101 protein-coding genes and 1 pseudogene (1 of these 102 cut by a window edge) are annotated in these 115,343 nt (G+C 70.8%); 70 read left to right on the forward strand and 32 right to left on the reverse strand.

From position 1 onward, the window contains the following. The 11 genes from ACQP2Y_RS46115 to ACQP2Y_RS46165 form a co-directional block, all read left to right on the forward strand. On the forward strand, positions 1 to 49 hold the 3' portion of the coding sequence (locus tag ACQP2Y_RS46115) for a sugar transferase (protein WP_433723204.1). It extends 1,448 nt beyond the left edge of the window; the window shows 49 of its 1,497 coding nt (coding positions 1,449–1,497); the start codon falls outside the window, past its left edge; its stop codon occupies positions 47 to 49. Between the two features lie 45 nt (positions 50 to 94). Continuing rightward, a complete protein-coding gene (locus ACQP2Y_RS46120) occupies positions 95 to 1,306 on the forward strand; it encodes a sensor histidine kinase (RefSeq protein WP_433723206.1) in 1,212 nt (403 codons plus the stop codon). Then, a complete protein-coding gene (locus ACQP2Y_RS46125; protein WP_360546481.1) occupies positions 1,303 to 2,046 on the forward strand; it encodes a LytR/AlgR family response regulator transcription factor in 744 nt (247 codons plus the stop codon). The genes ACQP2Y_RS46120 and ACQP2Y_RS46125 overlap by 4 nt, the downstream gene beginning before the upstream one ends. Positions 2,047 to 2,270: 224 nt before the next feature. Further along, complete coding sequence (locus tag ACQP2Y_RS46130) at positions 2,271 to 2,966, forward strand: response regulator transcription factor (RefSeq protein ID WP_433723208.1); 696 nt, start codon at positions 2,271 to 2,273, stop codon at positions 2,964 to 2,966. Next, complete coding sequence (locus ACQP2Y_RS46135) at positions 2,963 to 4,114, forward strand: sensor histidine kinase (RefSeq protein WP_433723210.1); 1,152 nt, start codon at positions 2,963 to 2,965, stop codon at positions 4,112 to 4,114. Before ACQP2Y_RS46130 ends, ACQP2Y_RS46135 begins: the two co-directional genes overlap by 4 nt. A gap of 843 nt (positions 4,115 to 4,957) precedes the next feature. Further along, positions 4,958 to 6,391, forward strand: coding sequence for a DUF4153 domain-containing protein (locus ACQP2Y_RS46140; protein WP_433723212.1), 1,434 nt, complete (start codon positions 4,958 to 4,960; stop codon positions 6,389 to 6,391). Positions 6,392 to 6,465: 74 nt separating this feature from the next. Further along, positions 6,466 to 6,861, forward strand: coding sequence for a hypothetical protein (locus ACQP2Y_RS46145; RefSeq protein WP_360546489.1), 396 nt, complete (start codon positions 6,466 to 6,468; stop codon positions 6,859 to 6,861). After that, the gene (locus ACQP2Y_RS46150; RefSeq protein ID WP_433723214.1) at positions 6,858 to 8,495 is read left to right on the forward strand and encodes a cation acetate symporter; all 1,638 of its coding nucleotides are present in this window, start codon (positions 6,858 to 6,860) and stop codon (positions 8,493 to 8,495) included. Before ACQP2Y_RS46145 ends, ACQP2Y_RS46150 begins: the two co-directional genes overlap by 4 nt. A 109-nt stretch (positions 8,496 to 8,604) precedes the next feature. Next, the gene (locus ACQP2Y_RS46155; protein ID WP_433723216.1) at positions 8,605 to 9,234 is read left to right on the forward strand and encodes a hypothetical protein; all 630 of its coding nucleotides are present in this window, start codon (positions 8,605 to 8,607) and stop codon (positions 9,232 to 9,234) included. A gap of 90 nt (positions 9,235 to 9,324) precedes the next feature. Next, positions 9,325 to 10,101: an ABC transporter ATP-binding protein gene (locus ACQP2Y_RS46160; protein WP_360546495.1), complete on the forward strand. Its 777-nt coding sequence runs from the start codon at positions 9,325 to 9,327 to the stop codon at positions 10,099 to 10,101. Further along, entirely contained in the window at positions 10,092 to 11,690 is a 1,599-nt protein-coding gene (locus tag ACQP2Y_RS46165; RefSeq protein ID WP_433723218.1) for an ABC transporter permease, read from the forward strand. The genes ACQP2Y_RS46160 and ACQP2Y_RS46165 overlap by 10 nt, the downstream gene beginning before the upstream one ends. Before the next feature lie 59 nt (positions 11,691 to 11,749). Here ACQP2Y_RS46165 and trpS read toward each other — a convergent pair. Continuing rightward, positions 11,750 to 12,709: pseudogene (trpS, locus tag ACQP2Y_RS46170) on the reverse strand (tryptophan--tRNA ligase); the annotation flags it as partial. Positions 12,710 to 12,870: 161 nt separating this feature from the next. Here trpS and ACQP2Y_RS46175 point away from each other — a divergent pair. From ACQP2Y_RS46175 to ACQP2Y_RS46230, 12 genes are all read left to right on the forward strand, one after another. Beyond that, complete coding sequence (locus ACQP2Y_RS46175) at positions 12,871 to 13,410, forward strand: flavin reductase family protein (RefSeq protein WP_433723220.1); 540 nt, start codon at positions 12,871 to 12,873, stop codon at positions 13,408 to 13,410. A gap of 109 nt (positions 13,411 to 13,519) precedes the next feature. Next, the gene (locus ACQP2Y_RS46180) at positions 13,520 to 13,918 is read left to right on the forward strand and encodes a DUF485 domain-containing protein (protein WP_433723222.1); all 399 of its coding nucleotides are present in this window, start codon (positions 13,520 to 13,522) and stop codon (positions 13,916 to 13,918) included. Then, a complete protein-coding gene (locus tag ACQP2Y_RS46185; RefSeq protein WP_433723224.1) occupies positions 13,918 to 15,597 on the forward strand; it encodes a solute symporter family protein in 1,680 nt (559 codons plus the stop codon). Before ACQP2Y_RS46180 ends, ACQP2Y_RS46185 begins: the two co-directional genes overlap by 1 nt. Positions 15,598 to 15,667: 70 nt before the next feature. Beyond that, positions 15,668 to 16,633 carry an NAD-dependent epimerase/dehydratase family protein gene (locus ACQP2Y_RS46190; protein ID WP_433723226.1) on the forward strand — a complete coding sequence of 322 codons (966 nt, stop codon included), beginning with the start codon at positions 15,668 to 15,670 and terminating at the stop codon, positions 16,631 to 16,633. Positions 16,634 to 16,743: 110 nt separating this feature from the next. After that, positions 16,744 to 18,003 carry an LCP family protein gene (locus ACQP2Y_RS46195; protein WP_433723228.1) on the forward strand — a complete coding sequence of 420 codons (1,260 nt, stop codon included), beginning with the start codon at positions 16,744 to 16,746 and terminating at the stop codon, positions 18,001 to 18,003. Positions 18,004 to 18,166: 163 nt separating this feature from the next. Continuing rightward, entirely contained in the window at positions 18,167 to 19,372 is a 1,206-nt protein-coding gene (locus ACQP2Y_RS46200) for an LCP family protein (protein ID WP_433723230.1), read from the forward strand. Positions 19,373 to 19,387: 15 nt separating this feature from the next. After that, entirely contained in the window at positions 19,388 to 19,723 is a 336-nt protein-coding gene (locus ACQP2Y_RS46205) for a rhodanese-like domain-containing protein (RefSeq protein ID WP_433723232.1), read from the forward strand. Beyond that, a complete protein-coding gene (locus tag ACQP2Y_RS46210; RefSeq protein WP_433723234.1) occupies positions 19,720 to 20,517 on the forward strand; it encodes a glycerophosphodiester phosphodiesterase in 798 nt (265 codons plus the stop codon). The genes ACQP2Y_RS46205 and ACQP2Y_RS46210 overlap by 4 nt, the downstream gene beginning before the upstream one ends. Before the next feature lie 85 nt (positions 20,518 to 20,602). After that, a complete protein-coding gene (locus tag ACQP2Y_RS46215; protein ID WP_433723236.1) occupies positions 20,603 to 22,045 on the forward strand; it encodes a sensor histidine kinase in 1,443 nt (480 codons plus the stop codon). Between the two features lie 72 nt (positions 22,046 to 22,117). Then, positions 22,118 to 23,002 carry a DUF5926 family protein gene (locus tag ACQP2Y_RS46220; protein WP_433723238.1) on the forward strand — a complete coding sequence of 295 codons (885 nt, stop codon included), beginning with the start codon at positions 22,118 to 22,120 and terminating at the stop codon, positions 23,000 to 23,002. An 82-nt stretch (positions 23,003 to 23,084) separates the two neighbouring features. Further along, positions 23,085 to 24,164 (forward strand): hypothetical protein, encoded by a 1,080-nt coding sequence (locus ACQP2Y_RS46225; RefSeq protein WP_433723240.1) that lies wholly within the window; start codon positions 23,085 to 23,087, stop codon positions 24,162 to 24,164. Positions 24,165 to 24,192: 28 nt separating this feature from the next. Continuing rightward, a complete protein-coding gene (locus ACQP2Y_RS46230; RefSeq protein ID WP_433723242.1) occupies positions 24,193 to 24,933 on the forward strand; it encodes a glycoside hydrolase family 16 protein in 741 nt (246 codons plus the stop codon). A gap of 6 nt (positions 24,934 to 24,939) precedes the next feature. Here the strand turns inward: ACQP2Y_RS46230 and ACQP2Y_RS46235 are convergent, their stop codons facing one another. Further along, a complete protein-coding gene (locus ACQP2Y_RS46235) occupies positions 24,940 to 26,142 on the reverse strand; it encodes an arginine deiminase (protein ID WP_433723244.1) in 1,203 nt (400 codons plus the stop codon). Positions 26,143 to 26,483: 341 nt separating this feature from the next. Here ACQP2Y_RS46235 and ACQP2Y_RS46240 point away from each other — a divergent pair, with 341 nt between their 5' ends. The 5 genes from ACQP2Y_RS46240 to pheA all read left to right on the forward strand — a co-directional run bounded on the left by ACQP2Y_RS46240 (position 26,484) and on the right by pheA (position 30,009). Beyond that, positions 26,484 to 27,218, forward strand: a complete 735-nt coding sequence (locus ACQP2Y_RS46240; RefSeq protein ID WP_433732389.1) for a hypothetical protein — start codon at positions 26,484 to 26,486, stop codon at positions 27,216 to 27,218. A 162-nt stretch (positions 27,219 to 27,380) separates the two neighbouring features. Beyond that, complete coding sequence (locus ACQP2Y_RS46245) at positions 27,381 to 27,869, forward strand: hypothetical protein (RefSeq protein WP_433723246.1); 489 nt, start codon at positions 27,381 to 27,383, stop codon at positions 27,867 to 27,869. Positions 27,870 to 27,944: 75 nt separating this feature from the next. After that, complete coding sequence (locus ACQP2Y_RS46250; protein ID WP_212992339.1) at positions 27,945 to 28,337, forward strand: ACT domain-containing protein; 393 nt, start codon at positions 27,945 to 27,947, stop codon at positions 28,335 to 28,337. Between the two features lie 59 nt (positions 28,338 to 28,396). Further along, on the forward strand, positions 28,397 to 29,008 hold the full coding sequence (locus tag ACQP2Y_RS46255) for a hypothetical protein (protein WP_433723248.1): 612 nt from the start codon (positions 28,397 to 28,399) through the stop codon (positions 29,006 to 29,008). Positions 29,009 to 29,052: 44 nt separating this feature from the next. Next, positions 29,053 to 30,009, forward strand: a complete 957-nt coding sequence (gene pheA, locus ACQP2Y_RS46260) for a prephenate dehydratase (protein WP_433723250.1) — start codon at positions 29,053 to 29,055, stop codon at positions 30,007 to 30,009. Positions 30,010 to 30,079: 70 nt separating this feature from the next. On the opposite strand, the gene ACQP2Y_RS46265 is transcribed toward pheA, so the two are convergent. From ACQP2Y_RS46265 to ACQP2Y_RS46275, 3 genes are all read right to left on the reverse strand, one after another. Further along, on the reverse strand, positions 30,080 to 30,814 hold the full coding sequence (locus ACQP2Y_RS46265; RefSeq protein WP_433723252.1) for an AIM24 family protein: 735 nt from the start codon (positions 30,812 to 30,814) through the stop codon (positions 30,080 to 30,082). Between the two features lie 63 nt (positions 30,815 to 30,877). Next, positions 30,878 to 31,240, reverse strand: coding sequence for a metallopeptidase family protein (locus ACQP2Y_RS46270; RefSeq protein WP_433723254.1), 363 nt, complete (start codon positions 31,238 to 31,240; stop codon positions 30,878 to 30,880). 45 nt (positions 31,241 to 31,285) lie between these two features. Next, entirely contained in the window at positions 31,286 to 31,714 is a 429-nt protein-coding gene (locus tag ACQP2Y_RS46275; RefSeq protein WP_360546536.1) for an OsmC family protein, read from the reverse strand. 67 nt (positions 31,715 to 31,781) lie between these two features. Between ACQP2Y_RS46275 and ACQP2Y_RS46280 the strand changes: the two genes are divergently transcribed. From ACQP2Y_RS46280 to ACQP2Y_RS46295, 4 genes are all read left to right on the forward strand, one after another. Further along, on the forward strand, positions 31,782 to 32,549 hold the full coding sequence (locus ACQP2Y_RS46280; protein WP_433723257.1) for a hypothetical protein: 768 nt from the start codon (positions 31,782 to 31,784) through the stop codon (positions 32,547 to 32,549). 48 nt (positions 32,550 to 32,597) lie between these two features. Further along, positions 32,598 to 33,860 (forward strand): serine--tRNA ligase, encoded by a 1,263-nt coding sequence (gene serS, locus ACQP2Y_RS46285; RefSeq protein ID WP_433723259.1) that lies wholly within the window; start codon positions 32,598 to 32,600, stop codon positions 33,858 to 33,860. A gap of 108 nt (positions 33,861 to 33,968) precedes the next feature. Then, complete coding sequence (locus tag ACQP2Y_RS46290; protein WP_433723261.1) at positions 33,969 to 34,781, forward strand: Cof-type HAD-IIB family hydrolase; 813 nt, start codon at positions 33,969 to 33,971, stop codon at positions 34,779 to 34,781. Next, positions 34,781 to 35,587, forward strand: coding sequence for an HAD family hydrolase (locus tag ACQP2Y_RS46295; protein WP_433723263.1), 807 nt, complete (start codon positions 34,781 to 34,783; stop codon positions 35,585 to 35,587). Before ACQP2Y_RS46290 ends, ACQP2Y_RS46295 begins: the two co-directional genes overlap by 1 nt. On the opposite strand, the gene ACQP2Y_RS46300 is transcribed toward ACQP2Y_RS46295, so the two are convergent. Continuing rightward, on the reverse strand, positions 35,584 to 36,159 hold the full coding sequence (locus ACQP2Y_RS46300; protein WP_360546546.1) for a bacterial proteasome activator family protein: 576 nt from the start codon (positions 36,157 to 36,159) through the stop codon (positions 35,584 to 35,586). The genes ACQP2Y_RS46295 and ACQP2Y_RS46300 overlap by 4 nt on opposite strands. A 35-nt stretch (positions 36,160 to 36,194) precedes the next feature. Then, positions 36,195 to 37,022 carry a dimethylargininase gene (gene ddaH / locus ACQP2Y_RS46305; protein ID WP_433723265.1) on the reverse strand — a complete coding sequence of 276 codons (828 nt, stop codon included), beginning with the start codon at positions 37,020 to 37,022 and terminating at the stop codon, positions 36,195 to 36,197. A 68-nt stretch (positions 37,023 to 37,090) separates the two neighbouring features. Here ddaH and ACQP2Y_RS46310 point away from each other — a divergent pair, with 68 nt between their 5' ends. Both ACQP2Y_RS46310 and ACQP2Y_RS46315 read left to right on the forward strand, forming a co-directional pair. Next, positions 37,091 to 37,549 carry an Lrp/AsnC family transcriptional regulator gene (locus ACQP2Y_RS46310; protein ID WP_212992351.1) on the forward strand — a complete coding sequence of 153 codons (459 nt, stop codon included), beginning with the start codon at positions 37,091 to 37,093 and terminating at the stop codon, positions 37,547 to 37,549. Positions 37,550 to 37,585: 36 nt separating this feature from the next. Beyond that, on the forward strand, positions 37,586 to 39,427 hold the full coding sequence (locus ACQP2Y_RS46315) for a beta-propeller domain-containing protein (protein WP_433723268.1): 1,842 nt from the start codon (positions 37,586 to 37,588) through the stop codon (positions 39,425 to 39,427). Here ACQP2Y_RS46315 and ACQP2Y_RS46320 read toward each other — a convergent pair. From ACQP2Y_RS46320 to mobA, 3 genes are all read right to left on the reverse strand, one after another. Next, positions 39,424 to 40,512: a T3SS (YopN, CesT) and YbjN peptide-binding chaperone 1 gene (locus ACQP2Y_RS46320; protein WP_360813902.1), complete on the reverse strand. Its 1,089-nt coding sequence runs from the start codon at positions 40,510 to 40,512 to the stop codon at positions 39,424 to 39,426. The genes ACQP2Y_RS46315 and ACQP2Y_RS46320 overlap by 4 nt on opposite strands. A gap of 57 nt (positions 40,513 to 40,569) precedes the next feature. Further along, complete coding sequence (locus tag ACQP2Y_RS46325; protein WP_360813900.1) at positions 40,570 to 40,812, reverse strand: DUF6457 domain-containing protein; 243 nt, start codon at positions 40,810 to 40,812, stop codon at positions 40,570 to 40,572. A 61-nt stretch (positions 40,813 to 40,873) separates the two neighbouring features. Next, a complete protein-coding gene (gene mobA / locus ACQP2Y_RS46330) occupies positions 40,874 to 41,425 on the reverse strand; it encodes a molybdenum cofactor guanylyltransferase (RefSeq protein ID WP_433732391.1) in 552 nt (183 codons plus the stop codon). 164 nt (positions 41,426 to 41,589) lie between these two features. Here mobA and fdhD point away from each other — a divergent pair, with 164 nt between their 5' ends. Beyond that, positions 41,590 to 42,417 carry a formate dehydrogenase accessory sulfurtransferase FdhD gene (fdhD, locus tag ACQP2Y_RS46335; protein ID WP_433723271.1) on the forward strand — a complete coding sequence of 276 codons (828 nt, stop codon included), beginning with the start codon at positions 41,590 to 41,592 and terminating at the stop codon, positions 42,415 to 42,417. 73 nt (positions 42,418 to 42,490) lie between these two features. After that, entirely contained in the window at positions 42,491 to 44,143 is a 1,653-nt protein-coding gene (locus ACQP2Y_RS46340) for an alkaline phosphatase D family protein (RefSeq protein WP_433723273.1), read from the forward strand. A 65-nt stretch (positions 44,144 to 44,208) separates the two neighbouring features. On the opposite strand, the gene ACQP2Y_RS46345 is transcribed toward ACQP2Y_RS46340, so the two are convergent. Beyond that, a complete protein-coding gene (locus ACQP2Y_RS46345; RefSeq protein ID WP_433723275.1) occupies positions 44,209 to 46,107 on the reverse strand; it encodes a DUF4192 family protein in 1,899 nt (632 codons plus the stop codon). A gap of 96 nt (positions 46,108 to 46,203) precedes the next feature. Beyond that, positions 46,204 to 46,707 carry a GNAT family N-acetyltransferase gene (locus ACQP2Y_RS46350; RefSeq protein ID WP_212992359.1) on the reverse strand — a complete coding sequence of 168 codons (504 nt, stop codon included), beginning with the start codon at positions 46,705 to 46,707 and terminating at the stop codon, positions 46,204 to 46,206. Positions 46,708 to 46,763: 56 nt separating this feature from the next. Between ACQP2Y_RS46350 and ACQP2Y_RS46355 the strand changes: the two genes are divergently transcribed. From ACQP2Y_RS46355 to ACQP2Y_RS46375, 5 genes are all read left to right on the forward strand, one after another. Continuing rightward, on the forward strand, positions 46,764 to 47,645 hold the full coding sequence (locus tag ACQP2Y_RS46355) for a fructosamine kinase family protein (RefSeq protein ID WP_433723277.1): 882 nt from the start codon (positions 46,764 to 46,766) through the stop codon (positions 47,643 to 47,645). Positions 47,646 to 47,791: 146 nt separating this feature from the next. Beyond that, on the forward strand, positions 47,792 to 48,799 hold the full coding sequence (gene moaA, locus ACQP2Y_RS46360; protein ID WP_433723279.1) for a GTP 3',8-cyclase MoaA: 1,008 nt from the start codon (positions 47,792 to 47,794) through the stop codon (positions 48,797 to 48,799). A 19-nt stretch (positions 48,800 to 48,818) separates the two neighbouring features. Beyond that, complete coding sequence (locus tag ACQP2Y_RS46365) at positions 48,819 to 49,058, forward strand: MoaD/ThiS family protein (protein ID WP_433723281.1); 240 nt, start codon at positions 48,819 to 48,821, stop codon at positions 49,056 to 49,058. A 221-nt stretch (positions 49,059 to 49,279) separates the two neighbouring features. Further along, positions 49,280 to 50,608 (forward strand): metallophosphoesterase, encoded by a 1,329-nt coding sequence (locus tag ACQP2Y_RS46370; RefSeq protein ID WP_433732393.1) that lies wholly within the window; start codon positions 49,280 to 49,282, stop codon positions 50,606 to 50,608. A 124-nt stretch (positions 50,609 to 50,732) separates the two neighbouring features. Continuing rightward, positions 50,733 to 53,894, forward strand: coding sequence for a UvrD-helicase domain-containing protein (locus tag ACQP2Y_RS46375; RefSeq protein ID WP_433723283.1), 3,162 nt, complete (start codon positions 50,733 to 50,735; stop codon positions 53,892 to 53,894). Here the strand turns inward: ACQP2Y_RS46375 and ACQP2Y_RS46380 are convergent. Next, a complete protein-coding gene (locus ACQP2Y_RS46380; protein WP_433723285.1) occupies positions 53,880 to 54,344 on the reverse strand; it encodes a GNAT family N-acetyltransferase in 465 nt (154 codons plus the stop codon). The two genes, ACQP2Y_RS46375 and ACQP2Y_RS46380, sit on opposite strands and share 15 nt — an antisense overlap. 76 nt (positions 54,345 to 54,420) lie before the next feature. Beyond that, positions 54,421 to 54,927 (reverse strand): prepilin peptidase, encoded by a 507-nt coding sequence (locus tag ACQP2Y_RS46385; protein WP_433723287.1) that lies wholly within the window; start codon positions 54,925 to 54,927, stop codon positions 54,421 to 54,423. Between the two features lie 368 nt (positions 54,928 to 55,295). On the opposite strand from ACQP2Y_RS46385, the gene ACQP2Y_RS46390 reads away from it, so the two are divergent. Together ACQP2Y_RS46390 and ACQP2Y_RS46395 are read left to right on the forward strand one after the other, a co-directional pair. Beyond that, positions 55,296 to 55,994 (forward strand): LppU/SCO3897 family protein, encoded by a 699-nt coding sequence (locus ACQP2Y_RS46390; RefSeq protein ID WP_433723289.1) that lies wholly within the window; start codon positions 55,296 to 55,298, stop codon positions 55,992 to 55,994. A gap of 90 nt (positions 55,995 to 56,084) precedes the next feature. Continuing rightward, a complete protein-coding gene (locus ACQP2Y_RS46395; protein ID WP_433723291.1) occupies positions 56,085 to 57,287 on the forward strand; it encodes an AAA family ATPase in 1,203 nt (400 codons plus the stop codon). Positions 57,288 to 57,300: 13 nt separating this feature from the next. Here ACQP2Y_RS46395 and ACQP2Y_RS46400 read toward each other — a convergent pair whose 3' ends face one another. Then, positions 57,301 to 57,783: a GNAT family N-acetyltransferase gene (locus ACQP2Y_RS46400; RefSeq protein WP_433723293.1), complete on the reverse strand. Its 483-nt coding sequence runs from the start codon at positions 57,781 to 57,783 to the stop codon at positions 57,301 to 57,303. A gap of 85 nt (positions 57,784 to 57,868) precedes the next feature. On the opposite strand from ACQP2Y_RS46400, the gene ACQP2Y_RS46405 reads away from it, so the two are divergent. Continuing rightward, the gene (locus tag ACQP2Y_RS46405) at positions 57,869 to 58,411 is read left to right on the forward strand and encodes a DoxX family protein (protein WP_360546586.1); all 543 of its coding nucleotides are present in this window, start codon (positions 57,869 to 57,871) and stop codon (positions 58,409 to 58,411) included. 105 nt (positions 58,412 to 58,516) lie between these two features. Continuing rightward, complete coding sequence (locus tag ACQP2Y_RS46410; RefSeq protein WP_433723296.1) at positions 58,517 to 59,998, forward strand: glycosyltransferase 87 family protein; 1,482 nt, start codon at positions 58,517 to 58,519, stop codon at positions 59,996 to 59,998. Positions 59,999 to 60,001: 3 nt separating this feature from the next. On the opposite strand, the gene ACQP2Y_RS46415 is transcribed toward ACQP2Y_RS46410, so the two are convergent. The 4 genes from ACQP2Y_RS46415 to moaC are packed head-to-tail and all read right to left on the reverse strand — an operon-like array spanning position 60,002 to position 62,575. Next, positions 60,002 to 60,433 carry a molybdenum cofactor biosynthesis protein MoaE gene (locus tag ACQP2Y_RS46415; RefSeq protein ID WP_360833781.1) on the reverse strand — a complete coding sequence of 144 codons (432 nt, stop codon included), beginning with the start codon at positions 60,431 to 60,433 and terminating at the stop codon, positions 60,002 to 60,004. Further along, a complete protein-coding gene (locus ACQP2Y_RS46420; protein ID WP_433723298.1) occupies positions 60,430 to 61,656 on the reverse strand; it encodes a molybdopterin molybdotransferase MoeA in 1,227 nt (408 codons plus the stop codon). The genes ACQP2Y_RS46415 and ACQP2Y_RS46420 overlap by 4 nt, the downstream gene beginning before the upstream one ends. Beyond that, positions 61,653 to 62,138, reverse strand: coding sequence for a MogA/MoaB family molybdenum cofactor biosynthesis protein (locus tag ACQP2Y_RS46425; RefSeq protein ID WP_433723300.1), 486 nt, complete (start codon positions 62,136 to 62,138; stop codon positions 61,653 to 61,655). The genes ACQP2Y_RS46420 and ACQP2Y_RS46425 overlap by 4 nt, the downstream gene beginning before the upstream one ends. Continuing rightward, positions 62,135 to 62,575 carry a cyclic pyranopterin monophosphate synthase MoaC gene (gene moaC / locus ACQP2Y_RS46430; protein WP_433732395.1) on the reverse strand — a complete coding sequence of 147 codons (441 nt, stop codon included), beginning with the start codon at positions 62,573 to 62,575 and terminating at the stop codon, positions 62,135 to 62,137. The genes ACQP2Y_RS46425 and moaC overlap by 4 nt, the downstream gene beginning before the upstream one ends. A gap of 629 nt (positions 62,576 to 63,204) precedes the next feature. Between moaC and ACQP2Y_RS46435 the strand changes: the two genes are divergently transcribed. The 4 genes from ACQP2Y_RS46435 to ACQP2Y_RS46450 all read left to right on the forward strand — a co-directional run bounded on the left by ACQP2Y_RS46435 (position 63,205) and on the right by ACQP2Y_RS46450 (position 68,151). Continuing rightward, complete coding sequence (locus ACQP2Y_RS46435) at positions 63,205 to 65,721, forward strand: putative bifunctional diguanylate cyclase/phosphodiesterase (RefSeq protein ID WP_433723302.1); 2,517 nt, start codon at positions 63,205 to 63,207, stop codon at positions 65,719 to 65,721. Further along, entirely contained in the window at positions 65,718 to 66,962 is a 1,245-nt protein-coding gene (locus ACQP2Y_RS46440) for a glycosyltransferase 87 family protein (RefSeq protein ID WP_433723304.1), read from the forward strand. The genes ACQP2Y_RS46435 and ACQP2Y_RS46440 overlap by 4 nt, the downstream gene beginning before the upstream one ends. A 1-nt stretch (position 66,963) precedes the next feature. Further along, positions 66,964 to 67,395: a zf-TFIIB domain-containing protein gene (locus tag ACQP2Y_RS46445; RefSeq protein ID WP_433723306.1), complete on the forward strand. Its 432-nt coding sequence runs from the start codon at positions 66,964 to 66,966 to the stop codon at positions 67,393 to 67,395. A gap of 69 nt (positions 67,396 to 67,464) precedes the next feature. Then, positions 67,465 to 68,151: a maleylpyruvate isomerase N-terminal domain-containing protein gene (locus ACQP2Y_RS46450; RefSeq protein ID WP_433723308.1), complete on the forward strand. Its 687-nt coding sequence runs from the start codon at positions 67,465 to 67,467 to the stop codon at positions 68,149 to 68,151. Positions 68,152 to 68,155: 4 nt separating this feature from the next. Here the strand turns inward: ACQP2Y_RS46450 and ACQP2Y_RS46455 are convergent, their stop codons facing one another. Further along, entirely contained in the window at positions 68,156 to 69,388 is a 1,233-nt protein-coding gene (locus tag ACQP2Y_RS46455; protein WP_433723310.1) for an SUKH-3 domain-containing protein, read from the reverse strand. Positions 69,389 to 69,512: 124 nt separating this feature from the next. Here ACQP2Y_RS46455 and ACQP2Y_RS46460 point away from each other — a divergent pair, with 124 nt between their 5' ends. The 5 genes from ACQP2Y_RS46460 (at position 69,513) to ACQP2Y_RS46480 (ending at position 78,863) form a co-directional block, all read left to right on the forward strand. After that, positions 69,513 to 69,926 carry a YbaB/EbfC family nucleoid-associated protein gene (locus ACQP2Y_RS46460; RefSeq protein WP_433723312.1) on the forward strand — a complete coding sequence of 138 codons (414 nt, stop codon included), beginning with the start codon at positions 69,513 to 69,515 and terminating at the stop codon, positions 69,924 to 69,926. After that, entirely contained in the window at positions 69,919 to 70,251 is a 333-nt protein-coding gene (locus ACQP2Y_RS46465) for a hypothetical protein (protein WP_433723314.1), read from the forward strand. The genes ACQP2Y_RS46460 and ACQP2Y_RS46465 overlap by 8 nt, the downstream gene beginning before the upstream one ends. After that, a complete protein-coding gene (locus tag ACQP2Y_RS46470) occupies positions 70,248 to 77,204 on the forward strand; it encodes a toxin glutamine deamidase domain-containing protein (protein ID WP_433723316.1) in 6,957 nt (2,318 codons plus the stop codon). The genes ACQP2Y_RS46465 and ACQP2Y_RS46470 overlap by 4 nt, the downstream gene beginning before the upstream one ends. Before the next feature lie 125 nt (positions 77,205 to 77,329). Continuing rightward, on the forward strand, positions 77,330 to 78,130 hold the full coding sequence (locus ACQP2Y_RS46475; RefSeq protein WP_433723318.1) for a hypothetical protein: 801 nt from the start codon (positions 77,330 to 77,332) through the stop codon (positions 78,128 to 78,130). Then, complete coding sequence (locus ACQP2Y_RS46480) at positions 78,123 to 78,863, forward strand: hypothetical protein (RefSeq protein WP_433723320.1); 741 nt, start codon at positions 78,123 to 78,125, stop codon at positions 78,861 to 78,863. Before ACQP2Y_RS46475 ends, ACQP2Y_RS46480 begins: the two co-directional genes overlap by 8 nt. Here ACQP2Y_RS46480 and dnaB read toward each other — a convergent pair. Next, positions 78,860 to 80,302 carry a replicative DNA helicase gene (dnaB, locus tag ACQP2Y_RS46485; RefSeq protein WP_433723322.1) on the reverse strand — a complete coding sequence of 481 codons (1,443 nt, stop codon included), beginning with the start codon at positions 80,300 to 80,302 and terminating at the stop codon, positions 78,860 to 78,862. The genes ACQP2Y_RS46480 and dnaB overlap by 4 nt on opposite strands. Before the next feature lie 574 nt (positions 80,303 to 80,876). On the opposite strand from dnaB, the gene ACQP2Y_RS46490 reads away from it, so the two are divergent. Then, positions 80,877 to 85,139, forward strand: coding sequence for a hypothetical protein (locus tag ACQP2Y_RS46490; protein ID WP_433723324.1), 4,263 nt, complete (start codon positions 80,877 to 80,879; stop codon positions 85,137 to 85,139). 140 nt (positions 85,140 to 85,279) lie between these two features. Here the strand turns inward: ACQP2Y_RS46490 and rplI are convergent, their stop codons facing one another. The 5 genes from rplI to ACQP2Y_RS46515 all read right to left on the reverse strand — a co-directional run bounded on the left by rplI (position 85,280) and on the right by ACQP2Y_RS46515 (position 88,241). Then, the gene (rplI, locus tag ACQP2Y_RS46495; RefSeq protein WP_360546620.1) at positions 85,280 to 85,729 is read right to left on the reverse strand and encodes a 50S ribosomal protein L9; all 450 of its coding nucleotides are present in this window, start codon (positions 85,727 to 85,729) and stop codon (positions 85,280 to 85,282) included. Positions 85,730 to 85,743: 14 nt separating this feature from the next. Further along, on the reverse strand, positions 85,744 to 85,983 hold the full coding sequence (gene rpsR, locus ACQP2Y_RS46500; protein ID WP_007073789.1) for a 30S ribosomal protein S18: 240 nt from the start codon (positions 85,981 to 85,983) through the stop codon (positions 85,744 to 85,746). A 35-nt stretch (positions 85,984 to 86,018) separates the two neighbouring features. Next, on the reverse strand, positions 86,019 to 86,585 hold the full coding sequence (locus ACQP2Y_RS46505) for a single-stranded DNA-binding protein (protein WP_433723327.1): 567 nt from the start codon (positions 86,583 to 86,585) through the stop codon (positions 86,019 to 86,021). 68 nt (positions 86,586 to 86,653) lie between these two features. After that, entirely contained in the window at positions 86,654 to 86,944 is a 291-nt protein-coding gene (gene rpsF / locus ACQP2Y_RS46510) for a 30S ribosomal protein S6 (protein WP_023563150.1), read from the reverse strand. Between the two features lie 289 nt (positions 86,945 to 87,233). Beyond that, on the reverse strand, positions 87,234 to 88,241 hold the full coding sequence (locus ACQP2Y_RS46515) for a hypothetical protein (RefSeq protein ID WP_433723329.1): 1,008 nt from the start codon (positions 88,239 to 88,241) through the stop codon (positions 87,234 to 87,236). A gap of 150 nt (positions 88,242 to 88,391) precedes the next feature. Here ACQP2Y_RS46515 and ACQP2Y_RS46520 point away from each other — a divergent pair, with 150 nt between their 5' ends. Both ACQP2Y_RS46520 and ACQP2Y_RS46525 read left to right on the forward strand, forming a co-directional pair. Continuing rightward, the gene (locus ACQP2Y_RS46520; protein WP_433723331.1) at positions 88,392 to 89,168 is read left to right on the forward strand and encodes a deoxyribonuclease IV; all 777 of its coding nucleotides are present in this window, start codon (positions 88,392 to 88,394) and stop codon (positions 89,166 to 89,168) included. Between the two features lie 730 nt (positions 89,169 to 89,898). Then, complete coding sequence (locus ACQP2Y_RS46525) at positions 89,899 to 92,313, forward strand: hypothetical protein (RefSeq protein WP_433723333.1); 2,415 nt, start codon at positions 89,899 to 89,901, stop codon at positions 92,311 to 92,313. Between the two features lie 2 nt (positions 92,314 to 92,315). Here the strand turns inward: ACQP2Y_RS46525 and ACQP2Y_RS46530 are convergent, their stop codons facing one another. The 3 genes from ACQP2Y_RS46530 to ACQP2Y_RS46540 all read right to left on the reverse strand — a co-directional run bounded on the left by ACQP2Y_RS46530 (position 92,316) and on the right by ACQP2Y_RS46540 (position 97,459). After that, entirely contained in the window at positions 92,316 to 93,833 is a 1,518-nt protein-coding gene (locus tag ACQP2Y_RS46530; protein ID WP_433723335.1) for a glycosyltransferase family 87 protein, read from the reverse strand. Between the two features lie 128 nt (positions 93,834 to 93,961). Continuing rightward, on the reverse strand, positions 93,962 to 96,436 hold the full coding sequence (locus ACQP2Y_RS46535) for a transglycosylase domain-containing protein (RefSeq protein ID WP_433723337.1): 2,475 nt from the start codon (positions 96,434 to 96,436) through the stop codon (positions 93,962 to 93,964). Between the two features lie 555 nt (positions 96,437 to 96,991). Next, positions 96,992 to 97,459: a DUF5318 domain-containing protein gene (locus ACQP2Y_RS46540; RefSeq protein WP_360546636.1), complete on the reverse strand. Its 468-nt coding sequence runs from the start codon at positions 97,457 to 97,459 to the stop codon at positions 96,992 to 96,994. Positions 97,460 to 97,623: 164 nt separating this feature from the next. Between ACQP2Y_RS46540 and ACQP2Y_RS46545 the strand changes: the two genes are divergently transcribed. From ACQP2Y_RS46545 to ACQP2Y_RS46555, 3 genes are all read left to right on the forward strand, one after another. After that, complete coding sequence (locus ACQP2Y_RS46545; protein ID WP_433732397.1) at positions 97,624 to 98,256, forward strand: PadR family transcriptional regulator; 633 nt, start codon at positions 97,624 to 97,626, stop codon at positions 98,254 to 98,256. Between the two features lie 20 nt (positions 98,257 to 98,276). Further along, complete coding sequence (locus tag ACQP2Y_RS46550; protein ID WP_360547126.1) at positions 98,277 to 99,356, forward strand: inositol-3-phosphate synthase; 1,080 nt, start codon at positions 98,277 to 98,279, stop codon at positions 99,354 to 99,356. Positions 99,357 to 99,441: 85 nt separating this feature from the next. Next, positions 99,442 to 100,041, forward strand: a complete 600-nt coding sequence (locus ACQP2Y_RS46555; protein ID WP_433723339.1) for a hypothetical protein — start codon at positions 99,442 to 99,444, stop codon at positions 100,039 to 100,041. 11 nt (positions 100,042 to 100,052) lie between these two features. On the opposite strand, the gene ACQP2Y_RS46560 is transcribed toward ACQP2Y_RS46555, so the two are convergent. Further along, complete coding sequence (locus tag ACQP2Y_RS46560) at positions 100,053 to 100,511, reverse strand: methylated-DNA--[protein]-cysteine S-methyltransferase (RefSeq protein ID WP_433723341.1); 459 nt, start codon at positions 100,509 to 100,511, stop codon at positions 100,053 to 100,055. Positions 100,512 to 100,540: 29 nt separating this feature from the next. Then, positions 100,541 to 101,971 carry a CCA tRNA nucleotidyltransferase gene (locus ACQP2Y_RS46565; protein ID WP_433723343.1) on the reverse strand — a complete coding sequence of 477 codons (1,431 nt, stop codon included), beginning with the start codon at positions 101,969 to 101,971 and terminating at the stop codon, positions 100,541 to 100,543. A gap of 82 nt (positions 101,972 to 102,053) precedes the next feature. Between ACQP2Y_RS46565 and ACQP2Y_RS46570 the strand changes: the two genes are divergently transcribed. The 8 genes from ACQP2Y_RS46570 to ACQP2Y_RS46605 all read left to right on the forward strand — a co-directional run bounded on the left by ACQP2Y_RS46570 (position 102,054) and on the right by ACQP2Y_RS46605 (position 111,045). Beyond that, on the forward strand, positions 102,054 to 102,953 hold the full coding sequence (locus ACQP2Y_RS46570) for a hypothetical protein (protein ID WP_433723345.1): 900 nt from the start codon (positions 102,054 to 102,056) through the stop codon (positions 102,951 to 102,953). A 51-nt stretch (positions 102,954 to 103,004) separates the two neighbouring features. Further along, positions 103,005 to 104,771: a murein biosynthesis integral membrane protein MurJ gene (murJ, locus tag ACQP2Y_RS46575; protein WP_433723347.1), complete on the forward strand. Its 1,767-nt coding sequence runs from the start codon at positions 103,005 to 103,007 to the stop codon at positions 104,769 to 104,771. A gap of 176 nt (positions 104,772 to 104,947) precedes the next feature. Further along, positions 104,948 to 106,489 carry a protein kinase family protein gene (locus tag ACQP2Y_RS46580; protein ID WP_433723349.1) on the forward strand — a complete coding sequence of 514 codons (1,542 nt, stop codon included), beginning with the start codon at positions 104,948 to 104,950 and terminating at the stop codon, positions 106,487 to 106,489. A 44-nt stretch (positions 106,490 to 106,533) separates the two neighbouring features. Continuing rightward, the gene (gene sigM, locus ACQP2Y_RS46585) at positions 106,534 to 107,340 is read left to right on the forward strand and encodes an RNA polymerase sigma factor SigM (protein ID WP_433723351.1); all 807 of its coding nucleotides are present in this window, start codon (positions 106,534 to 106,536) and stop codon (positions 107,338 to 107,340) included. Then, positions 107,337 to 108,314 (forward strand): hypothetical protein, encoded by a 978-nt coding sequence (locus ACQP2Y_RS46590; protein WP_433723353.1) that lies wholly within the window; start codon positions 107,337 to 107,339, stop codon positions 108,312 to 108,314. The genes sigM and ACQP2Y_RS46590 overlap by 4 nt, the downstream gene beginning before the upstream one ends. Before the next feature lie 145 nt (positions 108,315 to 108,459). After that, a complete protein-coding gene (gene trxB / locus ACQP2Y_RS46595; RefSeq protein WP_433723355.1) occupies positions 108,460 to 109,419 on the forward strand; it encodes a thioredoxin-disulfide reductase in 960 nt (319 codons plus the stop codon). Positions 109,420 to 109,435: 16 nt separating this feature from the next. Next, a complete protein-coding gene (gene trxA / locus ACQP2Y_RS46600) occupies positions 109,436 to 109,759 on the forward strand; it encodes a thioredoxin (RefSeq protein WP_212987036.1) in 324 nt (107 codons plus the stop codon). 134 nt (positions 109,760 to 109,893) lie between these two features. Continuing rightward, positions 109,894 to 111,045, forward strand: coding sequence for an N-acetylmuramoyl-L-alanine amidase (locus ACQP2Y_RS46605; RefSeq protein WP_433723358.1), 1,152 nt, complete (start codon positions 109,894 to 109,896; stop codon positions 111,043 to 111,045). A 4-nt stretch (positions 111,046 to 111,049) separates the two neighbouring features. Here the strand turns inward: ACQP2Y_RS46605 and ACQP2Y_RS46610 are convergent, their stop codons facing one another. Further along, positions 111,050 to 111,715 (reverse strand): GNAT family N-acetyltransferase, encoded by a 666-nt coding sequence (locus ACQP2Y_RS46610; protein WP_360546662.1) that lies wholly within the window; start codon positions 111,713 to 111,715, stop codon positions 111,050 to 111,052. A 197-nt stretch (positions 111,716 to 111,912) separates the two neighbouring features. On the opposite strand from ACQP2Y_RS46610, the gene ACQP2Y_RS46615 reads away from it, so the two are divergent. Further along, the gene (locus ACQP2Y_RS46615) at positions 111,913 to 113,214 is read left to right on the forward strand and encodes a PLP-dependent aminotransferase family protein (RefSeq protein ID WP_433723360.1); all 1,302 of its coding nucleotides are present in this window, start codon (positions 111,913 to 111,915) and stop codon (positions 113,212 to 113,214) included. Continuing rightward, a complete protein-coding gene (locus ACQP2Y_RS46620; RefSeq protein WP_433723362.1) occupies positions 113,211 to 114,185 on the forward strand; it encodes a D-alanine--D-alanine ligase family protein in 975 nt (324 codons plus the stop codon). Before ACQP2Y_RS46615 ends, ACQP2Y_RS46620 begins: the two co-directional genes overlap by 4 nt. The last annotated feature ends 1,158 nt before the right edge of the window (positions 114,186 to 115,343 follow it).

Genomic DNA, 115,343 nt, shown 5'->3' on the forward strand with positions numbered 1-115,343 from the left:
TCTCTGGCGGACCATCTGGGTAGTGCTGAAGCGCAAGGGCGCGTATTAAGTCCACGCGCTGGTTTTTCCGGAACTTTCCGGTCAGGATGCGTGCGTGGCTGGTCAGGTCGGCAGTGTGCTGGCGGTTCTTGCCGTGCTGGCCGCTCTGGTCGGTGCGGTCGTCGCCGTGCTGCGGCTCCGGGCCCGGCGAGGGATCGCCACGGCGGGACAGCGGGCCACGTACGACGTCCTGCACACCGCTTCGCTGGCCGCCGAGCCGCTGCGTACCGGGCTGACCCCGTCGTCGGCCGCCAAGGCCGCGCGGCATCTGCGGCGCCTGGTCGGCGCGCCCGGGCTCACCGTCGCCGACGGTGAGCGGTGCCTGGCCTTCGACGGGCGCGGCGGGCACCACAGCGCCCAGTTCACCGCCGCAGCCGACCGGGCTGTCCGGGCCAACCGGTCGATCGTGCTGGGCGGCGCCGACCTGCCCTGCGACCGGATGGATTGCGTGGTGCGCGGCGCGGTCGTCGCCCCGCTGACCGGGGCCGACGGGCAGGCCGTGGCCGCGCTGGTGGCAGTGGCCGACGATCAGCCCGCGCCCGGCCTGGTCCAGGCCACCATGGAAACCGCCCGCTGGGCCAGCTCCCAGCTCGCCCTGGCCGAGCTGGACTCCTCCCGCGAACGGCTGGCCCGCGCCGAGGTACGCGCCCTGCGCGCCCAGATCAGCCCGCACTTCATCTACAACGCGCTGACCGCCATCGCCTCCTTCGTGCGCACCGACCCGGAACGCGCCCGCGAGCTGATCCTGGAGTTCGCCGAGTTCACCCGCTACTCGTTCCGCGCGCACGGCGACTTCACCACCCTGGCCGAGGAACTGCGCTCGATCGACCGGTACCTGACCATCGAACGCGCCCGGTTCGGCGACCGGCTGCAGGTCCGCCTGCAGATCGCCCCCGAGGTGCTGCCGGTCGGCCTGCCGTTCCTGTGCCTGCAGCCGCTGGTGGAGAACGCGGTCCGGCACGGACTGTCGCGTAAGCCGGGCGTCGGTATGGTGAGCATCGAGGCCCGGGACGCGGGTGCCGAATGCCACATCACGGTCGAGGACGACGGGGTCGGCATGGACCCGGCGGTGCTCGCGGCGGGCATCGCCGAGGCGGTCAACGCCCGCGACGACGACGCCGGACAGCACGTCGGGCTCTCGAACGTGGACGAGCGGCTGCGCTCGGTGTTCGGAGACCACTTCGGGCTGGTGGTGGAGACCGCGCCGGGCGCGGGGACGAAAGTGAGCATGCGGGTGCCGAAATTCCATCCCGGGGTACGGGCATGAGCCTGGTCGTGCTGGCTGTGGATGACGAGCCGCCGGCCCTGGACGAGCTCGCGTACCTGCTCAACGCCGATGACCGGGTCGCCTTCGTGCACCGGGCCGGCGACGCCACCGAGGCGCTGCGGGTGCTGCGGGACACCGAGGTCGACGCGGTGTTCCTGGACATCCGGATGCCCGGGCTGGACGGGATGGAGCTGGCCCGGATCCTGCACCGGTTCGCCCGGCCGCCGGCGATCGTGTTCGTGACCGCGTACGACGACGGCGCGGTGGACGCGTTCGACCTGGGTGTGACCGACTACGTCCGCAAGCCGGTCCGCTCCGAGCGGCTGGGTGAGTCGCTGCGCCGCGTCGCCGGCCTGCGCGCCACCCCGCCCCCGGCACCGGCGAAGCCGCAGGACGAGCCGAGCATCCCGGTCGAGCTGGCCGGCACCACCCGGATGCTGCCCCGCTCGTCGGTGCGCTGGGTCGAGGCGCAGGGTGACTACGCCCGGCTGCACACGGTCGACGCGTCCCACCTGGTCCGGGTGTCGCTGGCGACGCTGGCCGAGCGCTGGGCGGACGCCGGTTTCGTCCGGATCCACCGCTCGTACCTGGTGCAGCTGCGCCTGGTCGCGGAGCTCCGGCTCACCCAATCGGGTTACGTCGTGGCGATCGACGGCGCCGAACTGCCGGTGAGCCGGCGCCACACCCGGGAGCTGAAGGACAAGCTCATCCGCGCCGCGAAACACGACTGGACCCGCTGAATCCCCCGTTACCCCCACCCGATCCACAGCGTTATCCACAAGCTCACAGCGTTATCCCCAGAGTTATCCACAGGCCGATCATCTTCACAGGTTGTCCACAAAGCCACCCCCGCCCCTGCACGACTGATCAATAGGCTGCTCGACGCGGGGCGGACCGGCGGTCACGGGGGCATGCCGGCCTTGCACCGGCCACGCACGATGCGGGGCGGAGCAGAGGGGGCGCTGTGACGGCAAAGAGGGTCCTCGTTGTCGAGGACGAACGCACCATCGCCGAGGCAGTGGCCGCCCGGCTGCGCGCGGAGGGCTTCGAGGTCGACATCGCCGGCGACGGCCCCAGCGCGGTCGACGCCGCCCGGCGCACCCGGCCGGACGCGATCGTCCTCGACGTCATGCTGCCCGGCTTCGACGGCCTCGAGGTCTGCCGGCGCATCCAGGCCGAACGCGGCGTGCCGGTCCTCATGCTCACGGCTCGCGACGACGAGACCGACCTGCTGGTCGGCCTGGCGGTCGGCGCGGACGACTACCTCACCAAGCCGTTCTCGATGCGCGAGCTGACCGCCCGGGTGCACGCCCTGCTCCGCCGGGCCGGCCGCAGCTCCACCCCGAGCGAGCCCACCCCGGGGGAGTCACAGCTGCTGCGCTTCGGCGACCTGGAGATCAACCTGGCCGAGCGCCGCGTCCAGCGGGCCGGCGTCGAGGCCAAGCTGACCCCCACGGAGTTCGACCTGCTCGTGCACCTGGCCGGCCGGCCCCGCACGGTGCTGCCCCGGGAACGGCTGCTCGCCGACGTGTGGGGCTGGGCCGACGCCTCGGGCACCCGGACCGTCGACAGCCACATCAAGGGCCTGCGCCGCAAGCTGGGCGCCGACCTGATCCGCACGGTCCACGGCGTCGGGTACGCCCTGGAAGTCGAACGATGAACTCCCCGCTGCTCAGCCGCCTGCTGCGCTGGGTGTCGCGGCCGCTGAGCCTGGCCCTCGGCTGGCTGGCGCCGGCGCTCGGCCTGCTGCCCCGCCCGCTCGACCCGGTCCGCTCGATCAAGGCGAAGCTGTCGGTGGCGCTCGGCCTGGCCGGCGGCGTCGGCCTGCTGATCTTCTGGTGGAGCCTCGACTTCATGCGCGTGGAGCTGTCCTGGTTCGCGATCGCGGTCGCCCTGGGGCTGGTCACCCTGCAGGTGGCGGCGCACGGCACCACGGTCCCGCTGCGGGAGATGACCGACGCGGCCCGGGCGATGGCCCGCGGCGACTACACCCGCCGGGTCCGGGCCACGTCGCGCGACGAGATCGGCGAGCTGGCCACGGCGTTCAACCAGATGGCCGCAGACCTGGCCGCAGCGGACAGGCAACGCCGCGAGCTGATCGCCAACGTCTCGCACGAACTCCGCACCCCCATCACCGCCCTCCGCGGCCTCCTGGAAAACATCGTCGACGGCGTCTCCGACGCGGAGCCGGACACAATGCGCACCGCCCTGACCCAGACCGAACGCCTCGGCCGCCTGGTCACGGAACTGCTCGACCTGTCCCGCCTCGACGCCGGCGTCGTCCCGATGGCCAGCGCACCGATCGACGTCCGAAGCTTCCTGAACGACGTGATCCGCGAAGCAACAGTGAACGCGGACGGGGCCGGCCAGGACGTCCACTTCGTGGTCGCGGCCCCGGCCCTGCGCATAGAAGGCGACTGCGAACGCCTGCACCAGGTCTTCGCCAACCTGCTCGACAACGCGGCCCGGCACAGCCCACCGGGCGGCACGGTCACCGTCCGGGCCGAACGCCACGACGACCACGTGGTGGTGGCGGTGGCGGACGAGGGCGAAGGCATCCCGCCGGCCGACCGCGACCGGGTCTTCGAACGCTTCACCCGGGGCGAACGAGCCAAGGACGGAGGCACGGGGCTGGGCCTGGCGATCGCCCACTGGGTGGTCCAGCTCCACGGCGGAACGATCGCCGTCGTCGATCCGGCCCGGCCCCCGACCGCCAACCCACCTGGGACGACTGTGCAGGCGCAGCGGCCGGGCTGCCTTATTCATGTGACTTTGCCCTTGCAGCCGGGTCTTCCCTCGCTCTCTTGATGCAGTTCGGCTCTCACCCTCCTGGAGGAGGAACTCACCGTGTCCACGAATCAAGCCTCGACGCCCGAGAACGAACCGGCTGGCGCGCCTGATCACTCAGCGGGCGATCAGACAGCTGCGGCGGCGACGCCCGCTCCTTCGTCGGCTGCGTCGGGCGGCACCGGCTCGACAGACGACAAGGTCAAGGTCGGACCTGCGTCGTCCCGGCCGACTCGGGTGGTTCCGCCGGCACCGGCGGCTGCGCCTTCGGTACGGCCGCCGGCGTCGCCAGCCGGCGGCTCGGGCGGCGCCAGCCCCGCAGGCGCCGGCCCGGCAGGCGGCAGCCCCGCCGGCGGCCCAGCTGCGCCCCCGCTCCCCACCCAAACCGCAGCCTCGCCAACCGGACCCGGTCCGGCAGCCGCACCGGGCGGGCCCGTCGCCACCCCAACACCTGCCGAGCCGCTGGCTCAGACGAAGCGGGTGGCAACCCCCGATTGGATCCGAGCACAGAACGCCGACCAATCGGGCGCCCCCGCAAGTGGAACTGCCCTGGCCACCGCCCAGACCAGCCACGCACAACCCGCCCTGGCGACACCCGGCCTCGCACACCAAGGCGCAGCACGACAAAGCCCGCCACAACAAAGCCCCGCACAACAAGGCCCCGCACAACAAGGCCAGGCAAGATCAGGCCCGGCCCAGCAGACACCGAGGCAGCCAGGCTCTCCCGGCGCACAACCGGCCGCCCTACAGGTAGCCCAACTGCACGGACCATGGGCCGACGTATCCCTGTTCGGCAACCGCTGGCCCGGCCCCACCCGCCCGGCCTCCCGCGCAACCATCGTCGCCCTCCTGGTCGCCGCCGCGGTGGCCGCCCTCAGCGTCCCCCTCGACCGCGCCGGCGTCGGCTGGTTCGTCACCGCGATCGCAGGCGTCGCCGCACTGGTCGTCGCCCGAGTCGTGCCCGATCCCGAGCCGAAAACAGCCGGCCCTGCCCCGCTCGTCCGCCGCGGCCCCCGAACCCTGAGCAACGCCCGCTACTTCTGGTCAGCAGCCACCGTCGCCCTGCTCGCGGTCGGCACATTCCGGGCCGCGGGCTGGCTGTTCTTCCTCTGCCTGTGCACCGCCGCGATCACCGGTGCCCTGGCCGTAGCCGGTGGACGATCCCTGCGGGCGATGGTCGTCGCCGTGCTCATGGCTCCACTCGCGAGCTTCCGCGCCCTCCCCTGGGTCCGGCGCGGGCTCACCGCCGTCCGCGCGAAGGGTGGCGGCAAGGGTCTGCGGGTCACCGCCACGGTTTCCGTCTCGGTTGCACTGCTCGTTGTCTTCGGTTCGTTGTTCGCCTCGGCCGATGCCGCGTTCGCCGATCTGGTCGGCCGGGCGATGCCGGACATCAACGGCGTCACCGTTTTCCGCTGGGTCTTCATCTTCGTCGTCACAGCGTTCGTGCTCGGCGGCGCCGCGTATCTGCGGGCCGCGCCGCCGGATCTTGACGGGCTGGAGCGGCCCGGTGGTCGTCGGGTCGCCCGGCTCGAGTGGGCGGTGCCGTTGACGTTACTGGTGCTGCTGTTCGCCATGTTCGTCGCCGTCCAGCTGACCGTCCTATTCGGAGGGTCGAAGCATGTTCTCGACACCGACGGCCTGACCTACGCCGAGTACGCCCGCGGCGGCTTCTGGCAGCTGCTGGTCGTCACCGGACTGACGCTCGTGGTTCTCGCCGGGGCGGCCCGCTGGGCTCCGCGGGACACCCGCACCGACCGCGTCCTGATCCGCGTGATCCTCGGCGCTCTCTCCCTGCTGACCCTGGTCGTGGTCGCCTCCGCCACGCATCGCATGGACCTCTACGCCGACACGTACGGCCTGACCCGGCTGCGCCTGCTCGTCTCGCTCTGCGAGTTGTGGCTGGGCCTCGTCTTCGTGCTGATCCTGATCGCGGGCATCCGGCTCACCGCGTTGTGGCTGCCCCGGGCCGTGGTCGCCGCCGGGGTGCTGGCGTTGCTCGCTCTGGCCGGTGCCAATCCGGACCGGCTGATCGCCGACCACAACGTCACCCGGTACGAGCAGACCGACCGGATCGACACTCGCTACCTGTCGAACCTTTCGGCCGACGCGGTCCCGGCCCTGGACCGGCTGACCGGTGCCAACCGGAACTGCGCGCTGGCCCCGATCGCCGCCGATCTCAAGCAGAACGAGGAAGACTGGCGCGGCTGGAACCTGGGGCGGCACCAGGCCCGGGATCTGCTGGCGCACAAGCCGGCGCCCGCACCGTCAACTTGCCCGGGCGACTACCCCTCGTACTGACCGGGGAGGCAGCCGCGCCCGCCGTGCCGAGGTCGTGTCTTGACATCGGCGCGGCGGCGGCAAGACTGCCGGGCATGGACGGCGACCCGACGGACGGCACCAAGGTACGGCGTACCCGCGTCGTCCTCGGTGAGGCTGCCGCGCGCCGGCCCGCGCCCGACCCCGCCCGGGCCGACCTCGCCGAGCAGACGCCGGTCGGTGAGGCGCTGGTCAAGGGGCTGGTACGGGCCCAGCTGGCGCTCGCCCTGCGACTCTCACTGGTCGTGGTCACCGGGCTCGGCGCGCTGCCGCTGCTGTTCGCCGTGGCGCCCGCGGTCGGCCGGGCCAAACTGCTCGGCGTCAACCTGCCCTGGCTGCTGCTGGGCCTGCTCTCCTTCCCGTTCCTGATCGGGGTCGGCTGGGCCTACGTGCGCTGGGCCGAACGCAACGAGCAGGACTTCACCGCCGTCATCAACAGGCCGGAAGGGTGAACCCGTACGTCATCCCGGGGCTGATCCTGGTCGTGCTGATCACGGTCGGGATCGGCGCGTACGGGCTGCGCTTCGCCCGCACCACCTCCGACTTCCTGGTCGCCTCCCGTTCGGTCAGCCCCAGCTGGAACGCCGCCGCGATCAGTGGCGAGTACCTCTCCGCCGCGTCCTTCCTCGGCGTCGCCGGCCTGGTGCTGCGCTACGGCGTCGACGTGCTCTGGTATCCCGTCGGGTTCGCGGCCGGCTATCTCGCCCTGCTGCTGTTCGTCGCCGCCCCGCTGCGCCGTTCGGGTGCGTTCACCCTGCCGGACTTCTGCCAGGTGCGGCTGCGGTCGCCGGTGCTGCGCCGGCTCGCCACCGTCTTCGTCGTCTTCATCGGCTGTCTCTACCTGGTGCCGCAGCTGCAGGGCGCCGGCCTGACGTTCACCACGGTCACCGGCGGCCGGTACGAGTGGGGTGCGCTGCTCGTCGGCCTGGTCGTCACCGCGAACGTGGCACTGGGCGGGATGCGGGCGATCACCTTTGTGCAGGCGTTCCAGTACTGGCTGAAGCTCACCGCTCTGGCCGTACCGGTGATCTTCCTGGTCATGCAGTGGCAGTCGGACGGACGCCCGGCCGTGACGCCCCCGGCCGGCCCGACGTTCTCGGCGACCACGACCGTGACCTTCACCGACGCGGCGACCCTCACGCTGCCCGACGGCTCGCAGAGCCGGGTCGTCGAGGGCGAGGAGCGCACCTTCGCGGCCGGTGAGGCCGTGCCCGAGGTCAGCTCCGTCGACGACAACCGCGGCGCCGACTGGCTGCTGCCCGGCGGCGACACCACGCTCTTCGCCACCTATTCGCTGATCCTCGCCACGTTCCTGGGCACGATGGGCCTGCCGCACGTGCTGGTCCGCTTCTACACCAACCCCGACGGCGCTTCGGCCCGGCGCACGACCCTGGTGGTTCTCGCCCTGGTCGGCTGCTTCTACCTGCTGCCCACCCTGTACGGCGTCCTCGGCCGGATCTACACCCCGCAGCTGCTGATGACCGGCCGCACCGACGCCGTGGTGCTGCTCCTGCCCGAGGCCGCGCTCGGCGGCGGACACCTGGGCCAGTTCCTCGGTGCCCTGGTCACCGCCGGCGCCCTGGCCGCGTTCCTGTCCACCTCGTCGGGCCTGCTCACCAGCGTCGCCGGAGTGGTCTTCACCGACATCCTGCACGCCGACCGGGGTGGTTCCGTGCGGGACTTCCGGCTGGCCACCGTGCTCGCCGCCATCGTGCCGATGGCGCTGTCGATCTACGTCGCCAACATGGATGTCTCGCGCGTGGTCGGGCTGGCCTTCGCCGTGGCCGCGTCGAGTTTCTGCCCGCTGCTCGTGCTCGGCATCTGGTGGCGGGGGCTCACCGATGTCGGCGCGGTGGCGGGCATCCTGGCCGGTGGCGGGGCCGCGATGGCCGCGGTGCTGATCACGGTGCTGGGCCCGCCGCTGTCCGGCTGGCCGGCGCAGCTGATCGAGCAGCCCGCGGCCTGGACCGTGCCGCTGGCGTTCCTGGTCATGGTGGTCGGCTCGCTGGTGAGCAAGCGCCGGGTGCCGGCCGACATCGGGGCGACGATGCTGCGGTTGCACGCCCCGGAGTCGCTTCGTCTCTGAGGATCACCCTTAACAATATTTAAGAAACTTGTCTGAACTCTTCGCGGCGCCCGCCCCGTAGCTAACGATGCTGCAACGGGGCAGCCGGACGAATGCGAAGGAGCGCTGCATGTACCGCAGGAACAGGACGAGCGGCCGGGCCCGGAAACTGCTGATCGGCGTGGCGGCCGCGACACTGGCCGGCGGGGCGTTCGCGGTGAGCACCGGCATGAGCAGCGCGGGCGAGAACTGCGCGGGCCTTGACGGCGCCCTGCGCAACAACCTGGACTTCATCGCCGGTCAGCGGGCCAACCCGGACGCCCTCTCGGACGCGCGCATCGCCAACCGGCAGGCCGTCGTCGACCTGATCAACCAGCGCCGCGCGGCCGCCGGCTGCACCGGCAACGTGCAGGCCGCGCCGACAAAGGCGGCCACCAAGCCCCCGACGAAGGCCCCAGCCCAGGCCCCCACCAAGGCCGCCCCGACAAAGGCGCCGGCCGGCGGGGCGACCGGCGACGTCGTCTGCAAGGGCTCGACCGTGACCCTGTCCGGTGAGGCCGGCGCACCGGCGGCGTCCAGCGGCACGTTCCCGATCGGCACCACGCTCAAGGTGACGAACCTCGACAACAACAAGAGCATCACCGTCAAGGTGGCGACCCCGTCGGGCAGTTGTGTGCTGCTCAACAACGCCGCCTTCGAGGAGGTCCGCGAGGCGGGCAAGTTCCTCATCCGGCGCGCCGTGATCGAACGGGTGGGCTGAACGGGGGTCCACCCTTTCCAGGTGTGACAAGTGGCCCGGACCGTCCGCAGGGGTGGCCCGGGCCACTTACCAACCGTTAGGTTCGGGGGCATGACGGTTCCCCACCAGCGCCTGAGCCCGGATCCGGCGCTCGCGCTGCGTGGTCTCGTCAAGCGGTTCGACACCAAGCTGGCGGTCGCCGGCATCGATCTCGACGTACCGGCCGGCTCGTTCTTCGGCCTGCTCGGCCCCAACGGCGCCGGCAAGACCACCACCCTGTCGATGGCCGTCGGCCTGCTGCGGCCCGACGCGGGCCAGGCCCGGATCCTGGGGTACGACGTGTGGGCCGACCCGGCCGCGGCGAAGGCCCGGATCGGCGTGCTGCCCGACGGCGTACGCCTCTTCGACCGGCTCACCGGCACCGAGCTGCTGGCGTACCACGGGCTGTTGCGCGGGATGGATGCCGACGTCGTCGATCAGCGCTCCGCCGAGCTGCTGGACGTCCTGGCTCTGGGCGCCGACAACCGGACCCTGGTCGTCGACTACTCCGCGGGCATGAAGAAGAAGATCGGCCTGGCCTGTGCCATGTTGCACGCGCCCCGGCTGCTGGTGCTGGACGAGCCGTTCGAGGCGGTCGACCCGGTGTCCGCCGCGCTGATCCGCGACATCCTGCAGCGTTATGTCTCCGGCGGCGGCACGGTCGTCTTCTCCAGCCATGTGATGGCCGTGGTCGAGCGGCTGTGCAGCCACGTCGCGATCCTCGCCGACGGCTCGATCCGGCTGGGCGGCACGCTCGCCGAGGTCCGCGGCGAGCGCTCGCTGGAGGACGTCTTCGTCGAGGTCGTCGGCGGCCGGACAGCGACCGGGTCGGAACTCGCGTGGCTGTAGGCGTCCGGCACTTCGTCAAGCTGAAACTGCGCATCACCGCGAACGGCCTGCGGGGTCAGACCTGGCGGGTGGCCCTGTTCGTGCTCGGCGCGGTCCTCGCCGCGTGCGCCGCGGTCGGCGGCTACGCCCTGTTCAGCCTGCCCGGCCTGCTCGGTGAGCAGCGGGCCGCCGAGGTGGCCCTGCCGTTGGCCGGCGGTCTGCTGGTGCTGGGCTGGCTGTTCCTGCCGCTGGTCTTCTTCGGCGTGGACGAGTCCCTCGATCCCGCCCGCTTCGCGCTGCTGCCGTTGCCCCGGCGCACGCTGATCCGGGGCCTGTTCGTCGCGTCGCTGGCCGGGGTGCCCGCGCTGGCCACGTTCGCCGGGACGCTGGGCATGGTCGACTCGGCGGCCCGGCTCGGCGGGCCGGGTGCCGCCCTCGTCCAGTTCGTCGGCGTGGTGACCGGCATCCTGCTCTGCGCGGCGATCAGCCGGTCGCTGACCAGCGCCTTCGCGACGGCACTGCGGTCGCGGCGGGCCCGCGATCTGGCCACCGTGCTGCTGGCCTGTGTCGCCGCGCTGCTCGGGCCGCTGCAACTGGCCGCGCTCGCCGGGGCCGAGAACGCCGACTGGACCGGTGTCGCCCGGGTGGCCGACGTCGTCGCCTGGACGCCGTTCGGGGCGCCGTACAGCATGGGTCTGGATGTGGCGGCGGGCCGGCTGTGGGCCGTACCGGTGAAGCTTGTCCTGGTCCTGGCCACGATCGGCCTGTTGCTGTGGTGGTGGTCGGCGACCCTCGAACGCGCGATGCTCGGCTCGGTCGGCCGGTCCGCCCGGCGGGAGCGGGCGGCGTCGGCGCGCAAGCCGGTCGCCCAGCTCGTGCCGGCCTGGCTGCCCCGCACCCGGTTCGGCGCGCTGACCGCCCGCGAGATGCGGTACTGGTGGCGCGAGACGCGGCGGCGGGCCAGTCTCATCACGTTCAGCGTGGTCGGGATCTTCCTGCCCGTCTTCATCGGCGTGAGCAGCGGCACCGCCGGCGCCCCGACCGGCATGCTGATCTTCGTCGGCGCGCTGGCCGCGGTGAGCCTGGCCAACCAGTTCGGCTTCGAGGGCAGTGCCTACGCGGCCAACGTCGTGGCCGGCGTCCCGGGCCGGCTCGAGCTGACCTCGCGGGTCGCCGGCTTCTCCGTGTACGTGGTCCCGTCGCTGCTGGTGATCGCGATCGTGGTGGGAGTCGCCGTGGGCCGCCCGGAGACGATCCCTGCCCTGGTCGGCATGCTGGCCGCGGCGTACGGCGTCGGCCTCGCCCTGGTCCTGCCGATCTCGGTCCGGGTCGCCTACGCGCTGCCCGACACGGCCAACCCGTTCGCCCTGTCCTCGGGCGGCGGCATGGCCAAGGGCCTGCTGACCTTCGCGGCCCTGTTCGGCGCGGCGCTGATCACCGTGCCGATGCAGCTCGTCGCGTTCCTGGCCCATGACGTCTGGCTGTGGGTCGGCCTGCCGCTGGGCCTGGTCTACGGCGCCGGTGCCCTGCTGCTCGGGCTCCACCTGGCCGGTCCGATGCTGGACAGGCGGATGCCCGAGCTGCTGGCCACGGTGACCGCACGTCAGTAAAGGGTGCCCATCGCCTCCCGTACCTCTTTCAGGGTCTGGTCCGCGACGGCGTTGGCCCGCGCGTTGCCGGTCCGCAGCACCTCCCGCACCAGACCCGGTTCCTGCGCGTACGCGGCCCGCCGCGCCCGCATCGGCGCCAGGAACTCGTTGACCGCCTCGGTGACCGTCCGCTTCAGGGCGGCGGCCCCGGCGGCACCGATCGTCGCGGCCACCTCGTGCGGGTCCTGGTCCAGGCACAGCGCGGCGAGCTGGACGAGCCCGGACACCTCCGGCCGCGCCTGCGGGTCGAAGGTGATGTGCCGGTCGGCGTCGGTCCTGGCCCCGCGGATCAGCCGGGCGGTCTCGTCCGCGGTGGCCGACAGGGCGATCGCGTTGCCGCGGCTCTTGCTCATCTTCGTCCCGTCGGTGCCCAGCAGCAGCGGCGCGGCGCCCAGCAGCGCCTCGGGCACCGGGAAGACCGGCCCGTAGCGCTCGTTGAACCGCCGGGCCACCGTCCGGGTGACCTCGACGTGCGGCAGCTGGTCCTGGCCGACCGGCACCAGGTTGCCCTTGCAGAACAGGATGTCGGCGGCCTGATGCACCGGGTAGGTGAACATCAGCCCGCTGACCGAGCTCTGCCGGGAGTGCGCGATCTCGTCCTTGACGGTCGGGTTGCGTTGCAGCTCCGGCACGCTGACCAGGCTGAGGAACGGCAGGACGAGCTGGTTGAGCGCCGGCACCGCGCTGTGCGTGAAGATCGTCGCCCGGTCCGGGTCGAGCCCGGCGGCGAGGTGGTCGAGGATCAGCCCCTCGACCGTGGGCACCAGCCGTTCAGCGACGTCGCGGTCGGTCAGCACCTGGTAGTCGGCGACGACCACGACCAGGTCGACGCCGCTCTGCTGGAGGCGCACCCGGTTGCGCAGGGTGCCGAAGTAGTGGCCGAGGTGCAGCGGCCCGGTGGGCCGGTCACCGGTCAGCACGCGGAAGTCGCCGGGCCTTGCGGCGATCCGGTCCTCGAGGCTCAGTGTCTGGGTGGTCATTTCTGTCTCCCTGGGAGGTCGTGGACGACCCGGGAAACACAGAACGGGCCGTCCGATGGGACGGCCCGCGCGTGCGGAAGTGGCGGCCGTCGCTAGGACGGGCGCCAGCTCTGCGGGCACGCGGTGTTCACGCGACCGATATTACCGCCGCGGGCGGCACAATGTTTCCCGTGAAACCTGTCGAGCCCGGCGCGCACATCCACTCCAGTGACCCGTTCGCCACCCCGGAGCAGGACAAGTCCGCGGTGCGGCGGCTGCGCGGGCGGCTGGCCGCGCCCGTCACGCTCTGGACCGCGCCCGGGCCCGCCGGTCTCACCGTCTCCTCCATGCTGGTCGCCGACGGGGAGCCCGGCCGCGTGCTGGGACTGGTCGACGAGGAGAGCGACTTCTGGGACGCCGTCTCGGTGGCCGGTCGTTTCGCCGTCACCCCGCTCGGCCCCGGCGACCAGCAACTGGCCGATCGTTTCGCCGGCCTGATGCCCGCCCCGGGTGGTCTCTTCGCCGGCGACGACTGGACCGAGACGGACTACGGCCGGGTGCCGGCGGGCGCGGGCACGTGGGCGGGCTGCCGGCTGGACGGACAGCGGCCGTACGGCTGGGGCCTGCTGGTGGAAGCGACGATCGAGACGATTCAGCTCGATGACGCCGGGCTCGTCCCTTTGCTCCACTTCCGCGGCAGGTACCGCGGGCTCGACCGGTAAGCGCAACAGGGGCGCCGCTCGGCGCACCTGACGACCGGCAGCCAGTGATCGCCACCACTGCTTCGTACGGTGCGGAAAAGACCCGCCCCCACGAAGGTGGTGAGCCACGTTGACAACCGAAACGACCCCGACCGAGAAGTATCTCGAGGTCCAGCGATCCGATGAATTCGCCGGGTTGCGCCGCAAGCTGCGCAACTTCATTTTCCCCGTGACCGTCGCGTTCTTCCTCTGGTACGCGCTCTACGTCCTGCTCTCGGCGTACGCCCGGGGCTTCATGTCCGTGAAGCTCATCGGGAACATCAACGTCGCGCTGCTGCTCGGCCTGCTGCAGTTCGTCTCGACGTTCGTGATCGCCTGGTACTACTCCCGGTTCGCGGCCCGGCAGATCGACCCGACCGCCGACAAGATCCGTGAGGACCTGACGGCCGGTGCCGCAGCCCGCAGTGCGGCGACTCCCGCCGCCCGCACGGACGACGCCCCCGAGACCGACACGGAGGCGGCCAAGTAATGGAACCCCACCTCTACCTCGCGGCCGAGGCCAGCTCCTCGACGAGCCGCACCCTGACCATCACGCTGTTCCTGATCTTCGTCGCGATCACCCTGGCCATCACCATCTGGGCGAGCCGGCAGACCAAGACGGCGACCGACTTCTACGCCGGTGGCCGGTCGTTCTCGGGCTTCCAGAACGGCATGGCGATCGGCGGCGACTACATGTCGGCGGCCTCGTTCCTGGGCATCGCCGGCCTCATCGCCCTGTACGGCTACGACGGCTTCCTGTACTCGATCGGCTTCCTGGTCGCCTGGCTCGTCGCGCTGCTGCTGGTGGCCGAGTTCCTGCGCAACTCGGGCCGGTACACGATGGCCGACGTGCTGGCGTTCCGGATGCGTCAGCGCCCGGTGCGCACGGCGGCGTCCGTCTCCACCATCGTGGTGTCGATCTTCTACCTGATCGCCCAGATGGTCGGCGCCGGTGCGCTGGTCAGCCTGCTGCTCGGGATCAAGCCCGGCACCACGTTCCTGGGCATGGACGCCGACACCGCCAAGATCGCCACGATCATCATGGTCGGCGCGCTCATGATCGTGTACGTCGTGGTCGGCGGCATGAAGGGCACCACGTACGTGCAGATCGTCAAGGCGTTCATGCTGATGACGGGCGCCCTGCTGATGGTGCTGCTGGTGCTGGCGCACTACAAGTTCAACCTGTCGTCGCTGCTCGGTGACGCCGCCGAACAGTCCGGCAAGGGTTCCGCGTTCCTGGAACCCGGGTTGCGGTACGGCGTCGAGACAGCCGGTGATGCGGCGAAGACGTTCTACAGCAAGATGGACCTGCTGTCGCTCGGCATCGCCCTGGTGCTCGGCACGGCTGGCCTGCCGCACATCCTGACCCGGTTCTACACCGTGCCGACCAGCAAGATCGCCCGCAAGAGCGTGCTCTGGGCGATCGGCATCATCGGCACGTTCTACCTGTTCACCCTGGCCCTGGGCTTCGGCGCGGCGGCTCTGGTGGGCGGCAAGGCGATCACCGCCCAGGACAAGGCCGGCAACACGGCCGCGCCGCAGCTGGCGCAGGCGCTGGGCATCGACTACTTCGGTGGTGACACGGGCGGCGCGGTGCTGCTCGCCATCATCGCGGCGGTCGCCTTCGCCACCATCCTCGCGGTGGTGGCCGGCCTGACCCTGGCGTCGTCGTCGAGCGTGGCGCACGACTTCTACGCCAGCGTCATGAAGCGCGGCCAGGCGTCGGAGCGCGACGAGGTACGGGTCGCCCGGATCTCGGCGTTCATCATCGGCGCCATCGCGATCCTGCTGTCGATCTTCGCCCAGAGCCTGAACGTGGCCTTCCTGGTGGCGCTCGCCTTCGCGGTGGCCGCCTCGGGCAACCTGCCGGCGATCCTCTACAGCCTGTTCTGGAAGCGGTTCAACACTTCCGGGGCGCTGTGGGCCATCTACGGCGGTCTGCTCTCCGCCGTGCTGCTGGTGTTCTTCTCGCCCGTCGTCTCCGGCTCGCCGACGGCGATGTTCCCGGACAGCGACTGGCACTGGTTCCCGCTCAGCAACCCCGGCATCATCTCGATCCCGATCGGCTTCCTCTGCGGCTGGATCGGCACGGTGATCTCGAAGGAGACGGACGCGGACAAGTACGCCGAGCTCGAGGTGCGGTCGCTGACCGGCTTCGGCGCTCACTGACGGACAGGCAGTACCGGCCGGGGCCGACGCGCGAAATGCGCGTCGGCCCCGTTCGCTTAGAGTGTCGTCCATGTCAGTGCAACAGCGGTACGGCGCAGGCCATCGGATTCTCGTCAGCGGCGGCGCCGGCTTCGTGCCGTCCCACGTCGTCGACGCTCTCGTGGACCGGGGCTGCACCGTCGTGGCGATCGACAACTTCGTCACCGGGGCCAAGGAGAACGTGGCCCACCTGGCCGGCGAGCCGCGCTTCACCCTGATCGAGGCCGACCTCGTCCAGGGCCTGCCCGCGCACCCGGCGATGGCCGAGCGCTTCGACGCCATCCTGCACATGGCGTCCCCGGCCAGCCCCACCGACTTCGCCAAGCTGCCGCTGGAGATCCTCAAGGTCGGCTCGGTGGGCACGCTCGCGCTGCTCGACCGGGCGGTCGCGGACGCGGCGCGCTTCCTGATGGCGTCGACCTCCGAGGCGTACGGCGACCCGCTGGTGCACCCGCAGCCGGAGTCGTACTGGGGCAACGTCAACCCGATCGGCGTGCGGTCGGTCTACGACGAGTCCAAGCGGTTCGCCGAGGCGGCCACGATGGGCTACCACCGCTTCCACAACCTCTCCACCGCGATCGTGCGCATCTTCAACACGTACGGCCCGCGGATGCGCCCCGACGACGGCCGGGCCATCCCCACCTTCATCAGCCAGGCGCTGCGCGGTGCCCCGATCACCGTGCACGGCACCGGTGCACAGACCCGGTCGATCACCTACGTCGACGACCTGGTCCGCGGCATCCTGCTGCTGCTCGACTCGGACGAGACCGGCCCGATCAACTGCGGCACCGAGCACGAGCTGACCATGCTCGAGCTGGCCGAGCTGATCGTGCGGCTGTGCGGCAGCGACTCGGAGATCGATCTGGTCGAGCGGATGGCCGACGACCCGGAGAAGCGCCGCCCGGACCTGACCCTGGCCCGCACCCTGCTCGGCTACGAACCGCAGGTCGGGCCGGAAGAGGGCCTGCGCCGCACGATCGACTTCTTCAAGGGCTGAGCATTTCGCCACGGTAGTGAACGTTTCACGAACAGTAATTGTCTCCTCCCTTCGTGCCGCGCCAGTGTCGATGCACGCTATGCCCGGTTCCGGGTACGTAACCTGAAGTCATGTCTGCGACCACGTCCCCTTGGGGTAGCTCCTCCGGCCGGGCTTCCGTGCCGGGCTCGATGAGCCGGGCCTCCGTGCCCGGTTCGGGCCGCGCCGGCGGCGGCGGTCCCGCATCGGCCCGCGCCGGTGTGCCGCGTGGTTACGACGACTGGCCGCCGCGCGGCTCGGGTGGCGGCCCCGGCGGACCGGCCGGCCCGCCCCGGGGACCCGGTGGCGGCGGCAACTACCCCGGGCGGCCGTACAAGGGCAAGCGCAAGCCGCGCTGGGGCCGGATCGCGATGGTCGTCGGCGCGGTGGTGCTGGTCGGCGGTCTGGTCGCCGGCATCTCGCTGTACGGCTACGCCAACGGTCTCAACGACGACCTCAAGCGCACCGACGCCTTCTCCGACATCACCAAGGGCCGCCCGGTCAAGACCGTCGACGGCGCGCTCAACATCCTGCTGGTCGGCAGCGACTCACGGGACCCGGACGCGACCAAGGAAGACACCAACGAGTGGCGTGCGGACACGCTGATCGTCATGCACATCCCGGCCGACCACAAGTCCGCCCAATTGGTGTCGATCCCCCGCGACCTGTGGGTGCAGATCCCCTCCGGTAACTCGGCAGACTGCAGCAGCGGCAGCCGCGCCAAGATCAACGCGGCGTTCGCCTTCGGTGGTCTGCCCCGCGCCGTACGGACCGTGGAGTGCATGACCGACGTGCACCTCGACCACGTGCTGGCGATCGACTTCGGCGGCTTCAAGGAGGTCACCGACGCGCTCGGCGGCGTGGACCTCAAGGTCGAGCAGAGCATCACCTCGATCCACAAGCCGTTCCGCAAGTTCAAGAAGGGCACCATGCACATGAACGGTGCCGAGGCGCTCGACTGGATCCGCCAGCGCAAGCAGTTCGCCCGCGGCGACTTCGCCCGCATGCAGCACCAGCAGGAGTTCCTCAAGGCGCTGATGGACAAGGCGGCCAGCACCGGCACGCTGAGCAACCCGGCCAAGCTCAACGAGTTCCTCAAGGCGACCACCAGCGCGATCACCGCCGACCAGGACTTCTCACTGACCGACATGGCCCTGCAGTTCCGCAGCCTGCGCGGCGAGAACCTCACCTTCATCACGAGCCCCAACCTGGGCAGTCAGACGATCTCCGGACAGAGCGTCGTCGTCTCCGATCGGGAGAAGGCTCTTGCTTTGTACAAGGCGGTTGCTGCCGACAAGATGGATGAGTGGATGAGCTCGACGAAGACGCCGGCGAGCCAGGCCAACGGCTGATCCGGCACTAACCCGGGCAAAGGGCGCGGGTCGGCGGTGATCGCCGGCCCGCGCCTTTGTTTAACGCTGCGTGTCATCGATATGAAACGCACAAGGCCTCGCAAGAGATCGAAGTTGAACGTACAGTGATGTCCGCCCGGATCCCGACCCGCTTGGAGAGCGCATGACCGTCCAGACCCCCCGACGTGCTTCGTCGCTGGATCGGGACGCCGTCACGGCCCCCAAGCGCACCGCCCCGGCCGGGCCGCCCGGCCCGCCCAAGGGCGGCAAGAAGGGCACCAAGGGCAAGAAGGACCCGGTCTGGGCCAAGGCGACCCTGATCTTCGGCGCGGTCCTGATGATGGCCAGCGGCGCCGGCATCGTCGGCACCAAGTGGGTGGTCAGCAGCGCGACCAGCGCCGTCACCCAGGACAACCTGCTCGGCAACACCAAGAAGACGGCGGCCGAAGGCGGCAACAGCCTCAAGGGCCCGATCGACCTGCTGCTGATGGGCGTGGACGCGCGCAAGCGCTGGGCCGTCGACGACCTGCACGCCGACACGATCATCATCCTGCACATCCCGGCCAGCCACGACCAGGCGTACCTCGTCTCGGTCCCGCGCGACACCGAGGTGCAGGTCCCTGCCTTCGCCAAGAGCAAGTATCCGGGCGGCACCGCCAAGGCCACCGAGGCGTTCTTCCACGGCGCCCAGAACGGCGGCGGCTGGGCCGGCGGCGCGCAGCTCATGGCCCAGACCCTGAAGAACACGACGGGCATCAGCTTCGACGGCGCGGCCATCATCGACTTCAACGGCTTCAAGGGCGTCATCGACGCGCTCAAGGGCGTGAAGATGTGCGTGGACCAGCGGGTCAAGTCGCACCACATGGTCAAGGTGGGCGGCAAGCCGATGTATCTCGCGGAGGCCCGCAAGACCGGCAAGTCCCAGACGCCGATCTGGCACGAGAAGGGCTGCCGGGAGATGGAGGGCTGGGAGGCCCTCGACTACGCCCGCCAGCGCTACGGCCTCAAGAACGGCGACTACGACCGCCAGCGCCACCAGCAGCAGCTGATCAAGGCGATGGCCAAGAAGGCCAGCGGCAGCGGCGTGCTGACCAACCCGGTGAAGGTCAGCGGGCTGATGAAGGCCGCCGGCAAGGCCTTCGTGCTGGACACCGGCGGCGTACCGGTCGCCGACTTCATGTTCACCCTCAAGGGGGTGGCGGCCAACGACCTGGTGCTGCTGCGCAGCAACAACGGCTCGTTCGCCGGCAACGGCAAGGGCCGCGAGGCGATCACGCCCAAGACGATGGACATGTACCGGGCCGTCAAGCAGGACAAACTCGCCGACTTCATCATCGGCAACCCGGACGTCGTGGCCCCGGAGAAGTAGCTCTACGCTGGTCGGGTGTTCGGACCTCAGGTACCCAGCGTGACGCCGTCCCAGGTGCAGTCCACGGCCTACCTGCTCGACGTGCGGGAGCCCGACGAGTGGACGGCGGGCCACGCGCCCGGCGCCCACCACCTGCCGATGATGGAGGTCCCGGCACGCGTCGCCGAGATCCCCCAGGACACCGAGGTCGTGGTGGTGTGCCGCTCCGGCGGGCGCTCCGGCCAGGTCGTGTCGTATCTGATGGGCAACGGGTGGGACAACGTCCGTAACCTCGACGGCGGCATGCAGGCGTGGGCCGGCGACGGCCGCGATGTCGTCAGCGAGAACGGTCAGCCACCCCGCGTCCTGTGACCTCCGGGCGACCTCTGGTCTTCGCCCACCGGGGCGGAGCCGACGCGCTGCCGGAGCACACTCTGGCGGCCTATCTGCGAGCCCTCGACGAGGGCGCCGACGGCGTGGAGTGCGACGTCCGGCTGACCCGCGACGGGCATCTGGTGTGCGTGCACGACCGGCGGCTCAACCGGACCAGCAACGGCACCGGCCGGGTCAGCGCCAAGACCCTGGCCCAGCTGGAGGAACTCGACTTCGCCTCCTGGCACCCGGCCTCGGCGGCCGAGGAGTGGCTGGCGGACCACGTCCGGCTGCTCACGCTGGATCGGCTGCTCACTGCTCTGCGTGACCGCGGCCGCCCGGTGCGCCTGCTCATCGAGACCAAACACCCGTCACGGTACGGCGCCGACGTCGAGCGCCGGCTGGTCGAGATGCTGCGCCGGTACGGCCTCGCCGAGCCGAAGCCCGATGATCCCATCCACGTGACCGTCATGTCGTTCGCGGCTCTGGCCCTGCGCCGGATCCGCCGGCTGGCCCCGGAGATCCCGACGGTCTACCTGCTGGAGATCGTGCCCCCCGGCGTGGGCCGCGGCCGGCTGCCCTTCGGCGTGCGGATCGCCGGTCCGGGGATCGGCCTGATCCGGTCCCGCCCGCAGCTGGTATCCGCGCTGCGCGCCGCCGGCCACCAGACCTACATCTGGACGGTCAACGAGGAACCGGATCTTGATCTGGTGCTGGCCCAGCAACCCGACGGCATCATCAGCGACCGGCCGAAATTCGTGCTCGATCGCCTCGAGAAGGTACCGCCCGTGTGACCCCGGCCACTCTCGACCCGGTTAGCGGCAAGATCCACACCAACCGCTCTGCCCAAAAGCCCGTAAGCGAGGCAGACTCGCAGACATGCCGGATCGTCCCGACTACGCCGCGCTGACGCGAGGGCAGATCGAGCTTCTGAGGCGGATCAACGCCGGTGAGGCCGGCCTGGCCGTGCTGAACCAGCTCGTCCAACTTGCCCAGGACGTGCTGGGCGGGCTCGGCGCCGGCTTCGCCGAGTACAGCCCCGGGCACGGCCGGATCATCGCCGCCAGCGGCATCTGCGCCCGCGCGCTGGGCCGCCGGGTCGACCGCGCGGACGCCCGGCTGACCACCGGCAGCCGCACCCAGCTGGTCCCGCTCGACGACGAGACGGCCGCCCAGCTCGACGGCGAACACCACCGGGTGCTCGGCGCCCGGTGCGAGATCGGCGGCCTGGTCGTCGGCTCCCTGCACGTGTACTACGGCGAACAGGACGGCGAGCCCGGCCCCGAGCACCACGACGTGCTGGAACTGCTCGCCACCAACATCGGCCACATGTACGGCGACCAGGCCGGCCTGCCCGTGCACGGCGACGGCCCGGTGGTGGCCGCCCTCTCCGACGGGCTGACCATCATCGACCGCGACGGCATCGTGCAGCTCTGGAACCCGGCCGCCGAGCAGCTCACCGGCCGTACCGTCGGCGAGATGCTGGGCCGCCCGCTGCAGTTCCCGGTCCCGCCGCCCGGCCAGGTGCTGGTCCACCGGCTGCCGTCCGGCCGGCTGCTCAAGGTCACCGCCGGGGATCTGCCCAACACGGCCGCGATGCGGGTCGTCACCTTCCGGGACTCCACCGACCAGGACCGCCGGCACGAGGACCGCGACCTTTTCGTCGCCGTCACCAGCCACGAGCTGCGCACCCCGGTCACCGTGATCAAGGGGTACGCGGACACGCTCACCAACCACTGGGAGACCCTCGGCGAGGACGGGCGCCAGGAAGCCGTCCGGGTGATCGGCGCCCGCGCCGGTGAGCTGGCCCGGCTCGTCGACCGGCTGCTCTCGGCCACCAGCGACGACGGTGAGGTCGGCGTCCACCCGCCCGGCCCGTTCGATCTCGTCGACGGCCTGCGGCACGCGGCCGGGCAGCTGCCCGAGGATCTGCGCCGCCGGCTGGTGCTCGACCGGCTGCCGGGCGAGCTGCCGAAGGCGTTCGGCGACCGCGACTCGCTCGCCACGATCCTCACCGAGCTCGCCACCAACGCGGACAAATATTCGGCCCGCGACACCGTGGTCGAGGTGAGCGCCGACGCCGACGAGACGACGGTGACGTTCCGGGTCGCCGACCGTGGCATCGGTGTCAGGCCCGAGCACGTCGAGCGCGCCTTCGAACGCTACTGGCAGGGCGAGTCCCACGACCGCGGCCGCAACCCGGGCGCCGGACTGGGCCTCTACCTGGTCCGCCGCATCGTGGAACGCCAGCACGGCTGGGTCTCGCTGCGCCCCCGCGACGGCGGCGGCACGGTCGCGGAGGTCCGGCTCCCGCGGGCCTGACCTGATGATCCTTTTCGCCGCGGACGGCCCGGAGTGCCTGGATCGCGCGGCCACCGCCTAGGCTGGTTCGCCGTGAGCAAGCGTCGAAACCCCCGCGCCGCGGCCAACGCGGCCCCCAAGCGCCAGAAGGTGCGTGACATCTTCGTCGCCCGGCCGTTCGAAGGCCTGGCCGACGAGCCGGAGTGGATCGCGCTGCGCGAGCTGGTTCCGGCCGCTTCCGCGCCGCTGACCCTCAAACCCGAGATCATCGAGGAGTACGGGGACCGCCCCGTCACGCTCTCGACGGTGCTCCCGATGGCCTGGCCGGCGATGACCCGCCAGGACGGCCGGGTCTTCGTCGGGTTGCAGCGGCACGTGCAGTCCGGGGACGTGTCCCGGGACATCGCCGTGGCTGTCCTGTGCGCCCTGCAGACCGAGCCGGGCGACACCGTGGCCGTGCCGGCGCTGCCGGGTGAGGGCCCGCGGCTGCAGGACATCCTCGTGGACGGCCCGCTGGACATCACGATGCACGACGGCTTCGAGTACTGGCTCGACGCCGAGCAGGCCGAGGACGCGAACGTGAAGGCGTCGCTGGAGCGGGCCAACGCCTCGATCTACCCGACCGTGCGGCTGGGGGTGCCGGCCGCGTACTGGTGCCGGGTGCAGCCGGACAAGTCGCACGTACGCTGGGTGCTGCCGCAGGAGGAGGACCCGGCGCTGGACGCGCTGGCCCGCCTCTCCGCGAGCGGCGACCTGCTGCTCGGCGAGAACACGAAGTTCGCCGGCATGTTCCGGGCGCACGGCCTGCTGGTCCCGGTCTGGGACGTCCCGGGTGAGCCCGAGGCCGGCGACTGGGAGGCCCCGCTGGCCGACTTCGCGAAGCGCTACACGGACATCCTCGCCGAGACCGCCCCGCTGGACGCCGCTGCCCGCCGCGCCAAGCAGGGCCTCGTGAGCCGGCAGCTGACGCTGCGCTGACCGCACCGACCCGTTCGGCGGGGGCCGGGCGCCCTCGCCGAACGGGTCGGACAGGCCGGCTCTGAGTCCGTACAGTGCGGCCATGCGCACGTCTCTCGCCGTTTCGATGGCAGCGGCAGTTCTGTCATCCCTGCTTCCGGCCGCGCCGGCACTCGCCGCACCGGCGGCGGACACCGCGCCGCCCGAGGTCCACTCCATCACCTTCGCCGAGTCCGCCGTGACGGTCTCCGGCCTCGAGACCCACTTCGTGCAGGTACGGGTCCGGCTCACCGACGAAACCGGTGTCCAGCAACAGGACTACGTGCCCAGCGACCAGGCCGCCGGCCCCATCGTGCAGGTCAGCAGCGGGCTGAACAGCTACGTCGTGCTCCGGCGCACCGAAGGCACCGACCAGGACGGCATCTGGACCGGCTCGCTGCCGGTCACGTCGATCTGGAGCGGGAAGCTCGAGCCGACCCGGGTCTACGCGCTCGACAAGACCTTCCACAACCAGCTGGACGTCGATCCCCGCACGATCATCGAGACGCCCAGTCTCGAGGTGCAGAGCTCGCACCGGCCGATGATCGAGATGACCTTCAGCCCGGAGCCGGCCACCAAGGGCCAGCCGGTGACCCAGCGCATCCGGGCCTGGGACGCCACCACCAACGCACCCTGGCCGAACCTGCCCCTGCAGATCAGCTCCGACAACGGTTGCGTCGAACCGGCCGGCTCGCTGTCCCGCCGCACCGGCGCCGACGGCACGTTCCAGCGCACGCTCAGCGGCGACGAGGCTCAGTGGCTGCAGTGCACCTGGGTGGCCGGCCAGGCCCAGCCCGGCCAGGCGTGGCCGCCGACCTACCTCGCGGTCACCAGCGCCCACGTCCGGTACACCCGCTACGCGGTGACCGCGACGCCCGCCGCCACCTCGGCGCCGGCCGGCACGAACGTGAACGTCGACGGCAACGTCACGCCGCTCGCGGTGGGCAAGACCGTGCAGCTGCAGCGCCGCTACCCGGACAACACCTGGCGCAAGGTCGGCACCGCCCTGATCCGCGCCAGCGGCCGCTACACCCTCGTGGCGACCCCGGGCGGCCAGGCCACGTACTCCTACCGCGTCTACGCGCCCGGTGACTACCGCGCGGTCGGCGGCACCTCCAAGGTGTTCACCATCCGGGGCGCCTGACCAGGCAGCACTTGGATACATTGCGTCGATGGAGGACCACTTCGCCGGCGACGCGCTCGATCTCTCGGTGTGGTTGCCGCACTATCTGCCGCACTGGAGCTCGCGCGCGTCGTCCGCGGCGACGTACGTGGTCGCCGACGGCGAGCTGCGGCTGAGCATCCCGCCCGAGCAGGGCCTGTGGTGCGAGGGTGTGCACGACGGCCCGCTGCGCGTCTCCGGCATCCAGAGCGCGAGCTTCTCCGGCCCGGTGGGCAGCCCGGTCGGCGGCCAGCCGTTCCGCGACGACCTGCTGGTGGCCAGCGAGGAGCCGGAGTTCTGGGGCTACACCCCGCTCTACGGCCACATCGAGGTGCGCGCCCGCGGCGTGCTGTCCCCACGGTCCATGATGGCCTTCTGGCTCTCCGGCATCGAGGACAAGCCGCAGCACTCCGGCGAGATCTGCGTGATGGAGATCTTCGGTGACGCGGTCCGGCCGGGCTCCGCCGACGTCGGCATCGGCCTGCACAAGTTCCGTGACCCCGGCCTGACCGAGCAGTGGTCCACAGTGCCGCTGCCCATCGACGTCTCGGAGTTCCACACGTACGCGGTCGACTGGCAGCCGGGATCCATGGTGTTCAGTGTGGACGGCACGCCGGTGCGTACGATCGGCCAGTCCCCGAACTACCCGGTCCAGCTCATGCTGGCCGTCTTCGACTTCCCGGACAAGGCCACCGGCGACGACGACGGGCCGGTGCCCGAGATGATCGTCTCGCACGTCCTGGGCACCTGACCGGCCTCAGCCCGGGGTGCGCTCGATCGGGCAGCTCATGCAGCGCGGACCACCCCGGCCGGAACCGAGCTCCGAGCCGCTGATCGCGATCACCTCGATGCCCGCCCGTTCCAGCTGGGCGTTGGTCTCGACGTTGCGCTCGTACGCGACGCAGAGCCGGGGCGCGATGGCCAGCGTGTTGTTGCCGTCGTCCCACTGCTCGCGTTCGGCGGTGACCGGGTCCAGCCCGGTGTCGATGATCCGCAGCCGGTCGATGCCCATCGCCTCCGCGGCCGCGTCCAGGAACGGCCGGGACGGGCCGACCACCGGCTCACCGTCGAAGCCCGCGGTGACCGGGTACGCCCGCAGCGTGTCCGCGATGTTGGGATACATCACCACCGCGTCGACGTCGACCATCGTGCAGACCGTGTCGAGGTGCATGGTCGCGCGTTCCTGGGCGATCGGGACGGCCAGGATCGTGTGGGCCAGCCCGGCGGCGAAGACCCGGCGGGCGAGGCGCTCGGCCCCGGCCGGGGTGGTGCGCTCGCCGACCCCGATGGCCAGCACGTTCGGCGCGAGCAGCAGCACGTCGCCACCCTCCACGTGCTCCAGGCCCGGCTGGTAGAGCAGCTCGGTGCCCGCGAACCGCGGGTGGTGGGTGTAGATGGCCCGGGTCAGGGTGGTCTCGCGGTTGCGGGCCGGCATGGCCAGGCTGGTGACCGCGACCTGGTCGCGCACCCAGACCGAGGAGTCGCGGGTGAACAGCAGGTTGGGCAGCGGGTCGATGACGAAGTCGAGGCGGTTCATGAGCTGGTAGACCAGCCCGCCCGACCGCCCGGGGCCCGGCTTGACCTCCTCGTGCGCCAGGCCGGCCATGAGCACCTGGGCCAGCTCGCGGGGCGCCAGGTCGGCCAGGTGGGCCGCCACCCGCTCGCGCAGGGTGTCGCCGAGGCGCGGAGTGTTGAGCACGCTCTCGGTCAGTGCCTCCCGCGCCGCGTCCACGGCGAGCGTCTCCTCGAGGAGTTCGCCCAGGTAGAGGACCTCGACGCCGCGGTCGCGCAGGGCTGCCGCGAACGCGTCGTGCTCCTCCTGGGCCCGGCCCACCCACGGGATGCCGTCGAACAGCAGGGAGTCGTTGTTGCGCGGGGTCAGTCTCGCGAGCTCGGCGCCCGGCCGGTGCAGCATGACCGTGGCTAGCCGGCTCACTTCGCTGTCGACGTAGTGGGCCACGGGTCGAGCCTAGGGGCTGACGGGCCGCGGGGCGCGCCCACCGGCGAGGGTGATCACTGGCGAGCCGCACGGCCCGGAGCCATGCTGTGACTTAGCGCGCAGAAATCTGGGACAACGCTGCGCGATCAAGGTAGGTAAGGCTAACTTGTCGGGGACGTTTCGGATTCTCGGGGAGCCCTAGGTCGTGTGATGCACCATACGGAAAAAGTACTTGTGCGTGAATGCGGCATTCATCCCCACTCATTCCGCTTTCTTTCCGGTCTGATGACTTGCTTGAGTACCGGGTCCAACACGTACCGTAGTGGAAAGAGAGCCCGATGGACCTTTTGCCGGAGGTCGCAGTGACTGTCTTCCCCGCACGTCCCGCCCTGCCCGTGCCGTCTCGCAACTACCCACCCGCCATCGACCCTCGACGCACCGCACCGCCCGCGGCGCTCGAGCCTCGCCAGAGCCCCGTCGAGTGGGCCCGCCGTCGCCGCGCTGAGCGCGAAGCCCGCCGCCTCGAGGCAGCCGGTGCCCGCGCACTGACGCGCCTCGACCGGCTCGGACCCGCCTGGCACATCGTCGACTGGCCCCGCACCGACTCGCTGGGCTACGAGAGCGACCCCACCGACGACCGCGCCGGATTCCTCGCGATCGGCCCGGGCGGCGTCTACGCCGTCACCGTCGCCGACCACGGCCGCGCCCGGGTGCTGATCGCCGGGGACGTCGTCCAGATCAACGGCAAGCGCCCGGCGTACGTGGCCGAAGCTCGCCGTGACGCCAAGCGCGCCGGCCGGGCCATCAGCTCCGCCGTCGGGCTGAGCGTGCCCGTCACCCCCGTGCTGGCGTTCGTCGGCTCCGGGGTGATCAGCGTGCACGGTCTGCCCAAGGACTGCCTCGTAGCCACCCACAAGGAGCTCGACCGGTTGCTGATCGCCGGTGGTGCGCGGATCTCACCCGCCACCGCCAGCAAACTCTCAGCGGTGGCACAACACCCGGCCACCTGGGCAAACGCGCCTTATCGGCCGAACGGCGACTACCGGTGGCTGCCAAGCGGCCAAACGGCCGCTGACAAGCGGGCGACCCGCCGGTAACGTTCCCTGCAGAGCACCGCTTGCCGTCGAAGGTTGACGTGAGCGACGCCGGCCGGACACTCGAGGAGCCGAGGCTAAGCTTCGGACCCGGGCAGTCCGGCCGGAGTCAGGTCACGCAGACCGGGCACACAGCCTGGGCCACACCGGGCCGGGACGGCACGGATGAAGAGGGAGGTGCGGGTGGCGCACGTCGAGCTCTCACTCTCGGGAGCGTTTGTGCCGCAGGCGCGTACGCCGGCCGAGTCCGAGTTCGTCTCTGGCGTCGACCGCTGGGCGGCGACGGTCTGGCAGGCTGTCGAGCCCTGTCTGGTCATCGACACGGCCTTCAGGATCGTGGCCGTGTCGCCGTCGGCGAGCGAGCTCCTCGGACTGGGCAAGGGCCTGGACGCGGTCGGGCAGCCACTGCTCGGCGGCGACGGCTCCCTGCGCCTGATCGACTTCACGGCCGGCGGGGGCGACCTCACCGAGCAGGAGATCGAGAAGATCCCGCCGCTGCTCGCCCTCACCAGCGAACGGCTGGCCCGCGGCCTCATGCGCGTCCAGCCCAACGGCGAGGACAGCCCCCTCACGGTCGACGCGATCGCGAGCCCGCTGTCCGAGGGCGGCCGGGTGGCCGCATCCCTGACCTTCTTCTCGGCCATCCGGTACTAGTAACCCGTTCGTGTGGCGATCAACGCACCGGCTACCCATTGGGATCGTGGGGGTCCGGACCGTAGTGTTCCCCTCATGCTCGATCTAGATCTGCTACCAGCGGAGTACGCGGTGTGCCGGCTGCCGGCCGGTTCAGCCCTGCCGGCCTCCCTGAGCAGCGGTCCGGACGACAAAAGCGTCATCTCGGTGACCTGGGCCCCCGACGAGCTCTCGGTGATCTGCCCGGCCGACCGGGTGCCGGAGGGCGCCGTCGTCGAGGCCGCCTGGCGCTGCCTGCGCGTCGTCGGCCCGCTGGACCTCGCGCTCACCGGAGTGCTGGCGTCGCTGATCAGTCCGCTGGCCGCCGCCCGGGTCAACATCGTCGCCTTCTCGACGTACGACACGGACTATCTGCTGATCCCTCAGGTGCGGCTCACCGAGGCGGTCGACACGCTGACCGCCGCCGGTCACCGGCTCGCCTCCGCCTGAGGTTCTTCTTCGCGGCTCCTGAGGGCGCGTTCCGCGGCCGGAGCACCTACCATGGGCCCGTGCTGCGCATCGTCTGCTACCGATTCCTGGCACTCGCCGGGCTGGTGACGCTGCTCGCCGCGTGCGGGGAGCCACCGGCCCCACCGCTCACCGCGCCGCCGGACGCGCCGGGCGGTGCCAGTGCCTCTTCAGGTGCGGCGTATCCGCTGCCCAGCGGCATCACAGTGCCCGTACCGGTGCCCACCGGCGGGTTCCCACCGGCCACCGTGCCGACGCTGCCGTACGTACCGCCCGCGACGCTGCCGCCAGTCGCCACGACGCCGCCGCGGACCACCACGACGACCACCGCCGCGCCCACCCCGACGACGCCGCCGGCCGCGAAGTGCCGCAGCGGACCGACCGCGGCGCAGGTGGTCGCGGTCTTGAAGGGCCTGCCCGGAATCCCGGACCGCAAGCTGGCCGTGTCCGACGGACCGTTCTGCGCGGGGTCGTGGCAGTTCGCCCAGGTGCAGATCGCCGGCGAGGACCCCAAGAAGGCCGAGCAGCTCTTCGTCGTCACGACCGGCACCCCGACGGCCCTCAAGGTGATCGAGGCGGGCACGGACGTCTGCAGCGTCGAGGTCCAGACCAAAGCCCCGGCGGGCATCCGGGTCCGGGCCTGCGGCGCCTGACCGGTACGGGGTGAGCGGCGCCCGTTGCGGCTAGGCTCGCTGACATGCCGGGAAACCCGCCCACCCGCTTCGTCTACCTCGGTCCCGAAGGGACCTTCACCGAGCAGGCGCTGCGCACCATCCCCGCCGCCGAGCACGGCATCCGGACGCCCGCCCGCAGCGTCCCCGAGGCGCTCGAAGCGGTCCGCGCCGGTGAAGCAGACGCCGCCCTCGTGCCACTGGAAAACTCGGTCGGCGGCGCGGTGCCGGTCACCCTGGACGAGCTCGGCACCGGAGCACCCCTGGTCATCACCCGCGAAGTGGTGCTGCCCGTGGAATTCGTGCTGGCCGCCCGTCAGCTCATCGGCCTGCACCGGATCCGTTCGGTGGCGGCCCACCCCCAGGCCTCCGCCCAATGCCGGAACTGGCTGAGCACCCACCTGCCCGACGCGGTGGTGGTCGACGTCCTGTCGAACGCGGCCGCGGCGATCAGCGCGGCCACCGGCGAACACGACGCGGCGATCTGCGCCCCGATCGGCGTACCCCGCAACAATTTGACGATCCTCGCCGAGAAGATCTCGGACCACGCGGACGCGGTGACCCGCTTCGCCCTGCTGACCCGCCCGGGCCGCCCCGCACCCCCCACCGGCGACGACGTGACATCCCTGGCCGTGATGATCGACCACGACCGCGTCGGAGCACTGCTGTCGGTGCTGACCGAACTGGCGGTCCGCGGCATCAACCTGTCCCGCATCGAATCCCGCCCGACCGGCGAACAGCTGGGCGTCTACGTCTTCTTCCTGGACTGCTCCGGCCACGTGGCGGAGCCCAGGCTGGGCGAGGCGCTGCAGGGGCTGCGGCGGATCTGCGCGGAGGTGCGCTTCCTGGGGTCGTACCCCCGGCATCGCTGGTCCAAGGCGGCGGCCGAAGAGCCGGCGCCGTCCCAGCCGGGCCTGACCAACGCGGACTTCGCGGACAGCGCGGCCTGGCTGTCCCGCCTCCGCTCCGGCGAACCCAGCTGACCGCCCCGCCCACCCGCGGTGCCGCCCGACCCTGACGGGCCGGGCGACCGCCTGATCTTGATCCTGAAAGCTAGTTCCCCAGCAGGTTGCCGAGGATGCCGCCCTGCTGCTGCTGGCCCTGGGCGGCGCCGGCGAGGCCGCCCGGCGGCTCCTCCGACGGCTGCACGACCACGAAGCCCTGGCCGGCGAAGCTCATCGTGAAGCGCTCGCCCGTGCTGCGGCCCAGCAGGGTGCCCAGGCCCATCTGCTCGGCACGGTGGTAGCCGGTCTGCAGGTTGGCCGACCAGCAGATCGCCGCCTGCGGGTCCACATAGGTCGGCTGGTCGACGCTCAGCACGACCGGGGTGCCCTTGGTCGTGACGGCGATCCGGCCGTAGCCGGAGAAGACGCAGTTGAACAGGCCCGCGTTGGACATCATGCCGACGCCCTGGACCATTTTGATGTCGTAGTTCAGGGTGCTGTCGAAGGCGAGCACGTTGGCGCCGTTGATGGACAGCGCGTCGCCCGGCTCGATGTCGATGATGTGGATGTCGGCGGCGTTCTCGGCCAGGAACACGTCGCCGCGGCCGCTCACCTTCATCAGCGGTACGCCTTCGCCGGTGAGTTTCTGCTTGAGGAACTTGCCGATGCCGCCCGAGCCGAGGGCTTCGAACTGCACCTGGCCCTGGTACGCGACCATCGTGCCGACCCGGGCCATGAACTCGCCGTTCAGCTCGGCCTTGAGAAGTTTCGAGTTCTGCAGTCGCAGCCCCGGCTGGGACGATTCCTTCTCGAGGTTCTCGGCCGAGAAAAGTTCGCTGCGCATTGGGTCCTCCTGTTGGCGTGGAGTACCAGGGTAGGCGCACTCAGCAACGGCCGGGTCCGCCTTTCAGCCCCATCCCAGCTCGTGCAACCGCAGGTCGTCGATCCCGAAGTGGTGGGCGATCTCGTGGACGACGGTGATCGCCACCTCGTCGATGACGTCCGTCTCCGTGTCGCAGACCTGCAGCGTGGGCAGCCGGTAGATGGTGATCCGGTCGGGCAGCACGCCGGCGTAGTCCCAGCCGCGGTCGGTCAGCGCGGTGCCCTCGTAGAGGCCGAGCAGGCCCATGCTGCCGTCGGGCGGCAGGTCCTCCACCAGGATGACCACGTTGCTCATCACTTTGAGCAGTTCGGGCGGTACTTCGTCCAGGGCCTCGCCGACCAGGTCCTCGAAGCGTTCACGGCTCATCTCGACCGGCACGCCGCCCATTGTGCTCCACCCGCGAGCATGCGCGGGTGGAGCACGGGCCGGGCGTCAGGCGAGCTTGGCGCTCAGGGTGATCTCGGCGCCGGGCGACAGCAGCCGGGAGATCGGGCAGTTCTCCTTGGCGCCTTCGGCGATCTTGGCGAAGGTGCCCTCGTCGATGCCGGGGACGTCGCCCACGGTCTCGAGGTCGATGCGGGTGACACCGAAGCCGGCGTCGCCCTTGTCGAGGTGGACCTTGGCGGTGGTCTCGACGGAGGTCGGCGTGAAGCCGGCGTCCGCGAGGCCCTTGGAGAACGCCATCGAGAAGCAGCCGGCGTGCGCGGCGCCGATGAGCTCCTCGGGGTTCGTTCCCTCGCCCTCCTCGAAGCGGGACTTGAAGGAGTAGTTCCCTTCGTACCCGCCCTTACCGGTCTTGATGGTGCCGGAGCCCTCGGTGAGATTGCCCGACCAGCGGGCGGAAGCAGTGCGAATAGGCATACGCCTGACGCTAGTCCATGTCCGTGAGCACTGGTCGGTGGACGGGGTACGGGCAATGATGGATCTCATGCCGGAGACCGGAGAGGCCGTCGTCGAGTTCGGCCCGGACGACGACGCGGAACGCCCGCCGCGACGCCGTGCGGCCGTGGGCGACTTCCTGACCGGGCTCGCCGGTGACCGCCGGGTCGTGCCGCTCGCCGCGGCCCTGGGCGGGGTGGCCCTGTTCGGCTCGCTGGTCTCCGAGTGGCAGCTCACCGAGATCGACGCCACCTTCTGGGGCGACGGCGAGGTGGGCACCCGGCCGGCGCAGACCATGCTGGCCGATCTGGACGGCTGGAGCGGCGGCTATCTGACCGGCCTGTTCCTGCTGATCGCCGCGGCGGTGCTGACGCTGTTCGGCCCGCCGGCCGGCCGCCGGTACGCCCGGCTGGCCGCGCTCAGCGTCGGGGGGACTCTGCTGGCGATGGTGGTGGCCATCGGGTCGTATCTGGGCGACATCAGCGGCGCCGTCGGCCAGCTCACTCTGACCAACCTCGAGGAGGATCAGGTCACCGTCTCGAGCGGGCGGGGTCTCTGGTGCGCGGGTGTGGGCGTGGCGCTGGTCCTGCTGGCGATGGTGTTGGCCGGGCGGCACCAGGCGACGGTGCCGGTGCCGGTGGCGGTCGACGCCCCGGCGGACGAGGGCCCGGCGGACGAGGTTGCGGCTCCGGTCTGGTCGTGGCGGCGCCCGTCCACCGGCGACGAGGACCGGCCGCCCGACGCGCCGTTCGACCTGACCGTGACCGCCACGAAGCCGTTCACCACGTCCCAGGACAACACCGACAAGCCCAGCTGAGGCATATCGGGGTGAAAGCAGGACATCGTCGCCGGTAGGCTCGTCGTCGTGATTGACCTGCGTCTCCTCCGGGAGGATCCCGACCTGTTCCGCGCCAGCCAGCGTCTGCGCGGCGAGTCCCCGTCGAAGGTCGACGACCTGCTGCGCGCCGACGAGGAGCGCCGGGCCGCGACCCAGAAGTTCGAGGCCGTCCGGGCGGAGCAGAAGTCCCTCGGTGGCGAGGTGTCGCGGGCCAAGGGCGACGAGCGGGCCGCCCTGCTGGCGCGCACCAAGGAGCTCAGCGCCACGGTCAAGGAGCTGCAGGCGGCGACCGTGCTGGCCGACCAGGCTCTGCGCGAGGCGCACCTGGCGGTGCCCAACCTGGTGCAGGACGGTGTCCCGCCGGGCGGCGAGGACGACTTCGTCGTGCTCCGCGAGGTGGGTGACCTCCCGCAGATCGAGAACCCGAAGGACCACCTGGAGATCGGCGAGGCGCTGCGGGCGATCGACACCGAGCGCGGCGCCAAGGTGTCGGGCTCGCGGTTCTACTTCCTCACCGGGGTGGGCGCCCTGCTCCAGCTGGGCATGCTGCAGCTGGCCATCGCCCAGGCCGTCGAGCACGGCTTCATCCCGTCGATCACCCCGGCGCTGGTCAAGCCCGAGGCGATGGAGGGCACCGGGTTCCTGGGCGCGCACGCGAGCGAGATCTACCGGCTCGAGGCCGACGACCTCTACCTGGTCGGCACGTCGGAGGTGGCGCTGGCGGCGTACCACTCCAACGAGATCCTCGACCTGGACAACGGTCCCGAGCGGTTCGCCGGCTGGTCGTCGTGCTTCCGCCGGGAGGCCGGCTCGCACGGCCGGGACGTCCGGGGCATCCTGCGCGTGCACCAGTTCGACAAGGTGGAGATGTTCTCCTTCTGCAAGCCGGAGGACGCCGCCGACGAGCACCAGCGGCTGCTCGCCATGGAGGAGGAGATGCTCGCCAAGGTCGAGATCCCGTACCGGGTGATCGACGTGGCGGCCGGTGATCTCGGCTCCAGCGCGACCCGCAAGTTCGACTGCGAGGCCTGGGTGCCGTCGCAGGGCCGCTACCGCGAGGTCACCTCGACGTCGAACTGCACCACGTTCCAGGCGCGCCGGCTCAACATCCGCTACCGCGACGAGGACGGCAAGCCGCAGACGGCTGCGACGCTGAACGGCACGCTGGCCACCACCCGCTGGCTGATCCCGATCCTGGAGAACCACCAGCAGCCCGACGGCTCGGTGCGCGTCCCCAAGGCCCTCCAGCCGTACCTGGGCGGCCGGGACATCCTCGAACCGGCGCGTTGACCAACTGGTAACCGGCCCGCTACCTCGAGGCATAGCCGCTGGTAGCCGGGCCGGTGTAACGTTTTCCTTCCGCCCTCCGCGGGGGTTGTCACACCCTCGGAGGAACACATGGCCAAGCCGGGACTGCCCAAGCTGATCGCCACGGACCTTGACGGCACGCTCGTGCGCAGTGACGACACCGTGTCCGCGTACACCCATGAGGTCCTGCAGCGGGTCCGGGCCGCCGGCATCCGCATCGTCGGCGCCACCGGCCGTGGCCCCCGCCTGACCAGCCTGGTCCGCAGCGACATCCGGGACGCCGACTTCCTCGTGCTGGCCCAGGGCGGCTGGGTGATCGACCAGCAGGAGGGCCAGATCCTGCGCAGCGAGCGGCTCCCGGGGCGGGACCTGGCCGCCGTCCTGGCCGATCTGGAGGCCGAGGTCGGACCGTTGTCGGTGATGGTCGAGGCGCTGGAGCACGACGACTCGCCGCTCTGGGGCGACTACGACCCCACCTGGCGCTACCCGGTCGTGGTCGAGCGCCGCTCCCGCGCGGAATGCCTGACCGGCGACGTGATCAAGGCTTTCGCGCGGTCGTTCGACCACCATGTCGACGACCTGCTCGCCGTGGCCCAGCGGATCGTGCCACCGGACGTGGCTTCGGTCACTCAGGCCGGCCTGAACTACATCGAGATCTGCCCGCCGGACGTGGACAAGGGCACCGGCCTGGCCGTCGTCGCGCAGGCCGTCGGCGTCGACCCGGCCGACGTCCTGGTGTTCGGCGACATGCCCAACGACCTGCCGATGTTCGCCTGGGCCGGGTGGAGCCGGGTAGCGGTGGGCAACGCCCACCCGACGCTGCTGGCGGTCGCCGACGAGGTCACCCTGACCAACGACGAGGACGGCGTGGCGGTCTATCTGGACCGGCTACTGTCGAGGTGATGCCACCCTTTCGCCTTGTCGCTTCCGACATCGACGGCACCCTGATCCGGACCGACGGCACGCTCAGCCCCCGCACCATCGGGGTCCTCGACCAGCTGTACACCAGCGGCGTCCCGACGGTCCTGGTGACCGGCCGGCCGGTGCGCTGGCTGCGCCAGCTCTACGACCAGATGGCCGAGCCGTTGCCGGCCGTCTGCGCCAACGGCGCCGTGGTCTACGACCCCGACACCGACGAGATCCTGCGGGCCGCGCCGCTCTCGGTCGAGCTGCTCCTGGACGTGACCCGGCAGCTGCGCGAGGCGGTGCCGGACGTCGCGCTGGCCGTCGAGGTCGAGGACGGGCGGAGCTTCTGGTACGAGGAGAAGTGGCCCCTGCACTGGGACGGTGAGCACAAGCAGGTCCGCGTGCTCGCCTCGCCCGAGGAGCTCACGTCCGTGCCCGCGGTCAAGTTGCTCGCCCGCTCGGCCAGTTACGGCCCGGACGACTTCGCCGAGCTGGTCAGCCGCACGCTGGGCGGAATCGCCGAGGCCACCCACTCGTCGTCCTCGGCGCTGGTGGAGATCTCCGCGGCCGGGGTGACCAAGGCGGCCGGGCTGGCCTGGCTCTGCGAGCGGGAGGGCTTCACCGCCGAGGACGTCGTGGCCTTCGGGGACATGCCGAACGACCTGCCCCTGCTGGCGTGGGCCGGCCGTTCCGTGGCGATGGGCAACGCCCATCCCGCCGTCCGTGAGGTCGCCGACGAGGTGACGCTCACGAACGACGAGGACGGCGTGGCCGTCTATCTCGAGAAGCTCTTCGACATCTAGAGGTATTGCCCGGTGCGGCCGCTGCCGTCGCCGGCTCCCTGGCTCGGCATGCCGGGGATGACGCCGTTGGGGCCCATCGGCAGGGCCGGGCGGCCGGCGCCACCGCCGCGCATCTGCTCCAACTGGAGCCGGGCCGCCATCTGCTGCGCGACCAGAGCCGCCTGGATGCCGTGGAACAAGCCTTCCAGCCAGCCCACGAGCTGGGCCTGGGCGATGCGCAGCTCCGGCTCGCTGGGCGGCGTGTCACCCTCGAACGGCAGCGACAGCCGTTCCAGCTCCTCCTGCAGCTCGGGCGCGAGGCCGTCCTCGAGCTCCTTGATCGAACGCTGGTGGATCTCGCGCAGCCGGCCCCGGCTCGCCTCGTCCAGCGGCGCCGCCCGGACCTCCTCGAGCAGCTGCTTGATCATGCTGCCGATCCGCATGACCTTGGCGGGCTGCTCGATCAGGTTGCCGGGCTCCTCGGGCTTGAGGTTGCCGTCGGTCCCCACCGTGCCCAGGGGGCGGCCGTCGGGGCCCACCACGATGACGGAGTCGTCTTCCTGCTGGTCTGTGGTGCGGGTGTCGTCGGTCATGCGTTCCATCTTGCCGCAGCCGGCCCAGTGCCCGGTCAGGGGCGTAGCTCCGCGACGGCGCATTTGACCGATCCGCCACCCCGCTTGAGCTCGGTGAGTTCCACCAGCACGGGGGTGTAGCCGTGCGCCCGCACCTTGTCGGCCATCGCCGTCGCCTCGGTGTTGAGAATCACGTGATGACCGTCACTGACCAGGTTGAGACCGAAGGCCTCGGCGTCGGCCCGGTCGGCGATGACCGCGTCCGGGAAGAGCTGGCGCAGCACGCGCTGCGAGGCCGCGGAGAACGCTTCCGGGTAGTACGTGATGTGCCGGTCGTCGAGCGCGGCCAGTGCGGTGTCCAGATGGTAGAAGGCCGGGTCGACCAGCTTGAGCGAGATCACCGGCCGGCCCAGGACCTCCTGCGCCTCGGCGTGCGCGGCCGGGTCGGTGCGGAAGCCGTGACCGGCGAGGATCAGACCGCCGTACGCGCCGGGCAGGTACGCGAAGTCGCCCTCACCCTCGTTGACGTGCTCGGGATCGGCGAAAGTCCACGGGCCGCCGGCGTAGAACAGCTGATGGGCGGCAGCCTCGGCGGCACGCTGGGGGAACTTGAACCGTGCGCCGTAGACCCGGCCGTCGACGGAGAAGGCGCCGTTGGCCGCGTAGACCATGTCCGGCAGGCCGGGCCGGGCGTCCAGGACGTGCACGGCATGCCCCAGGTCACTGAGCGTGTCGCGGAGCAGGTGCCACTGCTTGAGCGCGAGGGCCGGGTCGACCGGGACGGTGGTGTCCATCCAGGGGTTGATCGTGTACTCGACCGTGAAGTGCTCGGGCGGACACATGAGATATGTCCTGTTTCGCGGCAAGCGCTCCGTGTGGCTCATGAGGTAAAGGCTAGGTACGCTGGCACGGCGGAAAACAGCCCTAACTCTTGCTCGTCGGAGGCGAATCGTTGCAGATGGACGCCGTTGACCAGCGAATCATTGCGTTGCTCGTGGCGGACGCGCGCGCCTCGTACGCGGAGATCGGCGCCAAGGTCTCGCTGAGCGCGCCCGCGGTGAAACGACGCGTCGACCGGCTGCGCTCCAGCGGGGTCATCAAGGGATTCACGACCGTCATCGAGCCGGCCGCCGTGGGGTGGACCACCGAGGCGTTCGTCGAGCTGTTCTGCACCGGGCGGACCACTCCGGCCCAGATCACCGTGGCCACCCGGCGGCATCCCGAGGTCGTGGGGGCGTACACGGTCTCCGGTCAGGCCGATGCGCTCGTGCACCTGCGGGCCGCCGACATCGGGCACCTGGAGCAGGCCCTGGAACGGCTGCGGGCCGAGCCGTTCGTGACCTCCACCCGCAGCATGGTGGTGCTGTCCCGGCTGGTCGAGATCCCCACCCCGGTGCCCGCGCCGAATTAACCGGAACCCGGGACGGTCACGCAGCGTCCCACCCCCATGTCGCGCCGTCTGCTGTTCTGCGCCGTCCTGGCACTCACCGTCCCACTCGCCGGCTGCACCGCTGATGCTCCGGCACCCCCTCCTCCGCTGCCCACCTCCTCCGGCGGTGGCGCGATGCGGCTGGTCGCGTTCGACTCCTGCCGGCAGCTCGCCGACGATCTCCGGAAGGCGGCCAAGGCCAGCGTCGGGCCGTACGGTCTGCCCGGCAGCGAGCTCGTCTATCCGGAGGTCCTCCGCGACGGCGCCCGGACCATGGCCGACGCGGCCGGCGCGGCGCCCACGGCCGGGGCTTCGGAATTCTCCGGCACCAACGTGCATGAGCAGGGCGCCGACGAGCCCGACCTGATCAAGACGGACGGGCGGCGGATCGTCACCGTCGGCAATGGCGCCCTGCGGGTCATCGACGTCGCCACCCGCGAAGAGACCGGCAAGGTGGACCTCGACGCCGGCCTCCGGGGAAGCGGGCTCCAGCTGCTGCTCGCCGGCAATTCCGCCCTGGTGCTCGCGCCGACGACCTCGTACCGGTCCTCCATCGCCGACGGCCCCGACCCGGGCGGCCGATGGACGGAGGTGCTGCTGGTCGACCTGTCCGGCGTCCCCACCGTGGTCAGCCGCTACCGCGGCGAAGGCAACCTGGTCGACGCCCGGATGACCGGCAGCACCGCCCGGGTCGTCCTGCGCAGCGCGCCGCGGATCAAGTTCCCGTTCGACAGTGGCATCTCCGACGAGAAGAAGCGGCTCGCCGCGTACCGCGACGCGATCGACGCCGCGCCGGCCCAGGCCTGGCTGCCCCGCTGGGAGGTCACCGACAACACCGGTACGACGAAGGGCCAGGCGGACTGCGGCCGGGTCAGCCGGCCCACCGACTACTCGGGCGCCGCCCTGGTCAGCGTCCTTACTTTCGACCTGACCAGGTCGACCCTGGGCAGCGGCGACGCGGTCTCGGTCGTGGCCGACGGGGACACCGTCTACGCCACGCCGGACAGCCTCTACCTCGCCAACGACGACCGCTGGCGCTTCGACCGGCTCCCCGGCCGCATCCCGGACCGGGAGCGTCAGCAGACCGAGCTCTTCAAGTTCGCCCTGACCGGCAACCAGCCGCCGGTCTACCGGGCGTCCGGCACCGTGCCGGGCCACCTGATCAACCAGTACGCGATGTCCGAATGGGACGGGCACCTGCGCGTCGCCACCACCGACGGCGCGACGGAACGCTCAGCCGTACGGGTGCTGGCAGACCGCGACGGCCGGCTCGTGCAGACCGGCATCATCGACGGGCTCGGTAAGGGTGAGCGGATCTACTCGGTGCGCTTCCTCGGCGCCCGCGGTTATGTGGTCACGTTCAAGCAGACCGACCCGCTCTACAGCCTCGATCTGCGCGACCCGGCGAAGCCCACGGTCACCGGCGAACTGAAGATCACCGGCTATTCGGCCCACCTGCAACCGGTCGGCGAGGACCGGCTCATCGGCATCGGCCAGGAGGCGGACGGCAACGGGCGCACCCAGGGTCTGCAGGTCTCCCTCTTCGACGTGGCCGACCCGGCGAACCCGAAGCGGCTCGCGCAGTACCACCTGCCGGGCGCCTACTCCAGCGCCGAGTTGAACCCGCATGCTCTGCTCTGGTGGCCGGGCACCCGCACGCTGTTCGTGCCGGTTGAGGGCCGCGGCGTGCTGGCCCTCCGAGTGACCGACGACCTCACCCTCGCCGGCGAGGTCAGCCAGTCCAGGCTCCTGAGGTCGCTGGTTGCCGGGACCGAACTGTGGACGTACTCGGAGAACGGCCTGCGGGCCTCCGACCTGTCCACGCTGCGCCAGCTGGCGTGGGTGCAGACGGGAAACTAGAGATACATCCCCGGGCGGTGGTCGTCGCCGTCCTTGGCGTCCTTCGGCGGGGCCGGCTTGTCACCCTCGCCGAAGAAACGCTTGCCGCCGAACTCGCCGTGCAGCCGGTCGTCCAGCTCGTCGGCCAGGCCGGTCATCACCTGCACGGCCAGCATGAGGTGGGTGGCCTGGAAGTTGCGGCCGAAGACCGGGATCGACGCCCACACGGTGTCCTGGGCGCAGTAGAGCCGGCCGATCGGCATCCTGTTGGTCAGCTCGGAGAGCTTGACGTAGAGCTGCTCGGTCGGCTCCACCTCGGTGAGGATCGGCGAGAAGACGTCGACCAGCGGCGGGTTGTCCCGGCACCGGACGAACACCATCGCCGAGCCGGCCCGGATGCCGATGTCCCCGTCGGTGTCGACCTGCAACTGGTCGACGGTGGTCTTGCTCATGGTGGCGACGACCGTGCGCACCCGCTCCTCGAGCGGGATGACCTCGTCGGCGGCGTTGGCCAGCGCCTCGGAGAGCACGCCGTCCTCGTCCAGGTCGTCGAGGCTGAGCTCCTCGTCGATGCTCGGCTCGTGCCGGGCGGTGCCGATCGGTGCGGTCTCGATCGGCTCGTCCTCGTCGTCGTGCACGAGGTAGACCAGGAACGCGGGGTGCGGGGCGCCGTACACGTCGCGCAGCGTGCGGGACACGACCGTGGCCAGCTGCTTGGCGCCGTCGGTGGTGGTCCGCAGGCCGAACGAGTCTCGCGAGCCGGGCAGCACACCCGGCGGCGACCAGCCCAGCGCGACCAGGTCGGCGACCGACGCCCGGTTCATCCGGAAGCCCTCCGGCAGGCCGGCGTTGCCGACCGCGAGCGCCTCGATGACGCCGTCCGGCAGCACCCGGATGCTCACCGAATAAACGGCGGTGCCGGTGCCCGAAGCGGTCGGGTCGAGCGTGATGTCGACGTGCGCGCCCTCGGCCAGGGTGGGCAGCAGCGTGGATAGCGCGCTCGCGAACTCCCGCCAGGCCTCGGTCACCTTCGCCCGCAGGTCGGCAGTGGTCGGCTCGTCCAGCAGCACGCCCTCAGGCTGGTCAGCAGTGTTCTCCGCCGTCATGATCGGTACCTCCGCCCGCCACCCTATCGAGCGCGCGGCGCGCTCACCGGCCGCGTCTCATTCCCGGCCGTCGGCCGGCCAGTCAAGGGCCAGCGAGCTGAGCCGGGCGGCGACATCCGCCGGGTCCGCGCCGCGGCCCACAGCCAGACCCATCAGGTACGCCGTGACGGGCGCACCCGGACGCACGACGTTGTGGGCGACATCGCGGGCGACGTCCAGCACGGCCTTGGCCTCGACGTCGTCGGGGCTCAGTCCGAGCTCATCGCAGGCCGCCGCGATCCAGGTGTCGAGCACGTTCACCGGCCTGCCCCTCCGCCGTACCTCTTGATCAGAGTGACCCGCCCAGCCGGCACGGCCCCGGTCACCGGGCCCATTCCTCGGCGGTGCGGAGGTCGTCGTCGGTGTCGCAGTCGAACCAGGGTGGCGGCCCTGGGCGACGCCAGGACACCTCTATGAAGCGCAGCTGGTCCATGAGCGCGTGCATCGGGGCGCCGTGCAGGCTGCCCCGCTCCTCGGCGACCCGCTTCAGCGCATCCCGCAGCGCCGTGGTCCGCCAGACCCCGCAGAGCGACTGCAGCCGTCCCTCAGCGTCCCGGTAGACCGCGCCCTGCATCGGCGCCGACTCGACGGTGAGCCGCAGCACGTCGATGGCCTCGCCGGTGAGCAACGGCAGGTCGGCAGCGAGCAGCGCGGTGAAGCTGACGTCGGCGGGAACCAGTTCGAGACCGGCAGCGGTCGCGGCGACCGGGCCACCACCGGGCGGCTGCTCCGTGGTCGAGGCGACCGGCACCGGAAGATCGGGAGGCACGCGCCCGACCACCACCTGCGGGTCGGCATCATGCACCGCGGCCAGGACACGCGTCAGCATCGACTGCCCGGCCACCGGGATGGTGGGCTTGTCCGCACCACCCATCCGACGTGCCGCACCGCCGGCCAACACCACCGCCGCGAATCCCCCCACGTACGTACCGTATCCCGTGGGGGACATGAGCGTGACTGTGCGGACGGCATTGCGCCGTGTGCGGGTACCGGCTCGCGCCCTGACGTGGGCCGCAACGGCCGACATACGCTCGGGTGATGGCGCGCACGATGAACCGGCGACCCGTGATGAAGATCAACCTTGATGGGGCGGCCGAGCCGCGCCGGCGCCCCGACGACCTGGCCGCCGAGGAGCCGCTGGAGATCCGGCTGCGCAAGACCCCGCTGGCTGTGACGATGCGGACCCCGGGGCAGGACATCGACCTGGCCATGGGCTTCCTGCTGACCGAGGGCATCATCCGTACGGCGGCCGACGTGGTCACTGCGCAGTTGTGCGCGGGCACTGACACGCCGAACACGTACAACGTGGTCGACGTGGTGCTCGGCGCCGACGTGCCGCCGCCGGTGACCGACCCGAGCCGCAACTTCTACACGACCAGTTCGTGCGGGGTGTGCGGCAAGGCCAGCATCGACGCGGTCCGCACCCGGTCACAGTTCGACGTGGCCGCGGACGACAGCACCGTGCCGGCCCGGGTCCTCGCCGAGCTGCCGGACCGGCTCCGGGCGGCGCAGCGCACCTTCGACCGTACGGGCGGGCTGCACGCCGCCGGCCTGTTCACCGCCGAGGGGGAACTGGTGGTGATGCGCGAGGACGTCGGGCGGCACAACGCCGTCGACAAGGTGATCGGCTGGGCGCTGCGCGAGGGGCGGCTGCCGCTGACCGGGCACGTGCTGCTGGTCTCCGGGCGGGCCAGCTTCGAGCTGACCCAGAAGGCCTGGATGGCGGGGATCCCGCTGCTGGCAGCCGTGTCGGCACCGAGCACGCTGGCGGCCGAGCTGGCCGACGAGGCGGGGATGACGCTGGTCGGTTTCCTGCGCGGACAGACCATGAACGTGTACGCGGGGACGCAACGCGTGACCGTCTGAGCTTCGTACGGACTTCCACGGCCCTTCATCCGGGCCACGTGGGTAAGACATTCACGGTCATGAGGCTGCCGGCATGGCACTCTCACGACGTACTCTCCTGCTCAGCAGCGCTGCGGTGGGCGCGGCCGGCGCCGCGAGCGTCTGGCCGCTGGCTGCCTCGGCGGCGCCGTACCGCGGGCCGCTGCGCGCCGATCCGTTCACCCTCGGCGTGGCCTCCGGCGACCCGGAACACGACGGCTTCGTGCTCTGGACCCGGCTGGCCCCGACCCCGCTCGCCGACGACGGCCTGGGCGGCATGCCGTCCCGCGACGTACCGGTGCAGTGGGAAATCGCCGGCGACGCCCACTTCCGCCGGGTCGTGCGCCGCGGCGTCGCCGTCGCCCGGGCCGCAGCGGCGCACACCGTGCACGTCGAACTGCACGGGTTGGCGCCGGCCCGCGAATACTTCTACCGCTTCAAGGCGGAGCGGTACGTGTCACCGACCGGCCGTACCCGTACGGCCCCGGCGCCGTGGGCGAGCGGGGGCACCCTGGCGATGTCGTTTGTGTCCTGCTCGCAGTACGAGCACGGCTACTTCACCGCGTACCGGCGGCTGGCCGAGGACGAGCCGCAGCTGATCCTGCACCTGGGCGACTACCAGTACGAATACGGGCCGGACACGTACAACATTCCCGGCGGCAACCCGCGCGACCACCAGGGCCCGGAGACGGTGACCCTGGCGAACTACCGCCAGCGGCATGCCCAGTACAAGAGCGACCCGGACCTGCAGGCAGCGCACGCGGTCGCGCCGTGGGCGGTGGTCTTCGACGACCACGAGATCGAGAACAACTGGGCGGACGAGGTTCCGGAGCAGCCGGACCCGAACTTCCTGGCCCGCCGCGCCGCGGCCTTCCAGGCGTACTACGAGAACATGCCGCTGCGCCGCACCTCGATCCCCCGCGGCATCGACATGCAGCTGTACCGGCGCCTGCACTGGGGACGGCTGGCGACGTTCCACATGCTCGACACCCGCCAGTTCCGCGACGACCAGGGCTGCGGCGACGGCTACAAGGACTGCCCGGCCGCAACGGACCCGGCCCGCTCGATCACCGGCGCGCATCAGGAGAAATGGCTGCTGGACGGCTTCCACCGCTCGACGGCACGCTGGGACATCCTGGGCCAGCAGGTCTTCTTCGGCCAGCGCGACAACAACGCGGGCCCGGCGAAGGTGGTGAGCATGGACTCGTGGGACGGCTACGCAGCCTCCCGCGACCGCATCACCCGGGGCTGGGTAGACGCGGGGGTCCGCAACCCGGTGGTGCTGACCGGCGACGTGCACGCCCACTGGGCGGACGAGCTGAAACTGGACTACACAGACCCGACGTCACGCACGGTCGGTACGGAGCTGGTGTGCTCGTCGATCACCTCCACGGGGGACGGGGCTGATGTGGCGTCGGGGCAGCATCCTTGGGCGGCCTGGAATCCGCATCTGCGCTTCTACAACAACCAGCGGGGTTACGTCCGGACGACGATCACGAAGGACGCGATGACGGCGGACTTCCAGGTGTTGCCGTATGTGACTCGGCCGGGGGCGGCTGTGCATACGCGGGCGAGCTTTGTGATTGAGGATCGGGTGCCTGGGTTGCAGCAGGTTGCGGACAATCCGACGCCGGGTGGGGCTGCTGTTCTGCGTAGTGGTGGGGATCTGGGGGGCGATACGGTTCGGCAGGAGTCTGAGAGGCCTTGATCGGTTCGGCCGGGCCGTCCCTTCTTGGATGGCCCGGCCGGCGTTTGGCTGGCCGGGACCGAGAGTCAGATTCGGCGGTGAGCTGCTCGGCGTTGCTTGGGGCTTCGTCTTTCGTGCTTTCCCGGTCCGTCGCCGGGCCGGGTTTCGGGCTTGGCGGGTGAGGCGTCCGGGCCGACTCGAACCGGGAGCTTCTCGCGGCGCTTGATGCTGTCCGGCTTTGGGACGTGACCGCCCGGCCGTAGCGTGTCCCTGCTGTCCGCCTGTGGCTCGGCTTGATCAGTTCCCTCTGTCGCAGGCTGTGGCTCGACTCGGTCGATTGCCTCTGCCGCAGGCTGTGGCTCGGCTCGGTCGATTGCCTCTGCCGCAGGCTGTGGCTCGGCTCGGTCGATTGCCTCTGCCGCAGGCTGTGGCTCGGCTCGGTCGGTTGCCTTCCTTGCCGACTGTGGCTTGGCTGGGTGAGTTGCCTTCCTCGCAGCCGTTTTTTCTGAGCCGGTGGGCAAGTCGGGCTTCGACTTCTCGGACTGCTCTTGCGGGGCGCCATCGCTGTCGTCAGGCTCTTCCGCTTCGGGAGAGGCTTCCATCGAGGGCAGGCCCTCCACGGCCGGCCAGCCGTCGAGCGTCGATGGGGGAAGCCCGGTGATGATCGCGGCCTGCATCAGCACCCCGAGCTGGTAGTCCTCCTTGTATTCGAGGGCTCGCTCAACGGCGACGCTGGCCAGCGGACCCATTCCTTTGCGCCAGGCCACGAAGGCCAGCAGCGCTGCCGGTGCCGAGCGGTAGCGGGGCTCCGCCCGGCGCACCAGGTCCGACCAGAGCGCCAGCTCCCAGTCCTCTGTTCGCGTACGGACCCAGGCGTAGTCGCGGACCGGCACGTGGAGCAACAGAACGCCGAGCCATGCGGCGTCGTCATCGCTGAGCCGCCCGCCGGTGCTGTAGCAGCGCTCCGCCTCCCGCACCGCCAACCGGCCCGCACGTCGCACCAGGGCGAAGAAGTAGTCCTCGTCCGACACGAGGTCCGGGCGTTCGGCTACCTCGTCCGGCGCTTCCGGCATCGGCATTTTCAGACCGAGGCTTGCCCAGAGGACGTTGCCCAGGCGTAGTTCGGCCGATCCGGGGCGGCTCCAGCCACGAGCGGCCACCGCCGCCTGCTGGGTTGTCGGGTCGTGGAAACGGGTGATCCGGGCCGGGTCGCTGCGGCTTTTGTCTGTCGGCGCGGCGGGCGGGTGCGATGGGCGGGTCGTATCGCTGTGGCGTGCCTCTGTTGAGCCGCTGTCGGCCTCCTCCTGCTCGTCGAGCGAGCAGCTCGGCAGCCGGCCGTTGGGCTGCAGGCTGTCCGGATGCGCTCCGTCCGGACGCGGGCCATCTGACGTCTTGGCTTCCCTGGGTGGTGGGCGTTCGCCGGCGAGGGCCGCCAAGCGCAGGACCGCCCGCGCTGTCGCTGCCTCCATCGCCTCGCGGTCGTCACCCGTCACCGGCGCGAGCTGCTCCGACAGGGCTTCCCGATTAGGCAATGCCACCGCTCCAGCGAAGGTCGCTTCGGCCGCCACCACGCTGTGGGCCGGCTCGCAGGGCTGGCCCTCCGGCGGGCAGCACGATGAGTCCGTGCACAGGTATGACCAGAACCGGCCGTCTTCCACGTGCAGCTCGTCGACGACCGTCGTCCCGGCCTTGCGGAACGCGTCCGAGATGCGCATCACTGCTGGTGCCACGCGGGGCTCTTCGCCGTACCCGATGATCGTGACCGCCTCGGCGTCCTGGCGCAGGACGACCGTCGCCAGGTGCAGGACCGCGGCCCGGGCTTCTTCCTCGGGTGCGTTGAGTTCAGGCAGGTCGATGCGCACGGCGAAGGTGATGAGCGTGCCCTGCAGCGCCACCACGACGAGGCTGTCCGCCGGGTGAAAGCCGATCAGGAACGGCACGGCTGAGATGAGCTCCGCCGGTGAACTGACCATCTGCTTTTTCATGCCCGGCAGCGTGGCCGAATTCAGCTCGCCGCCGCCTGCCAAACCTGGCTCCTGTGGATAACCCGGTTATCCACAGGCGTCCCCCACGACCCCGGCTCAGGAACGAAACTGCAACTCATGCAACTCGAGCCCGTCCTGCTGCCAGTCATGGGCATGCCGGTCCAGGTCCATGGTCAGTTCGATCGACGACACCACGTCGTAGCCGGCCGCGTGAAGGCTGCGGATCGCGTCGACGTTGCGCGACGACGGCGAGATCGTCAGCGAGACCATGTTGCGCTTCTTCGCTTCCGCCGCGACGTGCCGCAGCAACTTGCGGCCGACCCCCTTGTGCCGGTGGGAGCCGGTCACGACCACGGGCTCCACCTCGCCGGCGCGGCCGCGCATGATGAGCCCGACCAGGCCGATCACCCCGTCATCGGCGTGGTCGGCGACCCAGAGCCCGCTCAGGTCCAGCCGGGTGAGGTACTCCTCGAAACCCGCGCCGGCATCGTTGGCGGCATCGCCGTACATCTGGTTGTGCTGATTGGTCAGCTCCGACCACAGGCGGCGACCAGCGCTGTGGTCGCTCGGCCGGTACGAACGCACCGCGACAGGTGTCATGCCGACATTTTGACTCCGATCCGGGCACGCCGTAACCCGAAGTGGAAGATAAGGCGGTGGATCTGGCGTACCTGCGCACGCACCCCCAGCATCTCCCGACATTTCTCACCCATCAGCGGATCCGGGAAACCCCCGTCGGGGGCGGTGACGTATGCACCGCATCCCGCCTGACCTTGGACGATGGCGCGTCACTGTTCACCAAGACGTGGCCGTCCGGCAGCGCTCCGGAGCACTTCTTCGCGACCGAGGCCGCCGGCCTGCAATGGCTTCGCGAGGCGGGGACCGTGCCGATCCCGGAGGTGCTGGTGGCGCTTCCGGAGATGCTCGCGCTCGAATGGATCGACTCGGGCCCGCCGTCCCCGGCTGCCGCCGAGCGGTTCGGGCGGGAGCTGGCCGGGCTGCATCGCCGGGGTGCGGATACCTTCGGCGCGCCTTGGACTGGGTTCATCGGGCCGTTGGCTCAGGACAACACGCCCTCCGCCGGGCCGTGGGGGGCGTGGTTCGCGGAACGGCGGCTGCGGCCGTACCTCAAGATCTCGGCCGACAGCGGCGCCCTCCCGGCGGCGGACGTCGCGGTTGTGGAGCAGGTCATCGGGCGGATCGAGGGGTACGGCGGAGACGAAGTTCCGGCTCGGATCCACGGCGACCTGTGGCCGGGGAACGTCCTGTGGGGCGCCGACGGGCGGGCCTGGCTGGTCGATCCGGCTGCGCATGGCGGGCACCGGGAGACCGACCTGGCGCAGCTCGCGCTCTTCGGCAGGGCGCCGCACCTGGAGACGATCATGCGGGCGTACGCGGAGGAGTGGCCCCTGGCGGACGGCTGGCGCGAGCGCGTACCCGTGCATCAGTTGCACCTCCTGCTGGTGCACACAGCGGCGTTCGGCGGGGCTTACCGCAGCTCAGTGCGCTCCACGGCCGACGCCGCACTGCGGAACTGAGCGCTCGGCGTGCCCCGAACCACAGAACGGGCGACGCCAAATGTCACAACCAAGCGCTACGTTCGATCAATGAGCGAGTGTGCCGGGCGATCCGGGTGGCACCGAGCTCCTGCCGACGTGGCCTACCAGCGGGGCGAGGAGTCGACATGAGTGTGCTCGCTGACCGCTTCGGGCGGGTCGCGACCGATCTGCGGGTGTCGTTGACCGACCGGTGCAATCTGCGCTGCTCATACTGCATGCCCGAGGAAGGCCTCGCCTGGATGCCGCGTGAGCAGCAGCTCACCGATGACGAGGTCAGCCGCCTGATCCGGATCGCCGTTGAGCAACTCGGCGTCACCGACGTGCGGTTCACCGGCGGCGAGCCGCTGATCCGGCGGGGGCTGACGGGCATCATCGCCGCGGCCGCCGCGCTCAAACCGCGGCCGAAGCTCTCCATCACCACCAATGGCATCGGGCTTGATCGGCTCGCGGGTGCGCTGCGGGACGCCGGCCTGAATCGCGTCAACGTCTCCCTGGACACCCTGTCACCGGCCCGGTTCCTGGAGCTCACCCACCGCGACCGGCATGCCGACGTGTTGAAGGGCCTGGCCGGGGCAGCCCAGGCCGGACTTACCCCGGTGAAGATCAACACGGTGCTCATGCGCGGGGTCAACGACGACGAGGCTCCGGCGCTGCTGCGCTTCGCGCTCGACCACGGTTACCAGCTCAGGTTCATCGAGCAGATGCCGCTGGACGCTCAGCACCAGTGGGACCGGCACGAGATGGTCACCGCTGAGGCGATCCTGGCCTCGCTCGAGCCGTACGGGCTGCTACCCGATTCGGTTTCACGTGGAACAGCGCCGGCCGAGACCTGGCTCGTGCCCGGCTACGTCGACGCGGCGGGCAATCCGGCCCGCGTCGGGGTGATCGGCAGCGTGACCAGGCCGTTCTGTGGCGACTGTGACCGCACCCGGCTCACCGCGGACGGCCAGGTCCGCAACTGCCTCTTCGCCACCGAGGAGTCGGACCTGCGCGGGTTGCTGCGTTCGGGGCGGCCGGACGCGGACATCGCCAAGGCCTGGCAGGCCGCGATGTGGGGCAAGCGTCCGGGTCACGGGATCGACGACCCCTCCTTCCTGCAGCCGGTCCGCCCGATGTCAGCGATCGGGGGCTGACGTGTCGAGCGGTGCCGGCTTGGTCGAAATCAGGTACTTCGCGGGGGCGCGGGCGGCTGCTGGTTGTTCGTCGGAAAGTGTCGCGGCCGGATCACTCGAGGACCTCACCGTGGTTCTGGCGCAGCGGCACGGCGAGCGGCTCGCGATGGTGCTGAAGGCGGCCAGCTTCCTGGTGGACGGACTCGCCTGTCATGATCGACAAGCGGCATTGCCCGCCGGCGCGACGGTGGACGTCCTGCCGCCGTTCGCTGGGGGTTGAGCTTGATCGCGTTCGTCGCGCTCATCATCGTCGTCATCGGCCTGATCCACTTCTACCTGTGGAAGCGGCTCGTGCGGGACCCGTTCCGAGCCGGGCGGGTGCGGAGGTTCGGCGGTTTCGTGGCGGTTGCGCTGGCTGTGCTGGTGCCGGCGACCCTGCTCGGGGTGCGGTCCGGGTATGTCGAGTGGCTGGCCTGGCCGGGGTACCTCTGGATCGCGCTGATGTTCTACCTGCTGGTGACGCTGGCGGTCCTGGAGATCCCGCGGCTGGCGATCAACCTCTGGATCCGGGCAACGAGCAAGTCCGACAGTCTGACGAAGACCCACCCTGGCGCCGAGGCCGCAGCCACGACGGCCGCTGCGGCAGCCGGGCACACTCCGGCCGCTGCCGGAGCAGCCGGGACCACTCCGGCCACTGCCGGAGCAGCCGGGACCACTCCGGTCACTGCCGGAGCAGGCGGATCTGCGCCGGCTACTGCGCGAGCAGCCGGACCCTCGACGGCCAATGCGGGAGCAGCCGGATCCACCACGGCCGCCGCGGAGGCAATCGGGCCCACCCCGGCCGCTGCGGGAGCAACTGAACTCACGCCGGCCGCTGCGGGAGCAGCCGGGCCCACTACGACCGATGCGGGAGCAGCCCGGCCCACGCCCGTCAACGGCTTCGCGGCCGGAGCCGACGCTGAAGGGGCAAGTAAGCCCGAGGTCACCACCGATCCCTCCGCCTCACAGGGGATCGACCGGCGGCTCCTCTTAGCCCGCGGCGCAGCGATCTTCGCCGGACTCACCGCCGCCGGCATCACCGGCTACGGCGTCAAAACCGCCCTCGGACCCCCGCAGCTCGACCGGGTCCAACTCCCCATGGCCAAACTCCCCCGCGCCATGGACGGCACCCGCCTGGCCGTCGTCTCCGACATCCACCTCGGCCCGCTGACCGGCACCAACCACGCCGCCCGGATCGTCAATCTCATCAACTCCGTCAACGCCGACATCGTCTGCATCGTCGGCGACCTGGTCGACGGCAGCGTCGCCGAGCTCGGCCGGTTCGCCGCGCCGCTCGCCGACATCAAGTCACGCCGGGGCGCTTACTTCGTCACCGGGAACCACGAGTACTACTCCGGTTATCAGGAGTGGGTCGCCGAGGTGGCCCGGCTCGGGGTGAAGCCGCTGCGGAACGAGCGGCTCGAGCTGGACGGGCTCGACCTGGCCGGCGTCAACGACATCGGCGGCGTCGACTTCGGGGACGGGCCTGATCTGCGGCGCGCCCTCGGGGACCGCGACACCAGCCGGCCGGTGGTGCTCATGGCTCATCAGCCCGTCGTCGCCCGGGACGCTGCTCCCTTCGGTGTTGACCTTCAGGTTTCCGGGCACACCCACGGTGGTCAGATGGCTCCCTTCAACCTGCTCGTCGGGCTGGAGCAGCCGGTGGTCAGTGGGTTCGGCACGGTCGACGGTGTGCCGGTCTACGTCACCAACGGGGCCGGTTTCTGGGGTCCGCCGGTGCGTGTCGGTGCGCCGCCGCAGGTCACTGTCATCGAGCTGCGTACCCCTTAGCAGTGAATCTTGGGGGTTGCGCTGAGCCACGGGGCACATCTCCGCAGGATTCAATCGTGGATCGGTTATGTCACTTCGCGCGTGGCGGCTCGTGGCGCGCCGGGCGCTCGTGACAGGATGCAGCGTGCCCTCGGTTAGCGCAGGGTCCTCGGTCACCGCGGACACATACGTCGCGGATCTGCACATCCACTCCAAGTATTCGCGGGCCTGCAGCCGCGACCTCACCCTGCCGAACCTGGCCTGGTGGGCTCGGCGCAAGGGCATCGCCGTGCTCGGCACCGGGGACTTCACGCATCCCGCCTGGTTCGACCACCTCCGGGAAAATCTGGTCCCCGCCGACGAGCCCGGCCTCTACCGGCTCGGCGCCGACGCGGAGCAGGAGGTCAGCCGCAAGCTGCCGCCGATCCTGCAGAGCAGCACCGACGCCCGGTTCATGCTCAGCGTCGAGATCTCCACGATCTACAAACGGGACGACCGCACCCGCAAGGTCCACCACCTGATCTACATGCCGGACCTGGCCGCCGCCGCCCGCTTCAACACCGCGCTCGGCCGGATCGGCAACCTCACCGCGGACGGCCGCCCGATCCTCGGCCTCGACTCCCGCGACCTGCTCGAGATCGTGCTCGAGGCCAGCCCCGACGGCTACCTCGTCCCCGCGCACATCTGGACCCCGTGGTTCTCCGCGCTGGGCTCGAAGTCCGGCTTCGACGCCATCGCCGACTGCTACGCCGACCTCGCCGAGCACATCACCGCCGTGGAGACCGGGCTCTCCTCCGACCCGGCGATGAACTGGCGGGTCTCCAGCCTCGACCGCTACCGGCTCGTGTCCAATTCGGACGCGCACTCGCCCGCAGCGCTGGCCCGGGAGGCGACGCTCTTCAGCGGCACCCCCGACTACTTCGCGATCAAGGCCGGCGAGACGCTGGCCGGCACGATCGAGTTCTTCCCCGAAGAGGGCAAGTACCACGCGGACGGGCACCGGGCCTGCGGCATCAACTGGCCGCCGCAGCAGACCCGCGAGCACGGCGGCCGCTGCCCCGAGTGCGGCAAGCCGCTGACCGTCGGAGTGCTCAACCGCGTAGAGGAGCTGGCCGACCGCACCGACGGCGGCGAACGGGACCAGCAGGTCGTCCACCTCATCCAGCTCGCCGAGATCCTGGGCGAGATCAACGGCGTCGGCCCGAAGTCGAAAACCGTCGACGGCCAGCTCAACCACGTGGTCGCCGGCCTCGGCGCGGAGCTCGACATCCTGCGCAACGTCCCGCTCGACGACATCGGCCAGGCCGGCGGCGAGCAGCTGCGCGAGGCCATCGACCGGCTGCGGCGCGGCGACGTGCGGCGGATCTCCGGGTACGACGGTGAGTACGGCGTCATCACCCTCTTCGAGCCCGGCGAACTGCGCAACAAGCAGAGCGCTCCGCAGGCCGAGACGCTGTTCGACATGCTCCCCGTACCGGTGCCGCAGCAGCGCAAGGCCGAGCCGGCGATCGGCCGCGCCCCGGTCCCGAAGGCCGCCAAGGAGCCGAAGAAGAAGGCGCCGCCGCTGCCCCCGCCGGCCAGCCCGCACGAGCCGTTCGAGCCGATGCTGGCCGGCATGGAAGAGGTCGGCACCGGGCTGCTGGACCGCCTCGACGCCATGCAGCGGGTGGCGGCCTCCGCGCCCGGCGGTCCGCTGCTGATCGTGGCCGGGCCCGGCACCGGCAAGACCCGCACCCTCACCCACCGGATCGCGTACCTCTGCGCTGAGCTGGGCGTCTTCCCCGAACGCTGCCTGGCGATCACCTTCACCCGGCGGGCCGCCGAGGAGATGCGCCACCGGCTCGACGCGCTGATCCCGGACGTGGCCGAGGACATCACGGTCGGCACGTTCCATTCGCTCGGGCTGACCATCCTCAAGGAGAACGCCAAGGCGGCCGGGCTCGGCGCGAGCTGGCGGATCGCCGACGACGCGGAGCGCGCCGCGGCCCGGGAGCAGGCCGGCGATGACGACCACGCGTACGCGAAACTGCTCCGTCAGCAGGACCTCGTCGACCTGGACGACCTGCTCACGATGCCTGTCGCGTTGCTGCGCGACGAGCCGGAGCTGGTCGAGCGGTACCGCAAACGCTGGCAGTGGATCTTCGTGGACGAGTACCAGGACGTCGACGACACGCAGTACGAGTTGTTGCGCCTGCTCTCGCCGGCGGACGGCAACCTGTGCGCCATCGGCGACCCGGATCAGGCGATCTACTCCTTCCGTGGCGCCGACGTGGGGTACTTCCTGCGCTTCAGCCGCGACTTCACCGACGCCCGGCTGGTCCGGCTCACCCGCAACTACCGCTCGTCGGCGCCGATCCTGGCCGCCGCCGTGCAGGCCATCGCGCCGACCACGCTGGTGCAGGGCCGCCGGCTGGACCCGGCCCGCGTCAACCCCGAGTCGCCGCTGGTCGGTCGCTACTTCGCGGGCAGCGTGGCGGACGAGGCTGACTTCGTCGTCCGTACCGTTGACGAACTGGTCGGTGGCCTGTCGCACCGCTCGCTCGACTCCGGCCGCATCGACTCCCGCGCGGTCGCGCCGGGCACCCTGTCCTTCGCGGACATCGCGGTGCTCTACCGCACGGACTCCCAGGCGCAGGCTGTGGTGGACGCGCTGTCCCGAGCCGGCGTACCGGTGCAGAAGCGGTCACACAATCGCCTGCGGGACCGGCCCGGGGTCCAGGTGCTGGCGCGGGAGCTGCGGCACGCCGACGGCCTGGGTGGATCGCTCGCCGCCCGGGTCAAGCTGACCGCGCAGGTCCTGGCCCAGCGGTACGCGGCGCCGACCCTGGACGCCGAGCAGCTCGCGCCGGAGGACGTCTGGACGGCCGCCGACCTGCTCATGCCGCTCGCCCACCGGATCGGCGAGGACGTGACCCGATTCCTGCAGGAGATCGCCACGGGCGCTGAGGTCGACGCGCTCGACCCGCGGGCGGAAGCGGTGAACCTGCTGACCCTGCACGCGGCGAAGGGGCTGGAATTCCCGGTCGTGTTCCTGGTCGGCTGTGAGGACGGGCTGCTGCCGTTGCGCTGGCCGGGCAGCAAGCCGACGGATGACGAGACGGCTGAGGAACGGCGCTTGTTCTTCGTGGGGCTGACGCGGGCGCAGGACCGGCTCTATGTGAGCCACGCGGCGCGGCGCTTCCGGCACGGCAAGGAACGCGAGCAGTCACCGACACCGTTCCTGGACGCGATCGACGCGGGGTTGTTCGAGCGCATGGGCGACGCTGTCCCGTCCCGGCCCAAGGACCGCCAGCTACGGCTCCTCTGAGCTGAGCACGAGCATGACGTGTTCGTTGTCGCCGTGCTGGACCGTGCCGGTGCTCTCGAAGCCGCATTTCTCCAGCAGCCGGACCGACCCGGTATTGCCAACAAACGGATCGGCGTAGAGCGGCCGAACGGTCTCGCGCTGCAGGAAGAGCGTCAGCGCCGCGGTTCCGACACCCCGCCCCCAGTACTCCCTGCCGAACCAGTACCCGATGAAGCGCCGCTCCTGCTCCCACCAGGACACCACGTTCCCCGCGGTGGCGCCGTCCACGGTGACCGTCTGGGCAAGAACCGTCGGATCACCCAGCACATTCGTAGCCCAGTGGGTCATGAACCGCTCCCGCTCACGAGGTGGGAACCTGGCCCGCCGAGCGGCCTCGGCATCGTGCTCCTGCGCGAAGAACACCTCAAGATCGGCCTCTTCGACGTCCCTGATCCGCACCTCATCGCCCATGTCCGGAAGTCTGGCAGCAGCCTCTGACACTTTCCCGAGGCGCAAGACGGCCCAAGGCGTGAAGCGGCCCAAGGCGCTACGTGATCAGGCAACCGAGCAGCGCACCGGTCAGCAGAGCCGGCCCCAGCGGCAGAGCAGTCCGGCGTTCCGCTCTCCTGCTGAGCAAGAGCACCACCGCAACCGGACCGTTGATCAGATGCGGTGCCAGAAGCCCGACGACCACCGCCGGCCACCCCACGAACCCCAGCGTGAATCCCAGCACCGTGGCGAGCTTCACGTCACCCATCCCGAGCCCGCCCCCAGGCAGCAAAGCGATGATCAGATACATGCCGCCGCTGAGCACGGCCCCCAGAGTCGCCCGCACAAGACCAGCAGGCTCGCCGGTCAGCAGGGCCACAGCGCTGAGAGGCAGCACCGTCCCCACCGCCAGCAACCCGACCAGCGGGTCCGGCAGACGCAGGCAGCGCAGGTCGATCAAGGCCAGCAGGATGCCCAGCAGCGCCGCCGGAAGCAGCACCACCAACAGCGGCGCCGGCCCGATCGTGGCCCCCAGCACGCCCCCGACCACCGCACCGGTCGTCAAGGTCCACACCGGTGCCCGGGCACAGTCGCACGATGCTCCCGCCCGTACCCAGGTCGGCAGATCGGCCGTGCAGTCAGCGCACGTTGATCTCGGCCGACTGCCGCGGGGCACCGCCAGGCGGTGCGCCAGGCGGGGAACGAAGGCGGCCGCCGCGCCGCCGAAGATCGCCGCGCAAACCGTCACCGTGAACGACATGGGGCTGAACGGTAGTGGGCCGGCGTCCCCCGCGCGGGTCGCGTTGCCGACAGACGAGGCGAATGGCCCTGTTGTAGCCGAGTTGAGCCCAGGTCGGCGCGATTCCGGGAGAGAACGAGCCGGGCGTGCACGCTACGGTGGCGTACAGCGAACCCGCGCCTGGAGGAACCCCGATGTCGCAGAACGGCCCCTACCCCGGCCAGGGCTGGTCGGCCGGCGGACCGCCGGGTTCCGACGAGCCGTACACCGAGCCGGCCGATCCGTGGGGTGACGCCGCGACGCATTCGTCGCCGGTGCCCGAGACGGCCTGGGGTGGCCAGCCGATGTCGGTGCCGCCGTCGCAGGAGAATTCCGCGGGCTTCCACGGCGGCTATCCCGTGGCGCCGATGAACGGCGTGCCGCCCGTCTGGCAGCAGCCGCCGGCGCCGCCGCCGCGCAAGCGCAACACTCCGATCATCGCTCTGGTGGTCGTGCTGGCCCTGCTCATCATCGGCGGGCTGGCGACCGCCGGCTGGCTGGTGCAGCGGGCCGGCAACACGGAGGCCGGGCGGTCGGCCCAGCCCACCGCGTCGGCCAGCGCCACCAACGGCTCGGTGCCCGAGCCGCAGAGCAGCGAGGACGCGCGCTTCGTGGGCAAGGGCCAGTGCGTGCGCAACGAGGGTACGGCGGACGACAGCCCCGACCTCAAGATCGTGGTCTGCGCCAGCGGCACCTACCAGGTGCTCAAGCGCGTCGACGGCCGCACCACCGGCGAGGCTGACGCCGAGTCCAAGTGCAGCAAGGTCCAGAAATACACGAAGTGGTACTTCTACGACAGCGAGCTGGACAGCCTCGACTTCGTGCTCTGCCTCAAGGAGTATGGGGTCGACTAGCGCTCTCTAGGACTGACGCTAGACACTCGTAGAGAGCGTTCGATTGCGAACTCTAGCTTTTCGGCTAGAGAGCCCGATACGGTGCTATCCGTGGATCCGGTCCGCAACCCGTACGCGCCCGGCGCGGGCCAACGCCCGCCCGAGCTGGCCGGTCGCGGCCGTGAACTGGACGCCTTCGACGTCGTCCTGGAACGCGTCGCCCGGGGCCGCCCCGAACGCAGCCTGGTCCTCACCGGACTCCGCGGCGTCGGCAAGACCGTCCTGCTCAACACCCTGCGCTCGGCCGCCATCGGCCGGCTCTGGGGCACCGGCAAGATCGAGGCCCGGCCGGACCAGTCGCTGCGCCGCCCGGTCTCCGCCGCGCTGCACATGGCGATTCGCGAGCTGACCCCGCACCACCGCAACCCGGAACGGGTCGACGAGGTGCTGGCCGTCCTCAAGGCCTTCGCGCTGCGGGCCAACGACTCCTCGATGAAGCTGCGCGACCGCTGGACGCCCGGCATCGACGTACCGGCCGCCCGGGGCCGCGCCGACTCCGGCGACATCGAGATCGACCTGGTCGAGCTGTTCACCGACGCCGCGTCGCTGGCCACGGACGTGGGCACCGGCATCGCCCTGTTCATCGACGAGATGCAGGACCTCGGCCCGACGGACGTGTCCGCGCTGTGCGCCGCCTGCCACGAGCTGTCCCAGCTCGGCGCGCCGCTCATCGTCGTCGGCGCCGGCCTGCCGCACCTGCCGGCGGTGCTGTCCGCGGCCAAGTCCTACTCGGAGCGCCTCTTCCGGTACCAGCGCATCGATCGCCTCGACCGGATCGCCGCGGACCTGGCCCTGTGCGCGCCCGCCGCCCGCGAGGACGTCGAATACGAGCCCAAGGCGCTGGACCTGCTCTACGACAAGTCGGGCGGCTATCCGTACTTCGTGCAGGCGTACGGGAAGGCGACCTGGGACCACGCGCCGACCTCGCCGGTGACCGCCGAGGACGTCCGGGTGGCCGCGCCGGAGGCCGAGGCGGAGCTGGCGGTCGGCTTCTTCGGCTCCCGCTTCGAGCGCGCCACCCCGGCCGAACGCGAGTACATGCGCGCGATGGCCTCCCTCTCCGGCGACTCGGGCAACGACATGGACGCCGCCGTGCCGACCGCCGACATCGCCGCCGCGCTGTCCCGGCGACCGGCCAGCCTGTCGCCGGCCCGGGACGCGTTGATCAAGAAGGGCCTGATCTACTCGGGCGAGCGGGGGACGGTGGCGTTCACCGTGCCGCACTTCGGGCGATATCTGCGGACCCAGCCCTGACCCGGGCCGCGGCCTAGACCTGCCGCCAGGCCGACGGGTAGCGGGCCTCGACCGGCCGCAGGGCCAGGACCTGCCAGGCGTCGCCGGCCGAGGACCATTCGCTGGTGATCCCGTACGGGGCAGCCGGCACGAACCCGAACCGCCGGTAGTACGCCGGGTCGCCGAGCACCAGCACGAGCCGTTCCCGCGCCTCGGTGGCCCGCCGCAGCGCGTCCCGGACGACGCTGGTGCCGACCCCCTGCCGCTGTCGCTCGGGCGTGACGGCCACCGGTCCCAGCGCGAGCGCCTCCTCGCCACCGACCATCACCCTGCTGAGCAGCGCAAACGCCACCAGGCGACCGTTTTCCTCGGCGACGACGGAAAACTCGGGCAGCCAGGCGTGGGTCGGCCGCAACGCCGCGACCAGCCGGGCCTCAGCCTCACCGCCGAACGCCGACTCCAGTAGCCGGCGAATGCCGTCGGCATCCTCGGGTTGCTCGATGCGCACCTCTGTCATGCCTGGAAAGCCTACGGTGGCCGCTCAGGAGCCCTGTCCACAACTCACCCGGCACACCGGCGCGGATCCGGGTATAACGAGGGTTATGAAGCCTGTGCGTACTGCAGCCCGTGCCATGCTCGGTGCGATCTTCGTGGTCAGCGGCATCCGCGTCGTGCTCGACCCGGATGCCAAGGTAACCGCAGCCAAGCGGGTCACCGACAAAGTCGCGCCGCTGATCGAGAAGGTTGATCCGCGCCTGCCCACCGAAGCGCGCGACCTCGTGCGGGCCAAGGCCGCGTCCGACGTCGTCGCCGGACTGCTGCTGGCCAGTGGCCGCCTCACCCGGCCGGCCGCCCTCGCGCTCGCCGCCGGTCTGGTGCCGACCACCTTCGCGGGGCATCCGTTCTGGACCTATCCGCAGCCGCAGCGCGCGCAGCACCAGACCGACTTCCTGAAGAACCTCGGCCTGCTCGGCGGCCTGCTGCTCGCCGCCGTGGACACCCAGGGCAAGCCCGGCATCGGCTACCGCACCAGCCACGCGGTGGACCGCTCGCAGCGCTCGGTGCGCCGCGCGGTGCGGACAGCCCGCCGCGAAGCCAAGATCGCCACGGTCTCCGCGGCCGCCGCGCGCAAGATCCCCGGGTAAATCACCTAACGGGCTCGCCCGGCGTTAAGCCGTCGAAGCACCAGGGCGGCGGCGCGCTCGAGACCGGCGCCGTGCCGCCGGGTCGAGCCACGGGGAGGTCGCGCCATGCCCGCGATGCGGACTGCCGCGCGTCCGGCCACGACCAGGTGCCTGGTGGTCCTGCTCGCGTGGGTCGGCATCCTGGCCGCGATCACCACGATCGCCCAGCGGTACGGCTTCAGCGACCTCGCCGTGGACCGGGCGGCGATCATGCACGCCCTCGCCGGCGACGGCCTGTACGCGTACCGCTCGCCGCTGACCCACCTCGGCACCGCGCTGCCGCCGCCCGCGTTGTTCGTCGTCTCCCCCGCGGTGTTCCTGCCGTTGCCGCTCGCCGGCTGGCTGACCGCCCTCGCGGGGGTGGCGGCCCTCGGCCTGTCGATGATCGCGCTGGTCAGCCCGGTCGCACGACGCTACGGCCGCCGCCCCTGGCCGGTCGTGCTGGCCGCGAGCGCCCTGGCCCTGACCATCGAGCCGGTACGCGCCGCCCTCGGGCTCGGCACGCTCGACCTGCTCGCGTTCGGCCTGGTCACCGCGGACATCGTGGCGCTGCGCCGAAGCGCATGGGCGCGCAGCCGGGCGGCGTGGTGGCCGGGCCGGCCGGCATCCTCGCCGCCGCGCGGCCGCACCCCGGGCGACCTGCTGCGCCGCGGATGGTCGACCGGTGCCTGGGCCGGCCTCGGGGTGGGCCTGGCGACGGCGCTGGCGGTGACTCCGGCTTTCTTCATCGTGTACCTGGCGGTGACCAGGCAGTGGCGGGCAGCGCTGACCGCAACCGGTACGGCTCTGAGCGCGGCGCTGGCCGCCTGGCTGATCAGTCCTCGGGAGACTGCCGCCTGGCTCGGCGAGGTGCTGTGGCGCATCGACCGCACCGGGCCGGTCGACGCGATCGCGAACCAGTCGCTGGCCGGCGTGCTGGCTCGGATCTACGACTCCGCGACAGCGCCGGTGCTTCTGTGGTTGTCGTTCTCGCTGCTGCTGATCGCGGTCGGGCTGATCCGGGCTCGCGCGGCCCACGCGGACGGGGATGAGATCGCCGCGTTCACGCTGGTCGGGCTGACGGTGGCGATCGTGGGGCCGGTGACCGACACCCACGAACTGATCTGGATCCTGCCAGCGGTGCTGATCCTGATCGACGCGGCGGCGCGGCGGCGGGTGACGTCGCAGCGGCGGCCGCCCGGACGCCGGCCTGGGATGACCTTCGCAGTGGCGGCGGGGATGACGTATCTGCTGTTCGTGCTGGCTCCGATGTGGAGTCTGCGCGACTCGTTCTCGGACAACAGCTATGCGTTGGCCTTGATTCTGCTGGTCAACGCGTTGCCTTGGCGTCCGGGGGTGGCGCCGGCGTTTCCGATCAATCGGTGGTTGGGGCGGGTTTCTCCCGGGGCACGCCGGAAGCCGGCCTCGGCTGATCTGGGCGGTGGAGGCGGCGGCCGCTCGGCGGCCGGCAGCCCGGGTCTCGTTCGGCGGGTGGGGCCGGCGAGCAACCGCCCAGGCGGTCCGCTGCCGGCGACAGCCATTCCACCGCCACGCGATCCGGGCCGCTGATCGTCAGGGGCAGTTCACCCACTCCTCGCTGCCATCGGTGAAGACCTGCCGCTTCCAGATCGGCAGGCGGGCCTTGGCCTCGTCCACCAGCCGCGCGCACGCCGTGAACGCCGCCGCCCGGTGGGCCGTGCTCACCGCCGCCACCAGCGCCACGTCTCCGATGCCCAGCACCCCCACCCGGTGCGACACTGCCACCGCGTAGACGTCCGGGTCGGCCGCGATCTCCTCCGCCACCTCGCGCAGCACCGCCGCCGCGGACGGGTGGCCTTCGTACTCCAGCAGCGTCACGCCCTTGCCGTCGTCGTGGTCGCGGACCACGCCCTGGAAGGACACGACCGCGCCGGCTCGGGGGTCTGCCACGGCTTTCTCATGGGCGGCCAGGTCCAGGGTCGTGTCGTGGACCTCGGCGATCCGCACTGTCTCGGTGGTGGTCACGGGCGCTCTCCCGGATACAGCGGCAGGGGGTGGAACGGGACCAGGTCGCCGGCGGCCGCTTCGGTGTCGGGGCGTACCACGACGAAGCCGTCGGCGGTGGCCAGGCCTCTCAGCATTGCCGAGCCGACGTGGCCGACCGGGGTGGCCCGGCGGCCGTCCTGGTCGAGGGCGGCCAGGGCCAGGTGGGTGAAGCCGCCGCGGCCGGGGACCGGTGCGGTCAGCTCGACCTTGCGCAGCGGCGGCAGCTCCCGGCCGTGCAGGCCGGCCAGCAGCGGGGCGACCAGGGTGATCAGGGCGATCACGGCCGACTGCGGGTTGCCGGGCAGGCCGGCCAGGAAGCGGTAGCGGCCGTCCGGGGACGGCACCTTGGCCAGCAGCATCGGGAAGCCGGGGCGGACCGCGACCGTGTTGATCACGTATTCGGCGCCGAGCTCGGCCAGGGCCGGGTGCAGGTGGTCGACCGGGCCGTTCATCGTGCCGCCGGTTGTGCAGATCACGTCGGCGATCATCAGTGCTTCGCGGATCGCGGCGACGTGCGCTTCGAGGGTGTCCTGCACGGGGCCGCGCACCGCCCCGGGGCTGACAGTCGCGCCGTAGCGGCGCAGCCAGGCGGGGACCAGCGGGCTCAGTGAGTCACGGACCCGGCCGACTCCCGGTGGGCCGCTGGTCAGCAGCTCGTCGCCGAAGACCAGCAGGGCCGCGCGGGGTTGCGGGCGGACCGGGATCCGGTCGTAGCCGCAGGTCGCTGCCATGCCGAGGACCGCGGGGTCGACCGGGGTGCCGGCCGGCAGCAGCACCTCGCCGCGGCGGGCCTCGTCACCGGGCATCCGCCACTCGGGCTGGGGGCGGGGTGTGCCGCTGACCCGGCCCTCGGGGTCACGGGTCGACTCCTCGACGCGGATCAGGGCTTCGGCGCCCTCGGGGACCATCGCGCCGGTGGCGATCTCGACGCAGGTGCCGTCGGCGGTGAGCGGGGCCGCCGCGCCGCCGGCCAGCACGCGGCCGGTCGGCCGCCAGGGCGCCGCGCCGCGGACGGCCCAGCCGTCGATGCTCGACGTCGGGAAGGCGGGCAGGTCGGTCAGCGCGACCAGCGGCTCGGCGAGGGTACGGCCGTCGGCCACGGCGAGCGGCACATCCTCAGCGGGACCGGCCACCGCCCGGCCGGCCTCGTATCCGAACGTGCGTGCCTTGTCCCAGTCGACCGGGATGCTGTCTGCGCTCACTCGGAGAGCTTATGGTCGCTGCCGCCGATCTGGGCGACCGTGTGGACAAGGATCGGCCCCAGCACCGCCAGGCCGTCGCGGGCGCCGCCGGTCGAGCCGGGCAGGTTGACCACCAGCGTGCGGCCCGCCACCCCGGCCAGCCCGCGGGACAACGCCGCCGACGGCACCTTTTCCCTGCTGTACGCGCGGACGGCCTCCGCGATCCCGGGCACCTCGAAGTCGAGCAGCGGACGGGTCGCCTCGGGGGTCCGGTCGGTCGGAGTGACGCCTGTCCCACCGCTGGTGAGCACCACCTGGATCCCGTCCGCGACGGCGGATCGCAGCGCCTCGGCCACCGGCTCGCCGTCGGGCACCACGACCGGCTCCGGGTCCACCTCGCAGCCCAGGTCGCGCAGCCCGGCGACGAGCAGGGGACCGCTGGTGTCGGCGTAGACGCCGGCCGCGGCCCGGTTCGAGGCGACGATGACGCGGGCGCGGATCACGGGCGGTCCTGCGGGCGCAGCCACTGGCCGGTCTTGCCGCCCTCTTTGCGCAGCACCCGTACGGCTTCGATGCTCGCCGCCGGGTCGACGGCCTTGACCATGTCGATCAGTGCCAGACCGGCGGTGGCGACGGCGGTCAGCGCCTCCATCTCCACGCCGGTGCGGTCGGCCGTCCTGGTCGTCGCGGTGATGTCGACGCCTGTGTCGGTGATGCTGAGGTCGACGGTGACCCCGTGCAGCCCGATCGGATGACACAGCGGCACGAGGTCGGGGGTGCGCTTGGCGCCCATGATCCCGGCGATCCGCGCGACGGCGAGGGCATCACCCTTCGGCAGGCCGTCCCCGCGCAGCAGGGCGACCACTTCCGGGGTCGTGCTGAGCCGGCCGGCGGCGACGGCCAGGCGCTCGGTCACGTCCTTGGCTGTCACGTCCACCATGCGGGCTGCCCCGTGGGCGTCGACATGCGTCATTTTCGCTGCGTTCGTCACCCGTACAGCGTATCGAGGGCGGCGGTGCGGTCCCTTATTAACCCGCGGATCCTCTCGCTTCGTCAGCGATCACCAACTTTGCGTAGCCATTTTGATTCGCAATCCGTTCCGCGCGGTGAATTGGGCCATCGTGCGCTTTCCAGCGGGACACAGCGATGGGCTGGGAAGTAGATTGCAGTGCGGCCATCACCCCGCGCACCAGGGCATTTGCGAGGGTTTGGGCCGAGCCGGGGCCGGGAATGCTTGCTCCCCCACCGACTGCGGAGCGTCATTCGTCCGCTACGCATTCGGTACAAAGTTCTCGATACTCGCAATTCGTGAAACGACCGACAAATCCTGCTTCCCCATTCCGTGATCTGTTCATAGCCTGTTGTCAGGAAACGAGCTGCGGCAGTTCGCAGAATTCTTCCCGGCAGGAGCCCAGCAATGGGTCGCCCGGCATTCACGAGATGGGAGTTGCGAGATGCGTGAGACCGACTGGCACTGAAGCTGACACCTCACAACCGTCACTCATGTCGACTGAGGGATTGACAGCCCGTACAGGCCTTGAGTCACCATGGGGTCATGGGAAGTTCGCAGTGAACGACGCGAAGACCGACAGGCAGCTCCGGCTGTATGTCGGTCTCGTCGCGTCCGGGGGGTTGGCCTGCCTCGTCTGGGCCGCCAACTCGCTCACCGCGATCCCACCCGGCAAGCTGCTCTACCTGGCCGCGCTGACCGTCATCATCGCGTCGGCCAGCGGACGCCTCATCGAGCTGCGGGTCCGGTCGGACTACCGGGCGTTCACCTCGACCTCCGGTTCGATCCTGGTCGCCGTCGCCACCGTGCCGCTGCCGGTGGCCGTGATCTGCACCGCCATCGGCGTCCTGATCGCCAAGGTCGTCCTGCGCGATCCGCTGAAGGTCAGCTTCAACGTCGCCAAGAACACGATCGCCGCCACCGCGGCCGCTTCCGTCGCCTATCTGGCCGGCATCCGTCCGCCGGCCGACCTGAGCTTCCATCGGGCGTCGGTGCTCCACCTCGTCGCCGGTCTGATCCTGGCCGCGGCGGCCTACGCCGTCGTCGACGACCTGCTGGGCCACACCGTGGTGGCGATGGCCAGCCGGACCTCCTTCCGGCAGTCCATCACCCGCAACTGGGACGTCGTCGCCATCGTCCGGCTGGCCAACGTCGCGATCGCGGTCCTCATCGTGCTCGTGGTCGCCATGCAGGCCCAGTTCATCGTCGCCATGGTGCCGACGGTGCTGGCCCTGCAGTTCGCGACGAAGAACAACATCGGGCAACGGTCGGACCAGGAGGCCTGGCGGCGCCTCGCCGCCAGCACGGGCCAGCTCAACGTCACAGATCTGACCGCGGTCCTGCACGCCGCCGTGACCCGGGTTCCGGAGCTCTTCTCGGCCGACGGTGCCGAGATCGAGCTGCGCGACGTCACCCCACCGCGGCTGGTGCGCGGCTCGGCCAGCCGGATCTCCTACGAGGGACCGGCCGCGAAAGCGCCCGCCCGGACCGGGGCGGTCATCGAGGAAGACCTGCGGGGCCCGGCGAACGAGAGCATCGGCGTGCTGCGGCTGCTCTTCCGCAAGTCGGTCAAGCTGAGCGAGTCCGAGCAGTACAAGCTGCAGACCTTCGCGTCATCGCTGTACACCGCGGTGCAGAACGCCCGGGCCTACACGGAGCTCAAGCGGATCAACGCCGAGAACGCCTACGCGGCCGCGCACGACCCGTTGACCGGGCTGGCCAACCGGCGCGAGCTGCTGGAACAGGCGCGTGGGCTCTTCGCGGCTCGGACCACCGACGGCATCTTCGCCCTGCTGCTGATCGACCTCAACCACTTCAAGGAAGTCAACGACACGCTGGGGCACACCGCCGGCGACGACGTGCTGCGCGAGGTCGCGCACCGCCTGGAGGCGGCCGCGACCCCGGGTGACCTGGTGGCCCGGCTCGGCGGCGACGAATTCGCGATGCTTCTCACCGGACTGCCCACCCCCGCGGTGGCCGCGCACCGGGCCGCTGTCCTGCTCGACAGCCTGGAACGACCGATCGAGGTCGAAGGCATGCAGCTCACCGTGCAGGCGGCCGGCGGCATCGCCCTCGCGCCCGGCAGCGGCGGCGTCCAGGAGCTGATGCGCCGCGCGGACGTGGCGATGTACCAGGCGAAGCGCGGCGGTCAGCGGACCGCCACCTACGCCCACGCGCGCGACACCGCCGACGTGGGCCGGCTCATGCTGGGCGGGGAGCTGTCCCGCGCGGTGGCCGAGCACGAGTTCACCGTGGACTTCCAGCCGATCGTCGACCTCGGCAGCGGCGAGGTGATCTCGGCCGAGGCGCTGGCCCGCTGGCACCATCCGCAGCACGGCAACCTCACCCCGGCGCAGTTCCTGCAGACCGTCGAACGCTCCGGGCAGCTGCCGGGCTTCGTGAACGCGGTGCTGGAGCAGTCGCTGACCGCGTACCGGATGTGGCTCGACGCCGGCTTCGACCTGCCGGTGGCGGTCAACGTCTCGCCGCGCAGCCTGCTCGACGAGACCTTCCCGGGGGCCGTGCTCGCCCAGCTCGCCCGGCACGCTGTGCCGGCCGACCGGCTGGTGCTGGAGCTGGCCGAGACCCTCACCCTGAGCCAGCTCGACGTCGTCGACCGGGCGCTGAACGAGCTGCGTGATGCCGGCGTACGGCTGGCCCTCGACGACTTCGGCACCGGCGTCTCCTCGCTCTCGGTGCTGTCCCGGCTGCCCGTGCACCAGCTCAAGATCGATCGTGGTTTCGTCCGGGCGGTCGAGACCTCCTCCGAGGCCGCCGCCGTGGTCCGCTCGACCGTGGACCTGGCGCGCAGCCTGCACCTGACGGTCGTCGCCGAGGGCGTCGAGAGTGAGCCGCAGCGTCTTGCGCTCTGGGAGCTGGGCTGTGTCGCGGGTCAGGGCCACCTGTTCGCGCGTCCGATGCGTTCCGGGCGGCTGCTGGCCACGCTGCAGCGCGGTTCCGGCGGACGTCCGGGTGTGCTGGCCGGGGCCCTGCACCCGGCCGGGTCCGTCGTCCGGATGCCCCGGCGCCGGACGCCCGGGCAGGGCAGATCTTCTCTGCCACACTTGCCCGCGTGACTCTGCTCGCGCGACTCGACCGGGCCCGGGACGGCCTCGCCGCCGACGCCGCGCTGTACGGCCTCGCCGCCGCGTTCGCCCTGGTGACCGCGCTGACCTCGACGTTGCTGCCGCACCGGGCCTGGGGTGCCGTCGCCGCCTGGGCCTACCTCGGCGCGTTCCTGGTGGTGGCCGGGCAGCTGGTGCTGCGGCGGCCACGGTGGCGGATGGCGCTGACCTGGGTCGCCTGGGCCGGCACGGCGATCCTGCCGCTGGTGATCGAGGCGGTGCAGCGGGCCGGCGGGCGTACCGGCCGGGCGCAGGAGGAAGTGCTGGTCGTCGAGCACATGGGTGAGCGGCTGGCGAGCACCGGGACGCCGTACCTGGGGCCGGAGGCGATCGCCGCGCTGCCGCCGGGTGAGCAGTTACTGGGGTATGCGCCGTACCAGCCGGGTATGGCCGTTTTCGGCCTGCCGCGCGCCGCCTTCGGTGACGTCTGGTGGACCGACGCCCGGGTCTGGTTCGCGGTGGCGACCGCGGCTGCGCTGATCGTGGCGATCCGGCTGCTGCCGCGGGGCGCGAGCCTGGTGCGAGCGGTGCAGTTTGCGACCGTACTCCCGATCTGTGCCCTGACCCTGGCCACCGGTGGCGACGACCTGCCGGTCCTGGCTCTCGCCCTGCTGGCCCTGGCTTTGTGCGCGAGCGGTCGCTACGGCGCCGCGGGCGTCGCCGTCGGCGCGGCCGCCGCCCTCAAGCTCTTCGCCCTGCCGATCGTGGTCGTCCTCGCCGTCCTCGCCGTCTCCACCGGCAACGGCCGCCGCTTCCTGCCCGGCGCGCTCGGCCTGCCGGTCCTGACGCTGATGCCCGCTCTGCTGGTCGACGGGAACGCGTTCGTCGAGAACGTGATCCGCTTCCCGCTCGGGCACGGCCTGGTGACCAGCCCGGCCCAGTCGCCGTTCCCCGGCTACCTGATCACCCAGGCGGTGCCGGGCGGTCGTTATGTCGCGATCGGGCTGCTGGTCGCGGTGGCCCTGGCGATCGCCGTCGTGCTCGTCCGCCGGCCGCCGCGCACGGCCGCGGCGGCTGCGCTCTTCTGCGGGTACGGCCTGCTGGCCGCGATCCTGCTGATGCCCACGACCCGTTTCGGATACCTGCTCTACCCACTCGCTCTGCTGGTCTGGGCACCCGCTCTCGGCACAGCACTCAGCAGACCCACAGCAAGTACGGCACCACACGGAGACACAGCCTTGTACCGTTTGTGAGATGCAGATGACCTGTCCGAAGTGTCATGGCGAGATGCGGGTTTACGAGCGCAGCGGCGTCACGGTCGATCAGTGCACCGAGTGCCGGGGGATCTTCCTCGACCGGGGTGAGCTGGAGAAGCTCTTCGAGGCCGAGGCCAACTGGAACCGACCGGGAGCGCCCGCCGCCCCGCGTCCCGCACAGGCCCCGCCCGTCGCCCCGCAGCCGGGTGGCTACGCCCCGCCTCCGCCCCCGCCGCCGCACGGTGGTGGCTACGCATCACCGCCGCCGCCCGCCTATGGCCAGCCGGCATATCCCGCCGCAGCGCCCTATGGCGCGCCCCAGCCGCAGTACGGCGCCGGATACCACGGCCACTACCGCCAGCAGGGCCACCACGGGCACTACCGCGGCCGTAAGAAGCACAAGGGCTTCCTCGACGACTTCTTCGGCTGAGCCGACCGCCGCTGCCCGCCCGCGCCTTCTGGATGCGGGCGGGCTCGCGGCGTGCCAGGGTGCTGAGTCATGGGACTTCCCGCGCCCGCCGCCCTCGCCGAGGCCTTGACCGTCGCCTATGCCGGCGTGACGGCCGTCGTCCGTGACCTTGACGATTTCGACCTGCTGCTGCCGTCGGGCTGCCGCGGCTGGACGATCTGCGACCTGCTGCTGCACCTGAGCCTCGATCCGCAGCGGGCCCTGGTCGCGTTCGCCACTCCGGCCGACGGCCCGCCTGACACCGACTTCGTCACCTACTTCCGGTCGTTCCCGGGTGCGGGTGAGACCGGCGCCATCGCGCACGCCCAGTGGGTCCGCCGCACGGCCTCGGCCTTCACCCGGCCGCACGGCGTCGTCGAGCGCTGGACCGAGACGGTCGCCGCCGCCGGGTACGCGGCCCGCCAGGCCGACCCGGCGAGCCTGATCCGTACGCAGAACCTGGTACTCCCCGTCCCGGACTTCATCGCCACCCTGATCACCGAGGCGGTCATCCACCATCTCGACATGATCGTGTCGTTGCCGGACGCGCCCGACCCGGCGCCCGAGGCCGTGGCGGTCGCGATGTCCACGGTGGACGGCCTGGCCGGGGGCGACGGTCTGCCGGACTACTGGTCCGAGCCGGAGGCCCTGCTCAAGTGCTCGGGCCGCGAAGAGCTGACCACCGACGACCGCGAAGCGCTGGGTGATCGCGCGGAGCTCTTCCCACTGCTGAGCTGACGGCCTACCAGGTGCCGTCGTCGCGGACGCGTTCCGCCGGGCCGTCACCGGTCAGCAGGCTGAGCAGGCCCTCGTCCAAGGTCTCGCCCAGGAACCACTCGCCGCCCTGGTCCAGCGCGAACATCCGGCCGCGCTCGTCGATCGCCACGATCGCGTCACCCTTGGCCTCCACACCGAGCGGGAACAGCGGCGCCCCGATCACCTCGGCGAACTCACCCAGCACGTCCGCCGAGTGCGCCGCCGCCACGGGCTCGAGGTTGAGCCAGCGGACCCAGCGGCGTACCCCCGGGCCGCGCAGGCCGCAGAAGATGCCCGGGAAATCCATGATCGCGGCCCGGGCGGCCGGGAACGGCACATGCCGGAACCGCAGGCCGGGCACGTTGACCACGTCGTCGATCATCCCGTCGGCCAGCACCTCGGCCACCACCGGCTGCATCGGGCGCCAGCCCGCGTCGGCGAGGGCCCCGGCGACCGGGTCCGGGAAGCGACCGGGCTGGGCGATGTTCTCCGAGTACGGCCGGAAGGGCTCCACAAACGCCAGATGCGACCAGGGCAGCAGCGCGAAGTCGACGAGCGTCAGGATGCACGACTCGCACGGCCGCGCCACGGTCGCGCCCAGCGGGTCACCCCGGTCCCGGACGTAGTACGCCTCGAAGTCGGCGGTGCGCAACCACGCGCGGGCCTCGTCCAGCGTCAACGGCTCACCACGCTGCCGGTCGGCCTCGTGCAGGGCGTCGGAGAGCACGATCAGCTCGGCGTGGCGTTCGGTGCCGCGCACTGTGCGGCCGGGCTCCAGACTGCCCAGATAGGCGCGGACCAGCGGGTGAAGGTCGATCTCCTGGTCGCCCTTCGCGCCGCGGGCGATGAACAACCGGCCGTCGACGGTCAGATGCGCGGCGGTGGTGGGCGTCGGCCGGCGGCGGGCGTTGCGGCGCAGCTCCACCTCGGGATCGACCGTGCGGCGCTGGGCGACCACGTCCGGCTGGTGGGTGCGGTAGAGATCGGCGATCACCTCGGCGGGCACACCGGGATACGTGGACAGGGCGCCGGTCTGGCGGTCGATGACCGTACGGGCGCCGTCACCGGGGATGGGCAGCACGGTCGGCGGCTGCTTGGTCCAGACCACAAAACCGAGGTCGAACTCGGAGACCATGGGCAGGCACTCGTACCCCCGGCGCTCGGTCTCGCTGCGCGCCCAGCCGGCGGCGATCTCCTCGGCGTCCTCCCGCGTGATCATCTGAACCCCTGTCGCCCCGCATCCGTGTGCGGAGGTGAAACTACCGGACCACGACGCGTCGCGCCGCCCGGTAGGGTCACCTCGATCGATGGTCGGGTGCCGGGGGAGGACGACCGTGGCGGACATGGCGGATCGCGATGCCAACCACGCGCTGCGAGCGCGCTTCGACGACGTGTACGGGCAGTACCAGCGGCTCCGGTCCGGAATGGACGACATCCAGCAGCGGCTGGCGGAACTGCAGGTCACCGCGGAATCCGAGGACGGTCTGATCCGCGCGACGGTGGGCCCCCGGGGCCAGCTGATCGACCTGCGCCTGGATCGGCGGATCTACCGTGACATGGACGCGGCCGAGCTCGGCCGCAAGATCGTCGCGACCACGGAGAAGGCGGCCGCGCAGGTGGCGGAGCAGGTGCAGCAGATCATGTCCGGCTACCTGCCGGCCGACTCGGGCCCGATGCAGTTCATCCGGGACAACAACTTCGGCTCACTGCTGCGCCGCCAGGACGCGATCATGCGCGAGGCGGACGACAATGGCTGAGGAACTGTGGCTCGACCCCGACCGCGTGCTGAACGGCGGCCGCGACCTGGCGGCAGCCGGCAAGCACCTGACCGCGGAGCGCTCCGGCGCCGGCGGCGAGCTCGCCGCCATCAGCGGCCAGCGCCCCTGGGGCGCCGACGAGATCGGCCAGGCCTTCGAGAACAACTACCGCCCGATCGAGCAGCAGGTACTGCTGGCCTGGGAAAAGCTCGGCCTGTACGTCGAGGGCCTGGGCGACGCGGTGGTCGACACGGTCCGTGAGGCCACCGAGACGGACCACCACGCAGCCGTCCAGGTGGAGCGGACGTACAGGACACGCTCGTGACGATCCTGCCCAGCCCCATCCCGCACCCGCTCGACTACATGCCGTTCGACGTGCCCGGCTGGGCGTACGAGGCGCTCGAATGGGTGGTCGGCTTCGACTGGCCGGAAGGCAACGAGAAGACGACCTGGGACGTCGCCGACCGCTGGTACGCGCTCGCCCAACGCCTGGCCGAACCGCGCGACGAGGCCTACGACGCGGCCGGCCAGGTGCTCTCCGGGTACGGCGGAGCGGGCGCGCAGGCCTTCAAGGGCGCCTGGGACCAGCTGTCCGCGGACGAGAACGCGCCGCTCAACTCGCTCCTGGCCATCGCCGACGAGCTGGGCAAACTCGTCGAGGAATGCGGCTGCGACATCGAGGGCGCCAAACTCGAGGCCTGGATCGAGATCGGCCTGTTCCTGATCGAGCTGATCGGCATGGCGGTCGCCGTGGCGCTGACCCTGGGTGCGGCGTCCCCGGCGGCGGGCGGCCTGATCGCGGCGACCCGGCTGGCCATCCAGCAGATCTTCAAGCGGCTGGTCCAGCAGCTCAGCAAGAAGGCGATCAAGCAGTCGCTGAAGGAGGCCGGGCAGCGGGCGGCCAAGCAGCTGACCACGAAGGCGGGCCTGAAGAAGCTCGGCAAGGAAGCCTTCAAGGAGGGCTTCGACGAGATGCGCGAGGAGATCGCCACCAACGGGGCGATCCAGGCGTACCAGAACTCGACCGGGCGGGCGCACGGCTTCGACGTACGGGATCTCGGGATGTCGGCGGCCGGCGGATTCGCGGGCGGGTTTGCGGCAAGCGGGGCGGGCATCGGCAAGGGCGGCCACGGCGGCGGGGGAATGACCCGTGGGATGGCTGCAGAGGTGCTCGGGGAGTTCGGCGGGGCTGCGGTCAGTGGGGATCTGCCGGATCTGGAGAGTGTCGCCAAGTCGGCCAGCTCGGGGGCCAGTGGGTCGCTGATGGATGGCACGCGGTCGGGCTTCGCGGACGGGCTGGCCGACAAGGTCGGCAATCTCGGGGTGCCTGGTGGTCCGGTGTCTCTCGGGTCGGGATCTGCGGCCGCGGACGGGGGTGAGGCCGGGCCGTTGTCGTCGGTGTCGTCGGTGTCGTCGGTGTCCTCGGCCGCCGCTTCCTCGGCTGGTCCCTCTTCAGGTGGGTCTTCGGGTTCCGGGGCCGCGTTTGCGCCCTTGTCGGTTTCATCCGATCCGGCGTCATCTGCAGGTGGTTCTTCGGCCGGGCCGGTGTCCGTTTCGGCGGATGGCAGTTCCCGCTCGGCGGATGCGACTTCGATGTCCTACGCGGCTCCGGCGCCGTCCGGTGGGGTCAATCTGTCGAGCCTTGCGCCTGCGGTTGATGCGCCTTCGTCGATCGGGGGCGAGACGGGGGTGTCCGGGTCTTCGGGCACTGCTGTTGCTTCGGGTGCTTCGGCAGGGGCCGGTTCGCCTGGTGGGCTCGCCGGCTCCGGATCCGGCACGCCTGGTGTTCTCACAGGCTCCGGATCCGGCACGCCGGGCGGGATGGCCGGCGGGGGGACGCCGGCCGGATTCGCCGGATCCGGCCCGCCCGGTGGGCTTGGTTCTTCTGCTCCGGCCGGTTTCCAAGGTGGTGGCGGGTCGATGTCCACCGGGTCGATGTCCACCGGGTCGGTGACCTCGGGTTCTGGTCCTTCTGTGGCCGGGACTTCGGGGTCGTCGCCGTCAGGCACTGCAGGTCCGGCTGGGTCTCCCTCGGGTAATGGGCCGTCGGTCAGCTCGGGTCCTCGCTCCGCTGCGCCGACGGGTGGCCTCAGCCCGTGGTCTCCCTTCGGGACGGACACGTCGAGCAACGGCACCGCGCCCCCGGCCCGGAGTCCCGGGATTGACCTGACTTCGCGCACGGATGCCCCCAATCGGCCGAACATCAGCACTGCTAATCCTTCGCTGCCCGGGAACGGGAGCTCCCCGCTCGGCAACGGCACGCACCCGACGCCGGCCGGCACCTCACCCACCGGCACCTCACCGACCGGCCCGAACGTCACCGGCCCGAACGTCACCGGCCCAGGCGTCGCCGGCCCGAACGTCGCCGGCCCGAACGTCACCGGCCCGGGTATCGCCGGTCCGAACGTCGCCGGCCCGAACGTCACCAGCCCGGGTATCGCCGGTCCGAACGTCACGCCGCCGCGGACTGGTCCTGACGGCAGCACGCCCGTCGGCAACGATTCGAACCCCACGTTGCCACGGAATCCCGCCTCGCCGGTCGGTGCTGCTCGGGGCTCGGCTGCGGTTGATGTCACTGCGCCGGCGGCCGGTGGGACCGGGACCGGGCTGCTTCCGGGGCGGACCGATCCCGGTGGACCGGCTCCGAGCAACCCGGCCACGCGACCGCCGCAGGTGCCTGGGCCTCGGGACGGGGCTGTGGACGTACCGTCGCGGTTGAGCACGACCCCGACGGATCCGGCGGCGGTCCTGGTCGGCGCTGCTCCCGGCCGCGGGTTGCCGCCGCAGACGGCGGCCGCGCCGGAGACCGAAGTGGACGGTTATTTCCGGTACGCGCAGGAGCTGCGCGAGTCGTATGCGACGCACCGTCGTCAGGAAGTGATCGACGCGGTCGAGGGCAAGGCGGAGAGCGCGCGCCGCCGGGCTCGGAGCGCACGGCGATCTGCCCGGGTTGCGCGTTTCCTCAAGTTTGATCCGCATATGGCGGCGTACTTCCAGGCTCACGTCGATGTGGCGACCGCCGAGGCCGAACGGGCGGAGGCGCAGGCCGCTGCGCTGAAGGACCCGGCGTGGCGGCCACCGTCCGGAACCATCACGGACGTCGCGCCGCAGCACTGGCATCGGGCCAATGAGGACCGTGGCCGGCTGGCGCGCGGTGCGGTGACGTTCGGCAACCGGTCGATGCTCACCGGTAACGATCATCCGCCGCCGATCGACGCGACCCGCCCCTACGGGACGAGGGCCGGCCTGCGGGAGCCGCTCGCCCAACACCAGGTCGACCTGGAAAGCGCGGTCCCCCGCGACGGCAACGGCGATCCGGTACGCGGTGCCGACCCGCGCGCGCCGTACTTCCAGCTGGTCAACGACGGTGGTTCGAAGGCGGACCCGACGCGCGGGATCAACTGCCAGGACTGCGTGCTGTCGTTCTTCGACACGTACGTGCACGGTCGCCCGCGAGTGTCGGCGCCGCGAACATTCGACGGCTACGCGGACGGCGACTCGACAAAACCGCTGTACGGCGAGGACATCGGCCCAGAACGCGTCGAGCACGCAACCGGCGGCCGCTTCCAGTCACTGAGCGCGGGTGTGGGCGGCGACCACCCGGCGGTCGCCGGCCAGAAGATCCAGCAGGCGTTGGGTGACGTGTCCGCGCAGCTGCTGGCGGGTGGGCACGGGTCGTTCGCGTTCCTGGTCAACGCCTGGGAAGGCGGATCGGCGCACGCGTGGGCGGCGGTCAACCAGAACGGCCAGATCCTGTTCGTGGACCCGCAATCGGGCCGGGTCGCGCCGCCGGGCACCAGCTTGTACGGCCACCTGGGGCGTCCGGACGCGGCGAACGTGGTGGCGCTGGATGCGCTGGTGGTGGACGGGCGGGGGAACCCGATGCCGTTCAACGGGAGGCCGGATGGGATTTGGCGGCCCAAGCAGACGACTCTGCCGCCTCCGCCTCCGCGGCCGGCGCCGATTTACTACTCGTCGGCGTACCAGCCGCAGCCTGCTCCTTCGCCGGCGCCTGGGCCTGGGCCTTTCCCGGGGCCCTCGCCGTCGCCTGGTCCTACGCCTTCGCCGACGCCTCGCCCGGCGCCTGCGCCATCTCCATCTCCACCGCCCTCGCCTGCGCCGCCGCCTTCGCCGGTTCCGCCACCCTCACCTGCACCGGTGCCGTCGCCGACCCCTGCGCCTGCGCCGGCACCTGACCTTTCGACCGCGCCCGCCCCTGGGCCATCGCCTGCTCCTGACCTTACGCCTTCGCCCCCGCCTGACTTCGCAACGCAGCTTGCACCCGCACCTGATCTTGCGACGCCGCCTTCGCCCGCGCCCGATCCTGTGTCGGCGCCTCGGCTGCTCGCCACCCCACCTCCTTCGCCGGCTCCCGATCTTGTCGAGCCCACCCCGACTCCCAAGATCGAGACGGCGGATGCCCTGCTGGCGGACGACCTCGGCCGGGTCAGCCAGGCCGAGCCGGTCCCGCCGTTCGATCCGCGGCCGGAACCCGATCCGCAGCCCGGCCCGACGCCGCCGACGCCGGCACCGGAGCCGTCCGTCACCCCGCGGCCTGCTCCCAACCCGGTCTCGTCGCCGCGACGCCCAGTCGACCGCATCGCCGAAGCGCTGGCCCCAAGGCCTGCGCCGGTGGACCGCATCGCCGAAGCCCTGGCTCCCCGCGAGGACTTGCAGCCGACGCATGGCAGCACACCGAACTCCAACGATCCAAGCTCACCGATCGACGAGGCACTGAAATCCGGCACGCCGAATAAGACCGCCGGGATTCACCCCGAGCGGGCCGAATGGCTCGAGCAGGTGCGGATCGCCGAGCATGACGCGCGGGAACGGAAGTCGTACCGCGAGTACATGGAGCACGCGCGCGCCACGCACGAGGACAATCGGCGCGCCGAGTATGCCGACTATCTGGTGCGGATCGCTGATGGGCAGCGGACCAAGGTGCTCGACCTGGGCATGCAGGCGGATGCCGCCCTGGCGTCGGGTTCCACGCTGCTCGGCGAGCACCTTCGGGCCGAGGCGCGGCGTACCAGTGAGGACGCCGACGATCTGGAGCTCAAGGCCCGGCAGGTGCTGGCCGGCGAGTTCGCGCCCGAACGGGTCGAGGTCGAGCCGGCGGACTGGGTGCGGATCAACGACGACGTCGGCACGATGGCACTGGGCGGGGTCGAGACCGGGGATCAGTCGGCGCTCACCGGCGACGGCGTTCCGCCGCCGGTCGACCAAAGCCGGCCGTACGGGAAACGGGGCGGGTTGCGCGCGCCTCTCGCCGTACATCAGGTTGATCTGGAAAATGCCATGCCGCGCGATGCGGACGGCCGGGTGGTGCGCCTGGCCGATCCCCGGCAGGGGAATTGGTTCGGGCTGGCGAACGACGGCGGCCCGGCCGCGGACCCGACCCGCGGCATCAATTGCGTGGACGGCGTGCTGTCGCTGTATGAGACCTATGTGCATGGTCGCCCCCGCGTCTCGGCGCCGCGCACATTCGATTCATACGCGTACGGCGACCCGGCACGTCCATTGGGTGCGGAGGATCGGGGCCTCGCCCGCATCGAGGACACCGTCGGCGGGGAATTCCAGGGCCTGTGCCCGTACGTGGGTGGGCTGGACCCGCAGCAGGCGAAACAGGCTGTGGACACGGCCATGACGAACCTGCACAACCATCTGTACAACGCGGGCCATGGCGCTTTCGCCTTCATCGTCACGGACTCGGAAGAAGGCACGGCCCACGCGTGGGCGGCGGTGAACCAGAACGGCACGATCCTGTTCCTGGATCCACAAACGGGCCGTCTGTCGGAGGAAGCGCCGCTGTACTCCCACGCAGGAGTCAAGAACGACGGGAACGTCATCTCGATGGACGCGGTGGTGGTGGACGGACAAGGCCGCCCGGCGCCACTGCCGTACCACGAGGCAGGCCTGTGGAGCCGGTCGTCGCTGGAGCCGACGGGCGCCGCTCCGGAAAGCGCAGGCGGCGATGACAACGATCATGCCTCGGAGTCGGCGGACAGATTCAACGCAGATGCGGTCGAACGAGAGATGCTGGAGTCGCTCGACCCGGCTGTTCGGGCCGCGATCGAGGAATCCGTCAACGCGGCAAGTGAGACGGCGGCACGCGTGTCGCCCATTCTTCACCGCGCTGTCGCGGCGGTGAACGCGAGCAGCCGCAGCACTCCGCTCGAAGTCGTCAAAGAGGAATATCGCGTCAAGACCGCCGACTCGCTGGGCCGTACCTACGCGGTCGAGTCAGAGTTCGAGGATCTGAACGTGGCGGACTTCCTGTCCAGCACCAAGGACCGCGTCCGATTCTCCGTGCGGGTACCCGAGGACGGGTACGTGGAAGCGGTCCAGTCCACGCTCGACGAACTGGCGACCTCCGACCTTCGAGTCGATCGCATGGTCAATTTCTGGAACAACAACGGCCGACACAATGGTCTCAACGTGACCCTGGTGGACCCTCAAGGCTTCCTGGTCGAGTTGCAGTTCCCGACCGCGCTCTCCTTGGATGTCAGCTCAATCACCCACGATCTGTACAAGAAGGTACGGCTTCAGCGAGCGCCGGCACGCCAACGCATAGAAGCCTTCCTCGAAATGCTCGCCGTCAACAAAGACAACGACATCGGTTCCCACCGGCCTGCCGACTTGGCACGCCTGCCGATCACCAAAACGGTCGACACCACTTTCCGGCGCTTCATTGATGACGAGCCCGTAATGTGGGCGGACTACTCTCAGTACCTTGCTCAGCGTAACCAGACCTTCGACGAAGTCCTCGCGGCGCACAGGCTCACGCGAGATGATGTCTTCGGCAACAGCGGATCGGATGAGGGCGATGACCGACGAGAGATTCGGCTATCAGGCGGTCCTGAAGTCCGACATGTCGGGGACAGTAAGCAGCCTGATCGCCTACCAAGTGATCATGGACAACCCCTTCCAGGCAGTGATCTGGAGCGTCCCGCGGAAGGCGTGGATCTACGCTCCGGCACTGGCGGTACCGATGCTGTACGACGACAAGTACCAGGACCGAAGGAAGCAGATAGACAGGATCACGGCCGAGCAGATCGCACGGGAGAACCTGCACACGGAACTCCCCGCCGAGGAAATCCTCCAAGCGATGGTGGAGGAGGGCCAACGGATGGGTTGGACGTACGGCCCACCCCGTCAGTAGCACCTCGCAACACTCCGCCACCCACCCCGTCCGGTCCAGTGCCGAGGGATGCCGAGCCGGGGCGCGTCGATCCCGCGGCACTCGCTGCCGCGCAGCACGCGTTCGCAAGTACGTAGAACCTCATTCGCCGGAACTCGCCGACGTCGTGGTGCGCCTTCTGGTCGACCACGCGACCACGGATCACCGCCTCAACGCCACAGAGGCCCTACTGGACCCTCAGCGAAGGCCTCGCGCACTTCAGTTGCTCACCGAACTCGCTCGCGCGGCCACAATCTCCCGGTACATATCGCTCACCGACTTCCTCGCCGACAATCCCGGCCTGGGCACGATCTTCGAGCCGGTGTCCGAGGACATCAACACAGCGCCCGACGGCTCGTCCCGAAAGAAGAATTTCGAGGCACAGGCGCGGCAGCAGGATCCGGTACGAGCAGTGGGAGCCGACCCGACTCCGTCGGAGCTCGCGCTGGTCGATGACTACGGCGTCCGTCTGCAACGGCGGGTGCTGCCGGCCGCCAGGCGAGAAATCGCGGAGCTGGCAGACCTCCTGGGTGACCGCGCTCGGGTATCTGCCCGGGCCAAGAAGAGCGGGGACCTCCTGGACAAGATCAGGCGAATGACCAGCGACCGCCCGAATCGTCCCGCCCGACCCGATTACCGCATCGGAGACATCATCGATGCTGTAGGAGTGCGGCTGACCGTACCCGACATGGCGACGCTGACCGTTGCCTTGGACATGGTCAAAGATCGTCTTGGCGACCGAATCCTCGAGATCGAGAACATGTACGCCCAGCCCAAGGCACAGGCGCCGTCATATCGAGTGATTCCGCTCATCGTCTCGATCGAGGTCGACGGGCTGCCATGCACCTATGAACTGCAACTCACCACGGAACGCGCCTCCCTGGCCGCCGACATCGAGCACAACACGCTGTACAAGCCTTATGTCAGTACGAGCCGGTTGCAAAAGCAGGCCGTGCAGACTGCGATGGAGGAGGCTGCCGCATTGGACCAGCTCGAGAGCGCCGAACGGGACAGCGATGGTTGACAGCGATCTGGGCACCAACGTCCACCTCTACGAGTACGGCGAGGCGTACGACGATCTCCGGCCGGCGTTCTTCATCGACGAGCGGGTCTACGACGACCCGCAGCTCGCTCAGTCCGTCATTGAGTCCGCGGACGCCGCGATGACTCGAGCCGGCGTCATCTACGAGGTCGAGGTGACATCCGGACGGCATGCGACCCGGCCCATCGGCGTGCCGACCTGGGAGGAGTTCAAGCAGCGGCACTTCGTCGACGGCGTGCCCCTGCCAGTACGTCCTGCTCCCCACGGCCCTGCGATCCCACCGTCCTGGGCAGCCATGATTCGCGCCGTCGAAGACGCGCACCGCGCCTTTCGTGAGGAACTCATCCAGCTGGTCACCACTGCCCTGCCCGGCCAAGACGTCTTCATCGCGCACGACCCAGGGCCCCTGCGCCGGTCGGCCGGCTCGGTGAACTGGAGTGAGGAGAGCTTCGGCTTCGAGGTGACGATCCACGCCGGCCTGGATGATCTGCCCCCCGCCGAGGCCTTGGACCGTGTCAGCACCCTGCTGGCAGCGCACGGCTGGCGGCTTGAGGAGCGCATCACCCGACCGGCCGGCGTCGCGGTGGAGGGCTTCCGAGACCATTTCGCTGTCCTCGTGGACGCCCGGCCGTCAAAAATCACCGTGCTGGGTGAGTCGCCTCTCTACCGGGCACCGGCCGCTCCTGCCTCCGCCTTCGTGATTGAGCCGCGCTAGACGATCGCCATGTCGACGAAGCGCGACAGGTGCAGCTGCGCTGCCACCGTCACCGTGTCCGTCGGGCCGTTTCGGTGCTTGGCCACGATGAAGTCCGCCTCGCCCGCGCGCGGGGACTCCTTGTCGTAGTAGTCGTCGCGGTGCAGCAGGATCACCACGTCGGCGTCCTGCTCGATCGAGCCGGACTCACGCAGGTCGGACAGCTGGGGGCGCTTGTCGGTGCGCTGCTCCGGGCCACGGTTCAGCTGGCTCACCGCGATCACCGGGCATTCGACCTCCTTGGCCAGCAGCTTCAGGCCTCGGGACAGCTCCGCGACCTCCTGCTGGCGGCTCTCCGTCTTTTTCGGGGAGGACATCAGCTGGAGGTAGTCGACCACGATCAGTTTCAGGTTGTGGCGCTGCTTGAGGCGGCGGGCCTTCGCCCGGATCTCCATCAGGTTCATGCTCGGGGTGTCGTCGACGAAGATCGGGGCCTCGCTGATCTCGCCCATCCGGCGGGCCAGCTTGGTCCAGTCGTCGTCCGAGAGCTGGCCGGAGCGCAGCACGTGCAGCGGCACCCTGGCCTCGGCCGACAGCAGACGCATGACGATCTCGATCTTGCTCATTTCCAGGGAGAAGATGGCGCTGGCGCAGTTCGCCCGGATGGCCGCGTTGCGGGCGAAGTCCATCGACGCGGTCGACTTACCCAGACCCGGACGGCCGGCGACGATGATCAGCTGGCCGGCATGCAGGCCGTTGAGCAGCCGATCCAGGTCGGAGAAGCCGGTCGGTACGCCGGTCATCATGCCGCCGGTGGCACCGACCGCCTCGATCTCGTCCAGCGTCGGCTGGAGCATGTCGGCGAGCACCGCGAAGTCCTCGGAGACCCGGCGCTCGGTCACGTCGTACACAGCCTGCTGGGCGAGGTCGACGATGTCGTCGACGTCCATGCCGCCGTTGCCGCCCGTGCCGTACCCCAGTTGGGTGATCTTGGTGCCCGCCTCGACGAGGCGGCGCAGCACGGCGCGCTCGGAGACGATGCGGGCGTAGTAGGAAGCGTTGGCGGCGGTCGGCACGCTCTCGATCAGGGTGTGCAGGTAAGGCACGCCGCCGATGCGCTGCAGGTCGCCGGAGTCGGACAGCGCCGCCGCGACGGTGACGCCGTCGGCCGGCTCGCCGCGGCCGTAGAGCTCGAGGATCGTGTCGAAGACGGTCGCGTGGACCGGGCGGTAGAAGTCGTGTGACTTGAGGATCTCGACGACGTCGGCGATCGCGTCCTTGGAGAGCAGCATGCCGCCGAGCACGCTCTGCTCCGCGGCGATGTCCTGCGGCGGTGACTTGTCGAAGCCGCCGGTCTGGGGCGGTGGTCCACCGGAGCCTGGCGGGCGGCCACCGGGGGGCTTACCTCCTGGAGGTGACTGCGGCCGGGAATCGGGTCGTGCGTCGTCGGTGATCGACATGCCGACCTACCCCTTCATCGTCGTTCCTGCTCCGTGATCAAACAGCCCGGGTACGACACTTTCGGGTGAGCAGGACCCCCAGGTGAGTGACGGGGACCACAGATTCACCGGAAAAGTCGGCCCAGGCCACGAAGAGGGACCTGATCCGGCGCGGTAACCATACGAAGCCGCACGTCACAGACCCAAGCGGGCCGGTGGACGAGCCTCGGGACAACCTGTGGACAACCCGCCTCCTCCTGTGCGCGGCCCTGTGCACAGCCTGTGTACAACGCTTGGGGATTCCTGGAGGCGCGCCCATCTGAGCAGCACTTTTGTCGTCCCCACCGTGTGGAGAGATAAAAAGAACGCCTTCGTGAGCAAGCTGTCGTCCCAAGACATTGCAGATCGGACGCGCGCACGTCACGCTTTTCTGGTGGACCAACGGGAGTGGGACTACGGAGCCCGCCTGCCGCGCGAAAGAAGCGCGTCGGACTCCTGGACACCCACAAACCGCCCGGAAGATCCCGATTCGTCCGCTAACGCGGAGCCCGGGGCCACCGTCTGGGGCACCGGCTCGCCGGCCGACACGGGCAGCATGCAGCCGATTCCCGAAGCTGTGGCCTGGTCGCTGCGGGCCGACGCCTGGGCGCAGAATCCCGAAACACCGGGTGAGTCCGCGGGCACGGTGAGTCGCTGGTCCGACGTAGCGGCGACCGGCCGCCCGGCATTGCCGGCCGAGGGCGTCGGCTGGCGCACCCAGACTTCCGAATGGCGCTCCACCGCGGAGAGCGCCCGCTGGCGGCAGACGACCGAGTGGCGTTCCGCGTCCGGCTCGCACGGCTGGCGCACGACCACTGAGGCCTGGCAGAGCGGCGACGCCGACGCGGTCATCCCGCCGCAGGCGGAAGCCCCGACCCGGCTCCCGGCCATCTCCGGCACGGCGTGGCCGACTCCGGCGACCGACGACCAGGCCGGCTCGACCCCGAGCTGGCAGCCCCCCGACGCCACCCCGTCGTGGCAGCAGCCCGGGGAGCCGCGGCAGAGTCAGCCCAGCGCCACCCCACCGTGGGAGTCGGCGCGCAGCGAGGACCGGCCGGCGTGGCAGCAGTTCACGTCCTCCAGCGCCACCCCGTCGTGGCAGCCCGCCGACGCGCCTCCACCCCGGCAGCCCGACGCCCGGCCGTCCTGGGACAGCCGACCGAGCTGGCAGGCGTTCGCCGAGACGCCCCGGCCCGCAGCCGAGCCGTCCTGGCGTGAGCCAGCGCGGCCGGCCGAGAGCTGGCAGACGCCCCAGCCGAGCGCCCCGACGTCACACTCCGGCAGCTGGTCGGCGCCCGTCGACGACGGCCGGCACCTCGTCCGCGAGGACGACCGCGCGGCCTGGCGCGAATCGGCCGCCGGACAGACGCGACCGGCCGACGGCCCGCCCCCGGTGGGGCGCCGCCGGGCCCCCGATGTGGGCTCTCGCACAAGCGGGGGTACGGGGTGGACGGCGCGTTCCGAAGCCGACAACTGGGCGGGGCACACCGACACCGGCAGCATGCCCGCGTTCCAGGACCCGGCGACGACCGACGCACCGAGCTGGCGTCGCGGAAGCACCGAACCGCCGGCGCCGGACGGCTGGCGCACGAGCACCACCACGAGCAGCTGGCAGAGCAGCCCGCCCGTGACCGAAAGCTGGCGCAGCGCTGATCAGGCCCGCACCGAGGGCCGCCCTGACCAGCCCCGCACAGACAGCTGGCGCACGCCGCCGGCGGCCGAAGGATGGCGCAGCGGCGACGAGGCCCGCGCCGACGGCTGGCGCGACACCGGCTCCTGGCGCCGCGACGCCGAGCCGGGCCCAGCGGTCGACCCGTGGGCGCAGAGCGCCGCCGAGACGGGCGTCATCCCGCTGCCCCTGCAGCCACGTGAGCGCGACTCGGACAGCTGGCAGAGCCGTACGGACACAGGCACCTGGCAGCGCGACGCAGACACCACCGGCCGCCGAGGTCGCGGCGACACGGGTGCGAACGGCGACAGCGGCTCGTGGCAGCGCGGCACGGAGACCGGACGCACGGACACGGGTTCGTGGCAGCGTGAAACCGAGGTCGGCAGCCGCCAGAGCCGGATCGAGCCGGGCTCCTGGCAGCGCGAGCAGGACAACGGCCGCACCGACACGGGCTCGTGGCGACAGGGACCGGAATCCGGCCGCACCGATACCGGCTCCTGGCAGCGCGGACCGGACAACGGCCGCACAGACACCGGCTCTTGGCAGCGCGGACCCGAAACCGGCCGCTCCGACACGGGCTCCTGGCAGCGCGGATCGGACAACGGCCGCACAGACACCGGCTCCTGGCAGCGCGGACCGGAAGTCGGGCGGACCGACACCGGCTCCTGGCAGCGCGGACCGGAAACCGGCCGCACCGATACTGGCTCGTGGCAGCGCGGACCGGGCAACGGCCGCACAGACACCGGCTCTTGGCAGCGCGGACCTGAAACCGGCCGCACAGACACCGGCTCCTGGCAGCAAGGCACCCCGAACGGCCGTGGCGCCGATGCAGGCCCCCGGCGCCGCGAGATCGAGGCGCCGCAGGCCTTCCAGACCCCGGCCGCCCCGCCGCGCGGCGGTGAGATCGAGCGCTGGCCCGGTTCCGACCCACGCCGCGGCCAAGAGCCCTACCGCGCCCCCGAAGCCGGTCCGGAACCCCGCCGCGGCCAAGAGCCCTACCGCGTGCCCGAAGCAGGCCCGGCCCCTCGCCGTGGCCAGGACGCCTACCGCGGGCCCGAGCCGGGCCCGGAGCCGTGGCGTGGAGCCGAGCCAGCAGCAGAGCCGTGGCGCGGAGCCGAGCCGCCGCGTGACTTCGAGGCCCCTCGCGGCCCGGAGCCCCGCCGCAGCCGGGACCGGCGCGACCTCGACGCGCCGCGCGGCCCGGAGCCCCGGCGCGGCGTCGAGGGCGGCCAGCGCACCGGCGGCATCCCCCGCGGCCCGGAAGGACCGCGCGGACGAGCGCGCCCGGAGTTCGAGCGCGGACCGGAAGCCCCCCGGGAGTACGCGGACCGGAGCCGCCGTCGCGAACGTGACACCAGCTGGCAGCAGGAACTCGCGTCCGGCGCCTGGAACCGGGACCCTGAGTCGGATGTGTGGCTGCGCGACAGCGACACCGGCCAGTGGCACCGGCAGGAGCTCGAGGACGAGGAAGACGAGGACGATGACCGAGGCCCGCGCCGAGGTCCCCGCGACGACGATCGCGGTAACGGCGGCGGCCGACGCGCCATCGAAAGCAGCGAGGCGGTCTCCCGGCGTGACCGGGACGAGTCCGCGCGCTTCCGCAGCGAGCCGGCCGACGATGACCGGGGCGGCCGGCGACGCACGGCCGAGCCCCGTTCGACGCGTCTGCAACTGACGGCGAGCGCCGAACCGCCGCTCGACCCCGAGATCTGGCGCCGCGACGGCGAATCACCCACCAGACCGATCCCCCCGCAGTCCCTGACGCGACAGCGCGACGGCAACATGCCGGTTTCGGCGCAGCCGAGCACCTGGGACCGCGAGCGGGACATGCCCGTTTCGGCCCAGCCCGGAGCTTGGGACCGCGACGCACCGGCATCGGCCCAGCCGGGAGCCTGGGACCGCGATGCGCCGGTGTCAGCCCAGCCCGGGGCTTGGGACCGCGAGCGGGACATGCCCGTGTCCGCCCAGCCCGCGACCCGGGACCGCGACGAGGACATGGCGCCCGGATACCGGTCGCGGGAGACCAACCAGCCGTTCTCGGCGCCACCGGACCAGCGCCGGCGCGGCATGGCGCCTGATCTCGATCAAGCGGTCTACGACACCGGCCGGCCGGTGTCGGCCATGCCCGACGACCGCCGCCCGGCTTCCGCGCAGCCCGCCTCCTGGCAGCGTGACGTCGATCCGACGTCCGCCCCGCCGGCCCAGCGGCCCCGCGGCGCCGCGTCTGTGCCAGGACCCGACTCGCTGCGCCGCGACGGCGGCACACCCGCTCGTCCCGTGTCCGGCACGGCGGCGGCGCCGGTGTCGTCCCAGCCCGGTGCCTGGCGGGCCGATGCCCAGGCCGCCGCCCGCACCGACGCCTGGCGCAACCAGCTACGCGCCGAGCAGGGCGAGCCTCCGCTGGTCAGCGACGCGGTGACCGAGATCCGTCCCCGCGAGCCGGGGGCGTGGCGGGAAGCTGAGGCGGAGGGTCCCGTCCGTGGCTCGGCGACCTACCGCGAGCACAGCACCGGGGACTGGCGGCGCGAGCTCAGCGCCGAGGGCGACCTGGCCGACGGTGAGTCGCGGCGGATCAGCACGGCTGACTTCGTTCCGTTCCGCCCGCCGTCCAAGAACGGTGCCGCGGCGTCGGTAAAGGTGCCGGCCGCGAACTCGGCCGCCGAGGGCGCCACGGAGGTCATTCAGCGTACGGGGGCCCGGTGGCAGGATCCGCCGGACACTCAGTGGCCGCCGCGCGGTGCGGTGGCTTCGGCCGCCGGCACCTACGAGCGGCGCCCGGTCAGCACGCTGCCGTCGCCGTCGGCGCGGCAGAACGACCTGCTCGAACCGGATGAGGAATTCGAGGAAGACACCGGCGGTCCGCTCGCGGCCGTGGGTTACACCGTCGTCTGGTACGGCGTGCCGGTCGTCCTCTTCGTGCTCTACATGCTCGTGCTCAACGGCAGCCAGCAGGCGCACGCGCTCGACACCCTGGCCGGCGCCGCCCCGCAGTTCGGCCTGTCCCTGGTGCTGAGCATGCTCGTGGCGGTCGGCCTGCGCTGGGCGAGCGGCTCCTGGAAGGCGGCCAGTGTCGGCCTCGCCGCCGCGGTGATGGGCGGCGGCCTGGCGACCGTGCTGACCTCCGCCATCACTGGTCAATCCCTCAGCTGACGAGCAAAACCACCGCAGCCCCGACGCAGGCAAAGCCGAAGGCCGAACCCGGCCAAGACGCGGAAACGACAGAGCGCGCCGGACCCCGAAGGGCCGGCGCGCTCAGCGTGAGGCGTGAAGCGGTGAAGCGGTGAAGCGTCTTACTTGGCGGCGACGACGTTCACGGGGAACGACGCGGTCACCTCGGGGTGCAGCTTGACCTGGACCTTGTAAGCGCCCGTGGTCTTGATCGGGGCCGTCAGCTCCAGGCGGCGCCGGTCGAGAGCCGGACCGCCTGCGGACTTGACCGCGTCCACGATCTCGGCGGGGGTGATCGAGCCGAACAGGCGGCCACCGGTGCCGGAGCGCGCCTGCAGGGTGACCTTCAGGCCCTCGAGCTGGCCCTTGACCTCGTTGGCCTGGCCCAGGTCGCGGATCTCGCGGGCGTCGCGCGCCCGCTTGATGACCGTGACCTGCTTCTCGGCGCCCTTGCTCCACTGGATCGCGAAGCCCTGCGGCAGCAGGTAGTTACGGCCGTAGCCGTTCTTGACCTCGATGACATCGCCGGGGGTGCCGAGGCCCGACACTTCCTGCGTGAGGATGATCTTCATATCGGTGCCTCCCCTCAGCGCGCCGTGGCCGTGTACGGCAGGAGCGCCATCTCACGGGCGTTCTTGACCGCGCGGGCGATCTGCCGCTGCTGCTGCGAGGTCACGCCGGTGACCCGCCGAGCGCGGATCTTGCCGCGGTCGGAGATGAACTTGCGCAGCAGCGCGGTGTCCTTGTAGTCGATGTAGGTGATCCCGTCCTTGTCGAGCGGGTTCACCTTCTTCTTCGGCTTGCGAAGTGCCGCAGCCTTAGCCATAGCTCTTGACTCCTGAAATCATGACCCGTACGGGCTTAGAAAGGTGGCTCGTCGTCGAACGAGGAGTTGCTGCCGCCACCGCCGCCAGCGGCGGCGGGACGAGAGCTGGAAGCCGGGGCCGCCGTGGCCCAGGGGTCGTCGAAGTTGTTGCCGCCTCCGCCGCCGCTGGGCTGCCGGTTGCCACCACCAGCGCCGCCGCCGGAGGCACCGAAGCCGCCTCCACCGCCGCCGCCGGACCGGGACATCTTCTGCACCTTCGCCGTGGCGTAGCGCAGGGACGGGCCGATCTCGTCGACCTCGAGCTCATAGACGGTGCGCTTCTCGCCCTCGCGGGTCTCGTAAGACCGCTGGCGCAGCCGGCCCTGCACGATCACCCGAGCGCCACGCTGCAGCGACTCGGCGACGTGCTCAGCAGCGTCACGCCAGACGTTGCACGCGAGGAAGAGTGGCTCGCCGTCTTTCCATTCGCCCGACTGCCGGTCCATCGTCCGCGGCGTCGAAGCGATGCGGAACTTGGCGACCGCCGCCCCCGAGGGGGTGAAGCGCAGCTCAGGGTCGTCGGTCAAGTTACCGACGACCGTGATGGTGGTTTCTCCTGCCATGATCTTCTCCTCGCCGCTTCATGCGTTTTCGCAAGGAGGCTCCCAGAGCCCCCTGACAAAAACGACCGTCAGCGGGTCTCGGGCCGGATGACCTTGGTGCGCAGGATCGACTCGTTCAGCCGGAGCTGACGGTCCAGCTCGGCCACGGCCTCCGGCGTCGCCTGCAGGTCGACGACGGCGTAGATGCCTTCGGCCTTCTTGTTGATCTCGAACGAGAGCCGGCGACGGCCCCACACATCGAGCTTCTCCACCGAGCCGCCCGCGGTGCGGATCACGTTCAGGTACGTGTCGAGCGACGGTGCAACGGTGCGCTCCTCGAGACTGGGGTCGAGGATCACCATGAGTTCGTAATGACGCAAGACGTTCTCACCTCCTGTGGGCTGAACGGCCACGGTCTCTCCGTGGCAGGAGGTCTTGTGTCGCCCGCAACAGAAAACCGTGGGCGGCGCCCACGGCAGACCTGTTGCGAACCGAGCCAGCATACCCGGAGCCGGCCCGACGCCCAAAAAGGGCCCCGTCCACAGACGAGGCCCTTCGAGGTGGAAGCCGCGGGGCGTCCGGTCCGCATTCGCTGGGTGGGACCTGGGGAGGAACGACCACACCGATGAGGTTGGAACGGCCGCCCCGCGGAGCTTTCTGTGGAGTAGTCTACGCGACGCTTGCCCGAGATGCACGTTGCGACACAATTGCCCGAATTACTCCGATTGCTACACCGAGCACGCTCACTGTGGCGATCACCGCGAGCAAACCGATCGGCTGCGACTCCGGCAGCGGGCGCATCGTCGCGACCGGCTCCGCCGCGACGATCGCGGAGGAGGGACCGGCCGGGAGCTCCGGCGCGGCCGCCGTCGGCGACGAGGGCAGATCAAGCATGGGTACGCCGGGAAGAATCGTCTTGTCGTCACCGGGCGGCATCCCCGAGAACGCCGGTACGGCTGCTCCCGCCGTACCCGTGACCGGGATCTTGGTCTTGACCCGCGGAGCCGCACCGCCCTGCGGCATGGCCTGTGCCGCCGTGGTCGCGGCCTGGGCTGCGACGCTGCCGGCGTGCGACGTGCCCGGCCGGATCGTCGCCGGCCGCCCGGCGGTCGTGGTCGACGACCGCTGCGGGCGCGTCGCCGGCGCGACCGAGTCGGGCAGCGTGGAACCACTGTCGGTCGGCGTGCCCGTCGTGGCGGCCGGGGCTTCGAGCGTGGTGGGCGTATCGGCCGGATCGGTGGTCGTGTCCACCGGCGCGGGAATCGGATCGGGCTTGGCCGTCAGCGTCGGCGAAGCGGTGACCAGCACCGGCGTCGCCTGATCCGTGATCGCGCAGCTGGGATCGAGGGTGACCGCGGTCGTGCCGCGCCGGAAGACCACCTCGGTCGAGCCGTCGTCCGGGATCGTGCCCTGGGACTCGCCGTTGAGCCGCAGCCGCGCGCCGTGCCCGGTCCGGTTGACCAGCCGCACCCGGCCGTCCGCGGGCACGGTCATGACCTCGACGGACGGCGTGGATCTGCAGGAGAGGCCGAGCACCCCGCCGCCCGCGAAGACCACCTGCCGGCCACCGCCCTCGACCTGGTCGGCGTTGGCCGTGCCGGTCGTGAGCAGCGCGGCGCCGAGCAGAAAACCACCCAGCGCCATCGCCGTCACACGGTTTCGGACTTGCCGCGACATGCACCATCTCCCAGCTCGCACCGATCGGCACCGGTACGTAGGTATGTGTGATCCGCTCGATTAACGACGCGCCGACAAGGGCGGTGACGCGCACGGTTGTCAGACGGCGACGGCCGGTGACCGTCGTACCCACGTCGTAGGCTCGGACCCATGCGCATCGGAGCCCATGTCGATCCCGCCGAACCCCTCGACGCGGCCGCCGCCCGCGGTGCTGACGCCGTCCAGTTCTTCCTCGCTGATCCGCAGGGCTGGAAGTCCCCGCCGGAGCGCCCGGACGCGGCAGCACTCAAGGCGTCCGACGTGGACGTCTACATCCACGCGCCATACGTGATCAATGTGGCCACATTGAACAACCGCATCCGCATCCCGAGCCGCAAACTGCTGCTGACCCACGCCCGCGCGGCGGCCGCGGTGGGTGCGCGCGGGCTGATCGTGCACGGCGGTCACGTCAACGCCGGCGACGACATCGCCGTCGGATTCGACAATTGGCGCAAAACCTTCGCGTACGCGGAGAAGGAAGGCGGCCTGCCGCTGCCGATCCTGATCGAGAACACGGCCGGCGGCGACCACGCGATCGCCCGCCGCTTCGACAACCTGGCCCGCCTGTGGGACGCGGTGGGCGAGTTCGGGGCCGGGTTCTGCCTGGACACGTGCCACGCGCACGCCGGCGGCGAAGAGCTCCTCGACATCGTCGACCGGGTCAAGTCGATCACCGGCCGGATCGACCTGATCCACGCCAACGACTCGAAGGACAGCTTCGACTCCGGCCGCGACCGGCACGACAACCTCGGCAATGGCAAGATCGACCCGGAGCTGGTCGTGGCGGCCATCCGCGCCGCGGGCGCCCCGGCGATCGTGGAGACGCCGGGCGGCGTGGAAGGCCAGTCCGCCGACATCGCGCTGCTGCGCGAGAGGGCGGCCAGCTGACGCAGCGGCACGAGGGAGCAGCATGACGACCGAGCAGCCGCCGCAGCGCGGGGCCGACCCGACCGCGGGCGGAGCCGCGCCGGGGGAGCGCGCGGCCGGTTCGGGTGAGGGATCGGGCGCGGAGTCCGCGACCGGACCGGGTACGGCTGAATCCGGTGCGCTTGAATCTGGCGCGGCCGAGTCCGGCGTGGCTGGATCCAGCCCGCCTGAATCCGGCGCGGCGGAATCCGGCGCCCCTAAATCCGGCCCTACCCGATCGGGCACCGTTGGATCGAGCGCGACCGGATCGAGCGCGACCGGATCAGGCGGCAGCGGATCAGGCGGCAGCGGATCAGGCGGCAGCGAATCGGGCGGCAGCGAATCGGGCGGCAGCGAATCGGGCGCGACCGGATCAGGCGGCAGCGAATCGGGCGGGAGCGGATCTAGTGGCAGCGGATCGGGTGGCAGCGGATCGGGTGGCAGCGGATCGGGTGGCAGCGGATCGGGTGGCAGCGGATCGGGTGGCAGCGGATCGGGTGGCAGCGGATCTGGTGGCAGCGGATCTGGTGGCAGCGGATCGGGGGGCACTGATTCTGGTGCGGTCACCTCGCAGGCGACAGGAACCAGCGCGGCTCCCTTGATGGGCGACAGCGCCCGTCCGCCGACCAAGCCGGTCCGGCGGTGGGCCGGACTGCGAAGGGCCCGTGCCGGTAAGTCCGCAGCGGCCGCGCCGGGTGCACTGCGGCCCGCGGTGCCGCCACACAGCGGTTCGGCAGCGGATCCTTTCGCCAGCTCTCAGTCCACCAAGGACCCGTCGGCAGTCGGCGCGGATCCCTCGGCGAAGTCGCGCAATCCGGCGGTAGAGAGCGCCCGCTCCAGCCCGCCGGTCGCTGACGAAAGCGTCTTCCCCACCAACGGCCTGCCACCCGACCTGATCCCTCCGGCCAAACCGTCCAGCGCAGCCGCCGAAGGAAAAATCAAGGCAGGGGACAAGGTCGGTTCGGCAACGGACAAGGCCGACGCCCGGCCGGACCGCGACACCACAGCCGCCGGCGACGACGCCCCCCACACCAAACCCGGCGCCAAGGACGACACCAAGACCGACGCCGCGCCCACCGCCAAGGACAGCACCAAGACCGACGCCACAAAGTCAGGCGCCGCCGCAACGGGCACCAAAGACCCCGCGAAAGCCAGCGACACCAAGACGGGCACCAAGACCGGCACCAAGGACGCCCCGAAGACAGACGCCGACAAAGACAAGAACGACAGCACCCCCGAAGGCGACAGCAAAGACACCGGCAAAGGCGACGGAAAGACCGACCAGGAACCCCCCACCGGAAAACCCACCCGCCGCCGAAAGTCCAAACTGCCCTCCACCCGCCCACCCGGCGCCCCACCAGACCCGTGGACCGCCTTCGCCGAAACCTCGGAGCGCGCCCCCGGCCGCATAAAAAGAGCCTCCCGAGCCCTGGGCCGCGCCCTCATCCACGAGTACGCCCTGGTCATCTACGGCTCCCTGCTGCTCGCCGTCCTGCTGACCTGGCCCACCCTCCGCTACCCCCTGCACACGTTCCCGCAGGACATCTGGGATCCGTCGCGGCAGGCGTGGCAGGTGTCCTGGGCCGGGCACATCCTGATCACCGAGCCGGCCAAACTCTGGCAGTCCAACGCCTTCTTCCCGGAGGCCTACAGCTACGCGTTCGGCAGCAGCCTGCTCGGTTACGCTCCGGCCGGCATGATCGGCAGTGGCCCGCTCGCCGCCGTCCTGCGCTACAACATCCTCTATGTGCTGGCCCACGCCCTGCTGGCCATCGGCGGCTACGCCCTGATCCGTCAGCTCGGTGCCGGCCGCACCGGCGCCATCGTCGGGGCGGTCGCCTTCGCGTACGCGCCGTGGCGGCTGGCCCAGGAGGGTCATCTCGACATCATTTCCGCGGGCGGCATCCCGCTGGCCCTGGCCATGCTCGCCCGCGGCCACGGCTGGTCCATGCGGTACGGCTTCCGCCCCGGCCGCCGCCACGCCGGCTGGGCCACCGTGGGCTGGCTCGTCGCGACGTGGCAGGTCACTCTCGGGTTCTCGCTGGGTCTGCCGTTCGCCTACGTCCTCGCCGTGCTCATCGTCGTTGTCGGGTTCGCGGTGCTGGTCCGCCGGTTGCGTCGCCGGTCGCCGCGGCCCGTACTCGGGTGGCGGTTGCTGGTCACCGATCTGCTGGGGCTGCTGATCTTCGCCGGGGTCGGGTTGCTGATCGCGTTGCCGTACCTGCGGGTGCCGGACACCGGTCCGGCCGGCACCGAGATCCGGTTCTTCTCGGCTCCGCTGCGGTCGCTGTTGATCGGTCCGGCCGAGTCGCGGATCTGGGGCTCCCCGCACGCCGTTCCGCGTCAGTCACTGGGCTGGCCCGCCGAGATGGCGCTGCTGCCCGGGTTTGTGCTTTACGCCCTCGCGCTCGTCGGCCTGGTGTTCTCCGTCTGGCGGATGTGGCAGCGCCTGCTGCTGCTCGTCGCTGTTGTGGTCAGCGTGATCCTCACCGTCGGCACCACGTTCTTCGAGGGCCGCTGGACCTATCTGCCGCTCTTCGGTCATCTGCCGGCGTCGTTCGGGGTGCGGATCCCCGGCCGGATGATGCTGTGGGTGACGTTGCTGCTGGCTGTGCTCGCCGCGGGCGCGGTCGCCGAGTTCGTGCGCCGGGCCGAGCATCTGGCCGCGCATCGGGTGCCGCCGTGGCCCGGTCCGTGGCTGCGGCTGGCGACGCTTGTGCCCCTGCTGCTGGTGCTGGTCGAGACGTGGAACGCGACCGCGCATCCGGTGGTGCCGGAGCAGCCCGCGGCGATGCGCACCCTCACCGGCCCGATGCTGGTCCTGCCGACGACCGCCCTCACCGATCAGACCGTCATGCTCTGGTCGACGTCACGCTTCCAGGAGGTGGCGAACGGCAGCGGCGGGTTCGCCCCGCAGCGTCAGTCCGAGCTGCGCCGATCGGTGGCCACCTTCCCGGACGTGGCCAGCATCGAATATCTGCGGCAGCGCCGGATCGGCACGGTGCTGCTGTTGCGGGCCGAGGTTGTCGGCACGCCGTGGGAACGCTCGGGTGACGTGCCGGTGGAGACCCTCGGCATCCGCCGTGAGGATCTGGACGACAACTCCGTGGTCTTCTACCTCAACTGAGCTCAGGCCACCGGGGTCGGCGGCGGCGCGACCGGCGCGCTGTCGTCGACGGCCGGTCGTGGCGTCACCCGCAACCGCCGGCGCAGCGGCTCGATCCAGCCCGCGTCGGGCGCGCCGTCGAGCACGCCGCCGTCGGGGTCGTCCCGGTAGTTGTGCCGGACCACGTCCAGTTCCGGCCGCCAGATCTCGCGGATCACCAGCCCGCACAGGATCGCCACCGTGATCAGCCGCAGGCTCGAGGCCAGCACGAACGTGCCCTCCGGGATGACCGGCTTGCCGCCCGCGCCGAGCAGTTCCGCGTAGAACGCCGCGAAGTAGCCGATCTCCGCCACCGTCCACGCGATGATCGCTCCCCAGCGGGGCCGGGCCAGCACGATCAGCGGCAGCAGCCAGAGCACGTACTGCTGGGACCAGACCTTGCTGAAGATCAGGAACGCGGCCACCACCAGGAACGCGAGCTGAGCCAGCCGGGGCTTGCGCGGGGCCAGCAGGCACAGCGCGGCGACGCCGAGGCAGGCGAGCCCGGTCAGCCCGTACGAGACGTTGTTGAGCACAGGTACGTGGTCGCTGAGCCACTGGAACGGGCCCTGGTCGCCGGCGACCCCGGTGTTCCACTTGGTGTCCAGGTAGCGACCGATGTACCAGGACGTGCCCCAGTCGACGGGCCGTTCCCGGTTCAGGTCGAAGAAGCGCATCCAGCTGTCGCGGTAGAGCACGGCGACCGGGATGTTGACGATCAACCAGGCGGCCACGGCTGTGGCGGTCGCCGTCCAGAACTGCGGCATGCGTTTGGCCCGCACGGCCAGCACGAACAGTGGTCCGAGGATGAACAACGGCCACAGCTTGGCGGCGCCGCCGAGACCGAGCAGCAGGCCGGCGGCCACCGGCCAGCGCCGGGCCCAGGCGTACAGGCCGAACACAGCCAGGCCGATGGCGAGGAAGTCCCAGTTGACCGTCGCGGTGACCAGCACGATCGGGGAGAGCGCGAAGATCGCCGCGTCCCAGGGCCGGCGGCGGCGCAGCGCCAGGATCATCGCCACGGAGGCGACGGCCAGCGCCGACAGCACCAGCGCGTTGACGTTGTAGAACCACTTGCCCTGGTTGATCTGCGGGTACTTCTCGCCGAGGGCGTGCACCGGCAGGCCGAGGGCGCCCATGAAGTAACCGGTGACCACCGGATACTCCACCGGGTGGTCCTTGTACGGGACCTTGCCCTCGTTGAGCCCCTCGGCGTAGTACAGCGCCAGCACGTCGGTGTAGCAGAACCGGGTGTACTGGACGTTCTTCTGCCAGTCGCCGTCCTGACAGGGGGACTTCTGCACCCAGCTCAGCGCCAGCGTCAGGCAGAGCAGCCCGAGGACGATCCGCGGCACGGTCCAGAACCGGCCCCGGCGGGCTTCCGGGCGTACGGCGTGTTCGCCGAGCGGTCCGCCGATGGCCTGGGACAGCCCTCGGACGAATCCGTCCGATTCGGCGGGCAGGTCAGGCCGGTCGGTCTCCTCAGACGATGGCGCGCTCATGCTTTGGCATCATGCCGCATGCGCCGGACGGGCAGGAGACGCCCTACGGCACAGTCCGGCCACAACGTCACAAAAGCGAAGTGGCACCCAACTCCGCGGAGAGGGCGCCACTTCGGGTGTTGCGGACGTCAGTTGCCGTCGTCGGTGTTCTCGTCGGTTTGCCCGCCACCGCCGTCGGTATTACCGGTGTCTCCGTTCGGCGCTCCGGGCAAGGTGATGCCGGGTGTGCCGTTGCCGGGGCCGGCGTTCCCGTTGCCGTTGCCGTTCCCGTTGCCGTTCCCGTTGCCGTTCCCATTGCCGTTGTTGTCGTCACACTGTTGGAAGATCCCGCACAGCGGGTTCTGCGGATTGTCAGCCGGCGGGGGCGGCGGGGGCGGCTCTACGCCGTTGCCCTTCTTGTTCGGGTCGACGAACGCGGTCGAGTTCGGCAGGAACGGCTTGTTCTCGGCCTTGATCGCCTTCGAGGCGGAGTCCAGGAACATCTTCCAGATCTGGCCGGGGACCGAGCCGCCGTTCATGGGCTTGCCGCCGGGTTTGTAGATCGGCAGCAGGTCCATCTGCTTGGTCTTCTTGTTCACCTTCTCGCGGCCGACCCACACGGAGGCCGCGATCTCCTTGGTGCCGCCGACCATCCAGGCGTCACCGTTGTCGCCGGCCTTGCCGCCCTTGCCGGTGAACTCCCAGGTGCCGGTCTTGCCGATGGCCTTGCGGCCGTTGTCCAGGCTGATGCCGTTGATCCCGGGGATCTTCTGCATGACGTTCTGCACCGCGGCGGCGACGTCGGGGGTGAACGCCTTCTGCGGGTCGAGCTTCTCGCCGGTGTTCTTGACCGCGACGAACTTGCCCGTCTTCGGGTCGCGCTGCGACACCGAGCGGACGAAGTGGGCCTTGTTGTAGACGCCGTCGTTGGCGATCGTGGCGACGCCGCTGGCGTGGTCCAGCGCGGTGATCGCGTACTGGCCGAAGCCGACCTCGCGGCCGTAGCCCTTCTCCTTCAGCTCGGCCTGGCTCAGCTTGTTGAGGTCGTAGCGCGCCGTGGTCTCCGGGTCACCGATCAGCTGGATGCCGGCCTTGTGGGCCATCTCGATGACCTTCTCCGGGCCCAGCTTGTCGGCGAGCCAGTAGAAGGTGAAGTTGTACGACTGCTCGGTGGACACCTCGAGCGTGCAGGCCTTCGGGTTCGGGCACTTGAGGTTTCCGCCCTCACGGCCGGAGTTGCTGATCTTGCCGCCGCCGTTGACCTTCTTCAGCGTGGAGTCCCAGATCGTGTCCATGCCGTAGCCGTCGCTCAGCGCGGCGATCAGCGTGTAGATCTTGAACGTCGAGCCCGGCGGCCGGCCGCCACCGATGAACGTCTTGCCGTCATCGGTGTAGTTCGGGCCGGCGTAGTCCCAGCTCGCCGCGTCCGGGCCGCCGTAGTAGGCGAGCACCCGGCCGTTCTCCGGGTTGATGGCGACCAGGGCCGACTTGTAGGTGGAGGACATCCCGTTCAGCGGCGACTTCTTGCTCTGGGCGTTCGCCGCCTTCTCGGCCTGCTCCTGCACCTCGGAATCGATCGTGGTGCGGATCTGCAGACCACCCTGGTTGAGCTCGGCGTCGCTGATGCCCATGTCGCGCAGCTCGCGCTTCACGTACTTGACGATCTTGGCGCTCGGCTTGTTGTTACCGCAGGTGGTGGTGCACTTGTCCGGGTCCCACGTCTTCCAGGTCTTCGGGTACTCGGTCGGCGGGTTGATGCCAGCGGGCACGCCGGCCACCGGCAGCCCGGCCGGCAGGGCCAGCTCGGCCATGTTGCCTACCGTGTAGCGCCAGCGGTCCAGGGCGTCGGGCATGTTCTTCTGCGGGTCGTAGCCCTTGTGCGTGGCCGTCGGCTCAGGCTGCTTGATCACCGCGGCGAGGATCGCGGCCTCGCCGGCCGTGATCGCGTTCTTCTGGCCGATCGGGGTCAGGACGGACTTGTTGAAGTACGCCTTCGCGGCCGCCTCGACGCCGTACGCGCCGCGCCCGAAGTACACGGAGTTGAGGTAGCGACCGAGGATCTCGTCCTTGGTGTACTCGTCCTCCATCTTGCGGGCGATGACCGCCTCACGGAGCTTGACGTTGTACGTGATCTCTTTACGCTTCGTGGCGTACTTCGCGTACTGCTGGGTGATCGTCGAGGCACCCTGGGTGTCGCCGCCGGTGAAGTTGTTCCACGCGGCGCGGGCGATGCCCTTCATGTCGATGCCGTTGTGCTTGTAGAAGCCCTTGTCCTCGGCCGCCACCACCGCGAGCTTGACCAGCGGATTGATGCTGCCGTCGGGCACGATCGACCGGTTGAACTGACCAAGCGAGGCGAGCACCTTGTTGTTGCTCGTGAGCAACTGGGTGGTCTGGGCCTCGGCGGTCGGCTCCTTGAAGTCGACGTTGTCGAAGAAGTAGGTGCCGCCGACCACACCGGCGCCGAGCAGGATGACCAGCACCGCCGCGGCCGCGGTCAGGATGTTGGTCCGCCGGCGGCGCTTGGAGGCCTTGGTGAGGATCTTGCCGGCGCTGCCCCGCTTGTCGGGCCCGGCACCGTCCGGATCGCCGGGGCCACCCGGCCCGCCGACGCCCGGGGACACCGGCCGCACGGCCGCGCGCGCGACAGCGCCGCGGCTGCCATAGCCCGGTGCGGCATCCGGGGGGCCACCCACGGAGGCCCGCCCGCCGACGCGGGCGGAACCCACGGGTCCTGTGCCTGCCCCGACCGACGCTCGGCCCGCACCACCGACGGAGGCCCGGCCACCGACCGCGGCCGCACCGACGGAGGCGGCGCCACGCGGCGCGGAGCCGCCGACGCTCGCCCGACCGCCGGCCGGACGCCGGTAGGCGTCGGGCGAGGGCCGTTCGTCGTAGCCGGACTGGTCGTCGTCAGGCGTGGATGCAGCGGACGGCCCGGGCACTCGGGCCCGGGCACGCGCAGACTGCTGGTCGCCGTACGAGTTCATTCGGTCACACCTACCGGTCGCGGTGGCGCGCCAGAGAAGCCCTGGAGGGGCTTCGGTGGCGATGCCACGGGCGGACGATTCTGGGCTGCGGGTCTGCAGCCGCCCTGTCGGATGTCAAGAATGACCGACTGCGGCGCTGGATGCCCGTATCGGTCGGGGTCGTGTCCACGTTAGCGACGTTGAGGCCGCTCACTGTCGGCCCTCCCGGCGATGTGACGACGACCCTGTCTCGCGGTGGCGGCCCGAGGCGGACGAGGCGACGGCCCCGCCCTGGTCCAGTTCGTCGGAGGTCAGCGCGTCCCGGCCGAGCAGATACTGCTCGATCAGATGGTTCCACGCGCAGGACTGGCACACCTCGACCACGAAAACCTGGAACTCACGCAGCGTCATCGCCAGAACCGGGAGCTCCGCGAGCTTGCGGGCCTGCCCGGCGGACTGCTTGAGTTCATCGCCGTAGATGTAATGCACCAGGGTGAGGTTGTCGCGACGGCAGACCGGACAACGGTCGTCGGTCGGCTCGCCATGGAACCTAGCTGCGTTTTTCAGGTACGGCGACGCGTCGCAGACTTCCAGCGTCCCCACCTTGCCGTTGTGCACGTCACGCAGCAGCGCTCGCTTCTGAAGCGAGTAGTCGACCACCTGCCGCTGCGTACGCATGGCGAAGAGAGTACGCGGTCCGCACCCGTACGGCGACAGTCATCACACAGCGTGGCGCGGCGACTGCGCACGTATGACCGGCCTTGCGGTGGGCCGCATCCCGATCTACGGTGACGATGTATCGGGCCGATACATCGTGGCAAGCAGTGAAGGGGGTGGGCGTCTTGTTGGAACTCGCGATCCTCGGACTGCTCCAGGAATCCCCGATGCACGGCTACGAGCTGCGCAAGGAGCTCGCCACCAAGCTGGGCACCATCCGCGCGGCGATCAGCTACGGCACGCTGTACCCGACTCTGAAGCGGCTGCAGACCGCCGGCTGGATCGGTGAGGCCGAGGCGGCCGACACCGAGATCATTCCCCCGCTCACCAGCAAGCGCGGCCGGGTTGTCTACAAAATCACCGCCGAAGGCAAGGAACGCTTCGCCGAGCTGCTCGCCCAGGCGGGCCCGGAGACGTACGACGATGCCGGGTTCGGCGTGCATTTCGCCTTCTTCTCCCGGACCGACCGGGCGACGCGGCTGCGGATCCTCGAGGGCCGCCGCCGCCGGATCGAGGAACGCCGGGAAGGGCTGCGTGAGGTTCTCGCCCGCGCGTCCGACCGCCTCGACGCCTACACCCTCGAACTACAGCGCCACGGACTGGACGCCTGCGAGCGCGAGGTCCGCTGGCTGGAGGAGCTCATCACCAACGAGCGCTCCGGCAAATCACCGGCAACAGCGACAAACCTCAAACAAGGCACGTCCCCAGCCGGGGAGACACCCCTCGAAGACCCGAGTCCGCTTCAGGACCGGCCGTGATGAACAAGGAGGCAAACGCGATGGGCTCCGTCCGCGTCGCCATCGTCGGTGTGGGTAACTGCGCCTCGTCCCTCGTACAGGGCGTGGAGTACTACCGCGAAGCCGACCCCAACGACCGCGTCCCGGGTCTCATGCACGTGACCTTCGGCGACTACCACGTGTCCGACGTGAAGTTCGTCGCGGCGTTCGATGTGGACGCCAAGAAGGTCGGCATGGACCTGGCCGAGGCGATCGTCGCCAGCGAGAACAACACGATCACGCTGGCCGACGTCGCGCCCACCGGCGTGACCGTCCAGCGTGGACCGACCTTCGACGGTCTGGGCACGTACTACCGCGAGATGGTCGAGGAGTCGTCGGCCGAGCCGGTCGACGTCGTCAAGGCCCTGCGCGACGCCGAGGTCGACGTCGTCGTCTCCTACCTCCCGGTGGGTTCCGAGGAGGCCGACAAGTTCTACGCGCAGGCCGCGATCGACGCCGGTTGCGCGTTCGTCAACGCCCTGCCGGTCTTCATCGCCTCCGACCCGGCGTGGGCGCAGAAGTTCACCGACGCCGGCCTGCCGATCGTCGGCGACGACATCAAGAGCCAGGTCGGTGCCACGATCGTGCACCGCGCGCTGGCCAAGCTGTTCGAGGACCGCGGGGTCGAGCTGCTGCGCACGTACCAGCTCAACTTCGGCGGCAACATGGACTTCATGAACATGCTGGAGCGCAAGCGCCTGGTGTCGAAGAAGATCTCCAAGACCCAGTCGGTGACCTCCCAGATCCCGCACGAGATGGTCAAGAGCGACGTGCACATCGGCCCGTCGGACCACGTGCCGTGGCTCGACGACCGCAAGTGGGCCTACATCCGGCTCGAGGGCCGCAGCTTCGGCGACACCCCGCTGAACGCGGAGCTCAAGCTCGAGGTGTGGGACTCGCCGAACTCGGCCGGCGTCATCATCGACGCGGTCCGGGCGGCCAAGATCGCCAAGGACCGCGGCATCGGTGGCCCGATCCTCTCGGCGAGCTCCTACTTCATGAAGTCCCCGCCGGTGCAGTACAACGACCACGACGCGAAGGACGCGGTCGAGGCGTTCATCAAGGGCGACATCGAGCGCTGATCCAGCGCCAGAGGAAAGGCCGGACCGCGATGCGGTCCGGCCTTCTTCATGTGATCTTCAGCACGTCATCGCTAAGCTCATCGATGTGCGACTCACCACGGCCGCCGTCGTGCTCGCCCTCGCCGGGTCTCTGACGGCCTGCGCCGGCCCGGGCAACACCCCATCCGGTACGCCCACAGCAAAGTCCGAGACGGTAACTCTGTGGGCCAGCGCGGCACCCGCCCCGCCGCAGGTGGTGCCGCCACCAGTCCCGGGCACACCCGGAGTGGGCTGCGACGGCCGGCGGATCCAGCCGGCTCAGCCGAAGCGGGTGGGCTCAGCATCGCCGCGGCCGATGACCAGCGCGGAGGCCGACGCCGCCGAACGGGCCCGCCGCGCGCTGGAGGCAGCCAACCCGCCGCTGCCCCGGCGTGGCCCGCTGCCGCCCGCGGCGGCAGCCCAGGCCGAGACCTGCGCCCGGAACCTGTCGCCACAGCTCAACCTCCTGATGCACGCCCCCGGCCAGCTCGACGAGCAAACCCTGCGGACGCTTCTCACCCGCGAGGGCTTGACCGGCGTGGTGATCGGGCCAGGACCGGAATTCGCAGCCGCGACCGGCACCGCCTGCGTGCACGGCAGCCTCGCCGGAGAACGACCGGACCTGAGCATCGGCCCACCCGACCCCGACGGCACCTGCCACCCCTGACCCCGACGACCTCAGCCCCAGGCGCGTTCCAGGGCGACCCGCGCCTCCAGCTCCAGCAGCTGCCGCTTGCGGGGCAGCCCGCCGCCGAACCCGGTCAGCTTGCCGCCCGCTCCGACCACCCGATGGCACGGCACGATCACCGGCACCGGGTTGTGATTGCAAGCCGTCCCCACCGCACGGGCCGCACCCGGATCACCCAATGCCGTCGCGATCGCCCCGTAAGTCAGCATCTCGCCGTACGGAATCGCGGCGATCTGCCCCCACACAGCGCGCTCGAAATCGGATCCGCCGCGCAGCTCGACCGGCACCGTGAAATCCGTCAGCGCGCCGGCGAAGTAGGCCTTGAGCTGCTCGACGGCCGGATGCTCGGCCGCCTCGCCGGAGGTCGCGCCGAACCGCACGCCGACCACGACGTCACCGTCGAGCCGGACGCCCAGCGGTCCGATGGGGGAGTCCACGAGCAGCTGCATGACCCGATTGTGCCGCGCGGGTACGACAGTCAGGAGGTGTGGCCCTGCTCGCGGGCCCAGCGGCGCAGCTCCGCCTCGGCCTCGTCGCGGTCCAGCGGTCCGCGGTCCAGGCGCAGCTCCTTGAGGAAACGCCAGGCCTGGCCGACGATCGGTCCCGGCGGCACGCCCAGCAGCTCCATGATCGCGTTGCCGTCCAGGTCGGGCCGGACCCGGGCCAGGTCCTCCTCGGCCGCGATCCGGGCGATCCGCTCCTCGAGCGCGTCGTAGTCGGCGGACAGCGCCGACGCCTTGCGCTTGTTGCGGGTGGTGCAGTCGGAACGCGTCAGCTTGTGCAGCCGCGGCAGCAGCTCGCCGGCGTCGGTGACGTAGCGCCGCACCGCCGAGTCGGTCCACTCGCCGCGGCCGTACCCGTAGAAGCGCAGGTGCAGCGCGACCAGCTCGACCACCTGGGACGTGACGTCCTTGGGGTACTTCATGGCCTTCATCCGCTGCTTGGTGAGCCGCGCGCCGACCACCTCGTGGTGGTGGAAGCTGACTCGCCCGTCGCGGCCGACCGCCTTGGTGGCCGGCTTGCCGACGTCGTGCATCAGCGCCGCCATCCGCAGCACGAAGTCCGGCCCGGCGTCACCCTCGAGCCGGATGGCGTTGGTGACCACGATCAGCGTGTGCTCGTAGACGTCCTTGTGCTGGGCGTGCTCGTCGATCTCCAGCTTGAGCCCGGAGATCTCCGGGATGAACCGGTCGGCCAGGCCGGTGTCGACCAGCAGCCGCAGCCCGGCGATCGGGTCGAGCCCGCAGAGCAGCTTGGTGAACTCGTCGCGGATCCGCTCGGCGGTGATCCGGTCGAGGTCGGCGGCCATCTCCGTCATGGCCTCGACCACCGGCTTGTCCACGGCGAAGCGCAGCTTGGCGGCGAACCGGGCCGCGCGCAGCATCCGAAGTGGATCATCGGTGAACGACGACGCGGGCGCGGCCGGCGTCCGGATCAGCCCGGCGGCCAGGTCCTCGAGCCCGCCGTACGGGTCGGTGAAGACGTGACCCGGCAGGCTGACCGCCATCGCGTTGATCGTGAAGTCGCGCCGGCGCAGGTCGTCGAGCAGGTTGTCGCCGTACTCCACCACCGGGTTGCGGGTCACTCCGTCGTACGCCTCGGCCCGGTACGTGGTGATCTCGAGCCGCAGGCCGTCCTTCTGGATGCCGATCGTGCCGAACTCGCGGCCCGTCTCCCAGATGGCGTCCGCCCAGCCCTTGACCAGGGCGAGCGTCTGCTCGGGCCGGGCGTCGGTGCAGAAGTCGAGGTCGTCGCCGAGCCGGCCGAGCAGCGCGTCCCGCACCGAACCGCCGACCAGGTGCAACTCATGGCCGGCGGCGCCGAAACGGCGTCCCAGCTCATCGGCGACGGGGGAGACGCGCAGCAACTCCGTGACGGCGTTGCGCTGGGCTCGGCTCAACTCAGACATGGGACGACCAGGGTAGCGTCCCGGCCTCAGCTCAAGGGCGGTGGGCAGGGCTTCGTGGCAGTCGTCGGGGGCAGCGGGCAGGATGGACGGCGTGCCCGTTTCCGCGGCGCTGCGTCGCCTCAGTGAGGACCCGCGGTTCTGGTCCTTCCTGCTGGTGCACGACGGTGCTTTACCCGATCCCGACCCGGTCGAGCTGCGCGTCAGCCTCCCGGTCACCGGCGGCTACGGCCTCGTGCTCGACCTCGACCTGGTCACCGGCGAGCAGACCCTCGGCCTGCGCGAGCCCGCGAGCAGCGAGCCCGTGCAGCTCGGCTGGGCCGCGCCGGGCCGGCCGTACCCGGCGGCGCTGCGCTGGCACGAGCTGGAGCTGTGCGCCCGGGTGATCGCCCTGGAGGATCCGACGCTGCCGCATCCGGGGCTGGTCGTGGCCCTGTTGTCGCCGTTCGCGCTGCTCACCGCCGACGACGACGAGAGTGCGGCCGCGGCGGTGCGCGAGGCGGCGTACCGGTCACTGCGCCGGGAGGTGCCGCCGGCCGCGCCTGCCGGTCCGGAGCAGGCGCCGCTGCCGCTCTTCGCGGCCGACGCCTGGTGGCCGCAGCCGCCCGCGCCCTCACCCCGGGTGATCGACGAGGCCGCCGTCGCGGCCTACACCGCCCCGGCCCAGTCGCGGCTCGAGGTCCGCGGCGGCTCGCGCTTCCCGGCCGAGGGCCTGGCCGAGCTGGTACGGCAGGCAGCCCAGCGCCTGTCCCGGCTGCCCGAGGAGCAGTGGTACGCGGAGGTCCGGCCGCTGGCGCGGCACATCGCGGACACCGGCGACCTGCGCCCGGTCAACGATCTACTGGGGGTGCTCACCGAGGCGGGCTGTGATCACCCCACCGTGCTCGACGCCCTGAGCGAGCCGCTCGTGCCCATCGAGGCGTGCTGGATGGTGGAGACGCTGGCCGGTGCGCTGCCCGGCAGCCTGCTGCGCCGTCACGTGTGAGGCACCGCCTGGCTAGGGTGACGGTGTGTCAGTACCCCTGGGGAGGTCTTGGTGAACGGCGGCCTGTACCGGAGCGCGCACGCGGCGAGCGACGGTGACCCGCAGTCGTCCGACGGCGCGATCCTGATCTCCGTCGACGGCTCGGCCCCGACCGCGGCCGGTGACGAGGCGTTGCCGCCGGAGGACGTCCCGCCCACCGGCGGCGGCACCGAGGGCGGCAGCACGGCCGGCAACAGCGCCATCATGGCGGCCGGCAGCCTGGTCAGCCGGATCATCGGTTTCGTCCGCAACATGCTGATCGGCATGACGCTGGGCGCCGGCATCGGTGACGCGTACACCAGCGCCCAGTTCCTGCCGGGGCAGATCTACGAGCTGCTGCTCGGCGGCATCCTGTCCAGCGTGCTGATCCCGTTGCTGGTCCGGCGGCGCAAGGCCGACCCGGACGGCGGGCTGCTGTTCACCCAGCGGCTGCTGACCTTCGCGGTCGTGACCCTCGGTCTCGCGACGGCGCTGGTGGTGGCGGCTGCGCCATGGATCACGGCGATCCAGTCCGGCGATAACACGACGGAGCAGTATCAGGATCTGGTGACCGCGTTCGCGTGGCTGATCCTGCCGATCATCTTCTTCACCGGTCTGTCCGCGATGATCAGCGCGGTGCTCAACGTCCGCGGGCACTTCGCCGCGCCGATGTGGGCGCCCATCCTCAACAACCTCGTCGTGATCGCCACGTGCGGCGTGTTCATCGTGGTCTTCGGCACCACCAACGGCTTCCGGCCCGAGGACATGACGCCGGGGCGGATCCTGCTGATCGCCGGCGGCACGCTGCTCGGCATGGTCGCCCAGGCCGCCGGTCTGCTACCGGCCCTGCGCAAGGTGGGCTTCGCCTGGAAGTGGCGGTGGGCGCCGCGCTCGCTGGGCCTCGGCGAGGTGGGCCGGCTGGCCGGCTGGATGCTCTGTTACGTCGGCGCCAACCAGCTCGCCGTCTTCGTCGTGGTCCGCGTCCTGAACGGCGTCTCGGGCAAGAACAACGCCAGCGTGCTCGCCTTCAACAACGTCTACCTGCTGACGATGATGGCGCACGGCATCATCGGCGTTTCGGTGATGACCGCGCTACTGCCCAAGATGAGCGCCGCGGCGGCCGAGGGCCGCTTCGCCGACGTCAGCGCCGACCTCAGCCGCGGCATCCGCCTGACGGTCACCGCCCTGGCCCCGATCGCTGTCGCGTACGGCGTGCTCGGTGTGCCCATTGCGGTGACGCTGTTCCAGGGTGGCGCCTTCACCTATGAGGACGCGTTCGCCACGGGCACGGTGCTGGTGGTGGCGGCCTTCGCTGTGATCCCGCTCTCTGTCAGTTACCTGTGTACTTATGCCTTCTATTCACTGCAGGGCAACAAGACGGTGGCACTGATCAACGTGCCCGTCGTCCTGCTGCGGATCGCCGGCTATTTCGTGCTCGCCGAGATGCTGTCGGAGTCGCTCGCGGCCGCCGGCATGACCGCCGCGAACGCCCTGTCCTATCTGCTGTCCGCGGTTATCTCGCTGGCCGTCCTGCGCCGCCGGATCGGCCGGCTCAACCTCGGCTCGGTGGCCAAGTCCCTGCTGAAGGTGCTCGTGGCGGCCGTCGTCGCGGGCGCGGCGGGCCTGCTCGTCGTGCACCTGCTGCCCGGCGGTGACACGCCCGGGCGATTGACAGCGGCACTTCAGGTCTTCGCGGCCGGCGGTGTGATCATGATCGTCTACCTGGCCACCGCGGCGCTGCTGCGGGTGCGGGAGATCAACCAGGTCGTCGGCATGGTGCGGCGCAAACTCGGGCGCTAGCGTGTGGAAAACCTGTGGATAAATCTCTGATCAGGTAATTTTCGGTCCCCGAGCGGCGGAAACGGTCCTGGCGGGCGGTGTCGGACGAGTGCCGCGGCGGGGGATGACGTGTAGGTCACTGGCTCGGGGCGGGTAAGGTCGTGGTCGACACGTGCGGACCCACCGAGGGAGGACGGGTGACCCAGGTCGGCGAAGGCCACGAGACCGCGGCCGATGAGGCCGGACCGGTCATGACCTTCGGTGCACCCACCGTCGGTGAGATCCTGGCCGAGCGGTACCAGCTCGAGGAACACGTCAACAACGACAGCGCGGGCCGGCAGGTCTGGCGCGGCATAGACGTGATCCTCCGGCGCCCCGTAGCCGTCGTGCTGCGGTATCCCGGCGGCGACTCCGCGACCGAGATGCTGCAGGCAGCGGTCGACGCGAGCCGCGTCATCCACCCCAACCTGGTCGGCGTCTACGACGCGATCGACGAGGGCTCCCGGGCCTACGTGGTGCGCGAATGGGTCGACGGCGAGGCGCTGCGCGAGCTCGTCGCGCAGGAGGGCCCGCTGGATCCGGCCCGCGCCACGGCGATCGCGCACTCCATCGCCGACGCGCTGGCCGCCGTCCACGCCACCGGCATGGTCCACGGCAACGTGCACCCCGGCACCACGCTGATCGGTGACGACGGCCGGATCGTGCTCGCCGACGCGCGGGCCGACTCCGCCGACAGCACCGAGACGGACGTGCGCTCGGTCGGCGGCATCCTCTACTTCTCGCTGACCGGTCACTGGCCGCACGCCGAGATCAGGGGTTCGGCGCTGCCCGACGCGATGCGCGACAGCAACGGCGCGGTCATCCCGCCCCGGCAGATCCGCGCCGGCGTCCCGGCCTATCTCGACGACCTGACCATGGACCTGCTCGACAAGCGGGTCGCGTCCCCCGAGGCCGACGCGCTCACCGCCGAGCTGGCCCGGCTGGACTCCGCCGACGACGAGTACGAGGACGTCGGCCCGCTGCGCTTCACCCAGGGCACCTCGGCCGAGCCGGTCCGCAGCACCCGCAAGATCGTCATCGGTATCGGTGCGCTGGTCGTCATCGCCGTGATCGGGTTGGTCTTCGGCATCCAGGCGATCAGCAAGTCGGGCGACGACACCCCGTCGACCACCCAGGCCAACACCGCGCCGCAGGATCCCGCGGGCGGCAACACGGGCACGGGCAACACCGACAACGAGGTCCCGGCGGCCGCACCCAAGAAGATCGCCCTCACCCCCGACATGGTCCGCATCGTCGACCCGCCGGAAGGTGACCGCACCGACGAGGGTGAGGCCGCCTACACCGTCGACGACGACAAGGACACTGTCTGGAAGACCTCGGGCTTCCTGCAGGCCAAGTTCTACAACAAGCCCGGCATGGGCCTGCTGATCAACCTGGGCACGCCCCGCACGGTCAGCGAGGTCCGCGTCGAGACCTCGTCGCCCGGCATCGCGATGGACATCCGGACCGGTACCAGCGACCCGGGCAACAGCTCCGAGGGCGACGCGAAGATCGTCAAGGACTACAAGAAGCTGGGCGACGGCGACACGGCCAAGACCGACGGCAACAACGCGGTGTTCCCGCTCTTCGACGAGAACCAGAAGTACCAGTACATCCTGGTCTTCATCACCGAGCTGCCGCGGGACAGCGACGGCAAGTACCGCGCCGAGATCAGCAAGGTCGAGGTCTACGGCAACTGACAGGGTGACGCACCCTGTCGCCCTCCTCGACTAGATTGCTGGGCGTGACTTCCGGCGACGCGCAGAGCGGCCCGTCCGCCCCGGACAACCCCGGGCGGACGGACGCGGAGTTGCTGCGCGCCCACGTCGACGGGGATCCGCAGGCGTTCAACGACCTCATCCGCCGGCACCGCGACCGCCTCTGGGCCGTGGCGCTGCGCACGATCGGCGACCGCGAGGAAGCCGCCGACGCGGTCCAGGACGCGCTGCTGTCCGCCCACCGCGGCGCCGCCAAGTTCCGCGGCGAGTCTGCGGTGACCACGTGGCTGCACCGGATCGTGGTGAACGCCTGCCTGGACCGCATCCGCCGCCGCCAGGCCCACCCGACGGTCCCGCTGCCGGACGGCACCCGCTCGGACGACGGGCCCGGCGGTCCCGAGCCTGCCGCCCCGGTGCAGGACCACGACACCGCGCTGGTGGTACGGGCGGCGCTGGCGGCTTTGCCGGTCGAGCAGCGGGCCGCCCTGGTGCTGGTCGACGTGCAGGGCTATCCGGTGATCGAGGCGGCCGAGATCCTCGGGGTCGCCGAAGGCACGATCAAGAGCCGGTGCGCCCGCGGGCGCGCGCGCATGGCCCTGGCCCTCGGCCACTTGCGCACGGGCTCGGACACCCCAGGTCCCGGACCAGCGGCCACAGGGCCGGCCGCGACCGGACCGGCGGGAGCGGCCGGGCTGGCGGGAGTGGGCGGGGGAGACGGCGATCACGCCGGGAACCGCGGGGGTGCCGCGCGCGTCCCATCCGGGTCGGCTGCGACAGCGCCGCACCTTTCCGCGCGTGACGGGTCTGTCGCCGACAGAGGGGACCAGCAGTGACCGGGGCAGAGTTCAGCGAGGTCGATATCGACCTGCTCGCCGACTATGTCGGTGGCGCGCTGGACGGCACCCCCGACGAGGTCCTCGTCACCAATCTGATCGCTGAGAATCCGGCCTGGCGCGACGCCCATGCTCAGCTCTCCGGCGGGGTCGCCGCCGTGACAGGTCAGCTGCGGGCGCTGGGTTCGGTCGCCGAGCCGATGCCCGCGGAGGTTTTCGCCCGGATCGACTCCGCGTTGACCGCGGCGGCTGCCGACGAGAGCGGCTCAGTCACTTCGATCGCTGACTTTTCTTCTGGTGTCACGGCCGGTCCGGCCGCTATGGAGCCGGGCACCGATGGTGCTGCGCCTGATCGGCATCTGGTCGCCGTACCTTCGGGGTCTCGGGGTAGGCGGGCGCGGCGGCTGCGTTGGGCCGCGCCGGTCGGGATCGCCGCCGGGGTGCTCGCGTTTCTGGGCTTCGGTTTCCAGCAGTTGTCCGGCGCGGACAGCGCCGACACCTCGGCCGCCGGTTCCGCCGCGGAAGCGCCGCGGGCGAATTCGGGCCAGGAGCTCGGCGCGCCGGGTGCCGCACCCCAGATCCTGGAATCGGGCACCGACTATCGCCGCGACACCCTGCCTTCGGCCGGCATGACGACGATGCTCGACCAGCCGCCGGCGCGGGACTCCAGCACAGACGCCCGCAAGGCGTTGCCGGACGTCGGGGCGTCGGCCGAGGTCGTGGCCGGGACCGATCCGGCCCTCGCGCGGCTCAAGGCGCAGGAGGCGCTGCGCGCGTGCATCGAGGCCATCGCGGCCCAGCACGGCGTCGGTCCGATCACCCCGCAGACCATCGACTACGCCCGGTTCGACAACCGTCCGGCCGTGATCGTGCAGTTCGTCGCCGACGGTGAGTCGTGGGTGTGGGCAGTGGGTCCGGCCTGCGGCACGCGCGGAGTCGGCGCGGACACCCGCGGTTCGGTGAAGGTAGGCTGAACGGACGTCGTCCCGCCCGGCGTGAGGTGGGTTACCTATGCCCTCCGGCACATGCCGTGACGCGCGGGAATGCGCCCTCATACGATGACGTTCCAGCATGCGATGTCGCCGGTGTGCCCGGCGAAACCAGACTGAGGAGTCGGCAGTGGACGAGGTCCGAAACCTGATCATCATCGGCTCGGGTCCGTCCGGTTACACCGCGGCGCTCTACGCGGCCCGGGCGAACCTCAAGCCCCTGGTCATCGAGGGTGTGCAGTCCGGTGGCGCGCTGATGACGACCACCGAGGTGGAGAACTTCCCGGGTCACCCGGACGGGATCATGGGTCCCGAGCTGATGGACAACATGCGTAAGCAGGCCGAGAAGTTCGGCGCCGAGTTCATCACCGATGACGTGACCCGCGTCGAGCTGGGTGACAAGCCGACCGAGCCGGGCACCGAGGGCCTCAAGACGGTCTGGGTGGGCGAGAAGGAATACTTCGCCCGCGCCGTGATCCTGTCGACCGGTTCCGCGTGGCGTCCACTGGGTGTGCCCGGTGAGCAGGAGCTGCTCGGCCACGGTGTCTCGTCCTGTGCGACCTGTGACGGCTTCTTCTTCCGCAACCAGCACATCATCGTGGTCGGCGGCGGTGACTCCGCGATGGAGGAGGCGACCTTCCTCACCCGCTTCGCCGAGACCGTGACGATCGTGCACCGCCGTGACTCGTTCCGCGCCAGCAAGGTGATGGCGCTGCGCGCCCGGAACAACCCGAAGATCAAGGTCGAGTGGAACACCGTCGTCGAGGAGATCCTCGGTGACGACGGCAAGGTGGCCGGCGCCCGGCTGCGCAACCTGCAGACCGGCGAGACCAAGGTGCTCGACGTGACCGGCGTGTTCGTCGCGATCGGCCACGACCCGCGCAGCGAGCTGTTCAAGGGTCAGATCGAGATGGACGACGAGGGCTACATCAAGGTCGACCACCCGAGCACCCGCACCAACATCCCAGGCGTGTTCGCCGCCGGCGACCTCGTCGACCACACCTACCGCCAGGCCATCACGGCCTCCGGCACCGGTTGCGCCGCCGCGCTCGACGCGGAACGCTTCATCGCCTCGTTCGTAGAGCTGTAATTCAGGAGGGTTTTCCGTGGGAGCAACCAAGGCCGTCACCGACGCCACGTTCGTGACCGACGTGCTGCAGTCCGACAAGCCGGTGCTGGTCGACTTCTGGGCGGAGTGGTGCGCACCGTGCAAGAAGGTCGACCCGCTGCTCGCCGAGATCGCCAACGAGATGGGCGACCGGGTCCAGATCGTCAAGGTCAACATCGACGAGAACCCGGAGACCGCCCGCGCCTACCGGGTGATGTCCGTCCCGACGCTGACCATGTTCAAGGGCGGCGAGGCGGTCAACTCCGTCGCCGGCGCCAAGCCCAAAGGCGCCCTGGTCAACTTCATCGAGTCGGCTCTCTGAGCCATCTCACGACGCCCCGCATCCAGCCGGATGCGGGGCGTTGCCCGTTGCCGTGACTCATCGCGGGCCCGTGCCCAGGAGTACGCTCCGTAAGTTGCCCTCTGCTCTTCCCCCCAGTCGTTAGGGAGCCGCGCGTGCGTTCGATCCGACGTGGAGACACCGGACCGGCCGTCGAGGAGATCCAGTCGATCCTGGTAGGCCTGGAGTTGCTGCCGGCGGTCGCCGACACCTTCGACGAGGCCACCGAGAACGCCGTACGGGCCTTCCAGCAGAGCCGCGGCATCGGCGTCGACGGGCTGGTCGGCCCCGAGACCTGGCAGGCGCTCGACGGTGCCCGCTGGAAGCTCGGCGCCCGCACCCTCTACCACTCCGTGCCGACGTCGCTGGTCGGCGAGGACGTCCGGGCGCTGCAGGAGCGGCTCCTGGAGATGGGCTTCGACAGCGGCCGCGCCGACGCCATCTACGGCCCGCGCACCGCCCGCGCCGTGGCCCAGTTCCAGCGTGAGGTCGGGCTGACCCCGGACGGCTCGTGCGGCCCGCAGACCATGAAGGCGCTGCGCCGGCTCGGCCGCAAGGTCGTCGGTGGCCGCCCGCAGTGGCTGCGCGAGGCCGAGGCGTTCCGCCAGTCCGGTTCCAGCCTGGTCGGCAAGACCATCGTGATCGACCCGGGCCACGGCGGCGCTGAGGACCTGGGCGTGGTCGTGCCGGACGGGCAGCTGCGGTGGACTGAGGCCGACCTGGTCTTCGACCTCGCCAACCGGCTCGAGGGCCGGCTGCTCGCCGCCGGCATGCGCGTGCACCTGACCCGCGGCCCGTCCCCGGTGCAGCCGATGACCGGCCAGGAGCGGGCGGCCCTGGCCAACAGCCTCGGCGCCGACCTGTTCATCTCGCTGCACCTGGACGGCCAGGAGAGCCCGGTCGCGGACGGCGTGGCGACGTACCACTACGGCACCGGCAACGGCCTCACCTCGACGGTGGGGGAGCGGCTGGCCAACCTGGTGCAGCGCGAGATCGTCGTGCGCACCGGCATGCGCGACTGCCGGATCCACGCCAAGACCTGGGAGCTGCTCCGGCTGACCCGGATGCCGGCCGTCCGGGTGGACCTGGGCTACCTGACCTCGCCGACCGACCGGGAACGGCTGGTCGACCCGGCCTTCCGCGAGCAGGTCGTCGAGGCGATCCTGGCCGCGGTCCAGCGCATGTACTTCCCCGTCGAGGCCGACGTGCCGACGGGCTCGATCGACGTGCGGCAGCTGCGGCTGGCGTTGGCGTCCCGCAACGCCTGAGCGGTCAGTTCGGGGTCGAGCGGGTGGCGGCCGCGGGACGCACCGGCCGCAGCAGCGTCTCGGGGCTCATCGAGCCGAGGAGCTTCTCCAGCGCGTACTCGACGTCGGACTTCCACGACAGGGCCGTCCGCAGCTCCAGCCGCAGCCGCGGATAACGGGGGTGCGGGCGGACGGTCTTGAAGCCGACCGACAGGAAGAAGTCGACCGGGGCGACGCAGCCCTCCTCGCCGTCGCCCGCCTCACCGAACTTCGCGTCACCGAAAGCCTCGATCGCCTTCACCCCGCGCTTGGTGAGGTCACGCGCGACCCCCTGAACGAGCATCCGGCCGAGGCCACCGCCCGCGAACGCCGCCACTACGTGCGCGGTCATCAGCAGTGCGGCGTCCGCCGAGACCGGCGAGGTGGGGAAGGCCATGGACCGCGGCACGTACGCCGGCGGGGCGTACATGACGAAGCCGGCGGGCATCCCGTCGACGTATGCCAGTTTTCCGCAGCTCCCCCATTCGAGGAGGGTCTGCGACACCCAGGCCTCCTTCTCGAGGCCCGGATCCCCGGAGGCGCAGGCACGCTCCGCGGAGACCGGGTCGAGCTCCCAGTAGACGCACTGGCGGCAGGGCCGGGGCAGATCCTCGAGCGTGTCGAGAGTCAGGTTGACCAGGCGTCGCGACATGCGGGACCCCTTGAGAATCGACAATTTTCCGGACTCGAAGCACGGTCCTGTTCACGTGCTCGTCCGCGCCCCCGCACGGATACTACGCCGCAATGGCCGTGAACGGGAGCGTAACGGTCGTTAACCGCAGGCGGCCCCATGCGTCGGACCTTTAGCATGGACGCCGATGTGACCAGCGATTTATCGAGGTGAGCCGCATGACCGGCACGACCCAGGACGACTACACAGATCGGTACGCGCGGCGGGTCCGCGGGATGACGACCTCCGAGATCCGCGCCCTGTTCGCCGTGGCGAGCCGGCCCGAGGTGGTCTCGCTGGCCGGTGGGTCGCCGTACATCGCGGCGCTGCCACTGGACGCGGTGGGGGAGATGATGGGCCGGCTCGCGAGTGAGCTCGGCACGACGAGCCTGCAGTACGGCATCGGCCAGGGCACGATCGAGCTACGCGAACGCATCTGTGAGGTCATGAGCCTGTCCGGCATCGACGCGTCCGTCGGGGCGTCCCCGGACGACGTGGTCGTGACCGTCGGCGGCCAGCAGGGCCTCGATCTGGTGGCACGGCTGTTCCTGGACCCGGGTGACATGGTGCTCGCCGAGGGGCCGACCTACGTCGGCGCACTCGGCGTGTTCCAGGCTGCCCAGGCACAGGTACGGCACGTGGCCATGGACGCCGAAGGTCTGGTGCCCGCCGCGCTCGAACAGGCCATCGTCGAGGCCGGCGGGCGGGCGAAGTTCCTCTACACGATCCCGACGTACCAGAACCCGGCCGGTGTCACGCTCACCGACGCCCGCCGCGACGAGATCCTCGACATCTGCGAACGGCACGGGATGCTGGTGGTCGAGGACGACCCGTACGGGATGCTCAGTTTTGCCGGCGAGGCGCCGCGGCCCCTGCGGGCCCGCCGGCGCGAGGGCATCATCTACGTCAGCACGTTCTCCAAGACGTTCGCGCCCGGGCTGCGGGTGGGCTGGGTGCTCGCCCCTCATGCCGTACGGGAAAAGCTGGTGATGGCCAGCGAGGCGAACATCCTGTGCCCGAGCGCGTTCGCACAGGGCGCCGTGACGCAGTATCTGTCGACCATGCCGTGGCGCGAGCAGATCAAGACGTACCGCGAGATCTACCGGGAGCGCCGCGACGCACTGCTCGACGCACTGCGTGACCTGATGCCGGCCGGCACGACCTGGACCCGGCCGGAGGGCGGCCTGTTCGTCTGGGCGACCCTGCCGGAAGGCCTCGACTCGAAGGCGATGATGCCGCGGGCGATCGCGGCCCGCGTCGCCTACGTGCCCGGCACGGGCTTCTACGCCGACGGCACCGGCGGCACCAACCTGCGGCTCAACTTCTCGTTCCCGCCCCCGGAACGCATCCGCGAAGGCGTGCGCCGGCTGGCCGGCGTGATGGAACAGGAGCTGGCGATGCGCGCGGTCTTCGGCCCGACAACCCCGTCGCGCCGTCGTGGCCACGCCGGCGCGGACACTCCCGGCCCGGACTTGGCATGATCAACACCATGGGTACGCCATCAGAAACGCACGTCCTGGTCCTGGCCGGCGGCCTGTCCTACGAACGGGACGTGTCACTGCGCTCGGGCCGCCGGGTGCTGGACGCCCTGCGCGCGGCCGGCCTGTCGGCTGAGATGCGTGACGCGGATGTGTCACTGCTGCCGACGCTGCGCGAGAACCCGCCGGATGCGGTGGTGATCGCTCTGCACGGGGCGACGGGGGAGGACGGGTCGCTGCGCGGGGTGCTGGATCTGTGCGGCATCCCGTACGTGGGTTGCGACGCGCGCGCGGCCCGGCTCGCCTGGGACAAGCCGACCGCCAAGTCGATGCTGCGCGAGGCGGGGATCCCTACGCCGGACTGGGTGGCGTTGCCGCACGATCGGTTCTCGGAGCTCGGTGCGGTGGCGGTGCTGGACCGGATCGCTGAGCGGCTCGGGTTGCCGTTGATGGTCAAGCCGGCGCAGGGCGGGTCGGGCCTGGGGGCGGCGGTGGTGCGGGAGGCTGCTGCACTGCCGGCGGCGATGGTGGGGTGCTTCGCGTACGACTCGACGGCTCTGGTGGAACGGTTCGTTCCAGGTACGGACGTGGCGGTGTCGGTGGTTGATCTGGGGTCTGGGCCGCAGGCTCTGCCGGCTGTGGAGATCGTTCCGCGGAACGGGGTGTATGACTACGCGGCTCGGTATACGGCTGGGTTGACTACTTGGCATGCACCTGCGCGGTTGTCTGCTGCTGTGGCCGGGGCGGTTGCTGAGACGGCGTTGGCGGCGCATGAGGCTTTGGGGTTGCGGGATCTTTCTCGGGTGGATCTGATCGTGGACTCCGAGGGGCGGCCGCATGTGCTCGGGGTGAACGTGTCGCCGGGGATGACTGAGACGTCTTTGCTGCCTTTGGCTGTGCAGGCTGAGGGGTTGGACTTTGGGAAGATGCTGGCGGCTCTGGTTGGGCGGGCGGTGGCTCGGGGGGCTGCTTGATCTGTTGTTCTTCTTAGGGTGGTCGTCCCGCGCGTGTCGGGATGGCCACCCTGATTTCTTGGCTTGTTACGGCCGTCGTGTTGGATCGCTCTGGTCGGTCGAGCATCAGCTGGACTTGTCTTTCATGCAGCGTCGACGAGTAGATCGTCGTTCGGTTGTCTCGTGTGCTGACGTGTCTGGCTTTCGCCGTCCGGCTGCCGTGCCCATCGTTTAGGTCACGTGGGCCTCTCGGGCGGCCTTTCTGGGTTGCTGGCCCGGTGTCTACCTCTGCCTCGTGGATCGACGGTCGATGCGGGAGCTGGTGCCATCCGCCGGGTGCGGGGCTGGGGATTGCGTCGGTACTGGGCAGTGGGTGGTCCGGACGGGGTCGTGGCCATGGCGCTATCCGAGGTTGCGACGAGGGGCCAACTGGCGGTGGTTAGCCGGTGCGGTGGGCCGGGGCGGAAGTCCTGCGTTGACTACGGGTCGGGGACAGGATCTTCATCCCATGCGGTACCGGGCCATGGCTGAAGCAGGGGCCGCAGCCAATGAATTCGGGCAGATGCAGATTTGGCCGGGGCGCGGGCTGAGGGAGTGCTTGAGTCGGGGCCGACATCAGGGCCGAAGCAGCGCACGTGGACCCGGGCGAGCCAGGGGCCGGTCCCGCGGTGGTCAGGATCGAGGTTCGGGGGCCACCGGATGGAGGACCGGGTGGCCGCCCGGATCGAGGTACGGGTCCTCGGCCGAGGACTAGATCGGCGGTAGGCCCATTCAAGGACCGGGTCGGAGCGGGCCGCGAGCCAAGGGTTCGAGGTTCAACCCCGGGCCACCACCGAGGGCCGAGTCCGGCAGTCGGGCCGAGGTCGGCGTCGGCGTCGGCGTCGGCGTCGGCGTCGGCAGATCGCAAGCCACGGACCATAGGTCGAGCGCGGGGGTCCGCAGCCGAGGGCTGGGTCGGTGGCCGCGGCTGCCGCAGGGTCGGCGTCGGGGTCGCCTGAATGCGGCCGGCGTCGGGGTCGCGGCTGAATGTGGGGCCGACGGCAGGTCGGGTCGGAGGTCGGGGGCCAAGGGCCGGGAGCCCGGCACCGGGAGCCTGCAGCCCGCGACCCGGAGCTCGGAAGCCGGACTCTGAAGCCCACAGCCCGCAGCCCCGAGCTCGGAAGCCGGAGCTCCGAAGCC

Origin of the sequence: Actinoplanes sp. CA-051413 (genome assembly GCF_050955795.1) — a bacterium.
Classification (GTDB): domain Bacteria; phylum Actinomycetota; class Actinomycetes; order Mycobacteriales; family Micromonosporaceae; genus Actinoplanes.

Coding starts and splice junctions, on each gene's coding strand:
- rplI (WP_360546620.1), bottom strand. CDS start 85,729: ATGAAGATCATCCTCACGCAGGAAGTGTCGGGCCTCGGCACCCCCGGC.
- ACQP2Y_RS46280 (WP_433723257.1), top strand. CDS start 31,782: ATGCCGGAGACCGGAGAGGCCGTCGTCGAGTTCGGCCCGGACGACGAC.
- ACQP2Y_RS46315 (WP_433723268.1), top strand. CDS start 37,586: ATGTCGCGCCGTCTGCTGTTCTGCGCCGTCCTGGCACTCACCGTCCCA.
- fdhD (WP_433723271.1), top strand. CDS start 41,590: ATGGCGCGCACGATGAACCGGCGACCCGTGATGAAGATCAACCTTGAT.
- ACQP2Y_RS46250 (WP_212992339.1), top strand. CDS start 27,945: ATGCTCGATCTAGATCTGCTACCAGCGGAGTACGCGGTGTGCCGGCTG.
- ACQP2Y_RS46540 (WP_360546636.1), bottom strand. CDS start 97,459: ATGCGTACGCAGCGGCAGGTGGTCGACTACTCGCTTCAGAAGCGAGCG.
- ACQP2Y_RS46160 (WP_360546495.1), top strand. CDS start 9,325: ATGACGGTTCCCCACCAGCGCCTGAGCCCGGATCCGGCGCTCGCGCTG.
- ACQP2Y_RS46125 (WP_360546481.1), top strand. CDS start 1,303: ATGAGCCTGGTCGTGCTGGCTGTGGATGACGAGCCGCCGGCCCTGGAC.
- ACQP2Y_RS46505 (WP_433723327.1), bottom strand. CDS start 86,585: ATGGCAGGAGAAACCACCATCACGGTCGTCGGTAACTTGACCGACGAC.
- moaA (WP_433723279.1), top strand. CDS start 47,792: ATGAGTGTGCTCGCTGACCGCTTCGGGCGGGTCGCGACCGATCTGCGG.
- ACQP2Y_RS46185 (WP_433723224.1), top strand. CDS start 13,918: ATGGAACCCCACCTCTACCTCGCGGCCGAGGCCAGCTCCTCGACGAGC.
- ACQP2Y_RS46200 (WP_433723230.1), top strand. CDS start 18,167: ATGACCGTCCAGACCCCCCGACGTGCTTCGTCGCTGGATCGGGACGCC.
- ACQP2Y_RS46400 (WP_433723293.1), bottom strand. CDS start 57,783: ATGACAGAGGTGCGCATCGAGCAACCCGAGGATGCCGACGGCATTCGC.
- ACQP2Y_RS46340 (WP_433723273.1), top strand. CDS start 42,491: ATGGCACTCTCACGACGTACTCTCCTGCTCAGCAGCGCTGCGGTGGGC.
- ACQP2Y_RS46515 (WP_433723329.1), bottom strand. CDS start 88,241: ATGTCGCGGCAAGTCCGAAACCGTGTGACGGCGATGGCGCTGGGTGGT.
- ddaH (WP_433723265.1), bottom strand. CDS start 37,022: ATGAGCCACACGGAGCGCTTGCCGCGAAACAGGACATATCTCATGTGT.
- ACQP2Y_RS46620 (WP_433723362.1), top strand. CDS start 113,211: ATGATCAACACCATGGGTACGCCATCAGAAACGCACGTCCTGGTCCTG.
- ACQP2Y_RS46570 (WP_433723345.1), top strand. CDS start 102,054: ATGGACGGCGTGCCCGTTTCCGCGGCGCTGCGTCGCCTCAGTGAGGAC.
- mobA (WP_433732391.1), bottom strand. CDS start 41,425: ATGGGTGGTGCGGACAAGCCCACCATCCCGGTGGCCGGGCAGTCGATG.
- ACQP2Y_RS46345 (WP_433723275.1), bottom strand. CDS start 46,107: ATGAAAAAGCAGATGGTCAGTTCACCGGCGGAGCTCATCTCAGCCGTG.
- ACQP2Y_RS46275 (WP_360546536.1), bottom strand. CDS start 31,714: ATGCCTATTCGCACTGCTTCCGCCCGCTGGTCGGGCAATCTCACCGAG.
- ACQP2Y_RS46290 (WP_433723261.1), top strand. CDS start 33,969: ATGGCCAAGCCGGGACTGCCCAAGCTGATCGCCACGGACCTTGACGGC.
- ACQP2Y_RS46225 (WP_433723240.1), top strand. CDS start 23,085: ATGCGCACGTCTCTCGCCGTTTCGATGGCAGCGGCAGTTCTGTCATCC.
- ACQP2Y_RS46550 (WP_360547126.1), top strand. CDS start 98,277: ATGGGCTCCGTCCGCGTCGCCATCGTCGGTGTGGGTAACTGCGCCTCG.
- ACQP2Y_RS46480 (WP_433723320.1), top strand. CDS start 78,123: ATGGTTGACAGCGATCTGGGCACCAACGTCCACCTCTACGAGTACGGC.
- ACQP2Y_RS46270 (WP_433723254.1), bottom strand. CDS start 31,240: ATGGGCGGCGTGCCGGTCGAGATGAGCCGTGAACGCTTCGAGGACCTG.
- ACQP2Y_RS46350 (WP_212992359.1), bottom strand. CDS start 46,707: ATGACACCTGTCGCGGTGCGTTCGTACCGGCCGAGCGACCACAGCGCT.
- ACQP2Y_RS46320 (WP_360813902.1), bottom strand. CDS start 40,512: ATGACGGCGGAGAACACTGCTGACCAGCCTGAGGGCGTGCTGCTGGAC.
- ACQP2Y_RS46465 (WP_433723314.1), top strand. CDS start 69,919: ATGGCTGAGGAACTGTGGCTCGACCCCGACCGCGTGCTGAACGGCGGC.
- rpsR (WP_007073789.1), bottom strand. CDS start 85,983: ATGGCTAAGGCTGCGGCACTTCGCAAGCCGAAGAAGAAGGTGAACCCG.
- ACQP2Y_RS46450 (WP_433723308.1), top strand. CDS start 67,465: ATGGGACTTCCCGCGCCCGCCGCCCTCGCCGAGGCCTTGACCGTCGCC.
- ACQP2Y_RS46455 (WP_433723310.1), bottom strand. CDS start 69,388: ATGATCACGCGGGAGGACGCCGAGGAGATCGCCGCCGGCTGGGCGCGC.
- ACQP2Y_RS46155 (WP_433723216.1), top strand. CDS start 8,605: ATGTACCGCAGGAACAGGACGAGCGGCCGGGCCCGGAAACTGCTGATC.
- ACQP2Y_RS46135 (WP_433723210.1), top strand. CDS start 2,963: ATGAACTCCCCGCTGCTCAGCCGCCTGCTGCGCTGGGTGTCGCGGCCG.
- ACQP2Y_RS46460 (WP_433723312.1), top strand. CDS start 69,513: ATGGCGGATCGCGATGCCAACCACGCGCTGCGAGCGCGCTTCGACGAC.
- ACQP2Y_RS46295 (WP_433723263.1), top strand. CDS start 34,781: ATGCCACCCTTTCGCCTTGTCGCTTCCGACATCGACGGCACCCTGATC.
- moaC (WP_433732395.1), bottom strand. CDS start 62,575: ATGGTGGACGTGACAGCCAAGGACGTGACCGAGCGCCTGGCCGTCGCC.
- ACQP2Y_RS46610 (WP_360546662.1), bottom strand. CDS start 111,715: ATGTCGCGACGCCTGGTCAACCTGACTCTCGACACGCTCGAGGATCTG.
- ACQP2Y_RS46390 (WP_433723289.1), top strand. CDS start 55,296: ATGTCGCAGAACGGCCCCTACCCCGGCCAGGGCTGGTCGGCCGGCGGA.
- ACQP2Y_RS46265 (WP_433723252.1), bottom strand. CDS start 30,814: ATGCGCAGCGAACTTTTCTCGGCCGAGAACCTCGAGAAGGAATCGTCC.
- ACQP2Y_RS46615 (WP_433723360.1), top strand. CDS start 111,913: ATGACCGGCACGACCCAGGACGACTACACAGATCGGTACGCGCGGCGG.
- ACQP2Y_RS46380 (WP_433723285.1), bottom strand. CDS start 54,344: ATGGGCGATGAGGTGCGGATCAGGGACGTCGAAGAGGCCGATCTTGAG.
- ACQP2Y_RS46445 (WP_433723306.1), top strand. CDS start 66,964: ATGCAGATGACCTGTCCGAAGTGTCATGGCGAGATGCGGGTTTACGAG.
- ACQP2Y_RS46300 (WP_360546546.1), bottom strand. CDS start 36,159: ATGACCGACGACACCCGCACCACAGACCAGCAGGAAGACGACTCCGTC.
- pheA (WP_433723250.1), top strand. CDS start 29,053: ATGCCGGGAAACCCGCCCACCCGCTTCGTCTACCTCGGTCCCGAAGGG.
- ACQP2Y_RS46195 (WP_433723228.1), top strand. CDS start 16,744: ATGTCTGCGACCACGTCCCCTTGGGGTAGCTCCTCCGGCCGGGCTTCC.
- dnaB (WP_433723322.1), bottom strand. CDS start 80,302: ATGTCGATCACCGACGACGCACGACCCGATTCCCGGCCGCAGTCACCT.
- ACQP2Y_RS46230 (WP_433723242.1), top strand. CDS start 24,193: ATGGAGGACCACTTCGCCGGCGACGCGCTCGATCTCTCGGTGTGGTTG.
- ACQP2Y_RS46530 (WP_433723335.1), bottom strand. CDS start 93,833: ATGAGCGCGCCATCGTCTGAGGAGACCGACCGGCCTGACCTGCCCGCC.
- ACQP2Y_RS46560 (WP_433723341.1), bottom strand. CDS start 100,511: ATGCAGCTGCTCGTGGACTCCCCCATCGGACCGCTGGGCGTCCGGCTC.
- ACQP2Y_RS46490 (WP_433723324.1), top strand. CDS start 80,877: ATGCAGCCGATTCCCGAAGCTGTGGCCTGGTCGCTGCGGGCCGACGCC.
- ACQP2Y_RS46175 (WP_433723220.1), top strand. CDS start 12,871: ATGTTTCCCGTGAAACCTGTCGAGCCCGGCGCGCACATCCACTCCAGT.
- ACQP2Y_RS46370 (WP_433732393.1), top strand. CDS start 49,280: ATGTTCTACCTGCTGGTGACGCTGGCGGTCCTGGAGATCCCGCGGCTG.
- ACQP2Y_RS46145 (WP_360546489.1), top strand. CDS start 6,466: ATGGACGGCGACCCGACGGACGGCACCAAGGTACGGCGTACCCGCGTC.
- ACQP2Y_RS46405 (WP_360546586.1), top strand. CDS start 57,869: ATGAAGCCTGTGCGTACTGCAGCCCGTGCCATGCTCGGTGCGATCTTC.
- ACQP2Y_RS46190 (WP_433723226.1), top strand. CDS start 15,668: ATGTCAGTGCAACAGCGGTACGGCGCAGGCCATCGGATTCTCGTCAGC.
- ACQP2Y_RS46565 (WP_433723343.1), bottom strand. CDS start 101,971: ATGTCTGAGTTGAGCCGAGCCCAGCGCAACGCCGTCACGGAGTTGCTG.
- ACQP2Y_RS46245 (WP_433723246.1), top strand. CDS start 27,381: ATGAAGAGGGAGGTGCGGGTGGCGCACGTCGAGCTCTCACTCTCGGGA.
- ACQP2Y_RS46215 (WP_433723236.1), top strand. CDS start 20,603: ATGCCGGATCGTCCCGACTACGCCGCGCTGACGCGAGGGCAGATCGAG.
- ACQP2Y_RS46520 (WP_433723331.1), top strand. CDS start 88,392: ATGCGCATCGGAGCCCATGTCGATCCCGCCGAACCCCTCGACGCGGCC.
- ACQP2Y_RS46410 (WP_433723296.1), top strand. CDS start 58,517: ATGCCCGCGATGCGGACTGCCGCGCGTCCGGCCACGACCAGGTGCCTG.